An 85,908-nucleotide genomic window follows, 5' to 3' on the forward strand; every position below is an offset into this window, starting at 1 on the left:
ACCGGCTTTGACGGCCGCACACAGCGTTATCACCACGACCTGACCGGCAAACTTATCCGCAGCGAGGATGAGGGGCTGGTCACCCACTGGCACTATGACGAAGCAGACCGCCTCACTCACCGCACCGTGAAGGGTGAACCGGCAGAGCAGTGGCAGTACGACGAACGCGGCTGGCTGACAGGCATCAGCCATCTCAGCGAAGGCCACCGGGTGACGGTGCATTACGGGTATGATGAGAAAGGCCGCCTGACCGGTGAGCGCCAGACGGTGCATCATCCGGAGACGGAAGCACTGCTCTGGCAGCATGAAACCAGACACGCTTACAACGCGCAGGGACTGGCGAACCGCTGTATACCGGACAGCCTGCCCGCCGTGGAATGGCTGACCTACGGCAGCGGCTGGCTGTCAGGCATGAAACTCGGCGACACACCGCTGGTGGAGTACACCCGCGACCGCCTGCACCGGGAAACGCTGCGCAGCTTCGGCCGTTATGAACTCACCACCGCTTACACCTCTGCCGGGCAGTTACAGAGCCAGCACCTGAACAGCCTGCAGTATGACCGCGATTACACCTGGAACGACAACGGCGAACTCATCCGCATCAGCAGCCCGCGCCAGACCCGGAGTTACAGCTACAGCGACACCGGCAGGCTGACCGGCGTCCACACCACGGCAGCGAACCTGGATATCCGCATCCCGTATGCCACGGACCCGGCAGGCAACCGCCTGCCCGACCCGGAGCTGCACCCGGACAGCACCCTCAGCATGTGGCCGGATAACCGTATCGCCCGTGACGCGCACTATCTTTACCGGTATGACCGTCACGGCAGGCTGACAGAGAAAACCGACCTCATCCCGGAAGGGGTTATCCGCACGGATGATGAGCGGACTCACCGGTATCATTACGACAGCCGGCACCGGCTGGTGCACTACACGCGGACACAATATGCAGAGCCGCTGGTCGAAAGTCGCTATCTTTACGACCCGCTGGGCCGCAGGGTGGCAAAACGGGTATGGCGGCGTGAACGGGACCTGACGGGCTGGATGTCGCTGTCACGGAAACCGGAAGTGACCTGGTACGGCTGGGACGGCGACCGGCTGACCACAATACAGAACGACAGAACCCGCATCCAGACGGTTTATCAGCCGGGGAGCTTCACGCCACTCATCAGAGTTGAAACCGCCACCGGTGAGCTGGCGAAAACGCAGCGCCGCAGCCTGGCGGATGCCCTTCAGCAGTCCGGCGGCGAAGACGGTGGCAGTGTGGTGTTCCCGCCGGTGCTGGTGCAGATGCTCGACCGGCTGGAAAGTGAAATCCTTACTGACCGGGTGAGCGAGGAAAGCCGCCGCTGGCTGGCATCGTGCGGCCTGACGGTGGAGCAGATGCAAAACCAGATGGACCCGGTGTACACGCCGGCGCGAAAAATCCACCTGTACCACTGCGACCATCGCGGCCTGCCGCTGGCGCTTGTCAGCACGGAAGGGACAACAGCGTGGTACGCAGAATACGATGAATGGGGTAACCAGCTGAATGAAGAGAACCCGCATCAGCTGCAGCAGCTCATCCGCCTGCCGGGTCAGCAGTATGATGAGGAGTCCGGCCTGTATTACAACCGCCACCGCTATTATGACCCGCTGAAGGGGCGGTATATCACTCAGGATCCGATTGGACTGAAGGGGGGATGGAATTTTTATCAGTATCCGTTAAATCCGATCTCAGAGATAGACCCACAAGGGTTAAATCCGTTAATTCTTAGTGTTGTAGCACTGATGAGTTGCGGTTTGTTTTCATCAGGTGGTGTTATCCAAAGTGGGCAACAACGCAGAGATCAATATGGCCGTAAAGTTAATCCAGAAGCCGACAAATTAACAGATGAACATAAGTCAGGTGTAAATCCTGGTGGTAACTGTAGTCCCCAGAACCTGAGTGACTTACAAAATGAAAAAAACAGATTATGTAACCAGTCTAGAGCTTGCGCTCCTCAGATGCTGAGAAAAGAAATATTGAGACGGTACGAGATAAATTTGGCGTGCGCTTCGGTCAGAAAGCAGATTAATAATCAGTGCTTTGGTGGTGGAGATAAGGCCCATATGGAAGAAGAGAATAAAGCATATAAAACAGCAGCTGATTGCAGTGGCTTAATAAAATGAAAAAAATAATTTTCTCTAACGAGAGTGCAGTCTATGATGAACTTATGATTCATTTCCCATGCCAGCCATTACCTCATATTTCAAATGATATTACAGGGCTGGAGGAACTGGATATTGTATATAATTTTTTCCAAAAGAAACAATGGAATGAAATAGCCAACAATTTTAAAATAAAGGATGACTCTTATGCTTTAGAGTTAGGAATTACATTCCTCCCTGAGAAAGTATTCTGCTATTACATCCCTCTGTATATTTATGCCTCGTTGTTTAATAAGAATGATTTTTGGGTTTTTGAATCCGATTTTATTCAACAATATTTATGTCCTGAGTATCGGGATCACGATGATTTTTTGAATTTTGTTTTTAATTTTTCAGATATACAACTATCTATTATTGCACAGTTTATGTCTTATGAATCAGACGCTGGATTCTTTTATGCAAGTAAAGCTTGTATGGATTTTTGGGAAGATTATTCACCTCTATTACATAAGAAAATTTAATCGTAAAAGGTATAAATGGTTTAATAAAAAACTTGTCTACTCGTTGGAGTAGATGAAAAATAAGATGACGTTGGCATATAGATCACTGCGAATAATCCACCTCTACCACTGCGACTATCGCGGCCTGCCGCTGACGCTTATCAGCCCTGACGGGGCAACAGAATGGTGCGCAGAATATGATGAATGGGGCAACCTGCTGACTGAAGAGAACCCGCAGCACCTGCAGCAGCTTATCCGTCTGCCGGGGCAGCAGTATGATGAGGAGTCCGGCCTGTATTACAACCGCCACCGCTATTATGACCCGCTGCAGGGGCGGTATATCACTCAGGATCCGATTGGGCTGGAAGGCGGGTGGAATCAGTATGTATATGCTTCCATACATCCAACCTATTCTATTGATCCGCTGGGCTTAATTGATAAACCTGCTCCAGTATTCAATCGAGAACTAAATTCAGATGCGTATTATCTTGCCGTAAATAATTGCTATTCATATGCTCTAAATAGGTATGGAAATCCTGGGAGTAGGATTTTTGGCGGCGGAGGATTACAACCTGGAGAATTATCTGGAAAAGAGTTTTCTAAACTCACTTGTAGTAGTATTTTTGAAGCGTCAAAAAATGATGGTGCCAAGGACAGGGAAAGATCATCAGAAGTACACTTTTTGTACTAAATAATTCGCATTTTATGTTTAAAAATTGAGATATTCCTCATTACCTGAAGCTGTTTTTTATTGCTTATACATGATCAAATACTCCTTACATAATTAAGGAGAACAAAATGGAACTTAAAAAATTGATGGAACATATTTCTATTATCCCCGATTACAGACAAGCCTGGAAAGTGGAACATAAATTGTCGGATATTCTACTGTTGACTATTTGTGCCGTTATTTCTGGTGCAGAAGGCTGGGAAGATATAGAGGATTTTGGGGAAACACATCTCGATTTTTTGAAGCAATATGGTGATTTTGAAAATGGTATTCCTGTTCACGATACCATTGCCAGAGTTGTATCCTGTATCAGTCCTGCAAAATTTCACGAGTGCTTTATTAACTGGATGCGTGACTGCCATTCTTCAGATGATAAAGGCGTCATTGCAATTGATGGAAAAACGCTCCGGCACTCTTATGACTAGAGTCGCCGCAGGGGAGCGATTCATGTCATTAGTTCGTTCTCAACAATGCACAGTCTGGTCATCGGACAGATCAGGACGGATGAGAAATCCAATGAAATTACAGCTATCCCTGAACTTCTTAACATGTTGGATATTAAAGGAAAAATTATCACAACTGATGCGATGGGTTGCCAGAAAGATATCGCAGAGAAGATACAAAAACAGGGCGGTGATTATTTATTCGCTGTAAAAGGAAACCAGGGGCGGCTAAATAAAGCCTTTGAGGAAAAGTTTCCGCTGAAAGAATTAAATAATCCAGAGCATGGCAGTTACGCAATGAGTGAAAAGAGTCACGGCAGAGAAGAAATCCGTCTTCACATTGTTTGCGATGTCCCTGATGAACTTATTGATTTCACGTTTGAATGGAAAGGGCAGCCATGGACAGAAACTACCTGACGTCAGTCCTTGCGGGGAGCGGGCTTTCGTAATCTTGCCCTGCTACAACAGGATTAACTTCACAAATATCATTTCCCAACGTCTACACTTACTCCTGTAAACCGTTCAGGAGCAGTAATGAATCAGCAACGATTTGATGACAGCACCCTAATCCGTATCTTCGCCCTTCATGAGTTACATCGACTGAAAGAACATGGCTTAACGCGCGGGGCACTCAACGATTATCACAGCCGCTATAAACTCGTCTTTCTGGCCCATTCCCAGCCCGAGTACCGCAAACTTGGCCCGTTTGTGGCTGATATTCACCAGTGGCAAAATCTGGATGACTATTACAACCAGTACCGCCAACGCGTAATTGTTTTGCTTTCTCACCCTGCCAACCGGCGTGATCATACTAACGTTTTGATGCACGTTCAGGGATATTTTCGCCCACATATTGATTCCACAGAACGCCAGCAGCTGGCGGCGCTTATCGACAGTTATCGCCGTGGCGAGCAACCGCTTCTTGCGCCGCTGATGCGTATCAAACACTATATGGCGTTTTATCCTGACGCCTGGCTTTCAGAGCAGCGTTATTTCGAACTTTGGCCGCGTGTGATTAACTTGCGCCATGCAGGAGTTTTATGACTACCCATCTGGTCTGGTTTCGCCAGGATTTACGTCTGCACGATAATTTCGCACTGGCTGCCGCTTGCCGCTATTCGTCTGCACGCGTGCTGGCGTTGTATATCGCTACACCACGCCAGTGGGCGGCGCATAATATGTCGCCGCGTCAGGCTGAATTTATCAATGCACAACTGAACGGGCTACAAATCGCGCTGGCGGAAAAAGGCATTCCTTTGCTGTTTCATGAAGTGGATGACTTTGCCGCCAGCGTCGAAATAGTTGAACAGGTGTGCGCGGAAAATCGTGTTACCCATCTGTTTTATAACTATCAGTATGAGGTGAATGAGCGGGCGCGGGATGTGCAGGTTGAGAGAACGCTGCGTAACGTGGTGTGTGAAGGATTTGATGACAGCGTGATCCTGCCGCCTGGCGCGGTGATGACTGGCAATCATGAGATGTACAAAGTCTTTACGCCTTTTCAAAATGCCTGGCTGAAACGGCTGCGAGAAGGGATGCCGGAGTGCGTCGCTGCGCCAAAAGTACGTAGTAGCGGAATGATAGAACCCGCGCCATCCATTACGCTGAATTATCCTCGTCAGCCTTTCGATACTGCGCATTTCCCGGTGGAAGAAAAAGCGGCGATTGCGCAATTACGCCAGTTTTGCCAGAACGGTGCCGGAGAGTATGAGCAACAAAGAGATTTTCCGGCTGTTGAAGGTACCAGCCGTTTGTCCGCCAGCCTGGCAACGGGCGGGTTATCGCCTCGCCAGTGTCTGCATCGCCTGTTGGCGGAACAGCCGCAGGCGCTGGACGGTGGGGCCGGTAGTGTCTGGCTTAGTGAGCTGATCTGGCGCGAGTTCTACCGTCATCTGATGACGTATTACCCCTCGTTGTGTAAACATTGTCCGTTTATTGCCTGGACGGATCGTGTGCAGTGGCAGAGCAATCCCGCACATTTACAGGCCTGGCAGGAAGGCAAAACGGGATACCCGATTGTCGATGCTGCCATGCGTCAGCTTAACAGCACTGGCTGGATGCATAACAGGCTACGGATGATTACAGCCAGTTTTCTGGTGAAAGATTTGTTGATCGACTGGCGCGAAGGCGAGCGATATTTCATGTCGCAGCTGATTGATGGTGATTTGGCAGCTAATAACGGTGGCTGGCAGTGGGCCGCTTCAACCGGAACCGATGCAGCGCCGTATTTTCGTATTTTTAACCCGACAACCCAGGGCGAGAAATTTGACCGCGAAGGCGAGTTTATCCGCCAGTGGCTACCGGAACTGCGCGATGTGCCAGGGAAAGTGGTGCATGAGCCGTGGAAGTGGGCGCAGAAAGCAGGTGTGACGCTGGATTATCCGCAACCGATAGTTGATCACAAAGAGGCAAGGCTGCGAACGCTGGCAGCGTACGAAGAAGCGAGGAAAGGAGCCTGATAAAACGCAGCGAGCGTTTTATCAGGCATCGGTGCTGGCCTGTTAAGACTCCAGCGCCAGCGCGCGGTTTCTGAATTTCAGCGCCTGATACAGCCAAATCATCAACACCACTCCTACACACGCCAGTGCGCCCCAGGTAATTTGATCAAATACTTCAATATATGCATTGATGGAATAGTTGATCGCCCCGGAAGCATCAAACGAAGCCTGCGATGTCTGATCGGCAATCACGCCAGCCAGATAGTTCGCAATCGCGCCGGAAAGCAGCATATAAATGCCAGTTAATACGCCAGTCACGCCAGGGATTTCAATGCGCGTAATCTGCGACATAGCAACCGGGTCGATAAACAGTTCCGCAAAGCCCATCACCGCCAGGCCTAATACCATTAGTGGCAGAGAAGAGTGACCATACATTGCGGACCAGCGGGCGCTTAAGGTCAGAATGCAGAATCCGGCGCTCATCAGGCCAAGGCCAAGAGCAAATTTTCCCCAGATGCGCACGGTACGATTACCTGCGACGCTCTCTTTAACCACCCACGCCAGGAACACTCCGCACAGCATAACTGCGAAGGCATTAATCGACTGGAACATAGCAGTCGGAACGGTATAACCAAACATATCGCGGTTAACGAAGCGGTCGATATAAAGGCTAATCGAGCTGCCGCCCTGTTGTGCGAAGGCCCAGAACAACATGCTGAAGAAGGTGAGGGTAACAATCAGCCCCAGCTCCTTACGCTGTTTCTGGTTTTCTGCTTTGCGATAAATTTTTGCTAATACACCCAGGCCAATAATAGTCGCGACAATCAAGGCGTATACCGACCACTCTTTCCAGAACAGTACGGTGATCAGCGCAGGCGTTGCCACCAGCAGAACCAGCAGCCATCCCCAGTTCGGCAGGAGAAAGTTTGTCGCACGCAGTACTTTTTTGTTAACGCCGCGGGTATGAGTGAAATGACGATTGCCACATAAGAAAATGACCAGACCCGCGATCATGCCAACCGCCGCCAGGCCAAAGCCCATCGCCCAACTGTACTCTTCCTGGGCGTAGCCACAGGCGATAGGTGCGATAATAGACCCCACGTTACCCGCCGCATACATCAGCGAGAAACCGCCATCACGACGCGGATCGGTTGGCTCATACAGCTCGCCGAGTAGGCAACTGACGTTGGATTTAAACAGACCATAGCCACAAACGATAATCGCCAGGGACAGATAGAGGAATGACGGATGTATCTCACTGGCACCCAGCACCACATGACCGATCGCCATCAATAACGCCCCCAGCATCACCGCCAGGCGATTGCCGAGAACTTTATCCGCCAAAAAGCCACCGAGGATTGGCGTGACATACACCAGCGAACAGTAGGCGCTAAATAACTCGTAGGCGTGAGTATCGTTGTATTTTAGTTGATTGGTGAGATAGAGAATCAGCAGGGCACGCATGCCGTAAAAGCTAAAATATTCCCAGATTTGCAGCGCAACGACATAGTAAATAGCGCGCGGCTGTGATGCGTGTTTATTCATAATAATTCCACAATTGACTGCAACGTCACGTAATAGTTGCGCGGCGTGCTTGTGTTTCCTTAAAGTTAAAACTTTGATACAGATCTGATTATTTATGCAATATGCTGTCTGATTGCATAAATATACATTAGCTGAAGCGTGATGATATAAACAATTTGCGTCTTTTGGCGTCGGGTTTGTTTCTTAATATGTCAAAAGATTGGCTATCGACGAACAGGCGAGGTAACGCTATGTTAACGGTGTAGCTATCAGAATACGGAAGGCGCGAAGATGAAAAACACCGAACTGGAACAACTGATTAACGAAAAACTGAACAGCGCGGCGATTAGTGATTACGCGCCGAATGGTTTGCAGGTGGAAGGCAAAGAGACGGTGCAAAAAATTGTTACCGGTGTCACTGCCAGCCAGGCTTTGCTCGATGAGGCAGTGCGTCTGGGCGCGGATGCGGTCATTGTGCATCATGGCTACTTCTGGAAAGGCGAATCTCCGGTCATTCGCGGAATGAAGCGTAACCGTTTAAAAACGTTGCTGGCAAATGATATCAACCTGTATGGCTGGCATTTGCCGCTTGACGCACATCCTGAGCTGGGCAATAACGCACAGCTGGCGGCGTTACTGGGGATCACGGTCATGGGCGAAATTGAGCCGTTGGTGCCGTGGGGCGAACTGACCATGCCTGTGCCGGGACTGGAGCTGGCTTCCTGGATTGAAGCGCGTCTGGGACGTAAGCCGTTATGGTGTGGCGATACCGGACCTGAGGTGGTCCAGCGCGTTGCCTGGTGCACGGGCGGCGGGCAGAGTTTTATCGATAGCGCCGCGCGTTTTGGCGTGGATGCTTTTATTACTGGCGAAGTTTCTGAACAGACCATTCATTCAGCCCGCGAGCAGGGATTGCATTTTTATGCTGCGGGTCACCATGCCACTGAACGCGGTGGTATTCGCGCATTGAGCGAGTGGCTGAATGAAAATACCGATCTTGATGTGACCTTTATTGATATTCCTAATCCTGCATAACGAATAATCAGAGGGATCGAAAGTGCAACGAGCGCGTTGTTATCTGATAGGTGAAACGGCGGTAGTGCTGGAGCTGGAACCGCCGGTGACGCTGGCTAGCCAGAAACGGATCTGGCGACTGGCACAGCGTCTGGTGGATATGCCGAATGTGGTTGAAGCCATTCCCGGCATGAACAATATCACGGTGATTTTGCGTAATCCTGAGTCGCTGGCGCTGGATGCCATAGAGCGTTTGCAACGCTGGTGGGAGGAGAGTGAGGCGCTGGAGCCGGAGTCTCGCTTTATTGAAATTCCGGTGGTTTACGGTGGCGCAGCCGGACCGGATTTGGCGGTGGTCGCGGCGCATTGTGGATTGAGCGAAAAACAGGTTGTTGAATTGCACTCCTCCGTGGAATACGTGGTCTGGTTTTTAGGTTTTCAACCGGGCTTCCCGTATCTCGGGAGTTTGCCGGAACAACTACATACGCCACGGCGCGCTGAACCGCGCTTGCTCGTTCCGGCAGGTTCTGTCGGGATCGGCGGGCCGCAGACTGGTATTTATCCGCTGGCAACGCCGGGTGGCTGGCAGTTGATTGGTCATACCTCACTCAGCCTGTTTGATCCGGCGCGTGACGAACCCATCTTATTACGACCGGGAGACAGCGTGCGCTTTGTACCGCAGAAGGAGGGAGTATGCTGAAGATTATTCGTGCGGGCATGTACACCACTGTGCAGGATGGCGGTCGTCACGGTTTTCGCCAGTCGGGTATCAGCCACTGCGGCGCACTGGATATGCCCGCGTTACGCATTGCTAACCTACTGGTGGGTAATGACGCCAATGCCCCCGCGCTGGAGATCACGCTCGGTCAGTTAACGGTTGAGTTCGAAACTGATGGGTGGTTTGCTCTGACGGGGGCCGGTTGCGAAGCGCGGCTGGATGATAACGCCGTCTGGACCGGCTGGCGATTGCCGATGAAAGCAGGCCAGCGTTTAACGCTTAAACGCCCGCAGCACGGGATGCGCAGTTATCTGGCGGTCGCGGGTGGTATTGATGTTCCGCCGGTAATGGGGTCATGCAGTACCGATCTCAAAGTGGGGATTGGTGGGCTGGAAGGCCGTTTACTGAAGGATGGTGACCGACTCCCGATGGGTAAATCGAAGCGTGATTTTATGGAAGCGCAGGGCGTTAAACAGTTGCTGTGGGGCAACCGCATTCGCGCCTTGCCGGGGCCGGAATATCATGAGTTCGATCGCGCCTCGCAGGATGCATTCTGGCGTTCGCCCTGGCAGCTTAGTCCGCAAAGTAACCGCATGGGCTATCGCTTACAGGGGCAAATTTTAAAACGCACCACCGATCGCGAACTGTTATCTCACGGTTTGTTGCCGGGTGTGGTGCAAGTGCCGCATAACGGCCAGCCGATTGTATTGATGAACGACGCACAGACCACCGGTGGTTATCCGCGTATTGCCTGTATCATTGAGGCTGATATGTACCATCTGGCGCAAATTCCGCTCGGTCAGCCGATTCATTTTGTCCAGTGTTCACTGGAAGAGGCACTGAAAGCACGGCAAGATCAGCAACGTTATTTCGAACAATTAGCGTGGCGGCTGCACAATGAAAATTGACCTGAACGCCGATCTGGGCGAAGGCTGCGCCAGCGACGCAGAGCTATTAACGCTGGTTTCCTCTGCCAATATTGCTTGTGGATTTCATGCAGGCAATGCGCAAACCATGCAGGCTTGCGTGCGTGAAGCAATAAAAAATGGTGTCGCGATTGGCGCTCACCCGAGTTTTCCCGACAGGGAAAATTTTGGTCGCAGCGCCATGCAGCTGCCGCCAGAAACCGTTTACGCCCAGACGCTGTATCAAATTGGCGCGCTGGCAGCGATTACCCGTGCGCAAGGCGGCGTAATGTGTCATGTCAAACCGCACGGCATGTTATACAACCAGGCGGCGAAAGAGGCACAACTGGCAGACGCCATCGCCAGAGCGGTATACGCTTGCGATCCGGCATTGATTCTCGTCGGGCTGGCAGGAAGCGAGCTGATTCGTGCAGGCAAGCAATATGGCCTGACAACGCGCGAGGAAGTGTTTGCCGATCGCGGTTATCAGGCAGACGGTTCGCTGGTGCCGCGAAGCCAGCCAGGCGCGTTGATTGAAAACGAAGAACAGGCGCTGGAGCAAACGTTGGAGATGGTGCAACACGGCAGAGTCAAAAGCATCACCGGCGAATGGGCAACGGTCACGGCGCAAACGGTCTGCCTGCATGGAGATGGCGAGCACGCACTGGCGTTCGCCCGCCGACTACGCTCTACATTTGCCGAAAAGGGGATTGTTGTCGCAGCATAACCCCGCTTAATAAAGAATGAAAAAAGGATATCACCATGCCTGAAGGCCCGGAGATCCGCCGTGCAGCGGATAACCTGGAGGCGGCGATCAAAGGCAAACCACTAACTGATGTCTGGTTTGCCTTCCCGCAGTTAAAATCTTATCAATCACGACTTATCGGTCAACACGTTACCCATGTGGAAACGCGTGGTAAGGCGTTGTTAACTCATTTTTCCAACGACTTAACGCTCTACAGCCATAATCAGCTTTACGGCGTCTGGCGCGTGGTTGAAACCGGCGAAGAGCCGCAGACCACGCGAGTATTGCGGGTAAAACTGCAAACGGCTGACAAAACCATTCTGCTTTATAGCGCCTCGGATATTGAGATGTTGACCCCGGAACAACTGACCACGCATCCGTTTTTACAACGCGTTGGTCCAGATGTGCTGGATCCGAATCTGACGCCAGAGGTGGTAAAGGAACGATTATTGTCGCCGCGCTTTCGTAACCGTCAGTTTGCTGGATTACTGCTCGATCAGGCGTTTCTGGCAGGACTTGGCAATTATTTGCGGGTGGAGATCCTCTGGCAGGTGGGGTTAACCGGCAATCATAAAGCGAAAGATCTCAGTGCGGCGCAACTGGATGCACTCGCAGACGCGTTACTGGATATTCCTCGACTTTCTTACGCTACGCGGGGGCAGGTGGATGAGAATAAACATCATGGGGCGTTGTTTCGCTTTAAGGTTTTTCATCGTGATGGCGAACCGTGTGAACGCTGTGGCAGCATCATTGAGAAAACCACGCTGTCATCTCGCCCGTTTTACTGGTGTCCGGGCTGCCAGCACTAGGCCGACCGTTTCGGCGCATAGGTTGAAATAAACCGCGCAATGGCTGGCCCCGTCAGCAAAATACTGAACAGGCGCAGGGTTTGCATCGCCATAATGAGCGCCATATCGGCATTGCTCCCTGCGGCGATGACCGCCACGGTATCAAGCCCGCCGGGGCTGGTGGCGAGGTAGGCAGTCATAAAATCAATGTGCATAAATCGGGTCAGTCCCCACGCCATACCCGCACAAATAGCCAGCAGAGCAAAAATCGACAGCAGGATTTGCGGTAGCGGGCGCAATGCCCGCAGTAAGATTTGTTTATCGAAACCAAGACCAATCCGCCAGCCAATTGCCATATACGCCATCGCCAGCAGCCATTCCGGTAGTTCGATGGTGATGAGCTGACCAGACTGGAGCACTGCGCCCGCCAGCATCGGGATGAGCATCGTGCCGGAAGGAAGACGTAGCAAGCATCCCGCCGTACCGGCAACGACTGCGAGCAAAATCGTAAGCAGGAGATTAATGCTCACTGGCGGGAACCAGACGATCTGCTGGTTAACCGCTTCAGCGTTATCATCCAGCATCATGCGGGTGACCAGAACAGCGGCCCCCGCGACGAACAGCACTCGCAGATATTGCATAAACGCCACCAGGCGAATATCTGCGCCGTAATCTTGCGCCATAGCGACCATTGCCGCCGCGCCGCCAGGAGAAGAACCCCAGGCACCAGTATTTCCAGGCAATGAGCTATAGCGCACCAATAACCAACCCACGATGGCGCTGGAAAGCAGCGTTACCAGTAAAATTGCAAGCACGATCGGCCAGTTGACGGCCAGGGTGGTGAGAATCGAACCAGTGAGGTTTTGCGCAATCATGCAGCCAAGAATGGCCTGGGCGGCGAGAAAAGCGGAGCGGGGGAGTTGTAAAGTAATTCCGCGCATACTAAAGATGATCCCGGCGATCATCGGTCCAAGTAATAGCGCCGCCGGGAGATGTAATCCGAGGAAGCCAATAGAAAGGAGAAGTGAGAGCACACATAACATTCCCCACTGCAAAACTGGCATCCTTCGCTCCCTCATTATTTTTTCTTTGGTGTATCGATACAGCATAAAGAAAGCCGGGCCAGGAAAAAATAACAGCAATCAAGGAAAAGGGGAAAATCAGCAATTTTCTGAAAGAGAGGCCCTTTACTGACTGCAAAGGGCATCATGATAAATTAGTTATAGTTAATCTTAAAAAGCACCACTGTATCGAAGGGACCCGCTTCGATGGGGGTGCCGGGAATGGACGAAAGTTCAGCCGTATAGGTTTTTTCGTAGATCAGCATATCGCTGGTGAAATCAGCATATTCGCTGTATTTGTTGAAAGTATAGGGTGAAGAATTTTCATCCAGCAAACGTAGCTTCAGTCCATTACCAATCAGCAGTGCTTTATCCTCTTCAATCAATGTTTCTTCGGTATAAAACGAAGAGCTGACCTTAAATCCGTCGGTGCACTGGTCATTTTGTGATTTTGTCGTCTTAATACTGAATGTTTTCGACATTGTGTGGCGGCGAATATCCAGCAGGTTAAATTTACCAAAATCAATCACCTGTGTTTCTGGTGAAATAGAAAAATTGACGCTGCAATCCAGTACACGAATGTTTTCCAGACCAGTAATATGGTATTTCAGGTTTTGGGCGGTAGGGTCTTCGTTAACGCTACCGGCACCATCAAATTGCACGACGATGTAGTCGCTAAGCGTACTTTGATAATCATGCGGCGGTATTTCGCGAATCTTAACGTATAACCGCATACGAGCAAGAAAGGTTCGCGACATGTGAATATTAGCGGGGTCACCCGAGCATATTTTGTTCTGCCAGCCCATCGCGATAATCTGCTCAGGGGTATAAATGTTAATGTTCTTACTGTCGATACACTGGTTGGTGTCGATGCGGCTTTTCCCCAGACTGGCATCGTAATCGACACCATTGTATGTCACGCCGAGTTGATAATAACGATCCTGTACCCCCGGGTAGGGGTTTACCCATGCGTAGACATGTTCGCTTTCAAAGTTGCCGTTGGTATTGTTGTCACAATAGACGGGAATTTTAATATCGTCAGATTCCCAGATCTTATCGCCGGGTTTGGCATTACCTGGCACAGCAAAGGGTTGAATCGCTTCCGATTTTTCTACCGTTCCGCCGGAAGTACCAAAATAGCAGTTCAGCGCTAGCGCAGACTTCAATGGCAGAAATAACAGACAGATGACGAGCAACAATCCTTTGCCAGTACTCATTTCTTCGCCTCCACTGCTTGTAAACGGCAATGTCCGTTGCAATTGAGCGTCGTCATGCGTAACGCGCCGTAATCATCCATATAACCGAGATAAAACTGACTGCCGCTATAACTTCCGGTGTTTGTAATTACTGTACTAAAAGGCGCAACCATCACGGTTTTGAAGCCCGGGAGAACACCTTGCTCATTTCGTCCCAGGTAGGCGATTGTCAGGTAATAGCCGGTCGGGTTTTTTAAGTTAAGTTGATTGCCCTGCTGGCTGACCTGTAACTGCAGTTCGACCTTTTCTCCTGCTTTCTTGCGTAATGCAGCCGGTCGCCAGAATACCTTGATACGACTCTGAATGGCGACTTGCAGAACGGCATGGTCGCTATTTTTTTCCGGGGCGGGAGGAATTTCACGCATATTGTAGAAAAATAGCGTTTCGCGATCGCCAGGTAATTTTGTGGTCGAGGCTTGCTTTACTATCCGTACCTGCGTTGTTGCTTTCGGTTCCAGACGTTGTATCGGTGGCAGGGCAACCAGAAGATCATCGTTTTTCTCCCCTTTTTCATTTTCGAGCCAGGAATAAGCGAGGTAGGGGAGTTTATCGCTACGATTATCCACGCGCAGACTGGTAGCTTTATCATTAGCGTTAAACACAATACGAGTGCGATCGGGTTGTAGTGCAGCGTGGCTGCACAGACTGGCAACCAACAACAAAAGGGGTAGTCCTTTCATAAATGTCATTTTTCATTTCCTTAATTAATGACAAGGTAAAATCAGGCGATTTGCGGTGTCTTCCATATGTTCAGGAAGATGGATCGAGCAACGCTGGCTATCACCCCAGATCACGGTAAATTGTTGATTTTCAGCGACTCCACTTAACCAGGCGTGTCCTTCCTCGCCAACCATTCCCACGCTAATGCCGCTATCCTCCTGGCGGATATCCGCACCGAGGGGGGGGAGCTGACCGCTGGCGTTGCGAATGATGACGTTAACGTCTTTACCGGAACGGGAAGCCAGCGATTTGTAACCTATCGCGCCTTCAATCCACGTTTCTTTGATAACGTTATCTGCCACTGTTACGCCGTCGGGTAAATCATTCATGTTCACCGCCACGGTGGAAGGCTGGTAACTGGAAATCAACGGCACCACCGCAATGCCAAAATGGTTGGTGTAGTCGAGATTGCCCTGAACCGGAATATCTGCCACGCCATCGGTGCTGACCATCAGGCGTGGTTCATTGGTGGAGCTGCGACGATGGAACGTCGCACCATATTGGGTTGCTGTGAAAGAACCGCTCCAGCTGCTGCTGACGGAACTGTAATCATTGGCGGCATAGGTACCAGAAATATCCCACTCACCCGCTGAACTCAGGTGCTGATAGTTACCGCTCACCTGGGCTCCATTATCCGGACGGTCGGATTGCAGTCCGGTAGACATGCCCCAGCTATTACGTTCATCTAACGTATCATTCCACGACATGCGGTGCGTGGTGCTGTGACTACTGTTTTGCATGTCATAACCGACCCGCCCCCCATTACCGAAGGGGAGCGAAATCGACAGGTAAATCTGATTGTCGCGATCTTTATCTTCGTAATGGGTTGTATTGAATGATGTCGAGATCGAGATATCTCTCCAGTTACCAATATCAACATTAAAACCCGCCGTGATGTTGGCGGTCGTGGAGGCGTCTGCATTCCACCAGGTTTGATGCAGCAGGTTGGCGTAAAGATTGAGGTTTAGTGGGGTAATCGGTTGGCCCACGGATAAGCTGATCGTCTGTTTTTCGTCCTGCGCATCGTTGTCGTTGTATTTGTGATCCAGATAGTTGGCGTAGCTGTGAAAATGACGATCTGAGAAGCGATAAGCGGCGAGCGAAATCGTGCTGTTAGTGGCATCCACTTGTTTGCTGTAATTAAAGCGGTAACTTAAGCCCCGCTCGTCCTGCTGAGTATCAAACTGACTACTGGCCCAGGTGACATCAAACGACAATGCACCAAGCCAGAGCATATTTTGCCCGATACCCATTGCGGCTGAATGGTAGTCGTCACCCGAAATCAGCAGGCCGCCGTACAGTGAGGTATTTGACAGCATCCCCCAGGAAACTTCATTGCTAAAAAAGGTTTCATTTTCAGTTTGATGAGACATGGAGGGCCGTGGCTGACCCGCGGCCAATTTATAGCGAACCTGTCCCTGGCGAGTCAGGAAGGGAGTCGATGCTGCCGAAACCTAGAAATTGTTCACCCGACCATCTTCTTCCGTCACTTTGACATCCAACGTACCCTGGACGGACTGATTAAGGTCATCAATGATAAACGGACCTGGTGGGACTTTTTTCTGGTAAATAACTCGCCCTGAGTGACTCACGGTGACGGTGGCGTTGGTTTGTGCAATGCCGCTGATTTGTGGGGCGTAGCCGCGTAGCTCCCACGGTAACATCCGATCGTCACTTGCCAGTGCCGCGCCGGTATAAGAAAAGCCGTCGAAAATATTGGAACTGAAATCCGTTTCACCAAGGGTTAATTTTGAACCTAATTGCGGTAATGGACGAAAAAGATAGGTGCGTGATATTTCGCCTGACTGTTCATGGTTATCATCGCTATCGGTCTGATTCAATTGGTAATCACTGCGTAAACGCCATGCTCCCGCGTTAATTCCGGCTGTTCCATAGGCGTTCAGGTTAGTGCTGTTGCTACCATCCTGTGGGCGGTAGCTGCTGGCAAACAGGTTGTAGTCCATCAGGACGCCGGCGACACCTTCTTTCCATGTTGAGGGGGGAGTCCAGTTATCTGAGTGCCACGCCAGCCAGGCTTGTGGAATAGTGATATTCAGTTGCTGGCTAGCCTGATCAAAAATGAAGAGAATTTCAGGCCGGGAGCTAAAATCGACGCACTGGTTTAACCGTGGTAACGACTGACGAACTTCAGGTTTTAAACCAAATTTATCTACCAGTAAATCATTAATACACGGAATGGTTTGGTCACCGTTCTTTTTCCAGTCAATTTTTTGTCCATTACTGATTTGGTTGTTATTTACTGCAACGCTAACAAAATATTCACCGGGAGCAATGCCCCCTTTTTCCTTTAATAATGAAATATCAATGCGATCTCGCATCGATTTATCGAGGACATTCAGGTTGAATTCGACCGCCAATGCGGAAGGTATCGCCATGACCAGGCAGGATATAAAAGAGAGTCGATAAATATTCACGGTGTCCATACCTGATAAATATTTGAAGAAAGGCGGCGATGACGCCGCCAAAGTGATACTTATTTATAATCCAGTACGTAGGTCGCATTCGCCGTAACTGCGCCTGGTGTTACGGGCGTAGCCTGATCAATTTGTTCCATCCACGCAAAGAAATTTAACGTTTGTTCGCTGGAGGTTGGTGCCAGGTCGATATCTGGAGTAGCGGTGCCTAAAACGATATTGCTTTGATCTTTATTCATTAAACGCACGCCGACACCGGTCGCTTCACCCGTGCTGGTGTTGTTGAGAATCGGATCTGCGCCGGTGGTTTTCGCTGAGCTGTCAAAGGTGACTGCAACTTTAGAAATCTTGCCGCCGGAACCGTTGTTGGAGTTTTCCAGATCGCAGTTGACTAAGCGCAGGTCGACAGCAACGGCATCGCTGTGATGCGACTGATTAATGTGGCTGGTGGTCACCTGACCGAGTTCAACCTCTTTATCAATATCATCCTGATGTATTTCACACGGTGCTTCAATAACTTCACCTTTAAAGTGAATTTCACCGGATCCTTCATCAGCCGCATAAACAGGTGCAGTGAACAGCAGAGATACGGCCAGTGCGGCCAATGTTTTTTGTCCTTTAAACATAGCTGAGTCCTTTAAATAATGAGATAGAGTGTTGCGAGGCAAGAATATATTAACTGACAGTTGAATGTATTTGGTTTTATTTAACAATATTAAAAAGCTTGTTATAGAAAGAATGGAATAATTGAGTGCATAAATTTATTGTTTAATGAGATGAAAGATGGGGTGGGATGGATATGCATAATTTTCATTGGGTTAACAATGCTACCGGCAGGAAAGTATAAAAATAAACTTATCATTCTGCTCAGTATGTGACTTGTCACATTTTTTCATCTTATTAATGGGTATTTGCATCTGGTTTAATTTTTACAATTTATTATGTTCAGCCATATAAAAAAGAACCCGCTCTATTAAAGGCGGGTCCGGAAAGTAAACGGCTTAGCAATCAACCATTAACGCTTAATGTCGCTTTTAAAGTCGCGTTTTTCATATCCTGTATACAGTTGACGCGGACGGGCAATCTTCATACCGTCACTGTGCATTTCGCTCCAGTGGGCGATCCAGCCAACGGTACGTGCCATAGCGAAGATCACGGTGAACATAGAAGACGGAATACCCATCGCTTTCAGGATGATACCAGAGTAGAAATCGACGTTCGGGTAGAGTTTCTTCTCGATAAAGTACGGGTCGTTCAGCGCGATGTTTTCCAGCTCCATAGCCACTTCCAGCAGGTCATCTTTGGTACCCAGCTCTTTCAGCACTTCATGGCAGGTTTCACGCATTACGGTGGCGCGCGGGTCGTAATTTTTGTACACGCGGTGCCCGAAGCCCATCAGGCGGAAAGAGTCATTTTTGTCTTTCGCACGACGAACAAATTCCGGAATGTGTTTAACGGAGCTGATTTCTTCCAGCATTTTCAGCGCCGCTTCGTTAGCACCACCGTGCGCAGGTCCCCACAGTGAAGCAATACCTGCTGCGATACAGGCAAACGGGTTCGCCCCCGAAGAGCCAGCGGTACGCACGGTGGAGGTGGAGGCGTTCTGTTCATGGTCAGCGTGCAGGATCAAAATACGGTCCATAGCACGTTCCAGAATCGGATTAACTTCATACGGTTCGCACGGCGTGGAGAACATCATATTCAGGAAGTTACCAGCATAGGAGAGATCGTTGCGCGGGTAAACAAATGGCTGACCAATGGAATACTTGTAACACATCGCGGCCATGGTCGGCATTTTCGACAGCAGGCGGAACGCGGCAATTTCACGATGACGAGGATTGTTAACATCCAGCGAGTCGTGATAGAACGCCGCCAGCGCGCCGGTAATACCACACATGACTGCCATTGGATGCGAGTCGCGACGGAAAGCATGGAACAGACGGGTAATCTGCTCGTGGATCATGGTATGACGGGTCACCGTAGTTTTAAATTCGTCATACTGTTCCTGCGTCGGTTTTTCACCATTCAGCAGGATGTAACAAACTTCCAGGTAGTTAGAATCGGTCGCCAGCTGATCGATCGGGAAACCGCGGTGCAGCAAAATACCTTCATCACCATCAATAAAAGTAATTTTAGATTCGCAGGATGCGGTTGAAGTGAAGCCTGGGTCAAAGGTGAACACACCTTTTGAACCGAGAGTACGGATATCAATAACATCTTGACCCAGCGTGCCTTTCAGCACATCCAGTTCAACAGCTGTGTCCCCGTTGAGGGTGAGTTTTGCTTTTGTATCAGCCATTTAAGGTCTCCTTAGCGCCTTATTGCGTAAGACTGCCGGAACTTAAATTTGCCTTCGCACATCAACCTGGCTTTACCCGTTTGTTATTTGGCTCGCCGCTCTGTGAAAGAGGGGAAAACCTGGGTACAGAGCTCTGGGCGCTTGCAGGTAAAGGATCCATTGATGACGAATAAATGGCGAATCAAGTACTTAGCAATCCGAATTATTAAACTTGTCTACCACTAATAACTGTCCCGAATGAATTGGTCAATACTTCCACACTGTTACATAAGTTAATCTTAGGTGAAATACCGACTTCATAACTTTTACGCATTATATGCTTTTCCTGGTAATGTTTGTAACAACTTTGTTGAATGATTGTCAAATTAGATGATTAAAAATTAAATAAATGTTGTTATCGTGACCTGGATCACTGTTCAGGATAAAACCCGACAAACTATATGTAGGTTAATTGTAATGATTTTGTGAACGGCCTATACTGCCGCCAGGTCTCCGGAACACCCTGCAATCCCGAGCCACCCAGCGTTGTAACGTGTCGTTTTCGCATCTGGAAGCAGTGTTTTGCATGACGCGCAGTTATAGAAAGGACGCTGTCTGACCCGCAAGCAGACCGGAGGAAGGAAATCCCGACGTCTCCAGGTAACAGAAAGTTAACCTCTGTGCCCGTAGTCCCCAGGGAATAATAAGAACAGCATGTGGGCGTTATTCATGATAAGAAATGTGAAAAAACAAAGACCTGTTAATCTGGACCTACAGACCATCCGGTTCCCCATCACGGCGATAGCGTCCATTCTCCATCGCGTTTCCGGTGTGATCACCTTTGTTGCAGTGGGCATCCTGCTGTGGCTTCTGGGTACCAGCCTCTCTTCCCCTGAAGGTTTCGAGCAAGCTTCCGCGATTATGGGCAGCTTCTTCGTCAAATTTATCATGTGGGGCATCCTTACCGCTCTAGCGTATCACGTCGTCGTAGGTATTCGCCACATGATGATGGATTTTGGCTATCTGGAAGAAACATTCGAAGCGGGTAAACGCTCCGCCAAAATCTCCTTTGTTATTACTGTCGTGCTTTCACTTCTCGCAGGAGTCCTCGTATGGTAAGCAACGCCTCCGCATTAGGACGCAATGGCGTACATGATTTCATTCTCGTTCGCGCTACCGCTATCGTCCTGACGCTCTACATCATTTATATGGTCGGTTTTTTCGCTACCAGTGGCGAGCTGACATATGAAGTCTGGATCGGTTTCTTCGCCTCTGCGTTCACCAAAGTGTTCACCCTGCTGGCGCTGTTTTCTATCTTGATCCATGCCTGGATCGGCATGTGGCAGGTGTTGACCGACTACGTTAAACCGCTGGCCTTGCGCCTGATGCTGCAACTGGTGATTGTCGTTGCTCTGGTGGTTTACGTGATTTATGGATTCGTTGTGGTGTGGGGTGTGTGATGAAATTGCCAGTCAGAGAATTTGATGCAGTTGTGATTGGTGCCGGTGGCGCAGGTATGCGCGCGGCGCTGCAAATTTCCCAGAGCGGTCAGACCTGTGCGCTGCTCTCTAAAGTCTTCCCGACCCGTTCCCATACCGTTTCTGCGCAAGGCGGCATTACCGTTGCGCTGGGTAATACCCATGAAGATAACTGGGAATGGCATATGTACGACACCGTAAAAGGTTCGGACTATATCGGTGACCAGGACGCGATTGAATATATGTGTAAAACTGGGCCGGAAGCGATTCTGGAACTGGAACATATGGGCCTGCCGTTCTCGCGTCTTGATGATGGTCGTATCTATCAACGTCCGTTTGGCGGTCAGTCGAAAAACTTCGGCGGCGAGCAGGCGGCACGCACTGCGGCGGCTGCTGACCGTACCGGTCACGCACTGTTGCACACGCTTTATCAGCAGAACCTGAAAAACCACACCACTATTTTCTCCGAGTGGTATGCGCTGGATCTGGTGAAAAACCAGGATGGCGCGGTGGTGGGTTGTACTGCACTGTGCATCGAAACTGGTGAAGTGGTTTATTTCAAAGCCCGCGCTACCGTGCTGGCGACTGGCGGGGCAGGGCGTATTTATCAGTCCACCACTAACGCCCACATTAACACTGGCGACGGTGTCGGCATGGCTATCCGTGCAGGCGTACCGGTGCAGGATATGGAAATGTGGCAGTTCCACCCGACCGGTATTGCAGGTGCGGGCGTCCTGGTCACCGAAGGTTGCCGTGGTGAAGGCGGTTATCTGCTGAACAAACATGGCGAACGCTTTATGGAGCGTTATGCGCCGAACGCCAAAGACCTGGCGGGCCGTGACGTGGTGGCGCGTTCCATCATGATCGAAATCCGTGAAGGTCGCGGCTGTGATGGTCCGTGGGGGCCACACGCAAAACTGAAACTTGACCATCTGGGTAAAGAAGTTCTTGAATCCCGTCTGCCGGGTATCCTGGAACTCTCCCGCACCTTCGCTCACGTTGATCCGGTGAAAGAGCCGATTCCGGTTATCCCAACCTGTCACTACATGATGGGCGGAATTCCGACTAAAGTGACCGGTCAGGCGCTGACGGTGAACGAGAAAGGCGAAGATGTGGTGGTTCCGGGGCTGTTCGCGGTAGGTGAAATTGCCTGCGTATCGGTACACGGCGCTAACCGTCTTGGCGGTAACTCGCTGCTGGACCTGGTGGTCTTTGGTCGCGCAGCGGGTCTGCATCTGCAAGAGTCTATTGCCGAGCAGGGCGCACTGCGCGATGCCAGCGAGTCTGATGTAGAAGCGTCTCTGGATCGCCTGAATCGCTGGAACAACAACCGTAACGGTGAAGATCCGGTGGCGATCCGTAAAGCACTGCAAGAATGTATGCAGCATAACTTCTCGGTCTTCCGTGAAGGTGATGCGATGGCGAAAGGGCTTGAGCAGTTGAAAGTTATCCGCGAGCGTCTGAAAAATGCCCGTCTGGATGACACTTCCAGCGAGTTCAACACCCAGCGTGTTGAGTGCCTGGAACTGGATAACCTGATGGAAACGGCGTATGCAACAGCTGTTTCTGCCAACTTCCGTACCGAAAGCCGTGGCGCGCATAGCCGCTTCGATTTCCCGGATCGTGATGATGAAAACTGGCTGTGCCACTCCCTGTATCTGCCAGAGTCGGAATCCATGACGCGCCGAAGCGTCAACATGGAACCGAAACTGCGCCCGGCATTCCCGCCGAAGATTCGTACTTACTAATGCGGAGACAGGAAAATGAGACTCGAGTTTTCAATTTATCGCTATAACCCGGATGTTGATGATGCTCCGCGTATGCAGGATTACACCCTGGAAGCGGATGAAGGTCGCGACATGATGCTGCTGGATGCGCTTATCCAGCTGAAAGAGAAAGATCCCAGCCTGTCGTTCCGCCGTTCCTGCCGTGAAGGTGTGTGCGGTTCCGACGGTCTGAACATGAACGGCAAGAATGGTCTGGCCTGTATTACCCCGATTTCGGCACTCAACCAGCCGGGCAAGAAGATTGTGATTCGCCCGCTGCCAGGTTTACCGGTGATCCGCGATTTGGTGGTAGACATGGGACAATTCTATGCGCAATATGAGAAAATTAAGCCTTACCTGTTGAATAATGGACAAAATCCGCCAGCTCGCGAGCATTTACAGATGCCAGAGCAGCGCGAAAAACTCGACGGGCTGTATGAATGTATTCTCTGCGCATGTTGTTCAACCTCTTGTCCGTCTTTCTGGTGGAATCCCGATAAGTTTATCGGCCCGGCAGGTTTGTTAGCGGCATATCGTTTCCTGATTGATAGCCGTGATACCGAGACTGACAGTCGCCTTGACGGTTTGAGTGATGCATTCAGCGTATTCCGCTGTCACAGCATCATGAACTGCGTCAGTGTATGTCCGAAGGGGCTGAACCCGACGCGCGCCATCGGGCATATCAAGTCGATGTTGTTGCAGCGTAATGCGTAATTAAATGTTGATGCCGGGGAAATCCCCGGCTATTCAGGAAATCTTTAAAAACTGCCCCTGACACTAAGACAGTTTTTAAAGGTTCCTTCGCGAGCCACTACGTAGACAAGAGCTCGCAAGTGAACCCCGGCACGCACATCACTGTGCGTGGTAGTATCCACGGCGAAGTAAGCATAAAAAAGATGCTTAAGGGATCACGATGCAGAACAGCGCTTTGAAAGCCTGGTTGGACTCTTCTTACCTCTCTGGCGCAAACCAGAGCTGGATAGAACAGCTCTATGAAGACTTCTTAACCGATCCTGACTCGGTTGACGCTAACTGGCGTTCGACGTTCCAGCAGTTACCTGGTACGGGAGTCAAACCGGATCAATTCCACTCTCAAACGCGTGAATATTTCCGCCGCCTGGCGAAAGACGCTTCACGTTACTCTTCAACGATCTCCGACCCTGACACCAATGTGAAGCAGGTTAAAGTCCTGCAGCTCATTAACGCATACCGCTTCCGTGGTCACCAGCATGCGAATCTCGATCCGCTGGGACTGTGGCAGCAAGATAAAGTGGCCGATCTAGATCCGTCTTTCCACGATCTGACCGAAGCAGACTTCCAGGAGACCTTCAACGTCGGTTCATTTGCCAGCGGCAAAGAAACCATGAAACTCGGCGAGCTGCTGGAAGCCCTCAAGCAAACCTACTGCGGCCCGATTGGTGCCGAGTATATGCACATTACCAGCACCGAAGAAAAACGCTGGATCCAACAGCGTATCGAGTCTGGTCGCGCGACTTTCAATAGCGAAGAGAAAAAACGCTTCTTAAGCGAACTGACCGCCGCTGAAGGCCTTGAACGTTACCTCGGTGCAAAATTCCCTGGCGCAAAACGCTTCTCGCTGGAAGGCGGTGACGCGTTAATCCCGATGCTTAAAGAGATGATCCGCCACGCTGGCAACAGCGGCACCCGTGAAGTGGTTCTCGGGATGGCGCACCGTGGTCGTCTGAACGTGCTGGTGAACGTGCTGGGTAAAAAACCGCAAGACTTGTTCGACGAGTTTGCCGGTAAACATAAAGAACACCTCGGCACGGGTGACGTGAAATACCACATGGGCTTCTCGTCTGACTTCCAGACCGATGGCGGCCTGGTGCATCTGGCGCTGGCGTTTAACCCGTCTCACCTTGAGATTGTCAGCCCGGTAGTTATCGGTTCTGTTCGTGCCCGTCTGGACAGACTCGATGAGCCGAGCAGCAACAAAGTGCTGCCAATCACCATCCACGGTGACGCCGCAGTGACCGGGCAGGGCGTAGTTCAGGAAACCCTGAACATGTCGAAAGCGCGTGGTTATGAAGTTGGCGGTACGGTACGTATCGTTATCAACAACCAGGTTGGCTTCACCACCTCTAATCCGCTGGATGCTCGTTCTACACCGTACTGTACTGATATCGGTAAGATGGTTCAGGCACCGATTTTCCACGTAAACGCGGATGATCCGGAAGCCGTTGCTTTTGTGACCCGTCTGGCGCTCGATTTCCGTAACACCTTTAAACGTGATGTCTTTATCGACCTGGTATGCTACCGCCGTCACGGCCACAACGAAGCCGACGAGCCGAGCGCAACCCAGCCGCTGATGTATCAGAAAATCAAAAAACATCCGACGCCGCGCAAAATCTACGCTGACAAGCTGGAGCAGGAAAAAGTCGCGACGCTGGAAGATGCCACCGAGATGGTTAACCTGTACCGCGATGCGCTGGATGCTGGCGATTGCGTAGTGGCAGAGTGGCGTCCGATGAACATGCACTCTTTCACCTGGTCGCCGTACCTCAACCACGAATGGGACGAAGAGTACCCGAACAAAGTTGAGATGAAGCGCCTGCAGGAACTGGCTAAACGCATCAGCACGGTGCCGGAAGCAGTTGAAATGCAGTCTCGCGTTGCCAAGATTTATGGCGATCGCCAGGCGATGGCAGCCGGTGAGAAACTGTTCGACTGGGGCGGCGCGGAAAACCTTGCTTACGCCACGCTGGTTGACGAAGGCATTCCGGTTCGCCTGTCGGGTGAAGACTCCGGTCGCGGTACCTTCTTCCACCGCCACGCGGTGATCCACAACCAGTCTAACGGTTCCACTTACACGCCGCTGCAACACATCCATAACGGCCAGGGCGCGTTCCGTGTCTGGGACTCCGTACTGTCTGAAGAAGCAGTGCTGGCGTTTGAATACGGTTATGCCACCGCAGAACCACGCACTCTGACTATCTGGGAAGCACAGTTCGGTGACTTCGCTAACGGTGCTCAGGTGGTTATCGACCAGTTCATCTCCTCTGGCGAGCAGAAATGGGGCCGGATGTGTGGCCTGGTGATGTTGCTGCCGCACGGTTACGAAGGGCAGGGACCGGAGCACTCCTCCGCGCGTCTGGAACGTTATCTGCAACTTTGCGCTGAGCAAAACATGCAGGTGTGCGTACCGTCTACCCCGGCACAGGTTTACCACATGCTGCGTCGTCAGGCGTTGCGCGGGATGCGTCGTCCACTGGTCGTGATGTCGCCGAAATCCCTGCTGCGTCATCCGCTGGCGGTATCCAGCCTCGAAGAACTGGCGAACGGCACCTTCCTGCCAGCCATCGGTGAAATCGACGAGCTTGATCCGAAGGGCGTGAAGCGCGTAGTGATGTGTTCTGGTAAGGTTTATTACGACCTGCTGGAACAACGTCGTAAGAACAATCAACACGATGTCGCCATTGTGCGTATCGAGCAACTCTACCCGTTCCCGCATAAAGCGATGCAGGAAGTGTTGCTGCAGTTTGCTCACGTCAAGGATTTTGTCTGGTGCCAGGAAGAGCCGCTCAACCAGGGCGCATGGTACTGCAGCCAGCATCATTTCCGTGAAGTGATTCCGTTTGGGGCTTCTCTGCGTTATGCAGGCCGCCCGGCCTCCGCCTCTCCGGCGGTAGGGTATATGTCCGTTCACCAGAAACAGCAACAAGATCTGGTTAATGACGCGCTGAACGTCGAATAAATAAAGGATACACAATGAGTAGCGTAGATATTCTGGTCCCTGACCTGCCTGAATCCGTAGCCGATGCCACCGTCGCAACCTGGCATAAAAAACCCGGCGACGCAGTCGTACGTGATGAAGTGCTGGTAGAAATCGAAACTGACAAAGTGGTACTGGAAGTACCGGCATCAGCAGACGGCATTCTGGATGCGGTTCTGGAAGATGAAGGTACAACGGTAACGTCTCGTCAGATCCTTGGTCGCCTGCGTGAAGGCAACAGCGCCGGTAAAGAAACCAGCGCCAAATCTGAAGAGAAAGCGTCCACTCCGGCGCAACGCCAGCAGGCGTCTCTGGAAGAGCAAAACAACGATGCGTTAAGCCCGGCGATCCGTCGCCTGCTGGCTGAACACAACCTCGACGCCAGCGCCATTAAAGGCACCGGTGTGGGTGGTCGTCTGACTCGTGAAGATGTGGAAAAACATCTGGCGAAAGCCCCGGCGAAAGAGTCTGCTCCGGCAGCGGCTGCTCCGGCGGCGCAACCGGCTCTGGCTGCACGTAGCGAAAAACGTGTGCCGATGACTCGCCTGCGTAAGCGTGTGGCAGAGCGTCTGCTGGAAGCGAAAAACTCCACCGCTATGCTGACCACGTTCAACGAAGTCAACATGAAGCCGATTATGGATCTGCGTAAGCAGTACGGTGAAGCGTTTGAAAAACGTCACGGTATTCGTCTGGGCTTTATGTCCTTCTACGTGAAAGCGGTGGTTGAAGCCCTGAAACGTTACCCGGAAGTGAACGCGTCTATCGACGGCGATGATGTGGTTTACCACAACTATTTCGACGTCAGCATGGCGGTTTCTACGCCGCGCGGCCTGGTGACGCCGGTACTGCGTGATGTCGATACCCTAGGCATGGCAGACATCGAGAAGAAAATCAAAGAGCTGGCAGTTAAAGGCCGTGACGGCAAGCTGACCGTTGAAGATCTGACCGGTGGTAACTTCACCATCACCAACGGTGGTGTGTTCGGTTCCCTGATGTCTACGCCGATCATCAACCCGCCGCAGAGCGCAATTCTGGGTATGCACGCTATCAAAGATCGTCCGATGGCGGTGAATGGTCAGGTTGAGATCCTGCCGATGATGTACCTGGCGCTGTCCTACGATCACCGTCTGATCGATGGTCGCGAATCCGTGGGCTTCCTGGTAACGATCAAAGAGTTGCTGGAAGATCCGACGCGTCTGCTGCTGGACGTGTAGTAGTTTAAGCTTCACCTGCACTGTAGACCGACGTGGATAGGGTGTCGGTCTACGGTTTAAAAGATAACGATTACTGAAGGATGGACAGAACACATGAACTTACATGAATATCAGGCAAAACAACTTTTTGCCCGCTATGGCTTACCAGCACCGGTGGGTTATGCCTGTACTACTCCGCGCGAAGCAGAAGAAGCCGCTTCAAAAATCGGTGCCGGTCCGTGGGTAGTGAAATGTCAGGTTCACGCTGGTGGCCGCGGTAAAGCGGGCGGTGTGAAAGTTGTAAACAGCAAAGAAGACATCCGTGCTTTTGCAGAAAACTGGCTGGGCAAGCGTCTGGTAACGTATCAAACAGATGCCAATGGCCAACCGGTTAACCAGATTCTGGTTGAAGCAGCGACCGATATCGCTAAAGAGCTGTATCTCGGTGCCGTTGTTGACCGTAGTTCCCGTCGTGTGGTCTTTATGGCCTCCACCGAAGGCGGCGTGGAAATCGAAAAAGTGGCGGAAGAAACTCCGCACCTGATCCATAAAGTTGCGCTTGATCCGCTGACTGGCCCGATGCCGTATCAGGGACGCGAGCTGGCGTTCAAACTGGGTCTGGAAGGTAAACTGGTTCAGCAGTTCACCAAAATCTTCATGGGCCTGGCGACCATTTTCCTGGAGCGCGACCTGGCGCTGATCGAAATCAACCCACTGGTCATCACCAAACAGGGCGATCTGATTTGCCTCGACGGCAAACTGGGCGCTGATGGCAACGCACTGTTCCGCCAGCCTGATCTGCGCGAAATGCGTGACCAGTCGCAGGAAGATCCGCGTGAAGCACAGGCTGCACAGTGGGAACTGAACTACGTTGCGCTGGACGGTAACATCGGTTGTATGGTTAACGGCGCAGGTCTGGCGATGGGTACGATGGACATCGTTAAACTGCACGGCGGCGAACCAGCTAACTTCCTGGACGTTGGCGGCGGCGCAACCAAAGAACGTGTAACCGAAGCGTTCAAAATCATCCTCTCTGACGACAAAGTGAAAGCCGTTCTGGTTAACATCTTCGGCGGTATCGTTCGTTGCGACCTGATCGCTGACGGTATCATCGGCGCGGTAGCGGAAGTGGGTGTTAACGTACCGGTCGTGGTACGTCTGGAAGGTAACAACGCCGAACTCGGCGCGAAGAAACTGGCTGACAGCGGCCTGAATATTATTGCAGCAAAAGGTCTGACGGATGCAGCTCAGCAGGTTGTTGCCGCAGTGGAGGGGAAATAATGTCCATTTTAATTGATAAAAACACCAAGGTTATCTGCCAGGGCTTTACCGGTAGCCAGGGGACTTTCCACTCAGAACAGGCCATTGCATACGGCACTAAAATGGTTGGCGGCGTAACCCCAGGTAAAGGCGGCACCACCCACCTCGGCCTGCCGGTGTTCAACACCGTGCGTGAAGCTGTTGCTGCTACTGGCGCTACCGCTTCTGTTATCTACGTACCAGCACCGTTCTGCAAAGACTCCATTCTGGAAGCCATCGATGCAGGCATCAAACTGATTATCACCATCACTGAAGGCATCCCGACGCTGGATATGCTGACTGTGAAAGTGAAACTGGACGAAGCTGGCGTTCGTATGATCGGCCCGAACTGCCCAGGCGTTATCACTCCGGGTGAATGCAAAATCGGTATCCAGCCTGGTCACATTCACAAACCGGGTAAAGTGGGTATCGTTTCCCGTTCCGGTACACTGACCTATGAAGCGGTTAAACAGACCACGGATTACGGTTTCGGTCAGTCGACCTGTGTTGGTATCGGCGGCGATCCGATCCCTGGCTCTAACTTTATCGACATTCTCGAAATGTTCGAAAAAGATCCGCAGACCGAAGCGATCGTGATGATCGGTGAGATCGGCGGTAGCGCTGAAGAAGAAGCGGCTGCGTACATCAAAGAGCACGTTACCAAGCCAGTTGTAGGTTACATCGCTGGTGTGACTGCGCCGAAAGGCAAACGTATGGGCCACGCAGGTGCCATCATTGCCGGTGGTAAAGGGACTGCGGATGAGAAATTCGCTGCTCTGGAAGCCGCAGGCGTGAAAACCGTTCGCAGCCTGGCGGATATCGGTGAAGCACTGAAAACTGTTCTGAAATAAATATCTGTAATAAGAAATAGCCCTCGCCGCTTCCCTCTACAGGAATGGCGAAGGGCTGTCGGTTTCGACATGGTTGGCCATCGTATGATGGCCTTTTTTATGCTTATCGCGATGATTTTCGCTGCGCTATCAGGGTAAATTTATAGTCATCAGTATTAAAAGCGTTGCGGCTATATTCAAACACCCGGCCATCAACTAAATATCCACGCGATACTTTTTCAAGAATCGGCTTAGACTGGCTGATATTAAGCAGACGGCTCATCTCTTCGGTTGGCATCAGAGGAATGATTTCCTGTTCGCTACGATCGATAACCATTTTCTTCACTTCTTCAATAAAGTGATATTTCGAATTTTCCATAACCTGCCAGGTGAGATCCGGGAACAACGCAAGCGGCATCCAGGTTTCTTCCAGCGCCATTGGCTTTTGCTTGCGATAGCGCACGCGCTTCACATGCCACACACGATCCTGCGCGATGATTTGTAGCTGTTGCTGAAGAAAATCGTCAGCCGGAATCACTTCAAATATCAGAACTTCACTGTGTGTATCGACGTGACGGTCCGACAGTTTTTCATCAAAACTGGTTAACTGAAAAATATCGTAATTGACCCGCTCTTCTTTGACGTAAGTCCCGCTGCCCTGAATGCTTTCGAGGATCTGTTGCTCGACTAGCTGGCGCAAAGCCTGACGCACCGTAACCCGGCTGACGCCAAACTTTGTTTGCAATGCCGATTCGGTAGGTAACGCATCGCCAGGTTTTAGCTCGCCACGCGCAATTTGCTCACGAATGCGATCGGCAATCTGTCGATATAAGGGTTTCCGTCCCATTATTTAGCATCTCATTAATACGAATTTAGCCATTATGCACGATAAATTCATCCTGTAAATAATACAAATACAATACAAATAATTTCAATCAAGTGAAATTGATCACATAATAGTATTGTTTTATCGGGCACACTGGCGCGACTATAAAAACGATCAAGTGAGGATCATGATGAACCTGACGACTCTGACCCACCGCGATGCGTTGTGTCTGAATGCGCGCTTTACCAGCCGTGAAGAGGCCATCCACGCGTTGACTCAACGTCTTGCTGCTCTGGGGAAAATTTCCAGTACTGAGCAATTTCTGGAAGAAGTGTATCGCCGTGAAAGCCTTGGCCCGACCGCCTTAGGTGAAGGGTTGGCTGTGCCGCATGGTAAAACTGCTGCGGTAAAAGAAGCAGCGTTTGCCGTTGCGACACTGAGTGAGCCGCTTCAGTGGGAAGGCGTGGATGGCCCGGAAGCGGTTGATTTAGTGGTGTTGCTGGCGATTCCCCCCAATGAAGCGGGTACTACGCACATGCAACTGCTGACAGCGCTGACCACGCGCCTGGCGGATGATGAGATACGGGCGCGTATACAGTCGGCGACGACGCCTGATGAATTGCTTTCGGCGCTGGATGACAAGGGAGGCACGCAACCCTCAGCTTCTTTTTCCAACGCGCCAACTATCGTCTGCGTAACGGCCTGCCCGGCGGGTATTGCTCACACCTATATGGCTGCGGAATATCTGGAAAAAGCCGGACGCAAACTCGGCGTGAATGTCTACGTTGAAAAACAAGGCGCTAACGGTATTGAAGGGCGTTTAACGGCAGAGCAACTCAATAGTGCAACCGCCTGTATTTTTGCGGCTGAAGTCGCCATCAAGGAGAGTGAGCGTTTTAACGGCATTCCCGCGCTTTCAGTGCCTGTTGCCGAGCCGATTCGCCATGCTGAAGCGTTGATCCAACAAGCACTGACCCTCGAGCGTAGCGGTGAGACGCGTACCGTACAGCAAGATACGCAACCGGCGAAAAGCGTCAAAACGGAGCTGAAACAGGCGCTGTTAAGCGGGATCTCTTTCGCCGTGCCGTTGATTGTCGCGGGGGGTACGGTGCTGGCGGTTGCGGTATTACTGTCGCAAATCTTCGGGCTACAAGATCTATTTAATGAAGAAAACTCCTGGTTGTGGATGTACCGCAAACTGGGCGGCGGGATGCTCGGGATTTTGATGGTGCCGGTGCTGGCAGCCTATACCGCCTATTCGCTGGCAGATAAACCGGCGTTAGCGCCGGGCTTTGCGGCTGGACTTGCCGCCAACATGATCGGTTCCGGGTTTCTCGGCGCGGTCGTTGGCGGATTGATAGCCGGTTATCTGATGCGCTGGGTGAAAAATCACTTACGTCTTAGCAGTAAATTCAATGGATTCCTGACTTTTTATCTCTACCCGGTGCTCGGTACGTTGGGAGCGGGCAGTCTGATGCTGTTTGTGGTGGGGGAACCTGTCGCCTGGATCAATAACTCGCTTACCGCCTGGCTGAACGGTCTGTCAGGAAGTAACGCGCTGTTGCTGGGTGCCATTCTCGGTTTTATGTGTTCCTTTGACCTTGGAGGGCCAGTGAACAAAGCCGCTTATGCATTCTGCCTGGGCGCAATGGCGAACGGCGTTTACGGCCCGTATGCCATTTTCGCCTCCGTCAAAATGGTTTCGGCATTTACCGTAACCGCTTCCACGATGCTCGCACCGCGCCTGTTTAAAGAGTTTGAAATTGAGACCGGGAAATCCACCTGGCTGTTAGGGCTGGCAGGTATTACCGAAGGGGCGATCCCGATGGCGATTGAAGATCCGCTGCGGGTTATTGGTTCGTTTGTGCTGGGCTCTATGGTAACGGGCGCTATTGTCGGCGCGATGAATATCGGCCTTTCGACACCCGGTGCCGGCATTTTCTCGCTCTTTTTACTTCATGATAATGGCGCGGGCGGTGTTATGGCGGCAATTGGCTGGTTTGGTGCGGCATTGGTGGGGGCTGCAATCTCGACTGCAATTCTCCTGATCTGGCGGCGTCACGCGGTTAAGCATGGCAACTATCTGACTGATGGCGTAATGCCATAAACAAAAAGGAAACGACGATGAAAGCGGTATCTCGCGTTCACATCACCCCGCATATGCACTGGGATCGGGAGTGGTATTTCACCACCGAAGAGTCACGCATTCTGCTGGTCAATAATATGGAAGAGATCCTGCGCCGACTGGAACAGGACAACGAATACAAATATTACGTACTCGACGGGCAAACGGCGATCCTCGAAGATTATTTCGCGGTGAAACCGGAAAACAAAGAGCGCGTGAAGAAACTGGTAGAAGCCGGTAAGTTGATTATCGGCCCCTGGTATACCCAGACCGATACCACGATTGTTTCTGCGGAATCCATCGTCCGTAATCTGATGTACGGAATGCGTGACTGCCTCGCGTTTGGCGAGCCGATGAAAATAGGTTATTTACCAGATTCCTTTGGCATGTCCGGGCAACTGCCGCATATTTACAATGGATTTGGCATTACCCGCACCATGTTCTGGCGCGGATGTTCTGAGCGCCACGGTACTGATAAAACCGAGTTTTTGTGGCAAAGCAGTGATGGTAGCGAAGTGACGGCGCAGGTGCTGCCGCTGGGCTACGCCATCGGTAAGTACTTACCTGCCGACGAAGACGGATTACGCAAACGTCTCGACAGTTATTTTGACGTGCTGGAAAAAGCGTCAGTAACCAAAGAAATTTTATTGCCGAATGGTCATGATCAGATGCCATTGCAGCAAAATATCTTCGAAGTGATGGAGAAACTTCGCGAAATTTATCCTCAACGAAAGTTTGTGATGAGCCGCTTTGAAGAGGTATTCGAACAGATTGAAGCGCAGCGAGATAATCTGGCGACCCTCAAAGGTGAATTTATCGATGGCAAATATATGCGCGTGCATCGCACCATCGGTTCCACGCGCATGGATATCAAAATTGCCCACGCGCGTATTGAAAATAAGATTGTTAATCTGCTGGAACCGCTGGCAACACTGGCCTGGACTTTAGGTTTTGAATACCACCACGGCTTGCTGGAGAAAATGTGGAAAGAGATCTTAAAAAATCATGCCCACGACAGTATCGGTTGTTGTTGCAGTGACAAAGTTCATCGCGAAATCGTCGCCCGCTTCGAACTGGCTGAAGACATGGCGGATAATCTGATTCGTTTCTACATGCGCAAAATTGCCGATAACATGCCACAGAGTGATGCCGACAAACTTGTGCTGTTTAACCTGATGCCCTGGCCGCGGGAAGAAGTGATCAACACCACTGTGCGGCTGCGCGCTAGCCAGTTTAATTTGCGGGACGATCGCGGTCAGCCTGTACCGTATTTTATTCGCCATGCCCGTGAGATCGATCCTGGCCTAATCGATCGGCAAATCGTTCATTACGGTAATTACGATCCCTTTATGGAGTTTGATATTCAGATCAACCAGATTGTCCCTTCTATGGGCTATCGCACGCTTTATATCGAAACGAATCAGCCTGGCAACGTGATTGCGGCAAAAAGTGACGCTGAAGGGATACTGGAAAATGCTTTCTGGCAAATTGCGCTCAATGAGGATGGAACGCTACAACTGGTAGATAAAGACAGCGGTGTGCGCTATGACCGGGTATTGCAAATTGAAGAAAGCTCTGATGATGGTGATGAATATGACTATTCACCTGCAAAAGAAGAGTGGGTAATTACTTCGGCGAATGCGAAACCGCAATGCGAGATTATTCATGAGGCCTGGCAGAGCAGGGCTGTTATCCGCTATGACATGGCGGTGCCGCGTAATCTACAAGAACGCAGCGCACGGCAATGCACGGGTAGAGTAGGGGTGGAGTTGGTTGTCACTCTGAGTGATAACAGCAGGCGCATTGATGTGGTTATCAACCTTGATAACCAGGCTGACGATCATCGCCTTCGCGTCCTGGTCCCTACACCTTTCAACACCGACAATGTTCTGGCCGATACCCAGTTTGGTTCGCTAACGCGCCCGGTGAGCGACAGTGCGATGGATGTCTGGCAACAAGAAGGCTGGAAAGAAGCGCCTGTTCCGGTGTGGAATATGCTCAACTATGCTGCCTTACAGGAAGGGCGTAACGGTCTGGCTGTCTTTAGCGAAGGGCTACGTGAATTCGAAGTCATCGGTGAAGAGAAGAAAACCTTTGCCATTACGTTGCTGCGTGGCGTGGGCTTACTGGGGAAAGAAGATCTGCTTTTAAGGCCTGGACGTCCTTCGGGTATAAAAATGCCGGTGCCCGATTCACAATTACGTGGCTCCTTTAGCTGCCGTCTGAGCTTATTTAGTTATACAGGTACGCCTTCGACCGCCGGTGTAGCCCAGCAGGCGCGTGCATGGCTGACGCCAGTACAGTGTTACAACAAAATCCCGTGGGATGCGATGAAGTTAAATAAAGCCGGATTCAATGTGCCGGAAAGCTATAGCTTGCTGAAAATGCCCCCTGTGGGATGCCTGATTAGCGCTCTTAAAAAAGCGGAAGACCGGCAAGAAGTGGTATTGCGACTGTTTAATCCGGCAGAATCGACAACCTGTGAGGCAACTGTCGCGTTCAGTCGTGAGGTGATTTCATGTACGCAAACGATGATGGATGAAAGCATCAGCACAGCGGAAAGAGATAATTTAAAGGAACTGGGGGCATTTTTACCGGGGCAGTCACGGACATTTAGCTACCGCCTTGGCTGATTATTGCGCTAAAAGTGTATCTAAGGGGGGCAATAATTTCAGGCCATCTTCGGATGGCCTGAGATTGTTGATAAACAAGTTTGTTAGCTTACGCAGATACCAGATTTGACCTGCGTGAGAACCGCAGGCCATTTATCATTTCAGTTACCCCTTAAACGTTAACCACGGTCGAAATCTGACCGCTGGCTGAATTAATCCGGCTTCTTGTTGGGCTTCGATAACCGGACCAATATCTTTATAAGCCGCTGGCGCTTCTTCAAGACGTCGTTCTTCACGCAATGTGACGCATTGCCACGGCAGCGTTGACTCTTCAGTCGCGCTTGAGCGCATGGCCTGTCGACGCTGGCTGCGTCCTGCTCCGTGACTGCATGACCACAGCCACTCCGGGTTGCCGCAACCGACTGCAAGCCACGAATAATCGCCCATTGAACCGGGGATTAATGCCAGATCGCCCACTCGTGCCGGTGTTGCACCTTTGCGATGAATATTCATTTCATGCTCGCGAAGGATGATGTTATGTGGTACATCCACCACCAGATGCGAATTGTCCTGATGAAAGAGATTGGCGAGACATACGCGCACCATTTCGGCAATTGTGACGCGATTTAACCACGCGTAACGCGCCGCCATTCCTATCGCTTGTAGATATTCCTCCGCCAGTCCGCCTGCCAGACCATATAACCCGCTTTGTGGATGTTTATGTCCGGTGGGCCATTCAGCACGGGCGCGATCCATCCAGCGTCTTCCGACGTAAAAGCCAACATCTCGCGATCCACTGTGGATCATCACCACAATATCGCCTGTTTTCAGCCCTTGTTGCCAGGCTACATGGCGATCAACCACGCTATCAACGACCTGAAGTTCAATAAAATGATTACCTGAACCCGGCGTACCCAGACAAGGATCGCGGAGTAATGCGCGGTCCGTTGCCAGCAGGGCGGGTGGGGCATAACGCGAATGACTGTTATGCTCGTTAAGCCCAATGCAGCGGTCAATCTCTTGTACCATTCGGGGGATATTCGTGCGTGTCCAGAGACCTGCTGATGGCAAGGTCGACACGCAATCTGCCGGTCCGCCATCAAAAAGCGCGGTGAACGCCTGTGCGGATAACGGAACATCGCGCTCATTTTGCAGTAGCACTTGCGTTAACCGCTGAGCGATGACGTCTTTATGCGCTTCGGCTTGCTCAAGTGTTAATCCGGTCGTCAGCAGCCGCATGCCACAAGAAATATCGGTGCCGATGGCGGCGGGAATGACTAAATCCGGCGTTGAGGCCACCACCGCGCCAACGGGGACGCCATTGCCGGGATGAAAATCTGGCGTCGCGCACGTCTGGCGCACATAACCTGGGTGGTCTGGTAGCTTCGCTTCTGCAAAATCAAGCAGTTGTGTTACTGCTTTTTCTTCCAGCGGCAGTTCGTCCGGCAGCAGTACGCGGGCACTGGCACCTGATGGACGAGATAATGAAACAATATTGTTGGCGCGGGAAAGTTGGATCCCTTTGCGCAGAAAGGCTTTATCAAGCCTTGAAAGATGATGCATAACGCTGTCCTGAAATATAGACGTTAAACAACCCCCTGTATTGCGAGGGTAATTTTGTCTTTCCGGTCAGCAGCCAGCAAAAGGGAAAGAAAACGCGCGTAGTGTATGTGGCGATAGCAAGTTTTACAAGTGGTAAATCTGGCTTATTGTTAAAGAGGAATTATCTTTTGTGAAGTCTTTTAAGGCCATGACTCATTCAATTTAACCGGACATAGATAATATATAACATAGGGTATATAAATTTATCATTGTATACTTGTCATAATTCAAGTTGCATGTGCTGCATCGATGTTCGCTCACTCAGGTCACTTACTTATGTAAGCTTCTGGAAATTCATTATTTGTTCCCTTCCTGCAACTTGACTTATTTAGAGTATATTCATGTATATGAATAATATTCTTGCAATAATAGCTTTAAAGTATTGCATGCGGATAACTGAGGTGAAATTCCTGTTTTAGGATTATTGTCACTTTATTTTCCTGGTTAGACATATAGCTGACTGGTTTGTTTATTTGAATTATGATATTCATTAGTGCTACTGTTTTTTATAAAATAATTTTTGAATTGTTATTTTTTCACGGACGGAATTATGCGAGGAAAAATACCTAAAACGGAGCTGCTGGTGACTTTTGAGGTCGTCGCACGTTATGAAAGTTATACCAGAGCGGCAGAGGAGTTAGCGTTAACCCAAAGTGCAGTATTCAGACAAGTAAGTGCGCTGGAGGAATTTTTACATACTCCGTTATTTTCACACTCTAAAAAACGCATTTTTCTTAATGATGCAGGGAAGTATTACCTGGGGATAGTAAAAGAAACATTAAATAAGCTGGAACGCGATACCAATACCATTATGACCTGGCAGCCTACGGTTCAGGTTATTGAACTTGCCGTGAATCCTACGTTTAGTACCCACTGGTTAATCCCAAATTTACATGAATTCACAAAGTTACATCCCGATATTATTGTTAATATTCACTCTTTAGCTAATAACGGCGATTTTCTTAATCGGGAGTACGATGCTGTCATTATGCGCGAAAATTTTTGCGCGCCCTGGGCGGAAGTAGAATATCTCTTTGATGAGGAGATTTTGCCGGTATGCAGCGGCAGTTTGCTTGCAATGTCCGATCAAAAACTGTCAGTGGCAGAACTGCTTACAGAGTTACCACTTCTGCATCAAAGTACCCGTATTACTGGCTGGGAAGAGTGGTTTGCCTTATCTGGCGTTAGCAGTCCGCTGGTCAACAACGGACCACGTTTCGATTTGCTTTCAATGCTGATTGCCGCCGTGCGCTCTAATCTCGGCGTGGCGCTGTTACCACGGTTCGCTATTCAACATGATTTGGATAGTGGCGATATGGTGATTCCCTGTGATGTGCCTATTCGTACCGGTAATCGTTTTATTATGACGTGGCAGGAAGAGAAGTCTGACTCACCGCACTTGCAGCAATTTCGTGAATGGTTGCTGGCGAAATCGGTTGTACCGCAGGAGATGTAAAACCTGCGCCTGGCGGGATGCCAGGCGCAGTTATTACCAGTCGATACCCGGCTGGGCCTGAATGCCGTTATCAAAAGCATGTTTGACGGGGCGGATTTCGCTGACCGTATCCGCCATTTTTAATATCTGACTGTGGCAACCGCGTCCGGTGACAATGACACTTTGTTGTGCCGGGCGGTTTTGCAGAGAAGCGATCACTTCTTCGGTATCCAGATAATGGTAAGCCAGCATATAGGTCAGCTCATCAAGCACCACTAAGTCGTAACGCTTGTCAGCCAGCATCCGTTTGCTTTCCGACCAGACCTCTTTCGCCGCGTCGATATCCGCTTGCCGGTTCTGTGTCTCCCAGGTAAAACCGGTTCCCATAATATGAAACTCAACCCCCAGCGGCTGGAGAAGGTTGTATTCGCCGTTGTCCCATTGCCCCTTGATGTACTGCGCAACCCCCACCGTTTTGCCATGACCCACCGCGCGCGTCACAGTACCAAACGCGGCAGTGGATTTCCCTTTGCCATTGCCGGTGAAAACAATCAAAATCCCTTTTTTCTCTATCGCCGCCGCGATGCGCGTATCGACCTGTTCCTTCAATTTCTGCTGGCGCTGCACATGCCGTTCAGTTGAAATTCGCGCTTCCATTCATTTTCCTTAATGTCCCGCAGGGCAACTGGCGCAGCGGTGTTGCTGCTCAAACTGACTAAAGAAATTATTGCCTTTATCATCTACCAGGATGAATGCGGGCAGATTTTCCACTTCCATCATCCACACCGCTTCCATACCCAGCTCCGGGTATTCCAGGCAACGCAGACTTTTGACATATTCTTGCGCCAGTAACGCAGCTGCACCGCCAATACTACCCAGATTGAAGCCACCATGTTTGTGACAGGCATCGGTGACCTGCTGGCTGCGGTTACCTTTCGATAACATCACCAGACTGCCGCCAGCCGCCTGGAAGGTATCGACATAACCGTCCATTCGACCGCCCGTGGTTGGACCCAGTGAACCGCAGGCCATGTTCTCCGGTGTTTTCGCCGGGCCAGCGTAATAGACAATATGATGCTTCAGGTAATCCGGCATCGGTTCGCCGCTATCCAGCCGCGCTTTTATTTTGGCATGGGCGATATCGCGCGCCACTACGATGGGACCATTTAACGACACGCGGGTGCCTACCGGTAATCTGGCGAGATCCTGCATCACGTCACGCAACGGACGGTTTAGATCCAGTTGTACATGTGGCGCGTGATTTTCTTCCCGCAGTGAGGCTGGAATATATTGCCCCGGATTGTGTTCGAGTTTTTCCAGCCAGATACCGTGCTTGTTAATTTTTGCTTTGATATTGCGATCGGCAGAACAGGAGAGCGCCATAGCTATCGGGCAAGAGCCACCGTGACGCGGCAGACGAATGACGCGAATATCATGAGCGAAATATTTACCCCCAAATTGCGCACCAATACCAAATTGCTGACTGGCCTCGAGCAACACTTTTTCCAGCTCAATATCACGGAATGCTTGTCCCTGCTCGTTTCCGCTGGTGGGCAAATTGTCGTAATATTTCGTTGAGGCCAGCTTGGCAACTTTTAAGGTTTGATCGGCTGAAAGCCCTCCGACGACAAAGGCGATGTGGTAAGGCGGGCAGGCAGCGGTGCCCAGCGATTTCATTTTTTCGATTAAAAATGCGGTCAGTTTTTCTGGTTGCAATAAGGATTTGGTTTCCTGATAAAGTGCGGCTTTATTGGCGGAGCCGCCCCCTTTATTAACACAGAGAAAATGGTACTCATTACCAGCGACAGCGCTGATATCAATCTGCGCCGGGAGATTGGTTTGCGTATTGACTTCGGTATACATATCCAGCGGCGCATTTTGTGAAAAGCGCAGATTATTTTCCTGGAAAGTACTGTAAATGCCTTTGCTTAAGGCTTCAGCGTCGTTACCTCCCGTCCATATCTGTTGCCCTTTACTGGCAACAATAGTTGCGGTGCCGGTATCCTGACAGTTGGGTAATATCCCTTTTGCTGAGACTTCAGCATTACGTAATAACTGCAACGCAACGTATTTATCATTACTACTGGCCTGCGGATCGTTAAGAATGCTGGCGACCTGTTGCAAATGAGCGGAACGTAAGAAAAAAGAGGCTTCATAAAATGCCTGCCGGGCAAGCAGCGTTAATGCTTCAGGAGCGATTTTTATCACTTCTTCGCCGTCTAATTCCGTTACTGTAATATGTTGATCGCTAATTAATGTATATTCTGTACCGTCTTTATTTTGTAGAAACGGTTCTTGCCAGATAAATGGTTTGGACATATTTCACTTTTCACCTTAAACGTTAGTGTTACTTAATTGCCGTCTAACTTCATGATCCGGCTTATAAAAATGCGTAGTCATTGGCTTCTGATTGCTTAAGATCCCCCTCAGGGCAGAGCAACGTTCGATTCATTGGGTTTTAATGCTTTACCCCGACAACCCTCGCCGAAATGTTCGCCTTCCCACCGACTCACCATCGCAGCGCCCATTGCGTTGCTCATGACGTTTGTCGCGGAACGCCCCATATCAAGGAACGGATCAACGCCCATCAGCAAGATCAGCCCCGCTTCCGGAATATTGAACTGGTTGAGCGTGGCGGCGATAACCACCATTGAGGCGCGTGGTACGCCAGCCATTCCTTTCGAGGTCAACATCAGGATCAACAGCATGGTGATTTGCTCACCGATGGATAAATGGATATTGCAGGCCTGGGCGATGAAAACTGTGGCGAAGGAGCAGTAGGCCATTGATCCAACGAGATTAAATGAGTAGCCAATGGGTAAGACAAAGCTGGCAATTTTGGGGGAAACGCCAAATTGCTCCAGTTTTTCAAGCGTTCCCGGAAAAGCCGCTTCAGAACTGGATGTGGTAAATGCCAGCAGGGCGGGTTCCGAAAGGGCGCGGGTCAGGCGTCTGATGCAGGGGCCGACATAAACGATGGCCAGACCGATAAGCAGCACCCAAAGTAATAACATGGTGAAATAAAATTCACCCATAAAGATCCCGGCGCTCACCATAACTGCCAGTCCTCGTTCAGCAATCAATGCTGAAATAGCAGCGAATACGGTCAGGGGAGCGAAGAGCATGACGTAGCCAGTGAGCTTTAACATGGCATGTGCCAGCGAATCTAAGGCGTGAACGATGGCGCTGCCTTTCTCGCCAATCGCCGTCAGGCTACAGCCGAGGAAAATTGAGAACACCACGATTTGCAAAATTTCATTGTGCGCCATGGCATCGACAATGCTGGTGGGGAAAGCATGCGAAATAAATACTTTTAGCGTAAAGGGTTCTGACGCGACCACTCCGGTGGTTTCGGCTCCGTGTGCAACAAAATTAATTCCTGTGCCTGGCATGAAGAAATTTACTGTTATCAAGCCTAAGGCAATTGACAGCAATGAGGCGCAAATAAATAAAAAGAGTGTTTTAGAAAAAATACGACCAAGGGCTTTGGCATCTCCCATTTTAGCTATACCTACCACCAGGGTAGAGGCCACTAACGGAGCGATAATCATTTTTATCAGTCGTAAGAAAATCGTCGTGAATATCGATATTTCTTGCGCATAGAGTTTTGCGGTTTCCGGTGAAGCAGTGTTATTGAGCACTACGCCGATAATCACTCCAAGTACCAGCGCCAAAAGAATCATCGTGGTTAAACTTATTTTCTTCATTTTTTCCTCCATCAGGTGCACGGCGATAAATCAGAATCAGGAGAAGTAGATGCCTGAATAGAGATTCAGGCACCTACCTGCTATTACAACCTTACAAATAGCTGAAGTGTTGAACTGCAATAAGTGACGGGATGTCAGTTGGCTAAAAGTATTCGGATTTTTACAAATCGAAACTCATATTTAATAAAGGTGCATGTTGCTGTGCACCATAGACATCATTGTCACCTACATTCCCGGAGATAATATCTCGTGGCATGACGATTTTTACTGCGTTAGAAGGATCAAACCAGACAATACGGTGAATAAAGTCAGGTTCAACATGATATAAGCGCGCAATCAGTTCTGGGGTTAATTGCCCTGATGATTTAACTCGCTCATAGTTTTCTTTCGTTTTAAATAAAATATCTAAAACCAGTTCGTAAGGTCCGGCATTTTTCGAACGAATGACTTGCGCCAGTGAGACAATTGACTGTTTCATGCCTGAACTCCTTCTGGCGTCACCTGTTCAATATGGAAATCAAAACGCAGAGCGTCGTTGGCTTCAATCAGGTGATATATGGAAAATTCGTATACTGGCCCGCCCTGGATATCAGAAGGGGAGAACGGAAACGCCAGGTTGCCTGCGGTAGCGATGCGGTTTTCATAGCCGTAGTGCAGCATAGTAGAGCGCACCAGCGAGCAAACGCTGTTGGCAATCTCCTGGGTCGGCGCAACTACATCTAGGACAATCCCCAGCTCATGCCCGGCAGTTTGCATCGGTTCATGGTCGCCCATCACCCCGTTTTTGCCGTACAGGTGGAAATTGATGTGAATGCTGTCATCGTCGAGCGACAGGTTACGCGAAACGCTGGTTTTGACTTCATCGATGATTTTATCGATCCCGGCGATCATGATCGGGTCGCGCGTTCCGGCGATGGTCAGACAGCGGAAGCCCACCCGTCGCGCACCTTCCAGTTTCAGGGCATACGGCGTTTCTTCATGCTTAGAACCGCTGACGTACACTTCGCTGTCATTGACCGCTTTAAATGTGCAGCCTTTCAGGTTCAACACGCCGCCAGGTCCAGGCAGGAAGTAGGGATCGGATTTCTCATACAGTGTGTGTGCAGCCGCTGACGTTTCGGTAAATTTACGCTTCGGATTAAATGTCTTCAGCGTAAAGCCGTTGTCATCAATGATGCCCATCGCACAGTCAGAGCCTGAGCCGGGCGTTGCGGCGATTGCCGCGCATTCAAGGATTTTCCCACAATGCAGCGCCAGACCTTCATCAAAGCCTTGCATGATCGGAAGCGCAGCAAAGCAGGCCGGGTCGTAAGCGCGCCCGCCCAGCACCACTTGCGCGCCTTCTTTCAGCGCCTGCTGGAAGGGTTCGATGCCCATTTGCGCGACGATATACGTACTTTCGTCAATCGCGTCGTGGGTTAACGGCGGGACAAAATCCAGCGCCGTGATTTTGCCGTTATCCAGCGCCTGGTGGACGATGGCTTTGTCAACGTCTGCCGGGATCAGCGCCATCGAGAACGAGAGGTGCTCTTCCCGGGCAATCTCATGAATTATTTCTCGGCACCACTCCAGGTGTGGTGCGGCACCAGAACCGCCAGCCGTTCCGATCACCACCGGTATATTATTTTGCACGCCTGCGGTGATCATATAGCGCAGATCGCGCTTGACCCCTGCGCGATCGGTAAACGGTTTGCCTGCCCCGAGGTAGTGGGGGCCTGGATCGGAAGAGCCTGCATCAACGGCGATCAGATCGGGCGATTCTGCCATCGCTTTGCGGAAGCTCTCTTCCGGGAATCCATACCCGAGGATTGCCGTTGGCGATAAGACTTTAAAAGAACGAGCCATTTGTTAATCCTTAGCCTGCAACAGCGCGATAGTACGATTCATTTCGTTGAAGACGATATCGAGGCCTTCGTCAAAGCCCATCCCTGGTTTTACCAGCATACGCATGGGGCGAGCGGCAAGGGCGACGTGGACACAGGTGCGGGCACTGACATCAGTTTCATTGCAGGTGCCGCCCTGGTACGCTTCCATGTTGTGGCTGTTGCAATAAAGAACTGCATCGACGATGTTGTGAATACTGCCCAGATCCGGGGTTTTGATTTGCACCATGTGGCAACTGGCGGCATCGGTGAAATCAACAATATCCTGGTAGGTGTTACACCATTCATCGGCCACTAGTTTCACGCCGGAACCGAGGCGCGTCAGCTCTTTGGTAATCGCGGTCAGCAGGCGAATTTGATCGGGCTTGTTACCGGCATCGACCGGACCTTCAATGTAGAGCGGCAGGCCTTGCGCTTCTTTTTCCAGGCTGGCGATGTATTGCGCACAGCGAAGCGGATCCATATCGAAGATCAGACCGATAGTGCCGTATACATCGATGTGCAGGGTAGGGTGGTAGCGTGCGCTGGTGCGCTTGCTCAGAATACGATCCGACAGCCAGCGGACATATTCGCGCAGTTTTTCACCTTTAAAGCCCAGTTTCTCTTCGACGTTATTAATCAGTGCATGGGGCAGCACGTCGATGCCCTTAAGGATCATCTTATCGACGGCGATATATCGATCGTCGCCGCTCTGACCAAATAATGGAATGGATTCCGCCACGCGTGGCAACTGCCATTCATCACAGACCACTTCAGTTTTCAGACGGCCGGTTGCCAGCGCGGTAGCATCAAGCAGCGCCTGTGATAATCCGTAGCGCACGGCGGTATGCAGCAAGTTGCCGTCAATACGCAATTTGTCGAAGAAACGGGCATTCGGCAGGAAAGTATCCACATCGCGGCCTACCAGTAATGGCTTGATATGGTCGTTGAGGAACGGAATAAAGTGCTCCGCGAGGAACAGTGGATCGCGACCACCTGCCCCGGAATACTGTACGGCAGCACAGTCACCTACGGCGACCGCGCCGTTTTCCAGAATCAACTGTACCGATACGCACTCCCCGGCCTGACGTACGGCGTTAAACCCCTGTGTTACTGGCTCCCCGGTATAAAAAAAACCGTCGTGACCCGCTCCGTTTTTTATCGCCTGCTGGTCATCGAAATAGAATGAGGAGTAGCCAGCGGTAAAAAGGGCCTGTTTTATTTTCATTATGGTCTTCCTATTAATTTACTGTGGGATACAGCATTGATGTCATCTACAACCATCTGGAATGTCGGTTGGCGTCCTTCAAAGCGTGCGCGTTCCGCAACGTAATCGTGGTGGAGGTCGAGAATATCTTTTGGCAATGGAACGGCTCCGGCTTCCAGTACGCGTATCGCGCCGGTGTTGTCACGGACCGGAAGAATTTTGCCCGCGTTACACGCGGCTGGTGCAAATGGCACATCCAGTACGCCCGCTTCAAATGCCAGCACCGTACCGCGCGCAATATCACCATTACCCAGTTCGAACACTTTATTCAGTACCGCGCGAACCTCGCTCTTAATCAGTTCAATTTCCAGTTCAACCGCAGGGCACGGCGGGAATTTCTGCTCATTGACCATGTTGAGCATCTGGCGGGAGGCTTTCAGCCCCTGAATGTTGGCAGCGGCAGTCGGGATTCCCCAGGCTTCGTGAGGGCTTTTGGTGATGACTTTGGTGGCACCAGACATCCCCGCGACGGCTGCACCCCAGGAGATAATGGCGAACGCTTTCGATTCGTCTTCCGGAAAGCCGCCCATCCACTGGTGAAATACGGTACTTAATTCATAGTCGGTATAGCCATAGTTCTGAAAGTATTCGTGTGCAAGTTCACGCAGAGACTGGATCGCCGCGACATCCTGCGTCAGGCTGCCGACCTGTCCATAACCAACGGTGATAGATTTCACACCCTGTTCCAGCGCCAGTAATCCTTCGATTATCGCGATAGAGTGCGAGATAAACGGCGGGATCAGCGTACCCGTTAGTGGGCCAAATGGTTCGCGGTTGATGCGGATCCCGTGTTCTTCATACATCCCCATTAAACGGTCGCAGTACTGCCAGTCGCGGATCGATTTTTCCAGCGTTACGCGCTTGGCATACGGAATATTGTAGGAAATGCCGCCGCCTTCATAACTGGTAAAGCCGCTGGCCATCGAGATTTCAGCCAGCAGACGCGCATCTGGCGTGCCGTGGCGGATCTGTAGCGGTTTTTGCAGAGTTTCGGTGAGGCGACGGCAAGCTGCGACGCCGTGGTTAACGACCGGTAAACCGTTCAGTTTAGAGGTTCCGGCTTCGATGGATTTTTTAATCCCTACAGCAGCTTCTTCGTACCGATTCAGACGGGTATATGCATCGATGGTGCTCGGCAGCAGATCGCACTCTTCTTGTAGTGTTTTCAGTAGTTCGATGTGTTCGTCCATCAGCGCCACGCCTGCGCGCGGTTGGCTAAGAGTTTTACCTTCCTTGTCTGCTTTCAGCAGGGCAAGAGAGAAGCGTTTATGCTCAGGAATGGTTTGTTGGTATTTAACGCCATCTTCAAAGTTTTCAACATCCTTGCCGGTTTCCCAGGTTTTCAATACCTGTTGCCGCTCGGTCATGAATTCGTTATGGGTTAATTTCTTATTTCGAAGTTCCATTGATTGCAGCCTTAATTGTTATAGGGTTAAGCATTGAATACTGGTGCGCGCGGCGGCCAGTGGATCGACTCTGGCGACGTTTGCCAGCAGTGGTAATAGCCCCCGGGAATCGCGGTAATATTCAAATTCGGTCGGTAAGAGAATGCGTTTACCGTCGTCGTTTAACTCGCGGTATTTCAACCAGTGATGCATATCGAACTGACTGGCACGCGAGAGCCATCCGCCGGAACCCACGACTTTACGCACGGTTGTCAGGTCACGTCCCATCTGTAAATCGACATTGCCGACGCAGGTGCAGACCTCTTTTTTGGTGCCCGCATGTCTTTCGGTGGCATAACCCACACACAGTCCGGCCAGGACGGTATCGAAATATTTTTCTTCTGCATTCGCGGGTAAGTAGTCGGGATGAGCGACTAGATGACGGAGGTAATGATAAAAAGCGTCCAGCTGTGCGGGTTGCTGAGCAAAATTCACATTGACTAACTCTTTCGCACTTTCACCAACCACCATTGCCGAGACGCGCATTCCCAGATCGCCTTCCACCGTCCGTTTCACGAAGGGTTCCGGTACGCCATGTAAAACAGTGTCGGGCGAGAGCGTGTTGGCACAGGCTGAATAGACATCGGTGGTTGCGCCGCCCATGTCGATCAGCATGAACTCTTTCCAGCTGTGATCGACGTTACTGATTGCCTTAACCAGTTCAAAGACCGTCCATGGTGTCGGCATTGGTTCTTCGCCTGTTTTATCAACAATGACATCCAGCCCTTTCCCTTTAACGATGCGTTTAAGGAATATGTCGCAGATAGCCTGGCGTGCAGCTAAAGGGTTCGGATGGTCAAGATCGGGCAGAACGTTGTCGACGATGGTCAGGTCTTTATGCCCTAGGATCTCCTGCACCTCGTCCTGAATATCCCGGTTTCCGGCATAAATAATGGCGCAGTCGAGTTTGGATTCTGCCAGCACACGGGCGTTATTCAGGCCGTAGCTTTCTTCTCCGCCGTCGGTGCCGCCGGTGAACAAGAGAATATCGGGCTGCGTTTCTTCCAGTGCCTGGATATCACGGCGGTTCAGCTTGTAGGCGTAATATTGCGCAATTTTAGCCCCCGCAGAGTGAGCGGTTACTTTCGCGGTTTCCAGGGTGATAGAAGGCACCAATCCCATTGCGGCAACCGCCAGCCCACCTTTGGCAGAGGAGGAATACTTCAATGTAACCTCACCGCTGTTAAACAGGGGGAGGGCATTATCTACGTTTAACACCAGGTTCAGGCTGGAGAAAAACCCCTTCGCCAGATGATGGGTGGTGGTTGGGGTCAGTACGTGGTTAACCAACGTTAACGCGTCCCCCTCCCGGGCGAAGAGGGCTGCTTTGGTCCACGTCGAACCAATATCGACAGAGACGATTTGCATCAGATTGCCTCTTCAAGAATGCGAGTATCAACGTTATGACGTTGGTTGATATCGTGGGCCATCAGCTGACAAACATCTTCTAAGTCATGACTTGGGGAAAAGACGCGATCAAATCCCATCTCTTTGAACTTGGTTTCCACGTCAGCGAAGTCATGTTTTCCGACCACCAGGTTACCGCCCACATAGAGCAGGATGTTACCCAGCCCACGCTCGATGCAGCGTTCGCGCATGCCCAGACAATCGATATCGCCATGCCCATAGATAGAGGAGACGACAATCGCGTCAGCACCAGTTTCAATGGCAGCATCAATATATTCGTCCTGGCTGACCATTACGCCCAGATTAATAACTCTGAAGTCATGGTTGCTAAAAACGCGGTCCAGAACTTTATTGCCTACTGCATGGCAGTCCGCGCCAATAACGCCAATCACAAGTGTTGCTTTCTTCATGGGTAATCCTTTGTAAGACAGAGAGTAAAATAAGTTACACACGTCGTATTTATGGCCGCTCATAACGGCACAGGTTTAATATCACAGGAGTGTCTTTATCTGACCGTAATGTTGCAATTGATCTATTTTCAAAATGTCTTTCGGGAAATGATTGTTTAAAGTGTGTTTTCAAATTCTCATTTTAATTCAGTGTGTTATGTCAACTAATGTCATGAATGTTAAATTTTTAAAATTAACTTGATTTGATGTATTGAGATAATTGTGATCAACTTCTAATTTGCATTTTTGTGACGTGGCTTTAGCCATGAGTAAATGCATTTCATAAAAGTTAAGTCGAATTTCACTGCAATTCATCTCTGCTTAATGTAAAAATAATGTTGAAAATAACAAATAATTAATGATTCATGCGAATTATGACCTTTGTTAGCTCTTTTGATTTTTCGTAAAAAAGAAAAGTACATGAAGGTGCTACCAGTACGAGTAACGTTAATCAAAAGTTTTATTACGTCTGGCAATAACGCAGGCCATTTTCGCGACTGGGTGGATTTAATCAGTATAATCCTCATACAATAGGTCAGGATTTACTGAACCGTTAACGGGGATTTGGTGTTGAAATTTAGAAATGGCGGAGTCAATTAATGAAGACAATATCGGAAAAATGACAGTGTCAGAATTAATTTCAATTAATCCTTCTCGTTGTTGACCAAAAAAGATATTTATCTTGATTTCATTTGTACTACGGCAATCAATATGCAGTAATTTTTGATCGCTGAGATTTTCTGTTTCATAAATGTTTTTGGCGATAGTCGGATGTATTGATGCCAGACATCTGCTCAGATAAGCCAGATCCTTTAGGGAACACCCCGCTGAGTAGAGGATGTCAGAGAATTTTTGTGTGTCAACTGTTGTCTCTGAAGCGTATGTTGCATTGACAGGAAGGGTGTTGAAAGAGATTTGAGATGGGATCATTATTTAAATCTTTCCGTGAGTAATAAAAATTAATCCCCGGGCATTGTTTGGCAATATTTGCCACAGGGAATATATAAAAATTAAAGTATTTGATTGGCATCGGTTAACTGATCAATAACCAGTGCCAGATTGGTAAACATTTTGAAAAAGCGATACTGGCTCGGAATATCTCTTTCAAAGACGAAACATTCAATGTCATTGTTTGAAAAATAAAGGACTAGTGTTGCTGATTCGTCAGGAAAAATATGGAAATATATCTGGTTACCAGAAGGAGGATAATCCAGAAGAAGGGTATCTTTGCCCGTCACATACCTGTTGTGGTCGTGGATGCTGCGCTCACACTTCATCAGAGGTGTCATGATACTCATGTATTCATCTGATGTTAATATATTAAAATCACCATCCATTTTAAAGAAACGATAAAGTAACAGTACATCCTCTTGCGTAACCGGTTCGTTTGTTTTTAGAGGGAAATAAGTGGGAACCAGAAGATGAGGTTCTAATCTATTTTGTTGAGCGCTATAACTAAATTTGAACATAAATTCCGGATCGCTCATCAATTGAGCGACATAATTATGCCTGGCTTCAAAAATTTTAACTTTTATCAGGTTAAATAAGTCTGTTTCGTCATCCTGTATTAAAAGACATTGACCATAGCAGCCAGGCTTTTTTTCATTATAAGCAGAAACGGTTATTCTGTCAGGAGTGTCAACGTTATATCCAAAAGCCAGATAGTGACCTTCCTCATCGAGATTTGTTTCCAGGTTATTTAAATTCATCACATGAAGTGTTTGCAATGCTGATTCAATGAGCTGTTGACTCTCTGAGGTAAATGTTTCGCGCTGCGTTGTATAAAGTGTATCGATTCCAACGACTATCCGATGTGGATCAAGGATGGCGGCAATCATCTTTATTACCTGCACAGTCATGGGTGATGTCATTGATTCTTTATCTGTTTTTAGAGGATCATTAGATGGCCAACCTGAGAAGCGATTGACAGCAGAACTGATATTATCAGGACTCATAGCAGCAACCTCATTGTAATCAAGCGAGGCGCTGAGCGTACTCGGCTATAGAAAAACTAACTTGCAAAAATCGCTCATTTTTCATTTATCAGGCGAAAGTGGTCTCTGTTCACTCAGAAACAATCACTCCCGCTAAGTCATACCTGTTTCATCGATACATTTAAGTGATTATTACTAATGAAACAATAACATAACGGGCTTACGGCCGGTGCTCATAAAGGCAACAATCAATTAACTTTGATAAAAATATGTTATGTAAAATAGCAACAAATTGGCTAATCTAATCAATTGGTATTATAAAAAGTGGATAGGGCGGTTCTGTTAAATAAAACACTGGTTTTTTATCTATACCTTTTCATTGTAATAATTGTGTTGCATAAATATTTCACAATAAATTAACAATAAAATCACCAATGATCTATGATTTATACATAATTAACATATTTGGTTGGTTTTGATATAAATCAATTTTTAATTCTTGAAAAAAATCTGCAAAACACGATAAATTGTCGTAGATCAAATTGGTGAGATCGTGACAATTTCGCTATAAATTGATCACTGTCGAAAAATGCAAATTTGCTCAATAAAAACCTGTTTATTGTAAGGATTTTGCGGCGTAATATAATTACGGGATCAATTTGGTTTATTCATTAACATATTTGTAACTTTTTTATCATTGTCTTTTCCTCTTTTGATGAAATGGCAACGATAGAGGCGAGCAAATAATTTTGTATTGGGGCATGCGTGTGACCCTTTCTAACGGGGTTCACTCTCGGAGTCTTCATGCGATGAGCAAGGAGTCATGATGTTAGATATAGTCGAACTGTCGCGCTTACAGTTTGCCTTGACCGCGATGTACCACTTCCTTTTTGTGCCACTGACGCTCGGTATGGCGTTCCTGCTGGCCATTATGGAAACGGTCTACGTCCTTTCCGGCAAACAGATTTATAAAGATATGACCAAGTTCTGGGGCAAGTTGTTTGGTATCAACTTCGCTCTGGGTGTGGCTACCGGTCTGACTATGGAGTTCCAGTTCGGGACTAACTGGTCTTACTATTCCCACTATGTAGGGGATATCTTCGGTGCGCCGCTGGCAATCGAAGGTCTAATGGCCTTCTTCCTCGAATCCACCTTTGTAGGTCTGTTCTTCTTCGGTTGGGATCGTCTGGGTAAAGTTCAGCATATGTGTGTCACTTGGCTGGTGGCGCTCGGTTCAAACCTGTCCGCACTGTGGATTCTGGTTGCGAACGGCTGGATGCAAAACCCAATCGCGTCCGATTTCAACTTTGAAACTATGCGTATGGAGATGGTGAGCTTCTCCGAGCTGGTGCTTAACCCGGTTGCTCAGGTGAAATTCGTTCACACTGTAGCGTCTGGTTATGTGACTGGCGCGATGTTCATCCTCGGTATCAGCGCATGGTATATGCTGAAAGGTCGTGACTTCGCCTTCGCTAAACGCTCCTTTGCTATCGCTGCCAGCTTCGGTATGGCTGCCGTTCTGTCTGTTATTGTTCTGGGTGATGAATCTGGTTACGAAATGGGCGACGTGCAGAAAACCAAACTGGCTGCTATTGAAGCCGAGTGGGAAACGCAACCTGCGCCTGCTGCCTTTACTCTGTTCGGCATTCCTGATCAGGAAGAGGAGACGAACAAATTTGCGATCCAGATCCCTTACGCGCTGGGCATCATTGCAACGCGTTCCGTGGATACTCCAGTTATCGGCCTGAAAGAACTGATGGTGCAGCATGAAGAACGCATTCGTAACGGGATGAAGGCGTACTCTCTGCTCGAACAACTGCGTTCTGGTTCTACCGACCAGGCGGTTCGTGACCAGTTCAATAGCATGAAGAAAGACCTCGGTTACGGTCTGCTGCTGAAACGCTATACGCCAAACGTGGCTGATGCGACTGAAGCGCAGATTCAACAGGCAACCAAAGACTCCATTCCGCGTGTAGCGCCGCTGTACTTCGCGTTCCGTATCATGGTGGCGTGTGGCTTCCTGCTGCTGGCAATCATCGCGCTCTCTTTCTGGAGTGTCATCCGCAACCGCATTGGCGAGAAAAAATGGCTGCTGCGCGCCGCGCTGTACGGTATTCCGCTGCCGTGGATTGCTGTAGAAGCGGGCTGGTTCGTGGCTGAATATGGCCGCCAACCGTGGGCTATCGGTGAAGTGCTGCCGACAGCTGTGGCGAACTCGTCACTGACCGCAGGCGATCTCATCTTCTCAATGGTGCTGATTTGCGGCCTGTATACCCTGTTCCTGGTGGCAGAATTGTTCTTAATGTTCAAGTTTGCACGCCTCGGCCCAAGCAGCCTGAAAACCGGTCGCTATCACTTTGAGCAGTCTTCCACGACTACTCAGCCGGCACGCTAAGACAGGAGTCGTCAAATGATCGATTATGAAGTATTGCGTTTTATCTGGTGGCTGCTGGTTGGCGTTCTGCTGATTGGTTTTGCAGTCACTGACGGTTTCGACATGGGGGTGGGCATGCTCACCCGTTTCCTCGGTCGTAACGACACCGAGCGTCGAATTATGATTAACTCCATTGCACCACACTGGGACGGTAACCAGGTTTGGCTGATCACCGCGGGCGGCGCACTCTTTGCTGCCTGGCCGATGGTCTATGCCGCTGCGTTCTCCGGATTCTATGTGGCGATGATCCTCGTGCTGGCGTCTTTGTTCTTCCGTCCGGTCGGTTTTGACTACCGCTCCAAGATTGAAGAAACCCGCTGGCGTAACATGTGGGACTGGGGCATCTTCATTGGTAGCTTCGTTCCGCCGTTGGTGATTGGTGTAGCGTTCGGTAACCTGTTGCAGGGCGTACCGTTCAACGTTGATGAATATCTGCGTCTGTACTACACCGGTAACTTCTTCCAGCTGCTTAACCCGTTCGGCCTGCTGGCTGGCGTGGTGAGCGTAGGGATGATCATTACTCAGGGCGCGACTTACCTGCAAATGCGTACCGTGGGCGAACTGCACCTGCGTACCCGTGCAACGGCTCAGGTGGCGGCACTGGTGACACTGGTCTGTTTCGCACTGGCTGGCGTATGGGTGATGTACGGTATCGATGGTTATGTCGTGAAATCGACAATGGACCATTACGCAGCCTCTAACCCGCTGAATAAAGAAGTGGTTCGTGAAGCTGGCGCATGGCTGGTTAACTTCAACAACACGCCAATTCTGTGGGCTATTCCGGCACTGGGTGTGGTTCTGCCGCTGCTGACCATCCTGACTGCACGTATGGATAAAGCCGCGTGGGCGTTTGTGTTCTCCTCCCTGACGCTGGCCTGCATCATCCTGACTGCCGGTATCGCAATGTTCCCGTTTGTGATGCCGTCCAGCACCATGATGAACGCAAGTCTGACAATGTGGGATGCAACATCCAGCCAGCTGACGCTTAACGTCATGACCTGGGTTGCGGTGGTTCTGGTACCGATCATTCTGCTCTACACCGCCTGGTGTTACTGGAAAATGTTCGGTCGTATCACCAAAGAAGATATTGAACGTAACACCCACTCTCTGTACTAAGTAAGGAGCTAAAAATGTGGTATTTCGCATGGATTCTGGGAACGCTTCTTGCCTGTTCGTTTGGGGTAATCACCGCGCTGGCGCTTGAGCACGTCGAATCAGGCAAAGCCGGTCAAGAAGACATCTGATGAGTAAGATTATCGCAACCTTGTATGCGGTAATGGACAAGCGCCCCCTGCGGGCGCTTTCCTTCGTGATGGCGCTTCTGTTAGCCGGATGTATGTTTTGGGATCCATCACGTTTCGCCGCGAAGACCAGTGAACTGGAAATCTGGCATGGTTTATTGCTGATGTGGGCCGTCTGTGCTGGTGTGATTCACGGCGTGGGCTTTCGTCCGCAGAAGGTTCTTTGGCAAGGGATTTTTTGCCCATTGCTTGCCGATATTGTTCTCATTGTCGGGCTGATTTTCTTCTTCTTTTAAATCAGAATTCTCTTTAAAAAATTATGGGCCGCTCCAGGCCCATAAATTTTTACGCTCCCTTAACTTGCCCTCATTCCCAAACCTCAATCGCGCGCGTATAGTAGCAGCGTTTAAAAGCTCTAACTTTTGTTGCATTACCGGGATGTAAAGTGAATACAACGCTGTTTCGATGGCCGGTTCGTGTCTACTATGAAGATACCGATGCCGGTGGTGTGGTGTACCACGCCAGTTACGTCGCTTTTTATGAAAGAGCACGCACAGAGATGCTGCGTCATCATCACTTCAGTCAACAGGCGCTGATGGCTGAACGCGTTGCCTTTGTGGTACGTAAAATGACGGTGGAATATTACGCACCTGCGCGGCTCGACGATATGCTCGAAATACAGACTGAAATAACATCAATGCGTGGCACCTCTTTGGTTTTCACGCAACGTATTGTCAACGCCGAGAATACTTTGCTGAATGAAGCAGAGGTTCTGGTTGTTTGCGTTGACCCACTCAAAATGAAGCCTCGTGCGCTTCCCAAGTCTATTGTCGCGGAGTTTAAGCAGTGACTGACATGAATATCCTTGATTTGTTCCTGAAGGCTAGCCTTCTGGTTAAACTTATCATGTTGATTTTGATTGGTTTTTCAATCGCATCCTGGGCCATTATTATCCAGCGGACCCGTATTCTTAACGCAGCGGCGCGCGAAGCCGAAGCGTTTGAAGATAAATTCTGGTCTGGAATCGAACTCTCTCGCCTCTATCAAGAGAGCCAGGGGAAACGGGATAATCTGACTGGTTCGGAACAAATCTTTTACAGCGGGTTCAAAGAGTTTGTGCGCCTGCATCGTGCCAATAGCCATGCGCCGGAAGCCGTAGTGGAAGGGGCGTCGCGTGCTATGCGTATCTCCATGAACCGTGAACTTGAAAATCTGGAAACGCACATTCCGTTCCTCGGTACGGTTGGCTCCATCAGCCCGTATATTGGTCTGTTTGGTACGGTCTGGGGGATCATGCACGCCTTTATCGCCCTCGGGGCGGTAAAACAAGCAACACTGCAAATGGTTGCGCCCGGTATCGCAGAAGCGTTGATTGCGACGGCAATTGGTCTGTTCGCCGCAATTCCGGCGGTAATGGCTTATAACCGTCTCAACCAGCGCGTAAACAAACTGGAACTGAATTACGACAACTTTATGGAAGAGTTTACCGCGATTCTGCACCGCCAGGCGTTTACCGTTAGCGAGAGCAACAAGGGGTAAGCCATGGCCAGAGCGCGTGGACGAGGTCGTCGCGATCTCAAGTCCGAAATCAACATTGTACCGTTGCTGGACGTACTGCTGGTGCTGTTGCTGATCTTTATGGCGACAGCGCCCATCATCACCCAGAGCGTGGAGGTCGATCTGCCAGACGCTACTGAATCACAGGCGGTGAGCAGTAACGATAATCCGCCAGTGATTGTTGAAGTGTCTGGTATTGGTCAGTACACCGTGGTGGTTGAGAAAGATCGCCTGGAGCGTTTGCCACCAGAGCAGGTGGTGGCGGAAGTGTCCAGCCGTTTCAAGGCCAACCCGAAAACGGTCTTTCTGATCGGTGGCGCAAAAGATGTGCCTTACGATGAAATAATTAAAGCACTGAACTTGTTACATAGTGCGGGTGTGAAATCGGTTGGTTTAATGACGCAGCCTATCTAAACATCTGCGTTTCCCTTGCTTGAAAGAGAGCGGGTAACAGGCGAACAGTTTTTGGAAACCGAGAGTGTCAAAGGCAACCGAACAAAACGACAAGCTCAAGCGGGCGATAATTATTTCAGCAGTGCTGCATGTCATCTTATTTGCGGCGCTGATCTGGAGTTCGTTCGATGAGAATATAGAAGCTTCAGCCGGAGGCGGCGGTGGTTCATCCATCGACGCTGTCATGGTTGATTCAGGTGCGGTAGTTGAGCAGTACAAACGCATGCAAAGCCAGGAATCAAGCGCGAAGCGTTCTGATGAGCAGCGCAAGATGAAGGAACAGCAGGCTGCTGAAGAACTGCGTGAGAAACAAGCGGCTGAACAGGAACGCCTGAAGCAACTTGAGAAAGAGCGGTTAGCTGCTCAGGAACAGAAAAAGCAGGCTGAAGAAGCCGCAAAACAGGCCGAGTTAAAGCAGAAGCAAGCGGAAGAAGCGGCAGCGAAAGCGGCGGCAGATGCTAAAGCGAAGGCCGAAGCGGATGCTAAAGCTGCGGAAGAAGCTGCGAAGAAAGCGGCTGCAGACGCGAAGAAAAAAGCAGAAGCAGAAGCCGCCAAAGCCGCAGCCGAAGCGCAGAAAAAAGTCGAGGCAGCCGCGGCGGCACTGAAGAAGAAAGCGGAAGCGGCAGAAGCAGCTGCAGCTGAAGCAAGAAAGAAAGCGGCAACTGAAGCTGCTGAAAAAGCCAAAGCAGAAGCTGAGAAGAAAGCGGCTGCTGAAAAGGCTGCAGCTGAGAAGAAAGCGGCTGCTGAAAAGGCTGCAGCTGATAAGAAAGCGGCAGCAGAGAAAGCTGCAGCCGACAAAAAAGCAGCAGAAAAAGCGGCTGCTGAAAAGGCAGCAGCTGATAAGAAAGCAGCGGCAGAAAAAGCCGCCGCAGACAAAAAAGCGGCAGCTGCAAAAGCAGCAGCTGAAAAAGCCGCTGCAGCAAAAGCTGCCGCAGAGGCAGATGATATTTTCGGTGAGCTAAGCTCTGGTAAGAATGCACCGAAAACGGGGGGAGGGGCGAAAGGGAACAATGCTTCGCCAGCCGGGAGTGGTAATACTAAAAACAATGGCGCATCAGGGGCCGATATCAATAACTATGCCGGGCAGATTAAATCTGCTATCGAAAGTAAGTTCTATGACGCATCGTCCTATGCAGGCAAAACCTGTACGCTGCGCATAAAACTGGCACCCGATGGTATGTTACTGGATATCAAACCTGAAGGTGGCGATCCCGCACTTTGTCAGGCTGCGTTGGCAGCAGCTAAACTTGCGAAGATCCCGAAACCACCAAGCCAGGCAGTATATGAAGTGTTCAAAAACGCGCCATTGGACTTCAAACCGTAATCGCGATGTTGACTGTTCCGACGGTCAACATCAGGCACCGGTTGCCACGGGGTTCTGGTAGTTTTGTGTATTTTAGTTTGTTAACATTCTGCTAAATTATCGTGGGCCATCGGTCCAGATAAGGGAGATATGATGAAGCAGGCATTACGAGTAGCATTTGGTTTTCTCATACTGTGGGCATCAGTTCTGCATGCTGAAGTCCGCATTGTGATCGACAGCGGTGTAGATTCCGGTCGTCCTATTGGAGTTGTTCCTTTCCAGTGGGCGGGTCCTGGTGCGGCACCTGAAGATATTGGCGGCATCGTTGCTGCTGACTTGCGTAACAGCGGTAAATTTAATCCGTTAGATCGCGCTCGTCTGCCACAGCAGCCGGGTAGTGCGCAGGAAGTACAACCAGCTGCATGGTCCGCACTGGGCATTGACGCTGTAGTTGTCGGTCAGGTCACTCCGAATCCGGATGGTTCTTACAATGTTGCTTATCAACTTGTTGACACTGGCGGCGCACCGGGTACTGTACTTGCTCAGAACTCGTACAAAGTGAACAAGCAGTGGCTGCGTTATGCTGGTCATACCGCCAGTGATGAAGTGTTTGAAAAACTGACCGGCATTAAAGGTGCGTTCCGTACCCGTATTGCCTACGTTGTTCAGACCAACGGCGGTCAGTTCCCGTATGAACTGCGCGTATCTGACTATGACGGTTACAACCAGTTTGTCGTTCACCGTTCACCGCAGCCGCTGATGTCTCCGGCGTGGTCACCAGACGGTTCTAAACTGGCTTATGTGACCTTCGAAAGCGGTCGTTCCGCGCTGGTCATCCAAACGCTGGCAAATGGCGCTGTACGTCAGGTGGCTTCATTCCCGCGTCACAACGGTGCACCTGCATTCTCGCCAGACGGCAGCAAACTGGCATTCGCCTTGTCGAAAACCGGTAGTCTGAACCTGTACGTAATGGATTTGGCTTCTGGTCAGATCCGCCAGGTGACGGATGGTCGCAGTAACAATACCGAACCGACCTGGTTCCCGGACAGCCAGAACCTGGCATTTACTTCTGACCAGGCCGGTCGTCCACAGGTTTATAAAGTGAATATCAACGGCGGTGCGCCACAACGTATTACCTGGGAAGGTTCGCAGAACCAGGATGCGGATGTCAGCAGCGACGGTAAATTTATGGTAATGGTCAGCTCCAATGGTGGGCAGCAGCACATTGCCAAACAAGATCTGGCAACGGGAGGCGTACAAGTTCTGTCGTCCACGTTCCTGGATGAAACGCCAAGTCTGGCACCTAACGGCACTATGGTAATCTACAGCTCTTCTCAGGGGATGGGATCCGTGCTGAATTTGGTTTCTACAGATGGGCGTTTCAAAGCGCGTCTTCCGGCAACTGATGGACAGGTCAAATTCCCTGCCTGGTCGCCGTATCTGTGATAATAATTAATTGAATAGTAAAGGAATCATTGAAATGCAACTGAACAAAGTGCTGAAAGGGCTGATGATTGCTCTGCCTGTTATGGCAATTGCGGCATGTTCTTCCAACAAGAACGCCAGCAATGACGGCAGCGAAGGCATGCTGGGTGCCGGCACTGGTATGGATGCGAACGGCGGCAATGGCAACATGTCTTCCGAAGAGCAGGCTCGTCTGCAAATGCAACAGCTGCAGCAGAACAACATCGTTTACTTCGATCTGGACAAGTACGATATCCGTTCTGACTTCGCTCAAATGCTGGATGCACACGCAAACTTCCTGCGTAGCAACCCGTCTTACAAAGTCACCGTAGAAGGTCACGCGGACGAACGTGGTACTCCGGAATACAACATCTCCCTGGGTGAACGTCGTGCGAACGCCGTTAAGATGTACCTGCAGGGTAAAGGCGTTTCTGCAGACCAGATCTCCATCGTTTCTTACGGTAAAGAAAAACCTGCAGTACTGGGTCATGACGAAGCGGCATACTCCAAAAACCGTCGTGCGGTACTGGTTTACTAAGAGAATTGCATGAGCAGTAACTTCAGACATCAACTATTGAGTCTGTCGTTACTGGTTGGTATAGCGGCCCCCTGGGCCGCTTTTGCTCAGGCACCAATCAGTAGTGTCGGCTCAGGCTCGGTCGAAGACCGCGTCACTCAACTTGAGCGTATTTCAAATGCTCACAGCCAGCTTTTAACCCAACTCCAGCAACAACTCTCTGATAATCAATCCGATATTGATTCCCTGCGTGGCCAGATTCAGGAAAATCAGTATCAACTGAATCAGGTCGTGGAGCGGCAAAAGCAGATCCTGTTGCAGATCGACAGCCTCAGCAGCGGTGGTGCAGCGGCGCAATCAACCAGCGGTGATCAAAGCGGTGCGGCGGCATCAACGACGCCGACAGCTGATGCTGGTACTGCGAATGCTGGCGCGCCGGTGAAAAGCGGCGATGCAAACACGGATTACAATGCAGCAATTGCGCTGGTGCAGGATAAATCCCGCCAGGATGACGCAATGGTGGCATTTCAGAATTTCATCAAAAATTACCCTGATTCAACTTACCTGCCAAACGCCAATTATTGGCTGGGTCAGTTAAACTACAACAAGGGTAAAAAAGATGATGCGGCGTACTATTTTGCTTCGGTAGTAAAAAACTATCCGAAGTCACCAAAGGCTGCAGATGCGATGTTTAAAGTCGGCGTCATCATGCAGGACAAAGGTGACACCGCAAAAGCGAAAGCCGTATACCAGCAGGTTATCAGTAAATACCCTGGTACTGATGGCGCTAAACAGGCACAAAAACGTCTGAACGCGATGTAATGCATAACACACGACCAGAAGTCGCATTATTTCTGGTCGTGTCGTGCGAATCATAAGCAGTTGAGTGATCTACATCGAAATTTTTGTTGCGCTCAAGTCTGAAATCAGTAATATATGCCGCCGTTGCCACGGGATATCAAACAAACCGAAAGCAACGAAAAAGTGGGTCGTTAGCTCAGTTGGTAGAGCAGTTGACTTTTAATCAATTGGTCGCAGGTTCGAATCCTGCACGACCCACCAATCGCTAAGGTGGAAGCGGTAGTAAAACGTGAAGGATAACGTTGCGTCAGCAACGGCCCGAAGGGCGAGACGAAGTCGAGTCATCCTGCACGACCCACCACTAACCTAGTTAGTTGTAGTATCCAGCGTAGTATCGGGTGATTAGCTCAGCTGGGAGAGCACCTCCCTTACAAGGAGGGGGTCGGCGGTTCGATCCCGTCATCACCCACCACCGGGTCGTTAGCTCAGTTGGTAGAGCAGTTGACTTTTAATCAATTGGTCGCAGGTTCGAATCCTGCACGACCCACCACTAATTACGGTGGGTTCGGTGGAAGTAGTTTGTAGTATCCAGCGCAGTATCGGGTGATTAGCTCAGCTGGGAGAGCACCTCCCTTACAAGGAGGGGGTCGGCGGTTCGATCCCGTCATCACCCACCACTCGGGTCGTTAGCTCAGTTGGTAGAGCAGTTGACTTTTAATCAATTGGTCGCAGGTTCGAATCCTGCACGACCCACCAATTTTAACATCAAACTCAGATGTTAAGCGTGAAGGATAACGTTGCGCCAGCAACGGCCCGTAGGGCGAGCGAAGCGAGTCATCCTGCACGACCTACCAATTTTAAAGATTGGTTCCGAGTAGAAATCTTTCAGGTAACACCCGTATGGGTCGTTAGCTCAGTTGGTAGAGCAGTTGACTTTTAATCAATTGGTCGCAGGTTCGAATCCTGCACGACCCACCAATTTAAAGGTGGTTACTGGTAGAGAACGTGAAGGATAACGTTGCGTTAGCAACGGCCCGAAGGGCGAGACGAAGTCGAGTCATCTTGCACGACCCACCATCCTGAATGATTAAAGCAGCATAATCCCGCAAGGGGTCGTTAGCTCAGTTGGTAGAGCAGTTGACTTTTAATCAATTGGTCGCAGGTTCGAATCCTGCACGACCCACCAATGTAAAAAAGCGCCCTAAAGGCGCTTTTTTGCTATCTGCGATACTCAAAGATTCGAACCTGCAGCAGGTTTGAGTTGAGCGCAGCGAAACAACGGAGCCGCTCGCGGCGACGGCCCGAAGGGCGAGCGAAGCGAGTCATCCTGCACGACCCACCAATGTAAAAAAGCGCCCTAAAGGCGCTTTTTTGCTATCAGGCATCTCTCAATTTCAATTCTTAACCCTGATGACATACTCCGCGCTTGCTGCGTAAACAACTCTACGTCGGAGGAATAAGACGCAAAGTGTGGCATTCGTCATCTCATACGTAATTCGAGTGACTTTTCCCCACCATTCGACTATCTTGTTTAGCATATAAAACAAATTTCACCGATAACAGCGAATATTACGCTCATGTCGGTTTTAACGTTAAGCCTGTAAAACGAGATGGTAAGATGAGCGTGATGTTTGATCCAGACACGGCGATTTATCCTTTCCCCCCGAAGCCGACACCGTTAAGCATTGATGAAAAAGCGTATTACCGCGAGAAGATAAAATGTCTGCTAAAAGAACGTAATGCGGTGATGGTTGCCCATTACTATACCGATCCCGAAATTCAACAACTGGCAGAAGAAACCGGTGGCTGTATTTCTGATTCTCTGGAAATGGCGCGCTTCGGTGCAAAGCATCCCGCTTCTACGTTGTTAGTCGCTGGGGTGAGATTTATGGGAGAAACCGCCAAAATTCTCAGTCCGGAAAAAACAATTCTGATGCCGACACTTCAGGCTGAATGTTCACTGGATCTCGGCTGCCCTGTTGAGGAATTTAACGCATTTTGCGATGCCCATCCCGATCGTACTGTCGTCGTCTACGCCAACACTTCTGCTGCGATAAAAGCGCGGGCAGATTGGGTGGTAACTTCAAGCATTGCCGTCGAACTTATTGATCATCTGGATAGTTTGGGTGAAAAAATCATCTGGGCACCCGACAAACATCTGGGGCGTTACGTGCAAAAACAGACGGGCGCAGACATTTTATGCTGGCAGGGTGCCTGCATTGTGCATGATGAATTTAAGACTCAGGCGTTAACCCGCTTGCAAGAAGAATACCCGCATGCTGCCATACTGGTGCATCCAGAATCACCACAAGCTATTGTCGATATGGCGGATGCGGTCGGTTCCACCAGTCAACTGATCGCTGCTGCGAAAACATTGCCACATCAGAGGCTTATTGTGGCAACCGATCGGGGTATTTTCTACAAAATGCAGCAGGCGGTGCCAGATAAAGAGTTACTGGAAGCACCAACCGCAGGTGAGGGTGCAACCTGCCGCAGCTGCGCGCATTGTCCGTGGATGGCCATGAATGGCCTTCAGGCCATCGCAGAGGCATTAGAACAGGAAGGAAGCAATCACGAGGTTCATGTTGATGAAAGGCTGCGAGAGAGGGCGCTGGTGCCGCTCAATCGTATGCTGGATTTTGCGGCTACACTACGTGGATAACGAATAATAAGGCGTAACGTTACGCTTTGGGGGAAAGATGGGTTTTTTTAGTGTGCAGAATATCCTGGTACATATACCAATAGGAGCAGGCGGTTATGATCTCTCATGGATCGAAGCGGTAGGCACGATCGCCGGGTTGCTGTGTATTGGCCTTGCCAGTCTGGAGAAGATCAGCAACTACTTCTTTGGCCTGATCAACGTCACCTTGTTTGGCATTATTTTCTTTCAGATTCAGCTGTATGCCAGCCTGCTATTACAGGTGTTTTTCTTTGCCGCGAATATTTACGGTTGGTATGCGTGGTCGCGACAAACCAGTCAGAACGAGGCGGAGTTGAAAATTCGCTGGTTGCCATTGCCGAAGGCGCTAAGCTGGTTAGCGGTTTGCGTTGTTTCGATTGGTCTGATGACGGTATTTATCAATCCGGTATTTGCATTTTTGACCCGCGTGGCAGTCATGATCATGCAAGCATTAGGATTACAGGTTGCGATGCCTGAACTGCAACCGGACGCTTTCCCGTTCTGGGATTCCTGCATGATGGTGTTATCTATCGTGGCAATGATTCTGATGACGCGTAAGTATGTGGAAAACTGGCTGTTGTGGGTGATTATTAACGTGATTAGCGTCGTTATTTTTGCACTTCAGGGCGTTTACGCCATGTCTCTGGAGTACATCATCCTGACCTTTATTGCCCTCAACGGCAGCCGGATGTGGATCAACAGCGCACGCGAAAGAGGTTCACGCGCGCTGTCCCATTAATGGTGATGATGTGAATGGCCAGACACCCCTTCATTCAGGTGGCAGTCTGGCCCATGACAAGGTTGATATTCCATCTGAATAGTGGCGTGCTCAATCTGATAGTGATCCATCAGGTAGTGTTGGATCTGATCTAACAAGGCATCGTGATCGTGTGGCGGGATCACCTGCACATGCAGCGTCATCACCGGCTTCTCGCCTACCATCCATACATGTACATGGTGCACATTGCGGACTTCCGGGATTTCCCGGCACATACGACGCTTCAGTTCGGCGATATCCAGCGATACCGGTGCACCTTCAAGTAATTCATTCACGCTATCTTTCAACAGTCGCCACGCGCTACGCAGAACCAGAAGCGACACCAGTATTGAGAGAATGGGGTCAGCAGGTGTCCAGCCGGTCCAGATAATAATCAACGCGGCAATAATAGCCCCAACCGAACCCAGCAGGTCCCCGAGCACATGCAGTGCCGCTGCTCGCACGTTGAGGTTTTTCTCTTCGCTGCCGTGATGAAGTAACCAGAAAGAAAGTATATTTGCCAGCAGCCCAGCCACGGCAATTGCCATCATCATGCCGCCCTCGACCGGACGCGGAGTGCGGAAGCGTTCTATCGCCTCCCAGACAATCAAAATAGTAATCACCACCAGGGCGATGGCATTCACAAACGCCGCGAGCGTGGTCAATCTTAGCCAACCGAAAGTGTGGCGAATGGTGGGAGGACGACGGGAAAATTGCACTGCGAGTAGGGCGAAAAGCAGGGCGGCAGTATCGGTCAACATATGACCCGCATCGGCCAGCAATGCCAGAGAACCGGAAAGAAAACCACCAATGACTTCTACGAGCATAAACCCGGCAGTCACGCCGAAAGCATACAACAAGCGACGAGCATTATTATCTTCTGGCAGGTGTGAGGAAGTGTGTGAGTGTGAGTGCGCCATGACGAGTCATCCCTTAATTATTCTCACTTAACTTTATGACATCATACTGCTTTTAGAAGGGAAAAATTAAAAGGGAGAGACTCCGCTCTCCCATTATTGGCTATTTCGCAGGGTTACTGCGTGGTACCGTCGGTTTTGGTATCGACATCATTGTTGATGCCATCACCGGTTTGGACTTTTTTATTGATATCCGGGCAGCGACCATCTTTGCACATGGTGTTCTTGTGCTCTTCATCTTTGGTCATGCCGTCATTGTTCATTGAAGAACCATCCGGATGCAGCATTGTGCCACCAGAACCGGTATTTACCCCGTTATTGTCGACGTTATTTGGCGCGACATTTTCACGGGCATCAGGGGCTACCTGGCCCGCATCAGCTGCGGCGTTTGCCTGGCCGTTATTGCTTTGCGCTCCGCTATCGGCAGCCAGTGCGGCACCGCTGGCAAGGCTTAGAGTGGCAGTCAAAAATAGTGTGGCCAGTTTTGTCATTTTCATAGGATGCTCCTGTTATGGTCGTTATGTCGGATAACCTCTTCCAACAGTGCATTTGCAGGTGAATATAGGCAATGGTTTAAGATTTCAGCCAGGCTAAGATACCCAGCAGAGAATCTTGAAATAATTAACAAACAAAGGAGTTACAGTTAGAAATTGTAGGAGAGATCTCGTTTTTCGCGACAATCTGGCGTTTTTCTTGCTAATTCCAGGATTAATCCGTTCATAGTGTAAAACCCCGTTTACACATTCTGACGGAAGATATAGATTGGAAGTATTGCATTCACTAAGATAAGTATGGCAACACTGGAACAGACATGAATTATCAGAACGACGATTTACGCATCAAAGAAATCAAAGAGTTACTTCCTCCTGTCGCATTGCTGGAAAAATTCCCCGCTACTGAAAATGCCGCGAATACGGTCGCCCATGCCCGAAAAGCGATCCATAAAATCCTGAAAGGTAATGATGATCGCCTGTTGGTGGTGATTGGTCCGTGCTCAATTCATGATCCTGTCGCGGCTAAAGAGTATGCCGCTCGCTTGCTGACGCTGCGTGAAGAGCTGCAAGATGAGCTGGAAATCGTGATGCGCGTCTATTTTGAAAAGCCGCGTACTACGGTGGGCTGGAAAGGGCTGATTAACGATCCGCATATGGATAACAGCTTCCAGATCAACGACGGTCTGCGTATTGCCCGCAAATTGCTGCTCGATATTAACGACAGCGGTCTGCCAGCGGCGGGTGAATTCCTGGATATGATCACCCCACAATATCTCGCTGACCTGATGAGCTGGGGCGCAATTGGCGCACGTACTACGGAATCGCAGGTGCACCGCGAACTGGCATCAGGGCTTTCTTGCCCGGTAGGCTTCAAAAATGGCACTGATGGTACGATTAAAGTGGCTATCGATGCCATTAATGCCGCCGGTGCGCCGCACTGCTTCCTGTCCGTAACGAAATGGGGGCATTCGGCGATTGTGAATACCAGCGGTAACGGCGATTGCCATATCATTCTGCGCGGCGGTAAAGAGCCTAACTACAGTGCGAAGCACGTTGCTGAAGTGAAAGAAGGGCTGAACAAAGCAGGCCTGCCAGCACAGGTGATGATCGATTTCAGCCATGCTAATTCGTCCAAACAATTCAAAAAGCAGATGGATGTTTGTGCTGACGTTTGCCAGCAGATTGCCGGTGGCGAAAAGGCCATTATTGGCGTGATGGTGGAAAGCCATCTGGTGGAAGGCAATCAGAGCCTCGAGAGTGGGGAACCGCTGGCCTATGGCAAGAGCATCACCGATGCCTGCATTGGCTGGGATGATACCGATGCTCTGTTACGTCAACTGGCGAATGCAGTAAAAGCGCGTCGCGGGTAAGGTTTAATTGTCGGATGCGCCGTCAGAGTGGCGTATCCGATGAATCACCGTAGCCCTGACAAGACGCGCAGCGTCGCATCAGGCAATGTGCTCCATTGTTAGCAACGACAAACAAAAAAGCCGACTCACTTGCAGTCGGCTTTCTCATTTTTAAGCGAATGACGTTTACTTCGCTTTACCCTGGTTCGCAACGGCCGCTGCTTTCGCCGCGATCTCGTCAGCATTACCCAGATAATAGCGTTTCAACGGTTTGAAATTCTCGTCGAACTCATACACCAGTGGCACACCAGTCGGGATATTCAGCTCAAGAATCTCTTCTTCGCTCATGTTATCGAGATATTTCACCAGCGCACGTAACGAGTTACCGTGTGCGGCGATGATTACGCGCTCACCGCTCTTCATACGCGGCAGAATGGTTTCATTCCAGTAAGGGATCACGCGGTCAATGGTCAGCGCCAGGCTTTCCGTCAGTGGCAGTTCTTTCTCGCTCAGCTTCGCGTAACGTGGATCGTGACCCGGATAACGCTCATCATCTTTAGTCAGTTCCGGCGGAGTCACTGCAAAACCACGACGCCACTGTTTCACCTGCTCGTCGCCATACTTTTCAGCGGTTTCTGCTTTGTTCAGACCCTGCAACGCACCATAGTGACGTTCGTTCAGTTTCCAGGATTTCTCAACGGGCAGCCATGCCTGATCCAGTTCGTCCAGCACATTCCACAGGGTATGGATAGCGCGTTTCAGCACAGAGGTGTAAGCAAAGTCAAAGCTGTAACCTTCCTCTTTCAGCAGCTTACCTGCTGCTTTTGCTTCGCTTACGCCTTTCTCAGACAGATCCACGTCGTACCAACCGGTGAAACGGTTTTCTTTGTTCCACTGACTTTCGCCATGACGAACCAGAACCAGCTTAGTTACAGCCATATACTTACTCCTCAAATCATCTTTTAATGATAATAATTCTCATTATATTGCCGTGACGAAGCAACAGCAATGCTTACGCATAACCATAGCGAAAATAGTGTCGCAGTGTAAGGTTGTTGTGAATATTGAGTTGCAAATATGTCGGTGTTCGCTGGTGATTTGAACAATATGAAGATAAAGCCCTCATGACGAGGGCTTAACATTACTCAGCAATAAACTGATATTCCGTCAGGCTGGAATACTCTTCGCCAGGACGCAGGAAGCAGTCCGGTTGCGGCCATTCAGGGTGGTTCGGGCTGTCCGGCAGAAACTCGCTTTCCAGAGCCAGCCCATGCCAGTCGGCGTAAGGTTCGGTTCCCCGCGACGGTGTGCCGCCGAGGAAGTTGCCGGAGTAGAATTGCAGAGCCGGAGCGGTGGTGTAGACCTTCAGCTGCAATTTTTCATCTGCTGACCAGACATGCGCCGCCACTTTCTTGCCATCGCCTTTGGCCTGTAACAAGAATGCGTGATCGTAACCTTTCACTTTGCGCTGATCGTCGTCGGCAAGAAACTCACTGGCGATGATTTTGGCGCTGCGGAAATCAAAAGACGTTCCGGCGACAGATTTCAGGCCGTCGAGCGGAATGCCGCCTTCATCAACCGGCAGATATTCGTCCGCCAGAATCTGCAACTTGTGATTGCGCACGTCAGACTGCTCGCCGTCAAGATTGAAATAGACGTGATTAGTCATATTCACCGGGCAAGGTTTATCAACTGTGGCGCGATAAGTAATGGAGATACGGTTATCGTCGGTCAGACGATATTGCACCGTCGCACCGAGATTACCCGGGAAGCCCTGATCGCCATCATCTGAACTCAGGGCAAACAGTACCTGACGATCGTTCTGGTTCACAATCTGCCAGCGACGTTTGTCGAACCCTTCCGGGCCGCCGTGCAGCTGGTTAACGCCCTGACTTGGCGAAAGCGTCACGGTTTCACCGTCAAAGGTATAACGGCTATTGGCGATACGGTTGGCATAACGACCAATAGAGGCCCCCAGAAACGCGGCCTGATCCTGATAGCATTCCGGGCTGGCACAGCCGAGCAGCGCCTCGCGGACGCTGCCATCGGAAAGCGGAATACGGGCTGAAAGTAAAGTCGCACCCCAGTCCATCAGCGTGACTACCATCCCTGCGTTGTTACGCAAAGTTAACAGTCGGTACGGCTGACCATCGGGTGCCAGTGCGGGAGTTTCGTTCAGCACTGTCCTGCTCCTTGTGATGGTTTACAAACGTAAAAAGTCTCTTTAATACCTGTTTTTGCTTCATATTGTTCAGCGACAGCTTGCTGTACGGCAGGCACCAGCTCTTCCGGGATCAGCGCGACGATACAGCCGCCAAATCCGCCGCCGGTCATGCGTACGCCACCTTTGTCACCAATCACAGCTTTGACGATTTCTACCAGAGTGTCAATTTGCGGCACGGTGATTTCGAAATCATCGCGCATAGAGGCATGAGACTCCGCCATCAACTCGCCCATACGTTTCAGGTCGCCTTGCTCCAGCGCGCTGGCAGCTTCAACGGTGCGGGCGTTTTCAGTCAGGATATGACGCACGCGTTTCGCCACGATTGGGTCCAGTTCATGCGCAACAGCGTTGAACTCTTCAATGGTGACATCGCGCAGGGCTGGCTGCTGGAAGAAACGCGCACCGGTTTCGCACTGTTCACGACGGGTGTTGTATTCGCTGCCAACCAGGGTACGTTTGAAGTTACTGTTGATGATGACGACAGCCACACCTTTGGGCATGGAAACTGCTTTGGTCCCCAGTGAGCGGCAGTCAATCAGCAAGGCATGATCTTTCTTGCCGAGTGCTGAAATTAGCTGATCCATGATCCCGCAGTTACAGCCAACAAACTGGTTTTCTGCTTCCTGACCGTTAAGCGCGATTTGTGCGCCGTCCAGCGGCAGATGATAAAGCTGCTGCAATACGGTTCCGACCGCGACTTCCAGTGAAGCGGAAGAACTTAACCCAGCACCCTGCGGCACATTGCCGCTGATCACCATGTCCACACCGCCGAAGCTGTTGTTACGCAGTTGCAGATGTTTCACCACGCCACGAACGTAGTTCGCCCATTGATAGTTTTCATGCGCGACAATGGGCGCATCGAGGGAAAACTCGTCGAGCTGATTTTCATAATCGGCTGCCATCACGCGAACTTTACGGTCATCGCGTGGTGCACAACTGATCACGGTTTGATAATCAATCGCGCAGGGCAGAACGAAACCGTCGTTGTAGTCGGTGTGTTCACCAATCAAATTCACGCGGCCAGGCGCCTGAATGGTGTGAGTGGCAGGGTAGCCAAATGCGTTGGCAAACAGAGATTGTGTTTTTTCTTTCAGACTCATTTCTTACACTCCGGATTCGCGAAAATGGATATCGCTGACTGCGCGCAAACGCTCTGCTGCCTGTTCTGCGGTCAGGTCTCGCTGGGTCTCTGCCAGCATTTCATAACCAACCATAAATTTACGTACGGTGGCGGAGCGCAACAGAGGCGGATAAAAGTGCGCGTGCAGCTGCCAGTGTTGATTCTCTTCGCCATTAAACGGTGCGCCGTGCCAGCCCATAGAGTAGGGGAAGGAGCACTGGAAGAGGTTGTCATAACGACTGGTCAGCTTTTTCAACGCCAGCGCCAAATCGCTGCGCTGGCCGTCGGTCAAATCGGTGATCCGCAAAACGTGGGCTTTGGGCAGTAGTAGCGTTTCGAACGGCCAGGCAGCCCAGTAAGGCACTACGGCTAACCAGTGTTCGGTTTCGACAACGGTACGGCTACCGTCTGCCAGCTCGCGCTGAACATAATCCACCAGCATTGGTGATTTCTGTTCGGCAAAATATTCTTTTTGCAGGCGGTCTTCACGCTCAGCTTCGTTAGGCAGGAAGCTATTTGCCCAAATCTGTCCGTGCGGATGCGGGTTAGAGCAGCCCATCGCCGCACCTTTGTTTTCAAAGACCTGCACCCATGGGTATGTTTTCCCCAGTTCTGCGGTTTGCTCCTGCCAGGTTTTGACGATTTCCGTCAATGCCGCAACGCTCAGTTCTGGCAACGTTTTACTGTGATCCGGTGAAAAGCAGATCACCCGGCTGGTACCGCGCGCGCTCTGGCAACGCATCAGCGGATCTTTGCTTTCTGGCGCATCTGGCGTGTCAGACATCAAGGCCGCAAAGTCATTAGTGAAAACGTAAGTCCCGGTGTAATCGGGGTTTTTATCGCCTGTCACCCGCACATTACCTGCGCAGAGGAAGCAATCTGGATCATGCGCAGGTAACACCTGTTTGGCTGGCGTTTCCTGCGCCCCCTGCCAGGGGCGCTTAGCGCGGTGCGGTGAAACCAGAATCCATTGCCCGGTGAGCGGGTTGTAGCGGCGATGTGGATGATCAACGGGATTAAATTGCGTCATGGTCGTTCCTTAATCGGGATATCCCTGTGGATGGCGTGACTGCCAGTGCCAGGTGTCCTGCGCCATTTCATCGAGTGTGCGCGTCACGCGCCAGTTCAGTTCACGGTCGGCTTTGCTGGCGTCCGCCCAGTAGGCCGGAAGGTCGCCCTCGCGACGCGGTGCAAAATGATAGTTAACCGGTTTGCCGCAGGCTTTGCTGAAGGCATTAACCACGTCCAGCACGCTGCTGCCTACGCCAGCGCCGAGGTTGTAGATGTGTACGCCTGGCTTGTTCGCCAGTTTCTCCATCGCCACGACGTGACCGTCCGCCAGATCCATTACGTGGATGTAATCGCGTACGCCAGTACCGTCTTCGGTCGGATAATCGTTACCAAAAATCGCCAGCGAGTCGCGACGGCCTACAGCAACCTGGGCGATGTATGGCATCAGGTTATTCGGAATGCCTTGCGGATCTTCGCCCATATCGCCCGACGGATGTGCGCCAACCGGGTTGAAGTAGCGCAGCAGGGCAATGCTCCAGTCCGGCTGGGCTTTTTGCAGATCGGTGAGGATCTGTTCAACCATCAGTTTGCTTTTGCCGTAAGGGCTTTGCGGTGTGCCGGTCGGGAAGCTTTCAACGTATGGAATTTTGGGCTGATCGCCATAAACGGTGGCAGAGGAGCTAAAAATAAAGTTTTTGACGTTCGCGGCGCGCATGGCGCTAATCAGGCGGAGAGTACCGTTGACATTGTTGTCGTAATATTCCAGCGGTTTTTGTACCGATTCGCCAACGGCTTTCAGCCCGGCGAAGTGGATCACGGTGTCGATAGCGTGATCGTGCAGGATCTCGGTCATCAACGCTTCGTTACGAATATCGCCTTCAACAAACGTTGGATGTTTGCCGCCTAAACGCTCGATAACGGGCAGTACGCTGCGCTTACTGTTACAGAGGTTATCAAGAATGATGACATCATGACCGTTTTGCAGTAATTGCACACAGGTATGACTTCCAATGTAACCGCTACCACCGGTAACCAGAACTCTCATAATTCGCTCCATTAGGCTTATGGTATGAAATAACCATAGCATAACAAAGATGCGAAAAGTGTGACATGGAATAAATTAGTGGAATCGTTTACACAAGAATTTAGCCGTTTTTTATGCGCGATTAAGTGATTATAAAACAGAGGGTTTATGAATGATTGCGCTTTTTATCTGAAAAAAAAGACGCGGTTTCATGCCTGGATGCGTCGAACCGTTGGCCGGAGAGGGCGCTTAGGCCGCCTCCGGCACGGTCAGCACTACCGACTCAATTTATTTTTGTCAGCACATAGCGATAGAGTCCGCCGTCTGGCACGAACTCAAGACGATGGGTAATACAGGCAGGCGCATCTTCAGCGTGGTGCGAAACAAACAACAATTGCGTTTCACCTTCGCTAATCAGCACATCAACAAACCGGCGGATAAGCTGGCGATTGAGCGGATCAAGCCCCTGTAGTGGTTCATCGAGAATAAGCAACGTCGGATGTTTCACCAGCGCGCGGACGATCAGCGCCAGGCGTTGTTGCCCCCAGGAAAGACTATGGAACGGAGCGTCAGCCGTGCGTTTATCAATGCCGAGAATATCCAGCCACTGCTGCACCAGTTTTTGCTGGCGATCCGAAACGGCCTGATAAATGCCAATCGAATCAAAATAGCCAGAAAGAATCACATTACGCACAGTAGTACTGACCCGGTAATCCAGATGCAAACTACTGCTGACGTAACCGATATGCTTTTTGATATCCCAGATGGTTTCGCCGCTGCCGCGACGTCGTCCGAAAAGCGTCAAATCGTTGCTGTAACCTTGCGGATGATCGCCAGTAATCAGGCTTAATAACGTCGATTTTCCCGCGCCATTTGGCCCGACAATTTGCCAGTGTTCACCTGGATTCACCTGCCAGCTAAGGTTATTAAGAATGGGGCGATCATTATAAGAAACCACGCCGTTGTTCAGCACAATGCGCGGTTCGTTGGCGGGTAAGGCGTGACGTGCTGAAGGTTCATCCGGCTCCGGCAGTTGTACACCTTCAAGCTGTTCGCTATGCGCCAGTTGCGCAACGAGTGCTTGTTGGAGCAGTTCCTCTTTAGCGCCCGTTTCCGCTAACGTACAATCCGCCAGCACGCCAGCAAACTGGACAAATTCCGGGATCTCATCGAAGCGATTGAGCACCAGTACCAGAGTAATACCGGACTGATGTAACGAGGCGAGTAGCTCAGCCAGCTGCTGACGTGAGGCAACATCCAGGCCATCGAACGGCTCATCAAGAATCAACAAGTCAGGCTCCGACATCAGCGCCTGACACAGCAGGGTTTTTCGCGTCTCGCCAGTGGAAAGGTATTTAAAGCGTCGGTCGAGGAGGGCGGTAATACCGAACTGCTGCGCCAGTTGCATGCAACGCGGAGTATCCTTTACTTCATCCTGAATGATCTCAGCCGTGGTACGCCCGGTGTCATCTTCGCCAGGACTAAGCATATCGGTGTTATTCCGCTGCCATTCGTCGCTGACGAGCTTTTGCAATTGCTCGAAGGAGAGACGAGTGATGTGGGAAAACTGGCTTTGCCGTTCACCTTTCAAAAGCGGAAGTTCCCCCGCCAGCGCGCGGGCCAGGGCCGATTTCCCGCTTCCATTCGAACCGACAAACGCCCAACTATCACCCGCGTTTAACGTTAGCTGAGGCAATTGCAGCGTTTTTGTGTCGCTAAGACGAAATGTGCCTTGCAAAATTTGCAACGATGACATTTTATATCCCATTTTGTGCAGCGATTACTGACAGGGATACGTGTTTCATAACAAATTGTCAACACGCTTAGCATAGCGTGGCGATAATCACGCTGTCGGCATTAAAGTAGGCCGTGACATTCTGTCCTTGCTGAAGAGAAGTCGCTTCATTTACCGGCACTGTGGCGCACAGTGTTTGCCCGTCGGGTAGCGCCATTAATACTTCGCACTGCTCTGCGCCGCGCTCAATATGACTAATAATACCCGGTAATTGGTTGTCGGCGTTTTGTGCGACCGCTTCGTCCTGAGTAATGCCTACCCACGGCGCTTTTAGTAATATCAACACTTCTTTGCCTTCATCCAGCCCCAGACGCGCGCCGCTTTGTGCGGTAATTGCGACTTTCAGGCGTGTTTTTCCGTCAGCCAGTAAGACATCAACATGCTGTTGAACGTCATCATGATCGCGGGCGGTGATGGTGCCAAACCATTGGTTACGGGCGCTGGTTTGCAGTGAAAAACGTGAGATCGCGGCCAGCAGGCTGTTCAGCGGCAGGGCGTCATCGTCACTTAACACATCAAAGGCTTTTTGCTGGATTTGCGCCAGTAAGTCATAGAGCTGAATCAGTCGCTGACCATAGCGGGTCAGTACTGCGCCGCCGCCACCTTTACCGCCTGTTGCGCGCTCGACCAGAATATGCTCACTTAACTGATTCATCTCGTTAATGGCATCCCAGGCACTTTTATAGCTGATACCGGCATCTTTCGCTCCCTGGCTAATGGAACCGGAAAGCGCAATGTGTTTTAGTAGCGAAATGCGGCGCGGGTCGGCGAATAATTTTTGTTGGAGCTTAAGGGTGAGAAGGATTTCGGCCTGCATAACAATGTCCTGGCAAAAGTCTTATTGTGACGGAAAACGAACGCCACGCAAAGCTGACCGCACAAAAGGGGAGTGCTTTTCTGTGCTTAGCGGTTAGAATAGTCTCATGACTATATCTGGAGTTGACCATGTTAGAGTTATTAAAAAGTCTGGTATTCGCCGTAATCATGGTACCTGTCGTGATGGCCATCATCCTGGGTCTGATTTACGGTCTTGGTGAAGTATTCAACATCTTTTCTGGTGTTGGTAAAAAAGACCAGCCCGGACAAAATCATTGATTCCCTGAATGCCCGCTTAGTCGGGCATTTCTTTTGCTCAACTTCCTGCTTTTCCTGCCGATATTTTTTCTCATCTACCTCACAAAGGTTAGCAATAACTGCTGGGAAAATTCTGAGTTATCCGTTATATTGACGCCTACATAACGTTACATTAAGGGGTTACCAATGGCTCGTAAATGGTTGAACTTGTTTGCCGGGGCGGCACTCTCTTTCGCTGTTGCTGGCAATGCACTGGCAGATGAAGGGAAAATCACGGTGTTCGCCGCCGCATCACTGACTAACGCAATGCAGAACATTGCTACGCAGTATAAAAAAGAGAAAGGCGTGGATGTGGTTTCTTCTTTCGCTTCGTCATCTACTTTGGCCCGTCAGATTGAAGCGGGTGCGCCTGCGGATCTGTTTATTTCTGCCGATCAGAAATGGATGGATTATGCGGTTGATAAAAAAGCGATCGATACAGCTACACGTCAGACACTGCTCGGCAATAGCCTGGTCGTTGTAGCACCGAAAGCCAGCGAGCAGAAAGATTTCACCATCGACAGCAAAACTAACTGGACTTCGCTGCTGAATGGCGGTCGCCTCGCGGTTGGCGATCCGGAACATGTCCCTGCTGGCATTTATGCAAAAGAAGCACTGCAAAAACTGGGCGCATGGGATACGCTCTCCCCGAAACTGGCTCCGGCGGAAGATGTTCGTGGCGCGCTGGCGTTGGTCGAACGCAATGAAGCGCCGCTGGGTATTGTTTACGGTTCTGACGCAGTTGCCAGCAAAGGGGTAAAAGTGGTTGCCACCTTCCCGGAAGATTCACATAAAAAAGTGGAATATCCGGTTGCTGTTGTGGAAGGGCATAATAATGCGACAGTGATAGCATTTTATGATTATCTGAAGGGGCCGCAGGCTGCGGAAATCTTTAAACGTTACGGATTTACAACCAAGTAATGATACTGACCGATCCAGAATGGCAGGCAGTTTTATTAAGCCTGAAAGTTTCTTCCCTGGCTGTGCTGTTTAGCCTGCCGTTTGGGATCTTTTTTGCCTGGTTACTGGTACGTTGCACGTTTCCGGGCAAAGCTCTGCTCGATAGCGTACTGCATCTACCGCTGGTGTTACCGCCCGTGGTCGTCGGTTACTTATTATTAGTTTCGATGGGACGGCGCGGATTTATCGGTGAACGTCTGTATGACTGGTTTGGTCTTTCTTTCGCGTTTAGCTGGCGCGGTGCGGTTCTCGCTGCCGCTGTCATGTCTTTTCCGCTGATGGTGCGGGCGATTCGTCTGGCGCTGGAAGGTGTTGATATCAAACTGGAGCAGGCCGCAAGAACACTGGGGGCCGGGCGCTGGCGAGTTTTCTTTACTATCACGTTACCGCTGACCTTACCGGGCATTATTGTTGGTACGGTACTGGCTTTTGCTCGTTCTCTCGGTGAGTTTGGTGCAACCATCACCTTTGTGTCGAACATTCCTGGCGAAACGCGAACTATTCCCTCTGCCATGTATACCCTGATCCAGACCCCCGGCGGGGAAAGTGGCGCGGCGAGACTGTGCATTATTTCTATTGCGCTGGCGATGATCTCCCTCTTGATTTCAGAATGGCTGGCCAGAATCAGCCGTGAACGGGCGGGGCGCTAATCATGCTGGAACTGAATTTTTCCCAGACGTTGGGCAACCATTGCCTGACCATTAATGAAACGCTGCCCGCCAATGGCATCACTGCTCTCTTTGGCGTCTCCGGTGCCGGAAAAACTTCGCTGATTAACGCCATCAGTGGACTGACGCGCCCGCAAAAAGGGCGGATTGTCCTCAATGGGCGGGTACTAAATGATGCCGAAAAAGGTATCTGCCTGACGCCGGAAAAGCGTCGCGTTGGCTATGTTTTTCAGGATGCGCGGCTGTTCCCGCATTACAAAGTGCGTGGCAATCTGCGCTACGGCATGTCGAAAAGTATGGTCGATCAGTTCGATAAGCTGGTGGCGCTTTTAGGCATTGAACCGTTGCTTGACCGTTTACCAGGCAGCCTGTCCGGAGGCGAAAAACAGCGCGTGGCGATTGGTCGGGCTTTGCTGACAGCACCGGAATTGCTGTTGCTGGATGAACCGCTGGCGTCACTGGATATTCCGCGTAAACGCGAACTGTTGCCTTATCTGCAACGGCTGACACGGGAAATCAACATTCCGATGTTGTATGTCAGCCATTCGCTGGATGAGATCCTCCATCTGGCAGACAGAGTGATGGTACTGGAAAACGGTCAGGTGAAAGCCTTTGGCGCGCTGGAGGAAGTGTGGGGCAGTAGCGTGATGAATCCGTGGCTGCCGAAAGAGCAACAAAGTAGCATTCTGAAAGTGACGGTGCTTGAGCATCATCCGCATTACGCGATGACCGCGCTGGCGCTGGGCGATCAGCATTTGTGGGTCAATAAGCTGGACGAACCGCTGCAAGCTGCGCTACGTATCCGCATTCAGGCTTCCGATGTTTCTCTGGTTTTACAACCGCCGCAGCAAACCAGCATTCGTAACGTATTGCGGGCAAAAGTTGTTAATAGTTATGACGACAACGGCCAGGTGGAAGTGGAGCTGGAAGTCGGCGGTAAAACGCTGTGGGCGCGTATCAGCCCGTGGGCCAGGGATGAACTGGCGATCAAACCAGGCCTGTGGCTGTACGCGCAAATTAAAAGTGTGTCGATAACCGCCTGATTAAATCAGGTGGCTATAAATGAACCGGGCAATGCTGTCGGTGGTGTTATCACCAATCACAATGTTGGCGCGCGCTTTTACCGCATCATCGGCGTTGCCCATCGCCACGCCTGTACCAGCGGCCTCCAGCATACTGATATCATTAAAGTTATCGCCGAAGGCCACGACGTTTTCCATCGACCAGCCTTGCGCCTCAACCCATTTCGTCAAACGTTTACCTTTGCTGTTGCCGCCGCGTGCAATATCAACCTGATCCTGCCAGGACCATTCACACTCAAGTCCCAGTTCATGTTCGACATGCTTACCAAAATGCTGCAATTGCGGCAGGTCATCGTGCGTCAGGGCGAACTTCCATACGGCGTTAACTTGTTGCGCCGTTTCAGCCAGAGAAGCGACTTGTGTGAAAGTCGGACGCTGTTCCGGCGGCAGGGTTTGCGCCCAGTTAGACGTGCGAATGACATGCCCGGTCGGGTGCTCATAGACCATCGCATCATCCACATACATCAGACCGTGAATGTGGTGTTCATTCAGCATCTCAATGAGTTGCAGGGCTTTATTAACGGGCATTGGGTCCGCTTCCAGCACTGTTTTTGCATGATAATCATACAAATAGGTGCCATTACAGCAAATAGCAGGTGTATCCAGCGCCAGCGCCTGATAAAAAGGATGAATAGCGACGTGATGGCGACCTGTGACGATGATTAATTGATAGCCTGCTTCGCAAGCGCGGGCTAGGGCTTCTATCGATGATGGAAGCAAGGTCTTTTTCGGGGTCAATAAGGTGCCGTCTAAGTCGAGAGCAATCACGCGTGTGGTCATGGCGTATTCCAGATTAAGGTTAAGAATTTTCGTCTGCGCGAATGGTACACCGATACCACTATCGGACAAAATTCTGCGTTTTAATTCAGCATTCACCGCCAAAAGCGACTAATTTTAGCTGTTACAGTCAGTTGCTAAATGCAAAGGAGCATTCATGAAGCAAACAGTTTATATCGCCAGCCCTGAGAGCCAGCAAATTCACGTCTGGAACCTGAATCATGAAGGCGCACTGACGCTGACACAGGTTGTCGATGTGCCGGGGCAGGTGCAGCCGATGGTGGTCAGCCCGGACAAACGTTATCTCTATGTTGGTGTGCGCCCTGAGTTTCGCGTCCTGGCGTATCGTATCGCCCCGGACGATGGCGCACTGACCTTTGCCGCAGAGTCTGCGCTGCCGGGTAGTCCGACGCATATTTCCACCGATCACCAGGGGCAGTTTGTCTTTGTAGGTTCTTACAATGCGGGTAACGTGAGCGTAACGCGTCTGGAAGATGGCCTGCCAGTGGGCGTCGTCGATGTGGTCGAGGGGCTGGACGGTTGCCATTCCGCCAATATCTCACCGGACAACCGTACGCTGTGGGTTCCGGCATTAAAGCAGGATCGCATTTGTCTGTTTACGGTCAGCGATGATGGTCATCTGGTGGCACAGGACCCTGCGGAAGTGACTACCGTTGAAGGGGCCGGCCCGCGTCATATGGTATTCCATCCAAACGAACAATATGCGTATTGCGTCAATGAGTTAAACAGCTCAGTGGATGTCTGGGAACTGAAAGATCCGCATGGCAATATCGAATGTGTCCAGACGCTGGATATGATGCCGGAAAACTTCTCCGACACCCGTTGGGCGGCTGATATTCATATCACCCCGGATGGTCGTCATTTATACGCCTGCGACCGTACCGCCAGTCTGATAACTGTTTTCAGCGTTTCGGAAGATGGCAGCGTGTTGAGTAAAGAAGGCTTCCAGCCAACGGAAACCCAGCCGCGCGGCTTCAATGTTGATCACAGCGGCAAGTATCTGATTGCCGCCGGGCAAAAATCTCACCACATCTCGGTATACGAAATTGTTGGCGAGCAGGGGCTACTGCATGAAAAAGGCCGCTATGCGGTCGGGCAGGGACCAATGTGGGTGGTGGTTAACGCACACTAACCGCTGATTTACCCGGCGCAGTCTCTTCTGCGCCGGTGTATTAACCTATCTCCTGTAACGCATGTCTCTGGCGTTCGACGATATTGGTCCACAAATTGTCTTTATCGTCAGTCCACAAATTAATCAGCAAGGCAAAAAAGCGTTCAGCTGCCGGAGAAAGCACGGCATCTTTGCGGCGAATAATCCCCAATGTCCGACGTATAACCGGTTCCACCAGCGGGATACCAATAATCGAAGAGTAGGGCGCATGAGGCATTGCCAGGCCTGGAAGCGCCGAAATCCCTAGTCCTGCCTCCACCAGTCCTAATGACGTCGAAAGATGACGCACTTCGTAAAACCAGTCCAGCTTCCAGGGCTTGTCGGCTAGCTGTTGTTCTATCAACAGTCGGTTGCCGCTGGAGGAGCGTACGCCAATCATTTTGTAACCCACTAACTCCTGCCATTCTACAAGCTGCTTTTTGGCCAATGGATGGTCACGCCGACAGGCCAGCACGAACGGCTCGTTGACCAGGGGGGTAAAATCAATGGATGAATTTGTGACGTTGTTCATGTTTATGCCAAAGTCTGATTCGTTACACAGCACCGATTCCATGCAATTATTCGTGCCTTGTTCCAGAATCCGCACTTTAATATTGGGATACAGCTCATTAAATTTACCGATTGCCAGCGGTAAAAAATAAAATACTGCGGTCGGAATACACGCTAATGTCACCATACCACGATGATAAGCATTCATATCACGAATATTAAAAAGCGTTTCATCGAATTTCTTTATTAATTCCCGCGCCTCCGGGAGCAACCTTTTTCCTGCTTTTGTTAACGTAACCTTGCGAGTTGTACGCTCAAATAGTTGAATATGTAAATCTTCCTCCATCTTTTTTATTCTTCGCGTTAATGCAGGTTGCGTAATATTGAGTAATTTAGCGGCATTGTTAAATGAACTGGACTCTGCCAGTATGACAAATGCCTTCATACTTGATAATTCATGCTTCATTATTACTCCGGAAAATGGAAGCGTCGATTTTGGGTGGCTGGCCGTTAAAAATTTTAACTGCATTTAGCCAACTTAAATTAATGAAAAAATGTTATTAATCGTTGAGCTAAAGTCATTAGAGATGCTTTGCCCTTAATGTAACCATATCGCAATAAGTTATGTTTTTAAATTGAGGGCATTATTATGAAAAAAATACCCTGCGTGATGATGCGAGGTGGAACCTCGAGGGGCGCGTTCCTGTTAGCGGAACATTTACCCGAAGATCAAACGCAGCGCGATAAAATATTGATGGCAATTATGGGTTCCGGTAACGATCTGGAAATTGACGGTATTGGCGGCGGTAATCCGCTGACCAGTAAAGTCGCCATTATTAGCCGCTCCAGCGATCCGCGTGCAGATGTCGATTATCTGTTTGCTCAAGTTATCGTCCATGAGCAACGTGTCGATACCACGCCTAACTGCGGCAATATGCTGTCTGGCGTTGGGGCATTCGCCATTGAAAATGGTTTGATTGCAGCGACTTCGCCAGTTACCCGCGTACGTATCCGCAACGTCAATACGGGTACGTTCATCGAAGCTGATGTGCAAACGCCAAATGGTGTTGTCGAGTACGAGGGTAGCGCCAGAATTGACGGCGTACCGGGTACTGCCGCACCGGTTGCGCTCACTTTCCTGAATGCCGCCGGAACCAAAACCGGAAAAGTCTTCCCGACGGATAATCAGATTGATTATTTTGACGATGTCCCGGTGACCTGTATCGATATGGCGATGCCAGTTGTCATTATTCCTGCTGAATATCTGGGAAAAACAGGCTATGAATTACCGGCGGAGCTGGATGCCGACAAAGCATTATTAGCCCGCATTGAATCTATCCGTCTACAAGCGGGTAAAGCAATGGGCTTAGGCGATGTCAGTAATATGGTTATCCCTAAACCTGTGCTTATTTCTCCAGCGCAGAAAGGCGGAGCAATTAATGTGCGTTATTTTATGCCGCATTCTTGCCATCGCGCGCTGGCGATAACCGGTGCTATTGCCATTTCCAGTAGTTGTGCATTGGAAGGCACCGTCACCCGACAAATCGTCCCTTCTGTAGGATACGGCAATATCAATATTGAACACCCCAGTGGTGCGCTCGACGTTCATTTAAGTAATGAAGGTCAGGATGCCACGACGTTACGCGCATCTGTTATTCGGACAACCAGAAAAATATTTTCCGGTGAAGTTTTTCTTCCCTGAAAAAATTCGTTGTCAGGATAAGGACAATCAATAAAGGACTTCTGTATGAGTCATACAGAAAGAACAGGATTTTAAATGAATAAAAAATCGTTATGGAAGCTAATTCTGATATTAGCGATCCCATGTATTATTGGCTTTATGCCAGCTCCGGCAGGATTAAGCGAACTGGCGTGGGTGCTTTTTGGTATTTACCTGGCGGCCATTGTGGGGCTGGTTATCAAGCCTTTCCCGGAACCTGTCGTACTGTTAATTGCCGTTGCTGCCTCCATGGTGGTGGTCGGTAACTTATCCGACGGTGCGTTTAAAACCACCGCCGTATTAAGCGGTTACTCTTCAGGTACCACCTGGCTGGTGTTCTCGGCGTTTACCTTAAGCGCCGCATTTGTGACCACCGGCTTAGGTAAACGTATTGCCTATTTGCTGATTGGTAAAATTGGTAGCACTACCCTGGGTCTGGGTTACGTTACGGTATTTCTCGATCTGGTACTGGCTCCGGCAACACCGTCTAACACCGCGCGTGCGGGCGGCATTGTGTTACCGATCATCAACAGCGTGGCGGTGGCTTTGGGGTCCGAACCGGAAAAAAGCCCGCGTCGTGTCGGACATTACCTGATGATGTCCATTTACATGGTCACCAAAACCACCAGCTATATGTTCTTTACCGCAATGGCGGGGAACATTCTGGCGCTGAAAATGATCAACGATATTCTGCACCTGCAAATTAGCTGGGGTGGATGGGCGCTGGCCGCCGGATTGCCGGGTATCATTATGCTGCTGGTCACCCCGCTGGTGATTTACACCATGTATCCGCCAGAAATTAAGAAGGTGGATAACAAAACCATCGCCAAAGCGGGCCTTGCCGAACTGGGACCGATGAAAATCCGCGAAAAAATGCTGCTCGGTGTCTTCGTGCTGGCGCTGCTGGGCTGGATTTTCAGTAAGTCACTGGGGGTTGATGAATCCACCGTGGCAATCGTTGTTATGGCGACCATGCTGCTGCTGGGTATCGTTACCTGGGAAGACGTGGTTAAAAATAAAGGCGGCTGGAATACCTTAATCTGGTACGGCGGTATTATCGGCTTAAGCTCCTTATTATCGAAAGTTAAATTCTTCGAATGGTTAGCTGAAGTCTTTAAAAATAACCTGGCATTTGATGGTCACGGTAACGTTGCTTTCTTCGTTATTATTTTCCTCAGCATTATCGTGCGTTATTTCTTCGCTTCCGGTAGTGCCTATATCGTTGCCATGTTACCGGTATTTGCCATGCTGGCGAACGTCTCCGGCGCACCGTTAATGTTAACCGCGCTGGCACTGTTGTTCTCCAACTCCTATGGCGGCATGGTTACTCACTATGGCGGCGCGGCAGGTCCGGTCATCTTTGGCGTGGGTTATAACGATATTAAATCCTGGTGGTTGGTCGGTGCGGTACTGACGATATTAACCTTCCTGGTGCATATCACCCTTGGCGTGTGGTGGTGGAATATGCTGATCGGCTGGAACATGCTGTAAATATACTCGTCATACTTCAAGTTGCATGTGCTGCGTCTGCGTTCGCTCACCCCAGTCACTTACTTATGTAAGCTCCTGGGGATTCACTCGATTGTCGCCTTCCTGCAACTCGAATTATTTAGAGTATATCCATTTATTATCTTTCTGCGCACTTCTCGGTGCGCAGATATCTGGAGCATTTGATGATCAAGTTATCTGAAAAAGGCGTGTTTCTCGCCAGTAATAACGAAATAATTGCCGAAGAACATTTCACCGGCGAAATTAAAAAAGAAGAAGCAAAAAAAGGCACTATTGCCTGGTCTATTCTCTCTTCTCATAATACGTCCGGAAATATGGATAAACTTAAAATTAAGTTTGATTCATTAGCCTCTCACGATATTACCTTTGTTGGTATTGTACAGACCGCTAAAGCGTCCGGTATGGAACGTTTCCCGCTGCCGTATGTGCTGACCAACTGCCATAACTCACTTTGCGCCGTCGGCGGCACCATTAACGGTGATGACCATGTTTTTGGTTTATCGGCGGCTCAGCGTTATGGCGGTATTTTTGTGCCTCCGCATATTGCGGTCATCCATCAATATATGCGCGAGATGATGGCAGGCGGCGGCAAAATGATCCTCGGGTCAGACAGCCACACCCGTTACGGTGCATTAGGGACAATGGCAGTCGGTGAGGGCGGCGGCGAGTTGGTAAAACAATTGCTTAATGACACCTGGGATATCGACTATCCGGGAGTTGTTGCGGTGCATCTGACCGGAAAACCAGCGCCGTATGTGGGGCCACAGGATGTGGCGCTGGCTATCATCGGTGCCGTGTTCAAAAACGGCTACGTCAAAAACAAAGTGATGGAATTCGTAGGTCCCGGTGTTGCTGCGCTCTCTACCGATTTCCGTAACAGCGTTGACGTTATGACCACGGAAACGACCTGTTTAAGTTCTGTCTGGCAAACCGATGAAGAAGTCCATAACTGGCTGGCGCTGCACGGTCGCGGCCAGGATTACTGCCAGCTTAACCCTCAACCGATGGCGTACTACGATGGCTGCATCAGCGTTGATTTAAGCGCCATCAAACCAATGATTGCGCTGCCGTTCCACCCGAGCAACGTGTATGAAATCGACATGCTGAACCAGAACCTGACCGACATTCTGCGTGAGATTGAAATTGAGTCCGAACGCGTGGCGCACGGTAAAGCCAAACTCTCGCTGCTGGATAAAGTGGAAAATGGTCGCCTGAAAGTGCAGCAGGGGATTATCGCAGGCTGTTCTGGCGGTAACTACGAAAACGTCATCGCGGCGGCGAATGCACTGCGCGGTCAATCCTGTGGCAATGACACCTTCTCGTTAGCGGTTTACCCGTCATCACAGCCGGTGTTTATGGATTTAGCCAAAAAAGGCGTGGTAGCAGATTTGATTGGCGCAGGCGCAATCATCAGAACCGCGTTCTGCGGCCCATGCTTTGGCGCGGGCGATACGCCAATCAACAACGGTTTGAGCATTCGCCACACCACGCGTAACTTCCCGAACCGCGAAGGCTCTAAGCCAGCCAATGGGCAGATGTCAGCGGTGGCGTTGATGGACGCTCGTTCTATCGCTGCGACTGCGGCAAACGGTGGCTATTTAACCTCTGCCAGCGAACTTGATTGCTGGGACAACGTGCCGGAGTACGCCTTCGATGTAACGCCGTATAAAAACCGTGTTTATCAGGGCTTTGTGAAAGGGGCGACCCAGCAACCGCTGATTTACGGACCGAACATTAAAGACTGGCCGGAATTGGGTGCGCTGACTGACAATATCGTCCTCAAAGTGTGCTCGAAGATCCTCGACGAAGTCACCACCACCGACGAACTGATTCCTTCCGGTGAAACCTCTTCTTATCGTTCAAATCCGATTGGTCTGGCGGAGTTTACCCTGTCACGCCGCGATCCAGGTTATGTTGGCAGAAGTAAAGCGACTGCTGAGCTGGAAAATCAGCGTCTGGCGGGGAATGTCAGCGAGCTGACAGAGGTGTTTGCGCGCATTAAGCAGATTACTGGTCAGGAGCATATTGATCCGCTGCAAACTGAAATTGGCAGCATGGTCTATGCGGTGAAACCAGGCGATGGTTCTGCGCGTGAGCAGGCGGCGAGCTGCCAGCGTGTGATTGGCGGTCTGGCGAATATTGCCGAGGAGTACGCGACTAAACGCTACCGTTCTAACGTCATCAACTGGGGGATGTTACCGCTGCAGATGGCGGAAGCGCCAACGTTTGAAGTGGGGGATTACATTTACATCCCTGGCATTAAAGCAGCGCTGGATAATCCGGGTACGACGTTTAAAGGTTATGTGATCCATGAAGATGCGCCGGTAACGGAAATTACGCTTTACATGGAAAGCCTGACGGCCGAAGAGCGCGAGATTATCAAGGCGGGTAGTTTGATTAACTTCAATAAAAACCGTCAGATGTAAAAAAAGGCGCTATGAAATATAGCGCCCAGTTTCATTAACCCGATGGTTCAGACTATCGGGTTTTCTTGTGCACAGAAAACCCCCAGCTAGGCTGGGGGTTCCGGAAAGCTTTCAGCTTTGAGCCAGTTATTAAAACCCCTTTTGATTTGTTAAAACACCTTGCGGTCTGGCAACTG

Annotated in this window: 73 protein-coding genes, 7 tRNA genes, 1 other RNA gene and 3 pseudogenes; 52 read left to right on the top strand and 32 right to left on the bottom strand. The window is 50.4% G+C overall.

Translation table 11 applies throughout. The features are described 5' to 3' along the window. The 6 genes and pseudogenes from ACJHWK_RS18770 to phrB form a co-directional block, all read left to right on the top strand. Positions 1–2,151, top strand: a 2,151-nt coding sequence (locus ACJHWK_RS18770) for an RHS repeat-associated core domain-containing protein (protein WP_210170585.1), incomplete at its 5' end; no start/stop codon positions are given. Next, on the top strand, positions 2,148–2,651 hold the full coding sequence (locus ACJHWK_RS18775; RefSeq protein WP_000720081.1) for a hypothetical protein: 504 nt from the start codon (positions 2,148–2,150) through the stop codon (positions 2,649–2,651). The genes ACJHWK_RS18770 and ACJHWK_RS18775, both read left to right, overlap by 4 nt. An 85-nt stretch (positions 2,652–2,736) precedes the next feature. Further along, positions 2,737–3,321: pseudogene (locus ACJHWK_RS18780) on the top strand (RHS repeat-associated core domain-containing protein); the annotation flags it as partial. 107 nt (positions 3,322–3,428) lie between these two features. Continuing rightward, positions 3,429–4,196, top strand: a pseudogene (locus ACJHWK_RS18785) (ISAs1 family transposase); the annotation flags it as partial. 141 nt (positions 4,197–4,337) lie between these two features. Next, a complete protein-coding gene (locus ACJHWK_RS18790) occupies positions 4,338–4,847 on the top strand; it encodes a YbgA family protein (protein WP_001522578.1) in 510 nt (169 codons plus the stop codon). Next, the gene (gene phrB, locus ACJHWK_RS18795) at positions 4,844–6,262 is read left to right on the top strand and encodes a deoxyribodipyrimidine photo-lyase (protein WP_021517020.1); all 1,419 of its coding nucleotides are present in this window, start codon (positions 4,844–4,846) and stop codon (positions 6,260–6,262) included. Before ACJHWK_RS18790 ends, phrB begins: the two co-directional genes overlap by 4 nt. Positions 6,263–6,304: 42 nt before the next feature. Here phrB and dtpD read toward each other — a convergent pair whose 3' ends face one another. After that, positions 6,305–7,786, bottom strand: a complete 1,482-nt coding sequence (gene dtpD, locus ACJHWK_RS18800) for a dipeptide permease DtpD (RefSeq protein WP_001522583.1) — start codon at positions 7,784–7,786, stop codon at positions 6,305–6,307. A 270-nt stretch (positions 7,787–8,056) separates the two neighbouring features. Between dtpD and ybgI the strand changes: the two genes are divergently transcribed. Genes ybgI through nei form a run of 5 tightly spaced genes read left to right on the top strand, consistent with a single transcriptional unit; the run spans position 8,057 to position 11,956 of the window. Further along, complete coding sequence (gene ybgI, locus ACJHWK_RS18805) at positions 8,057–8,800, top strand: radiation resistance protein YbgI (protein WP_000798871.1); 744 nt, start codon at positions 8,057–8,059, stop codon at positions 8,798–8,800. Positions 8,801–8,822: 22 nt separating this feature from the next. Further along, complete coding sequence (pxpB, locus tag ACJHWK_RS18810) at positions 8,823–9,479, top strand: 5-oxoprolinase subunit PxpB (protein WP_001522584.1); 657 nt, start codon at positions 8,823–8,825, stop codon at positions 9,477–9,479. Continuing rightward, on the top strand, positions 9,473–10,405 hold the full coding sequence (gene pxpC, locus ACJHWK_RS18815) for a 5-oxoprolinase subunit PxpC (protein ID WP_000912727.1): 933 nt from the start codon (positions 9,473–9,475) through the stop codon (positions 10,403–10,405). Before pxpB ends, pxpC begins: the two co-directional genes overlap by 7 nt. Beyond that, on the top strand, positions 10,395–11,129 hold the full coding sequence (gene pxpA / locus ACJHWK_RS18820) for a 5-oxoprolinase subunit PxpA (protein WP_001522585.1): 735 nt from the start codon (positions 10,395–10,397) through the stop codon (positions 11,127–11,129). The genes pxpC and pxpA overlap by 11 nt, the downstream gene beginning before the upstream one ends. Before the next feature lie 35 nt (positions 11,130–11,164). Then, on the top strand, positions 11,165–11,956 hold the full coding sequence (gene nei / locus ACJHWK_RS18825; RefSeq protein WP_001114011.1) for an endonuclease VIII: 792 nt from the start codon (positions 11,165–11,167) through the stop codon (positions 11,954–11,956). Here the strand turns inward: nei and ACJHWK_RS18830 are convergent. The 7 genes and pseudogenes from ACJHWK_RS18830 to ACJHWK_RS18860 all read right to left on the bottom strand — a co-directional run bounded on the left by ACJHWK_RS18830 (position 11,953) and on the right by ACJHWK_RS18860 (position 20,019). Beyond that, positions 11,953–12,999, bottom strand: a complete 1,047-nt coding sequence (locus ACJHWK_RS18830) for an AbrB family transcriptional regulator (protein ID WP_001522586.1) — start codon at positions 12,997–12,999, stop codon at positions 11,953–11,955. The genes nei and ACJHWK_RS18830 overlap by 4 nt on opposite strands. 152 nt (positions 13,000–13,151) lie before the next feature. Next, positions 13,152–14,213, bottom strand: a complete 1,062-nt coding sequence (locus tag ACJHWK_RS18835) for a fimbrial protein (protein ID WP_000103075.1) — start codon at positions 14,211–14,213, stop codon at positions 13,152–13,154. Then, positions 14,210–14,941, bottom strand: coding sequence for a molecular chaperone (locus ACJHWK_RS18840; RefSeq protein WP_001522589.1), 732 nt, complete (start codon positions 14,939–14,941; stop codon positions 14,210–14,212). Before ACJHWK_RS18840 ends, ACJHWK_RS18835 begins: the two co-directional genes overlap by 4 nt. A gap of 15 nt (positions 14,942–14,956) precedes the next feature. Beyond that, a pseudogene (locus ACJHWK_RS18845) lies at positions 14,957–17,416 on the bottom strand (fimbria/pilus outer membrane usher protein). Between the two features lie 50 nt (positions 17,417–17,466). Next, positions 17,467–18,033 (bottom strand): fimbrial protein, encoded by a 567-nt coding sequence (locus ACJHWK_RS18850; protein WP_000472419.1) that lies wholly within the window; start codon positions 18,031–18,033, stop codon positions 17,467–17,469. 389 nt (positions 18,034–18,422) lie between these two features. Further along, on the bottom strand, positions 18,423–19,706 hold the full coding sequence (gene gltA, locus ACJHWK_RS18855; RefSeq protein ID WP_000785834.1) for a citrate synthase: 1,284 nt from the start codon (positions 19,704–19,706) through the stop codon (positions 18,423–18,425). Between the two features lie 205 nt (positions 19,707–19,911). Beyond that, complete coding sequence (locus tag ACJHWK_RS18860; RefSeq protein WP_001305582.1) at positions 19,912–20,019, bottom strand: hypothetical protein; 108 nt, start codon at positions 20,017–20,019, stop codon at positions 19,912–19,914. A 380-nt stretch (positions 20,020–20,399) separates the two neighbouring features. Between ACJHWK_RS18860 and sdhC the strand changes: the two genes are divergently transcribed. The 8 genes from sdhC (at position 20,400) to sucD (ending at position 30,005) form a co-directional block, all read left to right on the top strand. Further along, entirely contained in the window at positions 20,400–20,804 is a 405-nt protein-coding gene (gene sdhC, locus ACJHWK_RS18865) for a succinate dehydrogenase cytochrome b556 subunit (protein WP_000263347.1), read from the top strand. Next, positions 20,798–21,145 (top strand): succinate dehydrogenase membrane anchor subunit, encoded by a 348-nt coding sequence (sdhD, locus tag ACJHWK_RS18870; protein WP_000254365.1) that lies wholly within the window; start codon positions 20,798–20,800, stop codon positions 21,143–21,145. The genes sdhC and sdhD overlap by 7 nt, the downstream gene beginning before the upstream one ends. Next, positions 21,145–22,911, top strand: a complete 1,767-nt coding sequence (gene sdhA / locus ACJHWK_RS18875; RefSeq protein ID WP_000775540.1) for a succinate dehydrogenase flavoprotein subunit — start codon at positions 21,145–21,147, stop codon at positions 22,909–22,911. Before sdhD ends, sdhA begins: the two co-directional genes overlap by 1 nt. A 15-nt stretch (positions 22,912–22,926) precedes the next feature. Next, on the top strand, positions 22,927–23,643 hold the full coding sequence (gene sdhB, locus ACJHWK_RS18880; protein WP_001235254.1) for a succinate dehydrogenase iron-sulfur subunit SdhB: 717 nt from the start codon (positions 22,927–22,929) through the stop codon (positions 23,641–23,643). Between the two features lie 199 nt (positions 23,644–23,842). Continuing rightward, a complete protein-coding gene (sucA, locus tag ACJHWK_RS18885) occupies positions 23,843–26,644 on the top strand; it encodes a 2-oxoglutarate dehydrogenase E1 component (RefSeq protein ID WP_001522591.1) in 2,802 nt (933 codons plus the stop codon). 14 nt (positions 26,645–26,658) lie between these two features. Further along, entirely contained in the window at positions 26,659–27,876 is a 1,218-nt protein-coding gene (gene odhB / locus ACJHWK_RS18890; protein ID WP_000099823.1) for a 2-oxoglutarate dehydrogenase complex dihydrolipoyllysine-residue succinyltransferase, read from the top strand. A gap of 93 nt (positions 27,877–27,969) precedes the next feature. Beyond that, positions 27,970–29,136 (top strand): ADP-forming succinate--CoA ligase subunit beta, encoded by a 1,167-nt coding sequence (gene sucC, locus ACJHWK_RS18895; RefSeq protein WP_001048602.1) that lies wholly within the window; start codon positions 27,970–27,972, stop codon positions 29,134–29,136. Further along, the gene (sucD, locus tag ACJHWK_RS18900; protein WP_000025458.1) at positions 29,136–30,005 is read left to right on the top strand and encodes a succinate--CoA ligase subunit alpha; all 870 of its coding nucleotides are present in this window, start codon (positions 29,136–29,138) and stop codon (positions 30,003–30,005) included. The genes sucC and sucD overlap by 1 nt, the downstream gene beginning before the upstream one ends. 103 nt (positions 30,006–30,108) lie before the next feature. On the opposite strand, the gene mngR is transcribed toward sucD, so the two are convergent. Next, positions 30,109–30,831, bottom strand: coding sequence for a mannosyl-D-glycerate transport/metabolism system transcriptional repressor MngR (gene mngR, locus ACJHWK_RS18905; RefSeq protein WP_001522592.1), 723 nt, complete (start codon positions 30,829–30,831; stop codon positions 30,109–30,111). A 169-nt stretch (positions 30,832–31,000) separates the two neighbouring features. Here mngR and mngA point away from each other — a divergent pair, with 169 nt between their 5' ends. Continuing rightward, on the top strand, positions 31,001–32,917 hold the full coding sequence (mngA, locus tag ACJHWK_RS18910) for a PTS 2-O-a-mannosyl-D-glycerate transporter subunit IIABC (protein WP_001577992.1): 1,917 nt from the start codon (positions 31,001–31,003) through the stop codon (positions 32,915–32,917). Between the two features lie 17 nt (positions 32,918–32,934). Next, on the top strand, positions 32,935–35,568 hold the full coding sequence (gene mngB, locus ACJHWK_RS18915) for a mannosylglycerate hydrolase (RefSeq protein WP_001522599.1): 2,634 nt from the start codon (positions 32,935–32,937) through the stop codon (positions 35,566–35,568). Positions 35,569–35,712: 144 nt separating this feature from the next. Here mngB and ACJHWK_RS18920 read toward each other — a convergent pair whose 3' ends face one another. After that, positions 35,713–37,110: an RtcB family protein gene (locus tag ACJHWK_RS18920; RefSeq protein WP_001522602.1), complete on the bottom strand. Its 1,398-nt coding sequence runs from the start codon at positions 37,108–37,110 to the stop codon at positions 35,713–35,715. Positions 37,111–37,699: 589 nt separating this feature from the next. Between ACJHWK_RS18920 and ACJHWK_RS18925 the strand changes: the two genes are divergently transcribed. Next, a complete protein-coding gene (locus tag ACJHWK_RS18925) occupies positions 37,700–38,605 on the top strand; it encodes a LysR family transcriptional regulator (RefSeq protein WP_001522604.1) in 906 nt (301 codons plus the stop codon). Between the two features lie 33 nt (positions 38,606–38,638). On the opposite strand, the gene cobO is transcribed toward ACJHWK_RS18925, so the two are convergent. The 11 genes from cobO to ACJHWK_RS18980 all read right to left on the bottom strand — a co-directional run bounded on the left by cobO (position 38,639) and on the right by ACJHWK_RS18980 (position 50,676). Beyond that, entirely contained in the window at positions 38,639–39,241 is a 603-nt protein-coding gene (gene cobO / locus ACJHWK_RS18930; protein WP_000388202.1) for a cob(I)yrinic acid a,c-diamide adenosyltransferase, read from the bottom strand. A gap of 9 nt (positions 39,242–39,250) precedes the next feature. Further along, positions 39,251–40,903 (bottom strand): class I fumarate hydratase, encoded by a 1,653-nt coding sequence (locus tag ACJHWK_RS18935; RefSeq protein WP_001522605.1) that lies wholly within the window; start codon positions 40,901–40,903, stop codon positions 39,251–39,253. Positions 40,904–41,010: 107 nt separating this feature from the next. Beyond that, the gene (locus ACJHWK_RS18940) at positions 41,011–42,291 is read right to left on the bottom strand and encodes a dicarboxylate/amino acid:cation symporter (protein ID WP_001522609.1); all 1,281 of its coding nucleotides are present in this window, start codon (positions 42,289–42,291) and stop codon (positions 41,011–41,013) included. A 160-nt stretch (positions 42,292–42,451) separates the two neighbouring features. Continuing rightward, complete coding sequence (locus ACJHWK_RS18945) at positions 42,452–42,769, bottom strand: DUF4387 domain-containing protein (protein WP_000813947.1); 318 nt, start codon at positions 42,767–42,769, stop codon at positions 42,452–42,454. Beyond that, positions 42,766–44,136 carry an acyclic terpene utilization AtuA family protein gene (locus ACJHWK_RS18950; protein ID WP_001522611.1) on the bottom strand — a complete coding sequence of 457 codons (1,371 nt, stop codon included), beginning with the start codon at positions 44,134–44,136 and terminating at the stop codon, positions 42,766–42,768. Before ACJHWK_RS18950 ends, ACJHWK_RS18945 begins: the two co-directional genes overlap by 4 nt. 3 nt (positions 44,137–44,139) lie before the next feature. Then, complete coding sequence (locus ACJHWK_RS18955; protein ID WP_000695029.1) at positions 44,140–45,381, bottom strand: methylaspartate ammonia-lyase; 1,242 nt, start codon at positions 45,379–45,381, stop codon at positions 44,140–44,142. After that, the gene (locus tag ACJHWK_RS18960) at positions 45,381–46,826 is read right to left on the bottom strand and encodes a methylaspartate mutase subunit E (protein ID WP_000423333.1); all 1,446 of its coding nucleotides are present in this window, start codon (positions 46,824–46,826) and stop codon (positions 45,381–45,383) included. The genes ACJHWK_RS18955 and ACJHWK_RS18960 overlap by 1 nt, the downstream gene beginning before the upstream one ends. A gap of 18 nt (positions 46,827–46,844) precedes the next feature. Then, the gene (gene glmL, locus ACJHWK_RS18965; RefSeq protein WP_001522615.1) at positions 46,845–48,233 is read right to left on the bottom strand and encodes a methylaspartate mutase accessory protein GlmL; all 1,389 of its coding nucleotides are present in this window, start codon (positions 48,231–48,233) and stop codon (positions 46,845–46,847) included. Further along, complete coding sequence (glmS, locus tag ACJHWK_RS18970; protein WP_000710394.1) at positions 48,233–48,682, bottom strand: methylaspartate mutase subunit S; 450 nt, start codon at positions 48,680–48,682, stop codon at positions 48,233–48,235. The genes glmL and glmS overlap by 1 nt, the downstream gene beginning before the upstream one ends. A 546-nt stretch (positions 48,683–49,228) precedes the next feature. Beyond that, positions 49,229–49,651, bottom strand: coding sequence for a hypothetical protein (locus ACJHWK_RS18975; protein ID WP_000613113.1), 423 nt, complete (start codon positions 49,649–49,651; stop codon positions 49,229–49,231). An 80-nt stretch (positions 49,652–49,731) separates the two neighbouring features. Further along, on the bottom strand, positions 49,732–50,676 hold the full coding sequence (locus ACJHWK_RS18980; protein WP_001305591.1) for a hypothetical protein: 945 nt from the start codon (positions 50,674–50,676) through the stop codon (positions 49,732–49,734). A gap of 805 nt (positions 50,677–51,481) precedes the next feature. Here ACJHWK_RS18980 and cydA point away from each other — a divergent pair. The 21 genes from cydA to pnuC all read left to right on the top strand — a co-directional run bounded on the left by cydA (position 51,482) and on the right by pnuC (position 63,844). Continuing rightward, entirely contained in the window at positions 51,482–53,050 is a 1,569-nt protein-coding gene (cydA, locus tag ACJHWK_RS18985) for a cytochrome ubiquinol oxidase subunit I (RefSeq protein ID WP_000884361.1), read from the top strand. Positions 53,051–53,065: 15 nt separating this feature from the next. Further along, entirely contained in the window at positions 53,066–54,205 is a 1,140-nt protein-coding gene (gene cydB, locus ACJHWK_RS18990; protein ID WP_000568275.1) for a cytochrome d ubiquinol oxidase subunit II, read from the top strand. A gap of 14 nt (positions 54,206–54,219) precedes the next feature. Next, on the top strand, positions 54,220–54,333 hold the full coding sequence (gene cydX / locus ACJHWK_RS18995) for a cytochrome bd-I oxidase subunit CydX (RefSeq protein ID WP_000270282.1): 114 nt from the start codon (positions 54,220–54,222) through the stop codon (positions 54,331–54,333). Beyond that, positions 54,333–54,626 (top strand): cyd operon protein YbgE, encoded by a 294-nt coding sequence (ybgE, locus tag ACJHWK_RS19000; RefSeq protein WP_000034602.1) that lies wholly within the window; start codon positions 54,333–54,335, stop codon positions 54,624–54,626. The genes cydX and ybgE overlap by 1 nt, the downstream gene beginning before the upstream one ends. Before the next feature lie 149 nt (positions 54,627–54,775). After that, on the top strand, positions 54,776–55,180 hold the full coding sequence (gene ybgC / locus ACJHWK_RS19005; RefSeq protein ID WP_001098384.1) for a tol-pal system-associated acyl-CoA thioesterase: 405 nt from the start codon (positions 54,776–54,778) through the stop codon (positions 55,178–55,180). Beyond that, positions 55,177–55,869 carry a Tol-Pal system protein TolQ gene (gene tolQ, locus ACJHWK_RS19010; protein ID WP_000131314.1) on the top strand — a complete coding sequence of 231 codons (693 nt, stop codon included), beginning with the start codon at positions 55,177–55,179 and terminating at the stop codon, positions 55,867–55,869. Before ybgC ends, tolQ begins: the two co-directional genes overlap by 4 nt. Positions 55,870–55,872: 3 nt before the next feature. Beyond that, positions 55,873–56,301 carry a colicin uptake protein TolR gene (gene tolR / locus ACJHWK_RS19015; protein WP_000090097.1) on the top strand — a complete coding sequence of 143 codons (429 nt, stop codon included), beginning with the start codon at positions 55,873–55,875 and terminating at the stop codon, positions 56,299–56,301. 64 nt (positions 56,302–56,365) lie between these two features. Further along, positions 56,366–57,664, top strand: a complete 1,299-nt coding sequence (tolA, locus tag ACJHWK_RS19020) for a cell envelope integrity protein TolA (RefSeq protein WP_021523047.1) — start codon at positions 56,366–56,368, stop codon at positions 57,662–57,664. 132 nt (positions 57,665–57,796) lie between these two features. Next, positions 57,797–59,089: a Tol-Pal system beta propeller repeat protein TolB gene (gene tolB, locus ACJHWK_RS19025; protein ID WP_001295307.1), complete on the top strand. Its 1,293-nt coding sequence runs from the start codon at positions 57,797–57,799 to the stop codon at positions 59,087–59,089. A 34-nt stretch (positions 59,090–59,123) separates the two neighbouring features. After that, positions 59,124–59,645: a peptidoglycan-associated lipoprotein Pal gene (gene pal / locus ACJHWK_RS19030; protein ID WP_001295306.1), complete on the top strand. Its 522-nt coding sequence runs from the start codon at positions 59,124–59,126 to the stop codon at positions 59,643–59,645. Between the two features lie 9 nt (positions 59,646–59,654). Next, on the top strand, positions 59,655–60,446 hold the full coding sequence (gene cpoB, locus ACJHWK_RS19035; protein WP_000097569.1) for a cell division protein CpoB: 792 nt from the start codon (positions 59,655–59,657) through the stop codon (positions 60,444–60,446). Between the two features lie 164 nt (positions 60,447–60,610). Further along, positions 60,611–60,686 (top strand) — tRNA-Lys (locus tag ACJHWK_RS19040). 135 nt (positions 60,687–60,821) lie between these two features. Then, positions 60,822–60,897, top strand: a tRNA-Val gene (locus ACJHWK_RS19045). A 2-nt stretch (positions 60,898–60,899) separates the two neighbouring features. Further along, positions 60,900–60,975: transfer RNA gene (locus ACJHWK_RS19050), tRNA-Lys, on the top strand. Positions 60,976–61,026: 51 nt separating this feature from the next. After that, positions 61,027–61,102: transfer RNA gene (locus ACJHWK_RS19055), tRNA-Val, on the top strand. A gap of 3 nt (positions 61,103–61,105) precedes the next feature. Further along, positions 61,106–61,181 (top strand) — tRNA-Lys (locus ACJHWK_RS19060). A gap of 146 nt (positions 61,182–61,327) precedes the next feature. After that, positions 61,328–61,403, top strand: a tRNA-Lys gene (locus tag ACJHWK_RS19065). Between the two features lie 132 nt (positions 61,404–61,535). Further along, positions 61,536–61,611, top strand: a tRNA-Lys gene (locus tag ACJHWK_RS19070). Between the two features lie 30 nt (positions 61,612–61,641). After that, positions 61,642–61,767, top strand: a non-coding RNA gene (locus ACJHWK_RS19075) — RtT sRNA. Positions 61,768–62,043: 276 nt separating this feature from the next. Then, positions 62,044–63,087 carry a quinolinate synthase NadA gene (gene nadA, locus ACJHWK_RS19080; RefSeq protein ID WP_410234896.1) on the top strand — a complete coding sequence of 348 codons (1,044 nt, stop codon included), beginning with the start codon at positions 62,044–62,046 and terminating at the stop codon, positions 63,085–63,087. A gap of 37 nt (positions 63,088–63,124) precedes the next feature. After that, entirely contained in the window at positions 63,125–63,844 is a 720-nt protein-coding gene (gene pnuC / locus ACJHWK_RS19085) for a nicotinamide riboside transporter PnuC (RefSeq protein ID WP_001578005.1), read from the top strand. Here pnuC and zitB read toward each other — a convergent pair. Both zitB and ACJHWK_RS19095 read right to left on the bottom strand, forming a co-directional pair. Beyond that, complete coding sequence (zitB, locus tag ACJHWK_RS19090; RefSeq protein WP_000951276.1) at positions 63,841–64,782, bottom strand: CDF family zinc transporter ZitB; 942 nt, start codon at positions 64,780–64,782, stop codon at positions 63,841–63,843. The two genes, pnuC and zitB, sit on opposite strands and share 4 nt — an antisense overlap. Positions 64,783–64,895: 113 nt before the next feature. After that, complete coding sequence (locus ACJHWK_RS19095; RefSeq protein WP_000784342.1) at positions 64,896–65,276, bottom strand: YbgS-like family protein; 381 nt, start codon at positions 65,274–65,276, stop codon at positions 64,896–64,898. Between the two features lie 314 nt (positions 65,277–65,590). On the opposite strand from ACJHWK_RS19095, the gene aroG reads away from it, so the two are divergent. Continuing rightward, positions 65,591–66,643, top strand: coding sequence for a 3-deoxy-7-phosphoheptulonate synthase AroG (gene aroG, locus ACJHWK_RS19100; protein ID WP_001109181.1), 1,053 nt, complete (start codon positions 65,591–65,593; stop codon positions 66,641–66,643). 165 nt (positions 66,644–66,808) lie between these two features. Here aroG and gpmA read toward each other — a convergent pair whose 3' ends face one another. From gpmA to modE, 7 genes are all read right to left on the bottom strand, one after another. After that, on the bottom strand, positions 66,809–67,561 hold the full coding sequence (gpmA, locus tag ACJHWK_RS19105; protein WP_001295305.1) for a 2,3-diphosphoglycerate-dependent phosphoglycerate mutase: 753 nt from the start codon (positions 67,559–67,561) through the stop codon (positions 66,809–66,811). A 202-nt stretch (positions 67,562–67,763) separates the two neighbouring features. Beyond that, a complete protein-coding gene (gene galM, locus ACJHWK_RS19110) occupies positions 67,764–68,804 on the bottom strand; it encodes a galactose-1-epimerase (protein WP_001522627.1) in 1,041 nt (346 codons plus the stop codon). Then, positions 68,798–69,946, bottom strand: coding sequence for a galactokinase (gene galK, locus ACJHWK_RS19115; RefSeq protein ID WP_000053415.1), 1,149 nt, complete (start codon positions 69,944–69,946; stop codon positions 68,798–68,800). Before galK ends, galM begins: the two co-directional genes overlap by 7 nt. A 3-nt stretch (positions 69,947–69,949) precedes the next feature. Further along, complete coding sequence (galT, locus tag ACJHWK_RS19120; RefSeq protein WP_001522630.1) at positions 69,950–70,996, bottom strand: galactose-1-phosphate uridylyltransferase; 1,047 nt, start codon at positions 70,994–70,996, stop codon at positions 69,950–69,952. Positions 70,997–71,005: 9 nt separating this feature from the next. Further along, positions 71,006–72,022 (bottom strand): UDP-glucose 4-epimerase GalE, encoded by a 1,017-nt coding sequence (gene galE, locus ACJHWK_RS19125; protein ID WP_001265443.1) that lies wholly within the window; start codon positions 72,020–72,022, stop codon positions 71,006–71,008. 262 nt (positions 72,023–72,284) lie between these two features. Then, positions 72,285–73,757 (bottom strand): molybdate ABC transporter ATP-binding protein ModF, encoded by a 1,473-nt coding sequence (gene modF / locus ACJHWK_RS19130; RefSeq protein WP_001522634.1) that lies wholly within the window; start codon positions 73,755–73,757, stop codon positions 72,285–72,287. Between the two features lie 67 nt (positions 73,758–73,824). Continuing rightward, positions 73,825–74,613, bottom strand: coding sequence for a molybdenum-dependent transcriptional regulator (gene modE, locus ACJHWK_RS19135; RefSeq protein ID WP_001147439.1), 789 nt, complete (start codon positions 74,611–74,613; stop codon positions 73,825–73,827). A 128-nt stretch (positions 74,614–74,741) separates the two neighbouring features. Between modE and acrZ the strand changes: the two genes are divergently transcribed. From acrZ to modC, 4 genes are all read left to right on the top strand, one after another. Continuing rightward, positions 74,742–74,891, top strand: a complete 150-nt coding sequence (gene acrZ, locus ACJHWK_RS19140; RefSeq protein ID WP_000891515.1) for a multidrug efflux pump accessory protein AcrZ — start codon at positions 74,742–74,744, stop codon at positions 74,889–74,891. Between the two features lie 165 nt (positions 74,892–75,056). Then, a complete protein-coding gene (modA, locus tag ACJHWK_RS19145; protein ID WP_001522635.1) occupies positions 75,057–75,830 on the top strand; it encodes a molybdate ABC transporter substrate-binding protein in 774 nt (257 codons plus the stop codon). Further along, positions 75,830–76,519, top strand: coding sequence for a molybdate ABC transporter permease subunit (modB, locus tag ACJHWK_RS19150; RefSeq protein ID WP_000604037.1), 690 nt, complete (start codon positions 75,830–75,832; stop codon positions 76,517–76,519). Before modA ends, modB begins: the two co-directional genes overlap by 1 nt. A gap of 2 nt (positions 76,520–76,521) precedes the next feature. Further along, a complete protein-coding gene (gene modC, locus ACJHWK_RS19155; protein ID WP_001522636.1) occupies positions 76,522–77,580 on the top strand; it encodes a molybdenum ABC transporter ATP-binding protein ModC in 1,059 nt (352 codons plus the stop codon). Here modC and ybhA read toward each other — a convergent pair whose 3' ends face one another. Next, positions 77,581–78,399, bottom strand: a complete 819-nt coding sequence (gene ybhA / locus ACJHWK_RS19160) for a bifunctional pyridoxal phosphate/fructose-1,6-bisphosphate phosphatase (RefSeq protein ID WP_001522637.1) — start codon at positions 78,397–78,399, stop codon at positions 77,581–77,583. A gap of 154 nt (positions 78,400–78,553) precedes the next feature. On the opposite strand from ybhA, the gene pgl reads away from it, so the two are divergent. Further along, complete coding sequence (gene pgl / locus ACJHWK_RS19165; protein ID WP_000815435.1) at positions 78,554–79,549, top strand: 6-phosphogluconolactonase; 996 nt, start codon at positions 78,554–78,556, stop codon at positions 79,547–79,549. Positions 79,550–79,589: 40 nt separating this feature from the next. On the opposite strand, the gene ACJHWK_RS19170 is transcribed toward pgl, so the two are convergent. Beyond that, entirely contained in the window at positions 79,590–80,543 is a 954-nt protein-coding gene (locus ACJHWK_RS19170; protein ID WP_000679972.1) for a LysR family transcriptional regulator, read from the bottom strand. A 183-nt stretch (positions 80,544–80,726) separates the two neighbouring features. On the opposite strand from ACJHWK_RS19170, the gene ACJHWK_RS19175 reads away from it, so the two are divergent. The 3 genes from ACJHWK_RS19175 to ACJHWK_RS19185 all read left to right on the top strand — a co-directional run bounded on the left by ACJHWK_RS19175 (position 80,727) and on the right by ACJHWK_RS19185 (position 85,732). Continuing rightward, positions 80,727–81,779: a 4-oxalomesaconate tautomerase gene (locus ACJHWK_RS19175; RefSeq protein WP_000723651.1), complete on the top strand. Its 1,053-nt coding sequence runs from the start codon at positions 80,727–80,729 to the stop codon at positions 81,777–81,779. Between the two features lie 75 nt (positions 81,780–81,854). After that, entirely contained in the window at positions 81,855–83,288 is a 1,434-nt protein-coding gene (locus ACJHWK_RS19180) for an anion permease (RefSeq protein ID WP_001036486.1), read from the top strand. 182 nt (positions 83,289–83,470) lie between these two features. Continuing rightward, positions 83,471–85,732, top strand: a complete 2,262-nt coding sequence (locus ACJHWK_RS19185) for a hydratase (RefSeq protein WP_001522639.1) — start codon at positions 83,471–83,473, stop codon at positions 85,730–85,732. Positions 85,733–85,908: the final 176 nt, after the last annotated feature.

Source organism: Escherichia sp. WS547, assembly GCF_046486065.1.
In the GTDB taxonomy this organism is placed as follows: Bacteria; Pseudomonadota; Gammaproteobacteria; order Enterobacterales; family Enterobacteriaceae; genus Escherichia; species Escherichia coli.

Excerpts from the sequence above, each read along its gene's own strand:
- ACJHWK_RS18960 (WP_000423333.1), bottom strand. The coding sequence starts at position 46,826 with ATGGAACTTCGAAATAAGAAATTAACCCATAACGAATTCATGACCGAG.
- ACJHWK_RS18775 (WP_000720081.1), top strand. The coding sequence starts at position 2,148 with ATGAAAAAAATAATTTTCTCTAACGAGAGTGCAGTCTATGATGAACTT.
- cydA (WP_000884361.1), top strand. The coding sequence starts at position 51,482 with ATGTTAGATATAGTCGAACTGTCGCGCTTACAGTTTGCCTTGACCGCG.
- modF (WP_001522634.1), bottom strand. The coding sequence starts at position 73,757 with ATGTCATCGTTGCAAATTTTGCAAGGCACATTTCGTCTTAGCGACACA.
- pgl (WP_000815435.1), top strand. The coding sequence starts at position 78,554 with ATGAAGCAAACAGTTTATATCGCCAGCCCTGAGAGCCAGCAAATTCAC.
- ACJHWK_RS18920 (WP_001522602.1), bottom strand. The coding sequence starts at position 37,110 with ATGCATCATCTTTCAAGGCTTGATAAAGCCTTTCTGCGCAAAGGGATC.
- gpmA (WP_001295305.1), bottom strand. The coding sequence starts at position 67,561 with ATGGCTGTAACTAAGCTGGTTCTGGTTCGTCATGGCGAAAGTCAGTGG.
- ACJHWK_RS18790 (WP_001522578.1), top strand. The coding sequence starts at position 4,338 with ATGAATCAGCAACGATTTGATGACAGCACCCTAATCCGTATCTTCGCC.
- ACJHWK_RS18850 (WP_000472419.1), bottom strand. The coding sequence starts at position 18,033 with ATGTTTAAAGGACAAAAAACATTGGCCGCACTGGCCGTATCTCTGCTG.
- ACJHWK_RS18925 (WP_001522604.1), top strand. The coding sequence starts at position 37,700 with ATGCGAGGAAAAATACCTAAAACGGAGCTGCTGGTGACTTTTGAGGTC.
- ybhA (WP_001522637.1), bottom strand. The coding sequence starts at position 78,399 with ATGACCACACGCGTGATTGCTCTCGACTTAGACGGCACCTTATTGACC.
- ACJHWK_RS18830 (WP_001522586.1), bottom strand. The coding sequence starts at position 12,999 with ATGCCAGTTTTGCAGTGGGGAATGTTATGTGTGCTCTCACTTCTCCTT.
- mngR (WP_001522592.1), bottom strand. The coding sequence starts at position 30,831 with ATGGGACGGAAACCCTTATATCGACAGATTGCCGATCGCATTCGTGAG.
- gltA (WP_000785834.1), bottom strand. The coding sequence starts at position 19,706 with ATGGCTGATACAAAAGCAAAACTCACCCTCAACGGGGACACAGCTGTT.
- galK (WP_000053415.1), bottom strand. The coding sequence starts at position 69,946 with ATGAGTCTGAAAGAAAAAACACAATCTCTGTTTGCCAACGCATTTGGC.
- sucC (WP_001048602.1), top strand. The coding sequence starts at position 27,970 with ATGAACTTACATGAATATCAGGCAAAACAACTTTTTGCCCGCTATGGC.
- nei (WP_001114011.1), top strand. The coding sequence starts at position 11,165 with ATGCCTGAAGGCCCGGAGATCCGCCGTGCAGCGGATAACCTGGAGGCG.
- sdhB (WP_001235254.1), top strand. The coding sequence starts at position 22,927 with ATGAGACTCGAGTTTTCAATTTATCGCTATAACCCGGATGTTGATGAT.
- dtpD (WP_001522583.1), bottom strand. The coding sequence starts at position 7,786 with ATGAATAAACACGCATCACAGCCGCGCGCTATTTACTATGTCGTTGCG.
- tolR (WP_000090097.1), top strand. The coding sequence starts at position 55,873 with ATGGCCAGAGCGCGTGGACGAGGTCGTCGCGATCTCAAGTCCGAAATC.
- pnuC (WP_001578005.1), top strand. The coding sequence starts at position 63,125 with ATGGGTTTTTTTAGTGTGCAGAATATCCTGGTACATATACCAATAGGA.
- ACJHWK_RS18945 (WP_000813947.1), bottom strand. The coding sequence starts at position 42,769 with ATGAAACAGTCAATTGTCTCACTGGCGCAAGTCATTCGTTCGAAAAAT.
- aroG (WP_001109181.1), top strand. The coding sequence starts at position 65,591 with ATGAATTATCAGAACGACGATTTACGCATCAAAGAAATCAAAGAGTTA.
- modC (WP_001522636.1), top strand. The coding sequence starts at position 76,522 with ATGCTGGAACTGAATTTTTCCCAGACGTTGGGCAACCATTGCCTGACC.
- odhB (WP_000099823.1), top strand. The coding sequence starts at position 26,659 with ATGAGTAGCGTAGATATTCTGGTCCCTGACCTGCCTGAATCCGTAGCC.
- cydB (WP_000568275.1), top strand. The coding sequence starts at position 53,066 with ATGATCGATTATGAAGTATTGCGTTTTATCTGGTGGCTGCTGGTTGGC.
- phrB (WP_021517020.1), top strand. The coding sequence starts at position 4,844 with ATGACTACCCATCTGGTCTGGTTTCGCCAGGATTTACGTCTGCACGAT.
- galE (WP_001265443.1), bottom strand. The coding sequence starts at position 72,022 with ATGAGAGTTCTGGTTACCGGTGGTAGCGGTTACATTGGAAGTCATACC.
- cobO (WP_000388202.1), bottom strand. The coding sequence starts at position 39,241 with ATGGAAGCGCGAATTTCAACTGAACGGCATGTGCAGCGCCAGCAGAAA.
- modA (WP_001522635.1), top strand. The coding sequence starts at position 75,057 with ATGGCTCGTAAATGGTTGAACTTGTTTGCCGGGGCGGCACTCTCTTTC.
- zitB (WP_000951276.1), bottom strand. The coding sequence starts at position 64,782 with ATGGCGCACTCACACTCACACACTTCCTCACACCTGCCAGAAGATAAT.
- ACJHWK_RS18860 (WP_001305582.1), bottom strand. The coding sequence starts at position 20,019 with ATGCGTAAAAGTTATGAAGTCGGTATTTCACCTAAGATTAACTTATGT.
- mngA (WP_001577992.1), top strand. The coding sequence starts at position 31,001 with ATGAACCTGACGACTCTGACCCACCGCGATGCGTTGTGTCTGAATGCG.
- ACJHWK_RS19175 (WP_000723651.1), top strand. The coding sequence starts at position 80,727 with ATGAAAAAAATACCCTGCGTGATGATGCGAGGTGGAACCTCGAGGGGC.
- sucD (WP_000025458.1), top strand. The coding sequence starts at position 29,136 with ATGTCCATTTTAATTGATAAAAACACCAAGGTTATCTGCCAGGGCTTT.
- ACJHWK_RS19095 (WP_000784342.1), bottom strand. The coding sequence starts at position 65,276 with ATGAAAATGACAAAACTGGCCACACTATTTTTGACTGCCACTCTAAGC.
- ACJHWK_RS18935 (WP_001522605.1), bottom strand. The coding sequence starts at position 40,903 with ATGTCCAAACCATTTATCTGGCAAGAACCGTTTCTACAAAATAAAGAC.
- sucA (WP_001522591.1), top strand. The coding sequence starts at position 23,843 with ATGCAGAACAGCGCTTTGAAAGCCTGGTTGGACTCTTCTTACCTCTCT.
- modB (WP_000604037.1), top strand. The coding sequence starts at position 75,830 with ATGATACTGACCGATCCAGAATGGCAGGCAGTTTTATTAAGCCTGAAA.
- glmS (WP_000710394.1), bottom strand. The coding sequence starts at position 48,682 with ATGAAGAAAGCAACACTTGTGATTGGCGTTATTGGCGCGGACTGCCAT.
- tolB (WP_001295307.1), top strand. The coding sequence starts at position 57,797 with ATGAAGCAGGCATTACGAGTAGCATTTGGTTTTCTCATACTGTGGGCA.
- nadA (WP_410234896.1), top strand. The coding sequence starts at position 62,044 with ATGAGCGTGATGTTTGATCCAGACACGGCGATTTATCCTTTCCCCCCG.
- ACJHWK_RS18840 (WP_001522589.1), bottom strand. The coding sequence starts at position 14,941 with ATGACATTTATGAAAGGACTACCCCTTTTGTTGTTGGTTGCCAGTCTG.
- pxpC (WP_000912727.1), top strand. The coding sequence starts at position 9,473 with ATGCTGAAGATTATTCGTGCGGGCATGTACACCACTGTGCAGGATGGC.
- ACJHWK_RS18835 (WP_000103075.1), bottom strand. The coding sequence starts at position 14,213 with ATGAGTACTGGCAAAGGATTGTTGCTCGTCATCTGTCTGTTATTTCTG.
- sdhA (WP_000775540.1), top strand. The coding sequence starts at position 21,145 with ATGAAATTGCCAGTCAGAGAATTTGATGCAGTTGTGATTGGTGCCGGT.
- galT (WP_001522630.1), bottom strand. The coding sequence starts at position 70,996 with ATGACGCAATTTAATCCCGTTGATCATCCACATCGCCGCTACAACCCG.
- mngB (WP_001522599.1), top strand. The coding sequence starts at position 32,935 with ATGAAAGCGGTATCTCGCGTTCACATCACCCCGCATATGCACTGGGAT.
- pxpA (WP_001522585.1), top strand. The coding sequence starts at position 10,395 with ATGAAAATTGACCTGAACGCCGATCTGGGCGAAGGCTGCGCCAGCGAC.
- pal (WP_001295306.1), top strand. The coding sequence starts at position 59,124 with ATGCAACTGAACAAAGTGCTGAAAGGGCTGATGATTGCTCTGCCTGTT.
- ACJHWK_RS18980 (WP_001305591.1), bottom strand. The coding sequence starts at position 50,676 with ATGAGTCCTGATAATATCAGTTCTGCTGTCAATCGCTTCTCAGGTTGG.
- acrZ (WP_000891515.1), top strand. The coding sequence starts at position 74,742 with ATGTTAGAGTTATTAAAAAGTCTGGTATTCGCCGTAATCATGGTACCT.
- ACJHWK_RS18955 (WP_000695029.1), bottom strand. The coding sequence starts at position 45,381 with ATGAAAATAAAACAGGCCCTTTTTACCGCTGGCTACTCCTCATTCTAT.
- sdhD (WP_000254365.1), top strand. The coding sequence starts at position 20,798 with ATGGTAAGCAACGCCTCCGCATTAGGACGCAATGGCGTACATGATTTC.
- ybgI (WP_000798871.1), top strand. The coding sequence starts at position 8,057 with ATGAAAAACACCGAACTGGAACAACTGATTAACGAAAAACTGAACAGC.
- ACJHWK_RS19170 (WP_000679972.1), bottom strand. The coding sequence starts at position 80,543 with ATGAAGCATGAATTATCAAGTATGAAGGCATTTGTCATACTGGCAGAG.
- sdhC (WP_000263347.1), top strand. The coding sequence starts at position 20,400 with ATGTGGGCGTTATTCATGATAAGAAATGTGAAAAAACAAAGACCTGTT.
- cydX (WP_000270282.1), top strand. The coding sequence starts at position 54,220 with ATGTGGTATTTCGCATGGATTCTGGGAACGCTTCTTGCCTGTTCGTTT.
- cpoB (WP_000097569.1), top strand. The coding sequence starts at position 59,655 with ATGAGCAGTAACTTCAGACATCAACTATTGAGTCTGTCGTTACTGGTT.
- ACJHWK_RS19180 (WP_001036486.1), top strand. The coding sequence starts at position 81,855 with ATGAATAAAAAATCGTTATGGAAGCTAATTCTGATATTAGCGATCCCA.
- glmL (WP_001522615.1), bottom strand. The coding sequence starts at position 48,233 with ATGCAAATCGTCTCTGTCGATATTGGTTCGACGTGGACCAAAGCAGCC.
- ybgE (WP_000034602.1), top strand. The coding sequence starts at position 54,333 with ATGAGTAAGATTATCGCAACCTTGTATGCGGTAATGGACAAGCGCCCC.
- ACJHWK_RS18940 (WP_001522609.1), bottom strand. The coding sequence starts at position 42,291 with ATGAAGAAAATAAGTTTAACCACGATGATTCTTTTGGCGCTGGTACTT.
- ACJHWK_RS19185 (WP_001522639.1), top strand. The coding sequence starts at position 83,471 with ATGATCAAGTTATCTGAAAAAGGCGTGTTTCTCGCCAGTAATAACGAA.
- ACJHWK_RS18950 (WP_001522611.1), bottom strand. The coding sequence starts at position 44,136 with ATGGCTCGTTCTTTTAAAGTCTTATCGCCAACGGCAATCCTCGGGTAT.
- ACJHWK_RS18975 (WP_000613113.1), bottom strand. The coding sequence starts at position 49,651 with ATGATCCCATCTCAAATCTCTTTCAACACCCTTCCTGTCAATGCAACA.
- modE (WP_001147439.1), bottom strand. The coding sequence starts at position 74,613 with ATGCAGGCCGAAATCCTTCTCACCCTTAAGCTCCAACAAAAATTATTC.